This window comes from Streptomyces sp. NPDC037242 (genome assembly GCF_055604165.1).
Map to the genome: position 1 here is coordinate 1 of NZ_JBVJUY010000009.1, position 114,129 is coordinate 114,129.

General features: G+C 72.3%; 96 protein-coding genes and 1 riboswitch (1 of these 97 only partly in view). Of the genes, 54 read left to right on the forward strand and 42 right to left on the reverse strand.

What is annotated here, in order from left to right:
- Positions 1-147: 147 nt before the first annotated feature.
- The 5 genes from ACZ7GJ_RS13010 to ACZ7GJ_RS13030 all read right to left on the reverse strand — a co-directional run bounded on the left by ACZ7GJ_RS13010 (position 148) and on the right by ACZ7GJ_RS13030 (position 5,445).
- Positions 148-1,554 carry an FtsW/RodA/SpoVE family cell cycle protein gene (locus ACZ7GJ_RS13010; RefSeq protein WP_470751359.1) on the reverse strand — a complete coding sequence of 469 codons (1,407 nt, stop codon included), beginning with the start codon at positions 1,552-1,554 and terminating at the stop codon, positions 148-150.
- A complete protein-coding gene (locus ACZ7GJ_RS13015) occupies positions 1,542-2,810 on the reverse strand; it encodes an LCP family protein (RefSeq protein ID WP_470751361.1) in 1,269 nt (422 codons plus the stop codon). The genes ACZ7GJ_RS13010 and ACZ7GJ_RS13015 overlap by 13 nt, the downstream gene beginning before the upstream one ends.
- Before the next feature lie 57 nt (positions 2,811-2,867).
- Positions 2,868-4,259: a sensor histidine kinase gene (locus ACZ7GJ_RS13020; protein ID WP_470751362.1), complete on the reverse strand. Its 1,392-nt coding sequence runs from the start codon at positions 4,257-4,259 to the stop codon at positions 2,868-2,870.
- Positions 4,252-4,959 carry a response regulator transcription factor gene (locus tag ACZ7GJ_RS13025; RefSeq protein WP_470751363.1) on the reverse strand — a complete coding sequence of 236 codons (708 nt, stop codon included), beginning with the start codon at positions 4,957-4,959 and terminating at the stop codon, positions 4,252-4,254. The genes ACZ7GJ_RS13020 and ACZ7GJ_RS13025 overlap by 8 nt, the downstream gene beginning before the upstream one ends.
- Positions 4,960-5,049: 90 nt before the next feature.
- Positions 5,050-5,445, reverse strand: a complete 396-nt coding sequence (locus ACZ7GJ_RS13030) for a hypothetical protein (RefSeq protein WP_470751364.1) — start codon at positions 5,443-5,445, stop codon at positions 5,050-5,052.
- A 258-nt stretch (positions 5,446-5,703) separates the two neighbouring features.
- Here ACZ7GJ_RS13030 and groES point away from each other — a divergent pair, with 258 nt between their 5' ends.
- A complete protein-coding gene (gene groES / locus ACZ7GJ_RS13035) occupies positions 5,704-6,012 on the forward strand; it encodes a co-chaperone GroES (protein ID WP_007265952.1) in 309 nt (102 codons plus the stop codon).
- A 109-nt stretch (positions 6,013-6,121) separates the two neighbouring features.
- Complete coding sequence (groL, locus tag ACZ7GJ_RS13040) at positions 6,122-7,750, forward strand: chaperonin GroEL (RefSeq protein ID WP_470751365.1); 1,629 nt, start codon at positions 6,122-6,124, stop codon at positions 7,748-7,750.
- A gap of 67 nt (positions 7,751-7,817) precedes the next feature.
- Here groL and ACZ7GJ_RS13045 read toward each other — a convergent pair whose 3' ends face one another.
- From ACZ7GJ_RS13045 to ACZ7GJ_RS13055, 3 genes are all read right to left on the reverse strand, one after another.
- The gene (locus ACZ7GJ_RS13045) at positions 7,818-8,507 is read right to left on the reverse strand and encodes an ester cyclase (RefSeq protein ID WP_470751366.1); all 690 of its coding nucleotides are present in this window, start codon (positions 8,505-8,507) and stop codon (positions 7,818-7,820) included.
- Positions 8,508-8,594: 87 nt separating this feature from the next.
- Positions 8,595-9,368, reverse strand: a complete 774-nt coding sequence (locus ACZ7GJ_RS13050) for an SDR family NAD(P)-dependent oxidoreductase (RefSeq protein ID WP_470751367.1) — start codon at positions 9,366-9,368, stop codon at positions 8,595-8,597.
- Between the two features lie 64 nt (positions 9,369-9,432).
- Positions 9,433-10,113 carry an MOSC domain-containing protein gene (locus ACZ7GJ_RS13055; RefSeq protein WP_470751574.1) on the reverse strand — a complete coding sequence of 227 codons (681 nt, stop codon included), beginning with the start codon at positions 10,111-10,113 and terminating at the stop codon, positions 9,433-9,435.
- An 88-nt stretch (positions 10,114-10,201) separates the two neighbouring features.
- On the opposite strand from ACZ7GJ_RS13055, the gene ACZ7GJ_RS13060 reads away from it, so the two are divergent.
- A complete protein-coding gene (locus ACZ7GJ_RS13060) occupies positions 10,202-11,110 on the forward strand; it encodes a LysR family transcriptional regulator (protein ID WP_470751368.1) in 909 nt (302 codons plus the stop codon).
- Between the two features lie 213 nt (positions 11,111-11,323).
- Here the strand turns inward: ACZ7GJ_RS13060 and ACZ7GJ_RS13065 are convergent, their stop codons facing one another.
- Positions 11,324-11,650: a WhiB family transcriptional regulator gene (locus ACZ7GJ_RS13065; protein WP_030027725.1), complete on the reverse strand. Its 327-nt coding sequence runs from the start codon at positions 11,648-11,650 to the stop codon at positions 11,324-11,326.
- A 379-nt stretch (positions 11,651-12,029) separates the two neighbouring features.
- On the opposite strand from ACZ7GJ_RS13065, the gene ACZ7GJ_RS13070 reads away from it, so the two are divergent.
- The 4 genes from ACZ7GJ_RS13070 (at position 12,030) to ACZ7GJ_RS13085 (ending at position 16,534) form a co-directional block, all read left to right on the forward strand.
- Positions 12,030-12,641 carry a response regulator transcription factor gene (locus ACZ7GJ_RS13070; protein WP_003948568.1) on the forward strand — a complete coding sequence of 204 codons (612 nt, stop codon included), beginning with the start codon at positions 12,030-12,032 and terminating at the stop codon, positions 12,639-12,641.
- 357 nt (positions 12,642-12,998) lie between these two features.
- Complete coding sequence (locus ACZ7GJ_RS13075) at positions 12,999-13,628, forward strand: sigma-70 family RNA polymerase sigma factor (RefSeq protein WP_470751370.1); 630 nt, start codon at positions 12,999-13,001, stop codon at positions 13,626-13,628.
- A 125-nt stretch (positions 13,629-13,753) separates the two neighbouring features.
- Positions 13,754-15,262, forward strand: a complete 1,509-nt coding sequence (guaB, locus tag ACZ7GJ_RS13080) for an IMP dehydrogenase (protein ID WP_470751372.1) — start codon at positions 13,754-13,756, stop codon at positions 15,260-15,262.
- Between the two features lie 147 nt (positions 15,263-15,409).
- On the forward strand, positions 15,410-16,534 hold the full coding sequence (locus tag ACZ7GJ_RS13085) for a GuaB3 family IMP dehydrogenase-related protein (RefSeq protein WP_470751373.1): 1,125 nt from the start codon (positions 15,410-15,412) through the stop codon (positions 16,532-16,534).
- Between the two features lie 74 nt (positions 16,535-16,608).
- Here the strand turns inward: ACZ7GJ_RS13085 and ACZ7GJ_RS13090 are convergent, their stop codons facing one another.
- From ACZ7GJ_RS13090 to ACZ7GJ_RS13105, 4 genes are all read right to left on the reverse strand, one after another.
- The gene (locus ACZ7GJ_RS13090) at positions 16,609-18,363 is read right to left on the reverse strand and encodes a M16 family metallopeptidase (RefSeq protein WP_470751374.1); all 1,755 of its coding nucleotides are present in this window, start codon (positions 18,361-18,363) and stop codon (positions 16,609-16,611) included.
- 16 nt (positions 18,364-18,379) lie between these two features.
- On the reverse strand, positions 18,380-19,345 hold the full coding sequence (locus ACZ7GJ_RS13095) for a hypothetical protein (RefSeq protein ID WP_470751376.1): 966 nt from the start codon (positions 19,343-19,345) through the stop codon (positions 18,380-18,382).
- Positions 19,346-19,455: 110 nt separating this feature from the next.
- Positions 19,456-19,932 carry a hypothetical protein gene (locus ACZ7GJ_RS13100; protein WP_470751378.1) on the reverse strand — a complete coding sequence of 159 codons (477 nt, stop codon included), beginning with the start codon at positions 19,930-19,932 and terminating at the stop codon, positions 19,456-19,458.
- A 116-nt stretch (positions 19,933-20,048) separates the two neighbouring features.
- A complete protein-coding gene (locus tag ACZ7GJ_RS13105; protein ID WP_470751379.1) occupies positions 20,049-21,278 on the reverse strand; it encodes a nucleotide sugar dehydrogenase in 1,230 nt (409 codons plus the stop codon).
- A 253-nt stretch (positions 21,279-21,531) separates the two neighbouring features.
- On the opposite strand from ACZ7GJ_RS13105, the gene ACZ7GJ_RS13110 reads away from it, so the two are divergent.
- The 7 genes from ACZ7GJ_RS13110 to ACZ7GJ_RS13140 all read left to right on the forward strand — a co-directional run bounded on the left by ACZ7GJ_RS13110 (position 21,532) and on the right by ACZ7GJ_RS13140 (position 36,414).
- Entirely contained in the window at positions 21,532-23,250 is a 1,719-nt protein-coding gene (locus tag ACZ7GJ_RS13110; protein WP_470751381.1) for a glycerol-3-phosphate dehydrogenase/oxidase, read from the forward strand.
- Positions 23,251-23,421: 171 nt separating this feature from the next.
- Positions 23,422-25,926 (forward strand): serine/threonine-protein kinase, encoded by a 2,505-nt coding sequence (locus ACZ7GJ_RS13115; protein WP_470751382.1) that lies wholly within the window; start codon positions 23,422-23,424, stop codon positions 25,924-25,926.
- Between the two features lie 97 nt (positions 25,927-26,023).
- Complete coding sequence (locus tag ACZ7GJ_RS13120; protein ID WP_470751383.1) at positions 26,024-29,185, forward strand: serine/threonine-protein kinase; 3,162 nt, start codon at positions 26,024-26,026, stop codon at positions 29,183-29,185.
- 125 nt (positions 29,186-29,310) lie between these two features.
- Positions 29,311-30,927 (forward strand): serine/threonine-protein kinase, encoded by a 1,617-nt coding sequence (locus ACZ7GJ_RS13125; RefSeq protein ID WP_470751384.1) that lies wholly within the window; start codon positions 29,311-29,313, stop codon positions 30,925-30,927.
- 187 nt (positions 30,928-31,114) lie between these two features.
- Entirely contained in the window at positions 31,115-32,743 is a 1,629-nt protein-coding gene (locus ACZ7GJ_RS13130) for a succinic semialdehyde dehydrogenase (protein ID WP_470751385.1), read from the forward strand.
- 34 nt (positions 32,744-32,777) lie between these two features.
- Positions 32,778-34,598: a GMC oxidoreductase gene (locus ACZ7GJ_RS13135; RefSeq protein ID WP_470751386.1), complete on the forward strand. Its 1,821-nt coding sequence runs from the start codon at positions 32,778-32,780 to the stop codon at positions 34,596-34,598.
- Positions 34,599-34,764: 166 nt separating this feature from the next.
- Positions 34,765-36,414, forward strand: a complete 1,650-nt coding sequence (locus ACZ7GJ_RS13140; RefSeq protein WP_470751387.1) for a peptidase — start codon at positions 34,765-34,767, stop codon at positions 36,412-36,414.
- Positions 36,415-36,705: 291 nt separating this feature from the next.
- On the opposite strand, the gene ACZ7GJ_RS13145 is transcribed toward ACZ7GJ_RS13140, so the two are convergent.
- Complete coding sequence (locus ACZ7GJ_RS13145; RefSeq protein WP_470751388.1) at positions 36,706-36,969, reverse strand: chorismate mutase; 264 nt, start codon at positions 36,967-36,969, stop codon at positions 36,706-36,708.
- Between the two features lie 295 nt (positions 36,970-37,264).
- Between ACZ7GJ_RS13145 and guaA the strand changes: the two genes are divergently transcribed.
- From guaA to ACZ7GJ_RS13165, 4 genes are all read left to right on the forward strand, one after another.
- Positions 37,265-38,851, forward strand: a complete 1,587-nt coding sequence (guaA, locus tag ACZ7GJ_RS13150; RefSeq protein WP_470751390.1) for a glutamine-hydrolyzing GMP synthase — start codon at positions 37,265-37,267, stop codon at positions 38,849-38,851.
- Between the two features lie 127 nt (positions 38,852-38,978).
- Positions 38,979-39,746: a class II aldolase/adducin family protein gene (locus tag ACZ7GJ_RS13155; RefSeq protein WP_470751391.1), complete on the forward strand. Its 768-nt coding sequence runs from the start codon at positions 38,979-38,981 to the stop codon at positions 39,744-39,746.
- A gap of 143 nt (positions 39,747-39,889) precedes the next feature.
- Positions 39,890-41,131, forward strand: coding sequence for a hypothetical protein (locus ACZ7GJ_RS13160; RefSeq protein WP_470751575.1), 1,242 nt, complete (start codon positions 39,890-39,892; stop codon positions 41,129-41,131).
- 18 nt (positions 41,132-41,149) lie between these two features.
- On the forward strand, positions 41,150-41,647 hold the full coding sequence (locus ACZ7GJ_RS13165; RefSeq protein WP_470751393.1) for a DoxX family protein: 498 nt from the start codon (positions 41,150-41,152) through the stop codon (positions 41,645-41,647).
- On the opposite strand, the gene ACZ7GJ_RS13170 is transcribed toward ACZ7GJ_RS13165, so the two are convergent.
- A complete protein-coding gene (locus tag ACZ7GJ_RS13170; RefSeq protein WP_470751395.1) occupies positions 41,593-41,817 on the reverse strand; it encodes a hypothetical protein in 225 nt (74 codons plus the stop codon). The two genes, ACZ7GJ_RS13165 and ACZ7GJ_RS13170, sit on opposite strands and share 55 nt — an antisense overlap.
- A complete protein-coding gene (locus ACZ7GJ_RS13175; protein WP_470751397.1) occupies positions 41,804-43,138 on the reverse strand; it encodes a PspC domain-containing protein in 1,335 nt (444 codons plus the stop codon). Before ACZ7GJ_RS13175 ends, ACZ7GJ_RS13170 begins: the two co-directional genes overlap by 14 nt.
- Before the next feature lie 131 nt (positions 43,139-43,269).
- On the opposite strand from ACZ7GJ_RS13175, the gene ACZ7GJ_RS13180 reads away from it, so the two are divergent.
- The 3 genes from ACZ7GJ_RS13180 to ACZ7GJ_RS13190 all read left to right on the forward strand — a co-directional run bounded on the left by ACZ7GJ_RS13180 (position 43,270) and on the right by ACZ7GJ_RS13190 (position 46,438).
- A complete protein-coding gene (locus tag ACZ7GJ_RS13180; RefSeq protein ID WP_470751399.1) occupies positions 43,270-44,556 on the forward strand; it encodes an ATP-binding protein in 1,287 nt (428 codons plus the stop codon).
- Positions 44,553-45,242, forward strand: coding sequence for a LuxR C-terminal-related transcriptional regulator (locus ACZ7GJ_RS13185; RefSeq protein ID WP_470751400.1), 690 nt, complete (start codon positions 44,553-44,555; stop codon positions 45,240-45,242). Before ACZ7GJ_RS13180 ends, ACZ7GJ_RS13185 begins: the two co-directional genes overlap by 4 nt.
- Before the next feature lie 83 nt (positions 45,243-45,325).
- Positions 45,326-46,438, forward strand: a complete 1,113-nt coding sequence (locus ACZ7GJ_RS13190) for an alpha/beta hydrolase (RefSeq protein WP_470751401.1) — start codon at positions 45,326-45,328, stop codon at positions 46,436-46,438.
- Positions 46,439-46,444: 6 nt separating this feature from the next.
- Here ACZ7GJ_RS13190 and ACZ7GJ_RS13195 read toward each other — a convergent pair whose 3' ends face one another.
- The 3 genes from ACZ7GJ_RS13195 to ACZ7GJ_RS13205 form a co-directional block, all read right to left on the reverse strand.
- The gene (locus ACZ7GJ_RS13195; protein WP_470751403.1) at positions 46,445-47,485 is read right to left on the reverse strand and encodes a C40 family peptidase; all 1,041 of its coding nucleotides are present in this window, start codon (positions 47,483-47,485) and stop codon (positions 46,445-46,447) included.
- Positions 47,486-47,614: 129 nt separating this feature from the next.
- Positions 47,615-47,968 carry a hypothetical protein gene (locus tag ACZ7GJ_RS13200; protein WP_470751405.1) on the reverse strand — a complete coding sequence of 118 codons (354 nt, stop codon included), beginning with the start codon at positions 47,966-47,968 and terminating at the stop codon, positions 47,615-47,617.
- 75 nt (positions 47,969-48,043) lie between these two features.
- Positions 48,044-48,946 (reverse strand): alpha/beta fold hydrolase, encoded by a 903-nt coding sequence (locus ACZ7GJ_RS13205; RefSeq protein ID WP_470751406.1) that lies wholly within the window; start codon positions 48,944-48,946, stop codon positions 48,044-48,046.
- A 58-nt stretch (positions 48,947-49,004) separates the two neighbouring features.
- Here ACZ7GJ_RS13205 and ACZ7GJ_RS13210 point away from each other — a divergent pair, with 58 nt between their 5' ends.
- Together ACZ7GJ_RS13210 and pcrA are read left to right on the forward strand one after the other, a co-directional pair.
- Positions 49,005-49,307: an ArsR/SmtB family transcription factor gene (locus tag ACZ7GJ_RS13210; RefSeq protein WP_470751408.1), complete on the forward strand. Its 303-nt coding sequence runs from the start codon at positions 49,005-49,007 to the stop codon at positions 49,305-49,307.
- Positions 49,308-49,699: 392 nt separating this feature from the next.
- Positions 49,700-52,222 carry a DNA helicase PcrA gene (gene pcrA / locus ACZ7GJ_RS13215; RefSeq protein WP_470751409.1) on the forward strand — a complete coding sequence of 841 codons (2,523 nt, stop codon included), beginning with the start codon at positions 49,700-49,702 and terminating at the stop codon, positions 52,220-52,222.
- A gap of 49 nt (positions 52,223-52,271) precedes the next feature.
- Here the strand turns inward: pcrA and ACZ7GJ_RS13220 are convergent, their stop codons facing one another.
- Entirely contained in the window at positions 52,272-53,951 is a 1,680-nt protein-coding gene (locus tag ACZ7GJ_RS13220; RefSeq protein WP_470751410.1) for a M23 family metallopeptidase, read from the reverse strand.
- A 78-nt stretch (positions 53,952-54,029) separates the two neighbouring features.
- Complete coding sequence (locus tag ACZ7GJ_RS13225) at positions 54,030-54,797, reverse strand: esterase/lipase family protein (RefSeq protein WP_470751412.1); 768 nt, start codon at positions 54,795-54,797, stop codon at positions 54,030-54,032.
- 194 nt (positions 54,798-54,991) lie between these two features.
- On the opposite strand from ACZ7GJ_RS13225, the gene ACZ7GJ_RS13230 reads away from it, so the two are divergent.
- A complete protein-coding gene (locus ACZ7GJ_RS13230) occupies positions 54,992-55,393 on the forward strand; it encodes a cobalamin B12-binding domain-containing protein (protein WP_470751413.1) in 402 nt (133 codons plus the stop codon).
- 42 nt (positions 55,394-55,435) lie between these two features.
- On the opposite strand, the gene ACZ7GJ_RS13235 is transcribed toward ACZ7GJ_RS13230, so the two are convergent.
- A complete protein-coding gene (locus ACZ7GJ_RS13235; protein WP_470751415.1) occupies positions 55,436-57,055 on the reverse strand; it encodes a DUF5691 domain-containing protein in 1,620 nt (539 codons plus the stop codon).
- Between the two features lie 235 nt (positions 57,056-57,290).
- On the reverse strand, positions 57,291-58,667 hold the full coding sequence (locus tag ACZ7GJ_RS13240; protein WP_470751417.1) for an SWIM zinc finger family protein: 1,377 nt from the start codon (positions 58,665-58,667) through the stop codon (positions 57,291-57,293).
- A gap of 135 nt (positions 58,668-58,802) precedes the next feature.
- Here ACZ7GJ_RS13240 and ACZ7GJ_RS13245 point away from each other — a divergent pair, with 135 nt between their 5' ends.
- The 6 genes from ACZ7GJ_RS13245 (at position 58,803) to ACZ7GJ_RS13270 (ending at position 66,608) form a co-directional block, all read left to right on the forward strand.
- A complete protein-coding gene (locus ACZ7GJ_RS13245) occupies positions 58,803-59,909 on the forward strand; it encodes an ATP-binding protein (RefSeq protein WP_470751418.1) in 1,107 nt (368 codons plus the stop codon).
- Positions 59,906-62,200, forward strand: coding sequence for a DUF5682 family protein (locus ACZ7GJ_RS13250; protein ID WP_470751419.1), 2,295 nt, complete (start codon positions 59,906-59,908; stop codon positions 62,198-62,200). The genes ACZ7GJ_RS13245 and ACZ7GJ_RS13250 overlap by 4 nt, the downstream gene beginning before the upstream one ends.
- 93 nt (positions 62,201-62,293) lie before the next feature.
- On the forward strand, positions 62,294-63,493 hold the full coding sequence (locus tag ACZ7GJ_RS13255) for a VWA domain-containing protein (RefSeq protein ID WP_470751420.1): 1,200 nt from the start codon (positions 62,294-62,296) through the stop codon (positions 63,491-63,493).
- 267 nt (positions 63,494-63,760) lie between these two features.
- Positions 63,761-64,939, forward strand: coding sequence for an ADP-forming succinate--CoA ligase subunit beta (sucC, locus tag ACZ7GJ_RS13260; protein WP_470751422.1), 1,179 nt, complete (start codon positions 63,761-63,763; stop codon positions 64,937-64,939).
- A gap of 21 nt (positions 64,940-64,960) precedes the next feature.
- Positions 64,961-65,848 carry a succinate--CoA ligase subunit alpha gene (gene sucD, locus ACZ7GJ_RS13265; protein ID WP_470751423.1) on the forward strand — a complete coding sequence of 296 codons (888 nt, stop codon included), beginning with the start codon at positions 64,961-64,963 and terminating at the stop codon, positions 65,846-65,848.
- Between the two features lie 178 nt (positions 65,849-66,026).
- Entirely contained in the window at positions 66,027-66,608 is a 582-nt protein-coding gene (locus ACZ7GJ_RS13270) for a hypothetical protein (protein ID WP_470751425.1), read from the forward strand.
- A 75-nt stretch (positions 66,609-66,683) separates the two neighbouring features.
- Here the strand turns inward: ACZ7GJ_RS13270 and ACZ7GJ_RS13275 are convergent, their stop codons facing one another.
- On the reverse strand, positions 66,684-70,757 hold the full coding sequence (locus tag ACZ7GJ_RS13275) for a polymorphic toxin-type HINT domain-containing protein (RefSeq protein ID WP_470751426.1): 4,074 nt from the start codon (positions 70,755-70,757) through the stop codon (positions 66,684-66,686).
- A gap of 375 nt (positions 70,758-71,132) precedes the next feature.
- Here ACZ7GJ_RS13275 and ACZ7GJ_RS13280 point away from each other — a divergent pair, with 375 nt between their 5' ends.
- Complete coding sequence (locus ACZ7GJ_RS13280; protein WP_470751427.1) at positions 71,133-71,609, forward strand: hypothetical protein; 477 nt, start codon at positions 71,133-71,135, stop codon at positions 71,607-71,609.
- A gap of 13 nt (positions 71,610-71,622) precedes the next feature.
- Entirely contained in the window at positions 71,623-73,230 is a 1,608-nt protein-coding gene (locus tag ACZ7GJ_RS13285) for a trypsin-like serine protease (RefSeq protein WP_470751428.1), read from the forward strand.
- An 87-nt stretch (positions 73,231-73,317) separates the two neighbouring features.
- Here ACZ7GJ_RS13285 and ACZ7GJ_RS13290 read toward each other — a convergent pair whose 3' ends face one another.
- A complete protein-coding gene (locus tag ACZ7GJ_RS13290) occupies positions 73,318-75,567 on the reverse strand; it encodes a helix-turn-helix domain-containing protein (protein ID WP_470751429.1) in 2,250 nt (749 codons plus the stop codon).
- Positions 75,568-75,686: 119 nt separating this feature from the next.
- On the opposite strand from ACZ7GJ_RS13290, the gene ACZ7GJ_RS13295 reads away from it, so the two are divergent.
- On the forward strand, positions 75,687-77,297 hold the full coding sequence (locus tag ACZ7GJ_RS13295) for a cell division protein PerM (protein WP_470751431.1): 1,611 nt from the start codon (positions 75,687-75,689) through the stop codon (positions 77,295-77,297).
- Between the two features lie 58 nt (positions 77,298-77,355).
- Here the strand turns inward: ACZ7GJ_RS13295 and ACZ7GJ_RS13300 are convergent, their stop codons facing one another.
- Positions 77,356-78,000: a hypothetical protein gene (locus tag ACZ7GJ_RS13300; RefSeq protein ID WP_470751432.1), complete on the reverse strand. Its 645-nt coding sequence runs from the start codon at positions 77,998-78,000 to the stop codon at positions 77,356-77,358.
- A 246-nt stretch (positions 78,001-78,246) separates the two neighbouring features.
- Here ACZ7GJ_RS13300 and purN point away from each other — a divergent pair, with 246 nt between their 5' ends.
- Together purN and purH are read left to right on the forward strand one after the other, a co-directional pair.
- Positions 78,247-78,870 carry a phosphoribosylglycinamide formyltransferase gene (gene purN, locus ACZ7GJ_RS13305; RefSeq protein ID WP_470751433.1) on the forward strand — a complete coding sequence of 208 codons (624 nt, stop codon included), beginning with the start codon at positions 78,247-78,249 and terminating at the stop codon, positions 78,868-78,870.
- Positions 78,867-80,453 (forward strand): bifunctional phosphoribosylaminoimidazolecarboxamide formyltransferase/IMP cyclohydrolase, encoded by a 1,587-nt coding sequence (gene purH, locus ACZ7GJ_RS13310; RefSeq protein WP_470751434.1) that lies wholly within the window; start codon positions 78,867-78,869, stop codon positions 80,451-80,453. Before purN ends, purH begins: the two co-directional genes overlap by 4 nt.
- 87 nt (positions 80,454-80,540) lie before the next feature.
- Here purH and ACZ7GJ_RS13315 read toward each other — a convergent pair whose 3' ends face one another.
- Positions 80,541-81,164, reverse strand: a complete 624-nt coding sequence (locus ACZ7GJ_RS13315) for a hypothetical protein (protein ID WP_470751436.1) — start codon at positions 81,162-81,164, stop codon at positions 80,541-80,543.
- A gap of 249 nt (positions 81,165-81,413) precedes the next feature.
- On the opposite strand from ACZ7GJ_RS13315, the gene ACZ7GJ_RS13320 reads away from it, so the two are divergent.
- From ACZ7GJ_RS13320 to ACZ7GJ_RS13340, 5 genes are all read left to right on the forward strand, one after another.
- Positions 81,414-82,277 carry a bifunctional methylenetetrahydrofolate dehydrogenase/methenyltetrahydrofolate cyclohydrolase gene (locus tag ACZ7GJ_RS13320; RefSeq protein WP_470751437.1) on the forward strand — a complete coding sequence of 288 codons (864 nt, stop codon included), beginning with the start codon at positions 81,414-81,416 and terminating at the stop codon, positions 82,275-82,277.
- Positions 82,267-82,818: a DUF3017 domain-containing protein gene (locus ACZ7GJ_RS13325; RefSeq protein ID WP_470751438.1), complete on the forward strand. Its 552-nt coding sequence runs from the start codon at positions 82,267-82,269 to the stop codon at positions 82,816-82,818. Before ACZ7GJ_RS13320 ends, ACZ7GJ_RS13325 begins: the two co-directional genes overlap by 11 nt.
- A 281-nt stretch (positions 82,819-83,099) precedes the next feature.
- Entirely contained in the window at positions 83,100-84,089 is a 990-nt protein-coding gene (locus ACZ7GJ_RS13330; protein WP_365917755.1) for a malate dehydrogenase, read from the forward strand.
- A 104-nt stretch (positions 84,090-84,193) separates the two neighbouring features.
- Positions 84,194-85,819: a hypothetical protein gene (locus ACZ7GJ_RS13335; protein WP_470751439.1), complete on the forward strand. Its 1,626-nt coding sequence runs from the start codon at positions 84,194-84,196 to the stop codon at positions 85,817-85,819.
- Complete coding sequence (locus ACZ7GJ_RS13340) at positions 85,809-86,195, forward strand: coiled-coil domain-containing protein (RefSeq protein ID WP_470751440.1); 387 nt, start codon at positions 85,809-85,811, stop codon at positions 86,193-86,195. The genes ACZ7GJ_RS13335 and ACZ7GJ_RS13340 overlap by 11 nt, the downstream gene beginning before the upstream one ends.
- A 27-nt stretch (positions 86,196-86,222) precedes the next feature.
- Here the strand turns inward: ACZ7GJ_RS13340 and ACZ7GJ_RS13345 are convergent, their stop codons facing one another.
- Positions 86,223-86,726, reverse strand: coding sequence for a carboxymuconolactone decarboxylase family protein (locus tag ACZ7GJ_RS13345; protein WP_470751441.1), 504 nt, complete (start codon positions 86,724-86,726; stop codon positions 86,223-86,225).
- Positions 86,727-86,772: 46 nt separating this feature from the next.
- Between ACZ7GJ_RS13345 and pdxR the strand changes: the two genes are divergently transcribed.
- Positions 86,773-88,182, forward strand: a complete 1,410-nt coding sequence (pdxR, locus tag ACZ7GJ_RS13350) for a MocR-like pyridoxine biosynthesis transcription factor PdxR (protein WP_470751442.1) — start codon at positions 86,773-86,775, stop codon at positions 88,180-88,182.
- Here pdxR and ACZ7GJ_RS13355 read toward each other — a convergent pair.
- Both ACZ7GJ_RS13355 and ACZ7GJ_RS13360 read right to left on the reverse strand, forming a co-directional pair.
- Entirely contained in the window at positions 88,179-89,504 is a 1,326-nt protein-coding gene (locus tag ACZ7GJ_RS13355) for a hypothetical protein (RefSeq protein WP_470751444.1), read from the reverse strand. The genes pdxR and ACZ7GJ_RS13355 overlap by 4 nt on opposite strands.
- Before the next feature lie 74 nt (positions 89,505-89,578).
- Positions 89,579-90,442, reverse strand: a complete 864-nt coding sequence (locus ACZ7GJ_RS13360; RefSeq protein WP_470751576.1) for a hypothetical protein — start codon at positions 90,440-90,442, stop codon at positions 89,579-89,581.
- A gap of 122 nt (positions 90,443-90,564) precedes the next feature.
- On the opposite strand from ACZ7GJ_RS13360, the gene ACZ7GJ_RS13365 reads away from it, so the two are divergent.
- On the forward strand, positions 90,565-90,864 hold the full coding sequence (locus ACZ7GJ_RS13365) for a hypothetical protein (RefSeq protein WP_470751446.1): 300 nt from the start codon (positions 90,565-90,567) through the stop codon (positions 90,862-90,864).
- A 6-nt stretch (positions 90,865-90,870) separates the two neighbouring features.
- Positions 90,871-92,073: a glutathionylspermidine synthase family protein gene (locus tag ACZ7GJ_RS13370; protein ID WP_470751447.1), complete on the forward strand. Its 1,203-nt coding sequence runs from the start codon at positions 90,871-90,873 to the stop codon at positions 92,071-92,073.
- 4 nt (positions 92,074-92,077) lie between these two features.
- On the opposite strand, the gene rocD is transcribed toward ACZ7GJ_RS13370, so the two are convergent.
- The gene (rocD, locus tag ACZ7GJ_RS13375) at positions 92,078-93,286 is read right to left on the reverse strand and encodes an ornithine--oxo-acid transaminase (RefSeq protein WP_470751449.1); all 1,209 of its coding nucleotides are present in this window, start codon (positions 93,284-93,286) and stop codon (positions 92,078-92,080) included.
- Between the two features lie 109 nt (positions 93,287-93,395).
- Positions 93,396-93,486, forward strand: a riboswitch (ZMP/ZTP riboswitch).
- 33 nt (positions 93,487-93,519) lie between these two features.
- On the opposite strand from rocD, the gene ACZ7GJ_RS13380 reads away from it, so the two are divergent.
- The 4 genes from ACZ7GJ_RS13380 (at position 93,520) to ACZ7GJ_RS13395 (ending at position 97,977) form a co-directional block, all read left to right on the forward strand.
- Positions 93,520-94,797: a serine hydroxymethyltransferase gene (locus ACZ7GJ_RS13380; protein ID WP_470751450.1), complete on the forward strand. Its 1,278-nt coding sequence runs from the start codon at positions 93,520-93,522 to the stop codon at positions 94,795-94,797.
- Between the two features lie 256 nt (positions 94,798-95,053).
- On the forward strand, positions 95,054-96,067 hold the full coding sequence (gene trpS / locus ACZ7GJ_RS13385; RefSeq protein WP_470751451.1) for a tryptophan--tRNA ligase: 1,014 nt from the start codon (positions 95,054-95,056) through the stop codon (positions 96,065-96,067).
- 148 nt (positions 96,068-96,215) lie between these two features.
- Entirely contained in the window at positions 96,216-96,800 is a 585-nt protein-coding gene (locus tag ACZ7GJ_RS13390) for a 2'-5' RNA ligase family protein (protein ID WP_470751452.1), read from the forward strand.
- Positions 96,801-96,957: 157 nt separating this feature from the next.
- On the forward strand, positions 96,958-97,977 hold the full coding sequence (locus ACZ7GJ_RS13395) for a YihY/virulence factor BrkB family protein (RefSeq protein WP_470751454.1): 1,020 nt from the start codon (positions 96,958-96,960) through the stop codon (positions 97,975-97,977).
- Here the strand turns inward: ACZ7GJ_RS13395 and ACZ7GJ_RS13400 are convergent.
- Positions 97,931-99,163: a D-alanyl-D-alanine carboxypeptidase family protein gene (locus ACZ7GJ_RS13400; RefSeq protein WP_470751455.1), complete on the reverse strand. Its 1,233-nt coding sequence runs from the start codon at positions 99,161-99,163 to the stop codon at positions 97,931-97,933. The genes ACZ7GJ_RS13395 and ACZ7GJ_RS13400 overlap by 47 nt on opposite strands.
- A 121-nt stretch (positions 99,164-99,284) precedes the next feature.
- Between ACZ7GJ_RS13400 and ACZ7GJ_RS13405 the strand changes: the two genes are divergently transcribed.
- The 3 genes from ACZ7GJ_RS13405 to ACZ7GJ_RS13415 all read left to right on the forward strand — a co-directional run bounded on the left by ACZ7GJ_RS13405 (position 99,285) and on the right by ACZ7GJ_RS13415 (position 102,522).
- On the forward strand, positions 99,285-99,545 hold the full coding sequence (locus ACZ7GJ_RS13405) for an SCO4848 family membrane protein (protein ID WP_470751456.1): 261 nt from the start codon (positions 99,285-99,287) through the stop codon (positions 99,543-99,545).
- Positions 99,542-100,831 (forward strand): metallophosphoesterase, encoded by a 1,290-nt coding sequence (locus ACZ7GJ_RS13410; protein WP_470751457.1) that lies wholly within the window; start codon positions 99,542-99,544, stop codon positions 100,829-100,831. The genes ACZ7GJ_RS13405 and ACZ7GJ_RS13410 overlap by 4 nt, the downstream gene beginning before the upstream one ends.
- A 131-nt stretch (positions 100,832-100,962) precedes the next feature.
- Positions 100,963-102,522, forward strand: coding sequence for an ABC transporter substrate-binding protein (locus ACZ7GJ_RS13415; protein WP_470751577.1), 1,560 nt, complete (start codon positions 100,963-100,965; stop codon positions 102,520-102,522).
- A gap of 58 nt (positions 102,523-102,580) precedes the next feature.
- Here ACZ7GJ_RS13415 and ACZ7GJ_RS13420 read toward each other — a convergent pair whose 3' ends face one another.
- The 5 genes from ACZ7GJ_RS13420 to ACZ7GJ_RS13440 all read right to left on the reverse strand — a co-directional run bounded on the left by ACZ7GJ_RS13420 (position 102,581) and on the right by ACZ7GJ_RS13440 (position 105,541).
- Positions 102,581-103,303, reverse strand: a complete 723-nt coding sequence (locus ACZ7GJ_RS13420) for a TetR family transcriptional regulator (RefSeq protein ID WP_470751458.1) — start codon at positions 103,301-103,303, stop codon at positions 102,581-102,583.
- 11 nt (positions 103,304-103,314) lie between these two features.
- Entirely contained in the window at positions 103,315-103,716 is a 402-nt protein-coding gene (locus tag ACZ7GJ_RS13425; protein ID WP_470751459.1) for a thiol-disulfide oxidoreductase DCC family protein, read from the reverse strand.
- A gap of 3 nt (positions 103,717-103,719) precedes the next feature.
- Entirely contained in the window at positions 103,720-104,124 is a 405-nt protein-coding gene (locus tag ACZ7GJ_RS13430) for a hypothetical protein (protein ID WP_470751460.1), read from the reverse strand.
- A 109-nt stretch (positions 104,125-104,233) separates the two neighbouring features.
- Positions 104,234-104,809 carry a Uma2 family endonuclease gene (locus ACZ7GJ_RS13435; RefSeq protein ID WP_470751461.1) on the reverse strand — a complete coding sequence of 192 codons (576 nt, stop codon included), beginning with the start codon at positions 104,807-104,809 and terminating at the stop codon, positions 104,234-104,236.
- A gap of 189 nt (positions 104,810-104,998) precedes the next feature.
- The gene (locus tag ACZ7GJ_RS13440; protein ID WP_470751462.1) at positions 104,999-105,541 is read right to left on the reverse strand and encodes a hypothetical protein; all 543 of its coding nucleotides are present in this window, start codon (positions 105,539-105,541) and stop codon (positions 104,999-105,001) included.
- A gap of 92 nt (positions 105,542-105,633) precedes the next feature.
- Between ACZ7GJ_RS13440 and ACZ7GJ_RS13445 the strand changes: the two genes are divergently transcribed.
- Positions 105,634-105,993 (forward strand): hypothetical protein, encoded by a 360-nt coding sequence (locus ACZ7GJ_RS13445; RefSeq protein WP_470751464.1) that lies wholly within the window; start codon positions 105,634-105,636, stop codon positions 105,991-105,993.
- Between the two features lies 1 nt (position 105,994).
- Positions 105,995-108,181, forward strand: a complete 2,187-nt coding sequence (locus ACZ7GJ_RS13450; RefSeq protein WP_470751465.1) for a DUF4132 domain-containing protein — start codon at positions 105,995-105,997, stop codon at positions 108,179-108,181.
- 71 nt (positions 108,182-108,252) lie between these two features.
- Here the strand turns inward: ACZ7GJ_RS13450 and ACZ7GJ_RS13455 are convergent, their stop codons facing one another.
- The 5 genes from ACZ7GJ_RS13455 to ACZ7GJ_RS13475 form a co-directional block, all read right to left on the reverse strand.
- A complete protein-coding gene (locus ACZ7GJ_RS13455; RefSeq protein WP_470751466.1) occupies positions 108,253-109,020 on the reverse strand; it encodes a succinate dehydrogenase iron-sulfur subunit in 768 nt (255 codons plus the stop codon).
- The gene (gene sdhA / locus ACZ7GJ_RS13460) at positions 109,020-110,774 is read right to left on the reverse strand and encodes a succinate dehydrogenase flavoprotein subunit (RefSeq protein WP_470751467.1); all 1,755 of its coding nucleotides are present in this window, start codon (positions 110,772-110,774) and stop codon (positions 109,020-109,022) included. Before sdhA ends, ACZ7GJ_RS13455 begins: the two co-directional genes overlap by 1 nt.
- A gap of 23 nt (positions 110,775-110,797) precedes the next feature.
- Positions 110,798-111,280 (reverse strand): succinate dehydrogenase hydrophobic membrane anchor subunit, encoded by a 483-nt coding sequence (locus tag ACZ7GJ_RS13465; RefSeq protein WP_365917730.1) that lies wholly within the window; start codon positions 111,278-111,280, stop codon positions 110,798-110,800.
- A 5-nt stretch (positions 111,281-111,285) separates the two neighbouring features.
- Positions 111,286-111,666, reverse strand: a complete 381-nt coding sequence (gene sdhC / locus ACZ7GJ_RS13470; protein ID WP_365917729.1) for a succinate dehydrogenase, cytochrome b556 subunit — start codon at positions 111,664-111,666, stop codon at positions 111,286-111,288.
- 152 nt (positions 111,667-111,818) lie between these two features.
- Positions 111,819-112,424 carry a 2-oxo-4-hydroxy-4-carboxy-5-ureidoimidazoline decarboxylase gene (locus ACZ7GJ_RS13475; protein ID WP_470751469.1) on the reverse strand — a complete coding sequence of 202 codons (606 nt, stop codon included), beginning with the start codon at positions 112,422-112,424 and terminating at the stop codon, positions 111,819-111,821.
- A gap of 330 nt (positions 112,425-112,754) precedes the next feature.
- Here ACZ7GJ_RS13475 and ACZ7GJ_RS13480 point away from each other — a divergent pair, with 330 nt between their 5' ends.
- Positions 112,755-113,498 carry an RNA polymerase sigma factor gene (locus ACZ7GJ_RS13480; RefSeq protein WP_470751579.1) on the forward strand — a complete coding sequence of 248 codons (744 nt, stop codon included), beginning with the start codon at positions 112,755-112,757 and terminating at the stop codon, positions 113,496-113,498.
- A protein-coding gene (locus ACZ7GJ_RS13485; RefSeq protein ID WP_470751470.1) for a hypothetical protein crosses the window boundary here: on the forward strand, positions 113,498-114,129 show its 5' portion. It continues 451 nt past the right edge of the window; the window shows 632 of its 1,083 coding nt (coding positions 1-632); the start codon lies at positions 113,498-113,500; its stop codon lies beyond the right edge, outside the window. The genes ACZ7GJ_RS13480 and ACZ7GJ_RS13485 overlap by 1 nt, the downstream gene beginning before the upstream one ends.

The window sequence follows — 114,129 nt, forward strand, 5'->3', positions numbered from 1 at the left end:
AAGGCCATCGCGCAGCGACGCGACCGCAGGGAGCGCCCTTGACAGGGCGGACCGACACGGAGAGACGATGGGACTGACGGGAAACCCCCAAACCCTTCAACGCCCCCGGCCAAGACCACCCCCGCAAACCCACCCCCGACCCGCCCCTCACACCCCCGCCCCCGCCCCCACCCCCGCCGTGATCGTCGTTTCCGCCGGGTCGCGGGCGTCGGCTTCGCGTTGGCGTTCCGCGCTGTCGCTGATGCGTAGGAGCAGGGCGATCATGACCCAGTTGGCCAGCAGGGACGAGCCGCCCTTGGCTAGGAACGGCAGGGCCTTGCCCGTCAGGGGGATCAGGCCCGTCACGCCGCCCGCCACCACGAAGACCTGGAGGGCCAGCGCCGCGGCCAGGCCCACCGCCAGGAGTTTGCCGAACGGGTCGCGGGCGTCGAGCGCCATCCGCAGGCCCCGCTGCACGAGGAGCCCGTACAGGATCAGTACGGCCATGACCCCGGCCAGGCCGAGCTCCTCGCCGACCGTGGTCAGGATGAAGTCGCTGCGCCCCGCGAAGGCGATCAGCTCGGGGTGCCCGCCGCCGAGGCCCGTGCCGGAGACGCCGCCGGTGCCGAAGCTGAACAGGGCCTGCGCCGACTGGTCCGAGATGACCCCCGGCGGCCGGTCCTTCCAGTAGTACGACAGCGGCTCCAGCCAGGCGGCCACGCGGGCCTTGACGTGCGGCTCGGTCGAGCCGACCACGAAGGCGCCCATCGACGCCATCAGCACGCCGAAGACCACCCAGCTGGTGCGCTCGGTCGCGACGTACAGCATCACCACGAAGACGCCGAAGAAGATCAGCGAGGTGCCGAGGTCGCGCTCGAAGACGAGCACGAGCATCGAGACGATCCACACGGTGATGATCGGGCCGAGCTGGCGCATCGGGGGCAGCCGCATGCCCAGGAACTTCCGGCCGGTCAGGGCCAGCGAGTCCCGGTGGATGACCAGGTACCCGGCGAAGAAGACCGCGATCGTCAGCTTGACGAACTCGCCGGGTTGGAAGGACAGCGCGCCGAGTTTGATCCAGCGCTTGGCGCCGTACGCGTCCGCGCCGAAGAGCGCCGGGGCGATCAGCAGCACCAGCGAGACGGCCATCGTGATGTAGATGAACCGCTGGAGCAGCCGGTGGTCGCGCAGCAGCGCCACCACCACGATGCAGGCCGCGACCCCGATCACCGTCCACAGCAGCTGCCCCGGCGCGTTCGCCACCGAGTTGTAGCGCTCGATGTACCCCTGGTCGAGGCGGTGCAGCAGCACCAGGCCGAGCGAGGTCAGCAGCATGGCCAGCGGGAAGATCAGCGGATCCGCGTACGCCGCGAACCGGCGGATGCCCAGGTGCCCCACCAGGGCCAGCAGCGACAGGCTCACGGTGAAGCCGGTCAGGTTGGGCGGCAGCGCGTCGTTCATCGCCAGGCCCGCCGCCGTATGGCCGAAAACAGCGATGCCGACGACGAAGACGAGCAGCAATGCTTCGGTGCGGCGGCGGGCGCCCGACGTCGTGATGGGCCTCAGTCCACGCACGGGACGCCGCCGCCGTCGATGGCGGGGGTTCCGCTGCTCTTCTGGGACGGGGCGGGGGCGGTGCTCGGGGCGTCCGAGGAGCCGCGCGAGCTCGGTGAGCCGGCGGTCGGGGGCGGTGCGGGCGTCCCCGGTGAGGAGGGAGCGGCGCCCGGTGCGCTCGGGCTCGCGGTGCCCTTGGGTCCTATCTGCTCGGCAATGAGGCGCTTTATCTTCATATCGTCTACGACGTTTATCTCGGCGCCATGGTTCCTGTCGAACCCCTCGATGGGCAGTGTCGTGAAGTCCACATTGCCCCCGGACAGGTTCTTCGCCTGCTTGATGAAGGACAGCAGATCCCATCCCTCATCGGTCACGACGTCCTCCTTCGCCGTGTTGACCAGCTTGAGCAGCTTCACCGGATCCGTGAACGTCCCGGCCTGGTTCAGCTTGTACGTCGCCCCCGCCAGGAAGGCCTGCTGGCGCTTCGTCCGGTCCAGGTCGCCCATGGTCAGACCGTGCCGCTGCCGGACGAAGGCCAGGGCCTGCTGGCCGTTCAGGGTCTGCTTGCCCGCCGGGAAGTCGGCCCCCGAGTACGAGTCCTTCGTCGCCTTCTTCAGGCACACCGGTACGCCGTCCAGTGCGCTCGCCAGGTGGTAGAAACCGGCCAGGTTCAGCTCGGCGAAGTGGTCGATCGGGACGCCCAGGAAGTTGCGCACCGTCTCGATCTCGGCCTTGCGCCCCGCCTCGCGCCCCTCGTGCTCCAGCTGCCGCTTGTCCTTGACGCCCCGGGCGGCGAGCTGGTCCTCGACCTTGGCCTTGGCCAGCCCGTACGCCTCCTTGATCTTGCTCTTCCCGGTGAACCCGGGCACCCCGTACAGCGTGACGAAGTCGTCGCGCGGGATCGAGAAGGCCTTCGCCTTGCCCCCGTCGCCGGGCACGTGCAGCAGGATCAGGGTGTTCGTGTTGTACCCGCCGACGTCCGAGCTGGCGCCGGCGTGCAGCTTGTCGAGGATCTCCTTCGGCAGGTCCTCGCCGTTCTGGTCGCGGCGGCTGTCCAGGCCCATCAGCAGGATGTTCGTATCGCCGTGCTTCGACTTCTCGGCGCCCTCCAGCGCCTTGGAGCTGCCGATGCTGGAGACCAGGTCCTTGTAGACGTACCAGGCGCCGCCGCCCGCCATCACGGTCAGCGCGCAGCCGGTGATCAGCAGCGTGCGGCCGAGCCGGCGCCGGCGCGTCAGCGGCTTGCGGCGGCTGGTCTTCCTCCGTTGCGCAGTCATGCCTGTCGATGGTGGGGGCGCGGTGCTGAAGAAAGGCTGAAGGTCCTGAACCCGCCTTCAGACCCCGGGCGCGGTGGCGCCACCGGGCGGGCGCCCCGGCAGCCGCAGCAGCAGCCGCGCGCCCCCGGACGGCGCCGGCAGCGCCCGTACGTCGCCCCCGTGCGCCCGCGCGATCTCCCGGGCGATGGCCAGGCCCAGCCCGGTCCCGCCGCTGGCCCGGCCCCGGTCCGCGTCCAGCCGTACGAACCGCTCGAAGACCCGGTCCCGGTCGGCCTCCGGGATGCCCGGGCCGTCGTCCGTGACCTCCAGCAGCGCCCAGCCGTCCTCCTGCGCCGCCCGTACGACGACCTCCGCGCGGGCGTACCGCAGGGCGTTGTCCACCAGGTTGGCCAGCGCCCGCTCCAGCCGCGCCGGGTCACCGGCCGCCGGTACGGGCGCCCGCGCGTCCAGCCGTAGCCGCGCCCGGGGGTGCGGGCGCCGCGCCGCGTCCTCGGCGGCGAGCAGCGCGAGGTCCACCGGCTCGGTGCGCGGCGCCGGCCCGCCGTCGAGCCGGGCCAGCAGGAGCAGGTCGGCGGCGATGCGCTGGAGCCGCTCGGTGTCGGCCAGTGCGGCCGCCACAGACTCCCGGTCGGGGCGGTCCATGGCCAGCGCCACTTCCAGCCGTGACCGGACGGCCGCGAGGGGGTTGCGCAGCTCGTGCGAGGCGTCGGCGGTGAACTGCCGCTGCCGGGCGTCGCTGCGCTCCAGCCGGTCGAGCGTGTTGTTGACCGTCCGGGCCAGCTGCGCGATCTCGTCGGCGCCGCCCGGGTCCGGGACGCGCCGGTCGAGCTCGCTCGCGGTGACGGCCGCCAGCTCGGTGCGGATCGCGGTGACGGGGCGCAGCGCGTGCCCGGCCACCCACCAGGCCAGGCCCGCCGCGAAGGCGATCAGCGGGGGTGAGCCGGCGAGCAGGCCGACGGCGGCCGCGCGGGTCGCGTCGTCGACGTCGCCGAGCACGGTCATCGCGTACACGAAGTGCGGGTCGTGCGCCCCCGGCGGACCGGGGGCCTCGACCACGACGACCACGCGCCGTTCGGCGCCGGGGCGCTCGGGCGGCAGGACCGCCGACCGGGAGTCCGTCCCGGCGCCGGGGCGCAGCTCGCCGAAGTCGGGGGAGTCCTTGGCGGTGCCCGCCGTGCCCGCCGTGCTGTTGACGGTGCGCCCCTGCCCGTCCCGTACGAGGACCAGGTCCACCCCGCTCTCGGGCACGGGCAGCCGGCCACCCGGCTGGAGGGCGCGGGCGTCGAGCTGGGCGGCGACCTTGCGGGCGGCGAGCTCGGTGCGGCCCGTGGTGTTCTCCAGGAGGTTGGCGCGCAGCAGGGTGTACAGCCACAGCCCGCCGGTGGCGAGTACGGCGGCCATCGCGAGGGCGGCGGCAGCGGCGGCGCGGGCACGGACGGTCCTAACCACCGTCGGGAGCCATCCGGTAGCCGGTGCCGTGGACGGTGAGGATCGAGCGGCGGCCGAAGGGGGCGTCGATCTTCTTGCGGAGCGAGGAGACGTAGACCTCGACGATGTTGGGGTCGATGCCGTGCGGGGTGTCCCAGACGACGTCGAGGATGTCCTGCTTGGCGACGGCCCGGCCGGGCTGCTCCATCAGGCAGGCGAGTACGCCGAGCTCGCGGGCGGTCAGCTCGATGTCCTGCGCGCCGCGGCGGCAGCGGCGGCCCCGGGGATCGAGGACGAGGTCGCCGGCCTGGAGGGTGGTGGCGCGTTCGGGGGCGCCGGCGCGGCGGGCGAGTGCGCGGATCCGGGCGGCGAGGACGACGAAGGAGAACGGCTTGGTGAGGTAGTCGTCGGCGCCGCAGTCCAGGCCCTCGGCCTCGTCGTACTCGCCGTCCTTGGCGGTCAGCATCAGGACGGGGGTGCGGTCGCCGTGGGCGCGCATCCGGGTGCAGATCTCGTAGCCGGTGAGACCGGGGAGCATCAGGTCGAGGAGGACGACGTCGTACGGTCCGCCGGCGGCTCCGGGGGAGGCGCCGCCGGTGAGGGCGAGTTCGAGGCCGCGGTGGCCGTCGTGGGCGACCTCGACCCAGTGGCCGTCGGCGGCCAGGCCGCGCCGCAGGGATTCGGCGAGGCCGGCTTCGTCTTCGACCACGAGGATGCGCATCGCTCAAGCGTCACATATCGGACGCGACTGCCGCGGCGGGGACCCCGCGCCCCGTACGCCGGCGGGCCAGGACGTCGCGGCCGGCCGCGGTCAGGGCCCGTGCGGGGAAAGCGAGGGCCGGCAGGCCCGGGCCCATGGGGCCAGCGAGGTGACGGCGCCCGGGCGCACGGCCTTGTCGGCCGACGGGCCGCTGACCCGGGAGGCGACCGGTCCGGTCGGCGGGGTCTCGAACCAGCCCTCCGCCCTGATCCGGCTGATCGTGAAGGACCCGTCGGATGCGGTGAAGGACCCCGTGCACGCCGCCTCCAGGTCTTCGGCCGAGACCTTCTCCCAGGTGCACCGCTCCGCGCGGAAGGTGCCGTCCACCCCCGTCGGCCGGGTCGCGAGCCTGGGTACGGCCAACGGGAACGCGCAGATCCCGCATGCGAGACCGACGGCGATCGGGATCGCGTGCACCCGTCGAAGGCCGGAGTTCTTCCTGGTCATGGCGCGGGCAGTAGTGGGCCGGAGTCGCTCGCGCGTGCGGATTCCACGGACCGGGCGGGCCGGTTCGCGCAACGCCCACGGCGGTGAATTGGCACTCCGCTTGACCGAGTGCTAATCACCGGAATAGTCTCGCACCTGGCACTCGCCCCCGGTGAGTGCCAACACAGCGACAGGCAGGTCCGGCACCCGCGACGACGGATCGACCTGGTCGCCACCTCAGACAGTTAACCCCGGATCTCCGAAGGGGGAGGTCGGATCGTGACGACCGCCAGCTCCAAGGTTGCCATCAAGCCGCTCGAGGACCGCATTGTGGTCCAGCCGCTCGACGCCGAGCAGACCACGGCCTCGGGCCTGGTCATCCCGGACACCGCGAAGGAGAAGCCCCAGGAGGGCGTCGTCCTCGCGGTCGGTCCGGGTCGCTTCGAGGACGGCCAGCGTCTCCCGCTGGACGTCAACGTCGGCGACATCGTGCTGTACAGCAAGTACGGCGGCACCGAAGTGAAGTACAGCGGCGAGGAGTACCTCGTCCTCTCGGCTCGCGACGTGCTCGCGATCGTCGAGAAGTAATTCACCTAAGCACTGCTTTGAGCTGCGCCCCTGGTCACCCCGCTGATTGCCGGGCGGCGAGGGGCGCAGTTCGTTAAACCCGAGTTATCGAGAGGGCTGAACCGCTTCCATGCCGAAGATTCTGAAGTTCGACGAGGACGCCCGTCGTGCCCTTGAGCGCGGCGTCAACAAGCTTGCCGACACGGTCAAGGTGACGATCGGCCCCAAGGGCCGCAACGTCGTCATCGACAAGAAGTTCGGCGCCCCCACCATCACCAACGACGGTGTCACCATCGCCCGCGAGGTCGAGCTGGACGACCCGTACGAGAACCTGGGCGCGCAGCTCGTGAAGGAGGTGGCGACCAAGACCAACGACATCGCGGGTGACGGCACCACCACCGCCACCGTGCTGGCCCAGGCGCTGGTCCGCGAGGGTCTGCGCAACGTCGCCGCGGGTGCTTCCCCGGCCGCCCTGAAGAAGGGCATCGACGCCGCGGTCAAGGCCGTCTCCGAGGAGCTCCTCGCGACGGCCCGCCCGATCGAGGACAAGTCCGACATCGCCGCCGTGGCCGCGCTCTCCGCGCAGGACCAGCAGGTCGGCGAGCTCATCGCCGAGGCGATGGACAAGGTCGGCAAGGACGGTGTCATCACCGTCGAGGAGTCCAACACCTTCGGCCTGGAGCTGGAGTTCACCGAGGGCATGGCCTTCGACAAGGGCTACCTCTCCCCGTACATGGTCTCCGACCAGGAGCGTATGGAGGCCGTCCTCGACGACCCGTACATCCTGATCAACCAGGGCAAGATCTCCTCCATCCAGGACCTCCTGCCGCTGCTGGAGAAGGTCATCCAGGCCGGCGGCTCCCGCCCGCTGCTGATCATCGCCGAGGACGTCGAGGGCGAGGCGCTCTCCACCCTCGTCGTCAACAAGATCCGCGGCACGTTCAACGCCGTGGCCGTCAAGGCCCCCGGCTTCGGCGACCGCCGCAAGGCGATGCTCCAGGACATGGCCACCCTCACCGGTGCCACCGTCATCGCCGAGGAGGTCGGCCTCAAGCTCGACCAGGCCGGTCTGGACGTACTGGGTTCCGCCCGCCGCGTCACGATCTCCAAGGACGACACGACCATCGTCGACGGTGGCGGCAGCCACGAGGAAGTCCTCGGTCGCGTCAACCAGATCAAGGCCGAGATCGAGTCCACGGACTCGGACTGGGACCGCGAGAAGCTGCAGGAGCGCCTGGCGAAGCTCGCCGGCGGCGTCTGCGTCATCAAGGTCGGCGCCGCCACCGAGGTGGAGCTCAAGGAGAAGAAGCACCGCCTTGAGGACGCCATCTCGGCGACCCGCGCCGCGGTCGAGGAGGGCATCGTCTCCGGCGGTGGCTCCGCGCTCGTCCACGCCGTCAAGGTCCTTGAGGGCAACCTCGGCCTGAGCGGCGATGAGGCCACCGGTGTCGCGGTCGTGCGCCGCGCCGCCGTCGAGCCGCTGCGCTGGATCGCCGAGAACGCCGGTCTTGAGGGCTACGTCATCACCTCGAAGGTCGCCGAGCTCGACAAGGGCCAGGGCTTCAACGCCGCCACCGGCGAGTACGGCGACCTGGTGAAGGCCGGCGTCATCGACCCGGTCAAGGTCACCCGCTCCGCGCTGGAGAACGCCGCTTCCATCGCCTCCCTGCTGCTCACGACCGAGACCCTGGTCGTCGAGAAGCCGGCCGAGGAAGAGGCCGACGCGGGCCACGGCCACGGTCACGGCCACAGCCACTGATCGCGCCACGCATGGGGAAGGCCCCGTTCCGCATCTGCGGAGCGGGGCCTTCCCGTATGTGCGGGGCCTACATCGCGCCCAGTTGGCGCATCAGGGCCATGGCGTCGTAGTGCCACCAGCCTTCCTTGATCATGCCGTCCTCACATCGGAAGACCGTCGTGCCGGTCATCGTGCAGGTCTTGCCGGTCGGCGCGACGCCCATGAACTCGCCCTTGTGCTTGCCGGTCCAGGTCCACAGGGTGGTGACGTAGTCGTCCTGTGCCATCTGGGCGTCCTTCGTGAAGCTGAAGTCGAAGGCGCCCCGCCACCCCTCCACGTCCTCGCGGATGCCGGCGGGCCCGACCTTGTCCTCGGGGTTGCTGATGTCGTGGTCGCGGTAGTCCGTCGCGAAGATCTCGGGGATGACGGACATGTCGCCCTTCATCGCGATCTCGTCGTACATCCGGTTCACCAGCATCGTGTTGAGGTGCTCGTCCCGGACGACGTCCAGGTTGGTGAAGCTGGGCATCCCGTCGCAGAGCGCCACCATCTCCTGGAACATCTTGTCCGTCTCCGGGAGGTGAGAGTTCTTCATGGCCTCTTCGTACGACGGGAATTCGACCACGTCCACGTAGTGGTTCTCGTTCTCGCGGTCCTTGCCCACGATGCTGTGGGTGACGGTGCGCTTGCCCTGGCTCTGCGAGACGTACCGGTCGAGCAGCTGGTTGAGGTCGTCCTGCCGACTGGTCTTGTAATCGATTATCTGTACGAATGTCATGGCGTCTCCCGGGCTGGATGGACGTGTCCACTAAAGACGTGTCCATTTTAGGGAGATTTCGCCCATTTGGCGGATCGGGTGGCGCGCCTACTGAGGCCCGTACTTGCGGCCCGTACGCGAGGACACCCCGCCCAGCAGCCCGCGCGGCGTCAGCTTCACCACGCCCATCAGCGCCTTGTACCGGGCGTCCGGGACCGACACCGTCTTGCCGCGCGCCAGGTCGGCCAGTGCCGAGGCCACCAGCTTGTCGGCGTCCAGCCACATCCAGCCGGGGATGTTGTCCGTGCCCATGCCCGCCCGCTGGTGGAACTCGGTGCGCACGAAGCCCGGGCACAGCGCCATCAGCCGCACCCCGGACCCGCCCAGGTCCTTGGCCGCGCCCTGCGTGAACTGCACGACCCACGCCTTGCTCGCCCCGTACGTACCGCGCGGTACGAAGGCCGCCACCGACGCCACGTTGATGACGCCGCCGCGCCCGCGCGAGCGCATGGACTCCGTGGCCGCCGAGGTCAGCCTCAGCACGGCCTCGATGTGCACCTTCAGCATGGTCAGCTCGTCGGCCATGGAGACTTCCAGGTACCGGCCCTTGTTCCCGAAGCCCGCGTTGTTGACCAGCAGGTCCACCGGGTGCTTGCGGTCGCCGAGGCGTGCCTCGACCGCCGCGATGCCCTCGTCGGAGGAGAGGTCGGCGGTCAGTACCTCGGCCTCGATGCCGTGCCGGTCATGCAGTTCGGTGGCCTGCTCGCCGAGCCGCTTGGTGTCCCGGGCCACCAGTACGAGGTTGTGGCCCTGGGCGGCGAGCCGCCGGGCGAAGGCGGCGCCGATGCCCGCCGTGGATCCCGTAATCAACGCAGTCGTCATACGCGCAACCTAGCCGCCCGGGTGGCGGGCCGGCGCGGTGTCCCGCCACCGGCGCCGCCCGCGGCTACTTCCCGCCGTGCGAACCGTACTTCTCCACGTACGCCCGTACGGTCTCGTGCGCCGCCGGCTCCATCGCCGCACCCGCCGCCAGTGTGCGCGGGAGCAGCGCGCGCTCGGTGGTGAAGGCCCGGAACCAGAACTCCACCGTCACCTCGTGCTCCGGACGGTGGATCACCTCGATGGCGTCACCGGCCGAGACCGAACCCCCTTCGACCACCCGCAGGTACGCGCCCGGGCGGGCGGCCTGCGTGAACCGCTTGACCCAGGCCTTCTCGCCGACCGCGCCCTGGAAGGTCCGGCAGGGGATGCGGGCCGAAGCCACTTCGAGGACCACGTCCGGGCCGATGCGCCAGCGCTCGCCGAGCCGCGCGCCGCTCACGTCGAGGCCGGAGGTGGTGAGGTTCTCCCCGAAGATCCCGCCGGCCAGCTCGCGGTCCAGTTCGCGCTCCCACCAGTCCAGGTCCTCCCTGGCGTACGCGTACACGGCCTGGTGCTCGCCGCCGTGGTGGCGCAGGTGGCAGATGTCGTCGCCCTCGACCCCGCTCCCGCCGACGCCCTTGGGGCCCGGGGCGAAGACGCGGACCGGACCGGCCGCGGGCCGCTTGCCGATGCCGGTCAGGCCGCTCGGGGCGTCGGTGTAGTCGACGGCGGTGGCCCGGCCGAGGTTGACGGAGAGGAGGTGCATGGGTGGCATGCCCCCACGCTAGCCCAGCCGCCTCAAAGTGGCATCGGGATATTTCCCCGCCAGTCAAAGTAGGCCTTATGCTCGCAGGGTGATCGAGGCACGTCATCTCCGGGTTCTGCGCGCTGTCGCCGGGACCGGGTCCTTCTCCGCCGCCGCCCGCGAGCTCGGCTGCACCCAGCCCGCCGTCTCCCAGCAGATGAAGGCGCTGGAGCAGTCGGCCGGCACCCCGCTGCTGATCCGGACCGGGCGCGAGATGCGCCTCACCCAGGCAGGTGAGGCGCTGGTCCGGCACGCCGCCGGGATCCTCGCCGGGCTCACGGCCGCCGAGGAGGAGGTCGCGGCCATCGCCGGGCTGCGCGCGGGCCGGGTCCGGCTGGTGTCCTTCCCCAGCGGCAGCTCCACCCTGGTGCCGACCGCGCTGGCGGCGATGCGCGCCGCGCACCCGGGCACCCGGATCTCGCTGGTCGAGGCGGAGCCGCCGCGCTCGGTGGAGATGCTCCGCGAGGGCGACTGCGACGTGGCGCTGGCGTTCCGGTACGGCGGGGACGCCGACGGGCGGGGCTCCGCGGCCGAGTGGGAGGACCTCGTGGTCCGGCCGCTGCTGACCGACCGGCTCGTCGGGCTGGTCCCCGAGGGCCACCGGCTGGCCGGTGCCGGGCGGGTGGGCATGGCGGAGCTGGCGGACGAGCCCTGGATCGCGGGCTGCCCGCGGTGCCGCCGCCACTTGGTGGAGGTGTGCGAGGGGGTCGGTTTCACCCCGCGCATCGACTTCGCCACCGACGACTACCCGGCCGTGGTCGGGCTGGTCGGGGCCGGGCTCGGGGTCGCGGTGCTGCCGGAGCTCGCGGTGGAGTCCGTACGGGCCAAGGGCGTCAGCGCGCTGGCGGTGGAGCCGGCCGTGGAGCGCGAGGTGGTCGCGCTGACCCTGCCGGACCTGGCCCGGGTGCCGGCGGTGGCCGCGACGATGGCCGAGCTGGAGCGGGCCGCGGCGCGCTGAAGCCGGTGCGCGGGAGCCCGTGCGCGTGCGACGCGCCGGCGACGCGCCGGGTGAGGTGCGCCCGTACGAGTGATGCGTACGGGTCCGGATGCGCGCATGCACCGGGCGGGGCCGCCACGCGAGGGGCCGTACGGCGGTACGGCCGATCGGGTGGCGCCCCGGGCCCGGGACGCACGACGGAGAGAAACGTTCCTTCGGACGTTTCGACGGCTGCTAGTGCGGAGCGATCGGTCCGATCGCACTCGACGCGGGGATCAGGCGGTGCCTGGCGCGGCCCATCAGCTCTTCGCGCTCGTCCTCGGTGAGGCCGCCCCACACCCCGTAGGGCTCGCGGACGGCTAGTGCGTGCGCGGCGCATTCCGAACGCACCGGGCAGCGCATGCAGACCTCTTTAGCCGAGGCCTCGCGCGCGCTCCTGGCCGCGCCCCGCTCGCCTTCCGGGTGGAAGAAGAGGGAGCTGTCGACCCCGCGGCAGGCAGCCAGCAGCTGCCAGTCCCAGAGGTCGGCGTTCGGTCCGGGGAGCCGGGAGAAATCTGCCATTGGTAGTCCTCTTGGTGCCGGTACTGAGGCGGATACGGTCCATGTCTCCACACCTACTGTCGTAGTAGATGTAAATATGACTCATTGGGAATCTAGCCTCAGACACATGCCAAACGGAAGGAAAGCCGCCAAATAGGGCATAGCTCCAGATGGAGGACACGCGGCGAGTGGTGCCTGCGCCGTGATCGCTTCCTCACGTAGAGTGCCGAAGGTGTCCGTCCGACCCGTAACTCTTTCGAGTGACCATCGTTGAGAGAGCGAGTGCGGTTGAACCAAGAAGTTCTCGGACAGATGTCCGGGGGCATCGATCGCACAGGTGACGATACGTACCAGCCTGGAGGCTCAAGGTGACGCGCATCAGCAGCTGCGGAGGGCGGTCATGACTTCCGTCCTCGTCTGCGACGACTCCCCGCTTGCCCGAGAGGCGCTCCGTCGCGCGGTTGCCACCGTGCCCGGCGTCGAGCGTGTGACGACGGCTGCCAACGGCGAGGAAGTCCTCCGCCGCTGGGGTGCCGACCGCTCCGACCTGATTCTGATGGATGTACGGATGCCCGGGCTCGGCGGTGTGGAGACGGTCCGCCGCCTGCTCTCGGCCGACCCCGGCGCCCGCATCATCATGCTGACGGTCGCCGAGGACCTGGACGGCGTGGCCCTCGCGGTCGCCGCCGGCGCCCGGGGCTATCTGCACAAGGACGCCTCGCGCGCCGAACTGCGGGCCACGGTCACCCAGGCCCTCGCCGACCCGACCTGGCGACTGGCCCCGCGCCGGCTCCGCTCGGCCGAGATGGGCGCCGCGCCCACGCTCACCGCGCGCGAGATCCAGGTGCTGGAGGGCATGAGCCACGGCCGGTCCAACGCGGAGATCGGGCGCGAGCTCTTCCTCTCCGAGGACACGGTCAAGACCCACGCCCGCCGCCTCTTCAAGAAGCTGGGCGCCTCCGACCGGGCGCACGCCGTGGCGCTCGGGTTCCGCTGGGGCCTGGTCCGCTGACCCGCGGCCGGCCGGCCCCCGGCCCCGTCGCCCCCGTCCGCTGACCGAGGGCCGCCCCGGAGCAGTCCCGTCCGCCACCGGCGGACGGGGCGGCGGGCTGGTGCCGCGCTCGGGTCCGCCCGGTGCCGCCCGGCTGTCCTGTCGTACCCGGTGCGCACCCGGGATCGGCGGGGCACAATCCAAGGGACGTGTCGCTTCGTGCGCGATGCCGCATCCTTGAGGGTGTGGGGACAGTTCGGCCGAGCGGGAGGGGAGGCGCAGACGATGGGTACCGGCGCACCCGCTCCGCATAACGCTTCGATGCACAACACGGGCCGCAGTGCCGCGAATACTCCGGCGCCAAGGCACCATGGATTGATGCGCGACGACGAGGCCCTGGGGTCACCCGCGGCCACAGGCCCCACCGGCTCCGCCAAAGGCGGCAGTGCCGGGGCCGTCAGCGCGCTCGTACGCCGTGCGGTGGACGGTGACGAGCAGGCCACGCACGACCTGCTCGCCTTCGTGCACCCCCTGGCCATCCGCTATTGCCGTACGCGGCTGTCGCGACTTCCGGGTGATGCTCGTCACTTCGTCGAGGACCTGGCCCAGGAAGTCTGCGTCGCCGTCCTGATGGCCCTGCCGCGCTACCGGGACACCGGGCGCCCCTTCGAGGCCTTCGTCTTCGCCATCGCCGCGCACAAGGTCGCCGACCTGCAGCGGGCCGCCATGCGGCATCCGGGCAGTACGGCCGTGCCCTCCGACGAGATGCCCGAGCGCCCCGACGACTCGCTCGGCCCCGAGGAGCGGGCGCTGCTGAGCAGTGACGCCGCGTGGGCCAAGAAACTGCTGGCCAACCTGCCGGAGAACCAGCGCGAGCTGCTCGTGCTGCGGGTCGCCGTCGGGCTGACCGCCGAGGAGACCGGGCAGATGCTCGGGATGTCGCCGGGCGCGGTGCGCGTCGCCCAGCACCGGGCGCTCAGTCGGCTGCGCGCGCTGGCCGAACAGTAGGCGAGCGGCAGGCATCGTCGTAGGAAACGACGAAACTTCTGCTTGACCTTGCTCGTGGAATGAGACGCGTCGGGATCCCGTTAGCATGGACATCCGCGCTGAGCAAGACCATTTGGGAAGGTGTCATGACCGACAGCGGTTCGACCGGAGTACCCGACAAATTCGCCACGCTCGGACTGACCTACGACGACGTGCTGCTGCTGCCGGGCGCGTCGGACATGTCGCCTGACGCCATCGACACCTCCTCCCTCATCTCGCGCAACGTCCGCGTCAACGTGCCGCTGCTGTCCGCGGCCATGGACAAGGTCACCGAAGCCCGCATGGCCATCGCGATGGCCCGCCAGGGCGGCGTCGGCGTCCTGCACCGCAACCTCTCCATCGCCGACCAGGCCAACCAGGTCGACCTGGTCAAGCGCTCCGAGTCCGGCATGGTCACCGACCCGATCACGGTGCACCCGGACGCGACGCTGCGCGAGGCCGACCAGCTCTGCGCGAAGTTCCGCATCTCCGGCGTCCCGGTCACCGACCAGGCCGGCAAGCTGCTCGGCATCGTCACCAACCGCGACATGGCCTTCGAGTCGGACCGCAGCCGCCAGGTGCGCGAGGTCATGACCCCGATGCCGCTGGTCACGGGCAAGGTCGGCATCTCGGGCGTGGACGCCATGGAGCTGCTGCGCCGCCACAAGATCGAGAAGCTTCCGCTGGTCGACGACGCGGGCATCCTCAAGGGCCTCATCACGGTCAAGGACTTCGTCAAGGCCGAGAAGTACCCGAACGCCGCCAAGGACAAGGACGGCCGGCTGCTCGTCGGTGCCGCCGTCGGCGTCGCGGGCGACGCGTACGACCGTGCCCAGGCCCTGATCGAGGCGGGCGCCGACTTCATCGTCGTCGACACCGCCCACGGCCACTCCCGCCTGGTCGGCGACATGGTCGCCAAGATCAAGTCGAACTCCGGCGTGGACGTCATCGGCGGCAACGTCGCCACCCGCGACGGCGCCCAGGCGCTCATCGACGCCGGCTGCGACGGCATCAAGGTCGGCGTCGGCCCCGGCTCCATCTGCACCACCCGCGTCGTCGCCGGCATCGGCGTCCCGCAGGTCACCGCCATCTACGAGGCCTCGCTGGCCGCCAAGGCCGCGGGCGTCCCGGTCATCGGCGACGGCGGCCTGCAGTACTCCGGCGACATCGCCAAGGCCCTGGTCGCGGGCGCGGACACGGTGATGCTCGGCTCGCTGCTCGCGGGCTGCGAGGAGTCCCCGGGCGAGCTGCTGTTCATCAACGGCAAGCAGTTCAAGTCGTACCGCGGCATGGGATCGCTCGGTGCCATGCAGTCCCGCGGGGAGCAGAAGTCCTTCTCCAAGGACCGCTACTTCCAGGAGGGCGTGGGCGGCGACGACAAGCTCATCCCCGAGGGCATCGAGGGCCAGGTCCCGTACCGCGGCCCGCTCTCCGCGGTCGTGCACCAGCTCGTCGGCGGCCTGCGCCAGTCGATGTTCTACGTCGGCGGCCGCACGGTGCCCGAGCTCCAGGAGCGCGGCCGGTTCGTCCGGATCACCTCGGCGGGCCTCAAGGAGAGCCACCCGCACGACATCCAGATGACCGTCGAAGCCCCGAACTACTCCCGCAAGGGCTGAGCGGTGTGATCGTATGAAGGGGCGGGTCCGGTGCGGGCCCGCCCCTTCGGCGTGCCCGGACGTGCGTCCGTACAGCGGTCACCGGAACGCGGGCCGCCGGGGTTCGGGGATACTGGACGGGCAGACCCAGAGGAAAGGCCACCACACGTGACTGAGATCGAGATCGGGCGCGGCAAGCGCGGCCGCAGGGCGTACGCGTTCGATGACATCGCCATCGTCCCCAGCCGCCGCACGCGAGACCCGAAGGAGGTCTCGATCGCCTGGCAGATCGACGCCTACCGCTTCGAGCTCCCGTTCCTGGCCGCCCCCATGGACTCGGTCGTCTCCCCGCAGACCGCCATCCGCATCGGCGAGCTCGGCGGCCTCGGCGTGCTGAACCTCGAAGGCCTGTGGACCCGCTACGAGGACCCGCAGCCGCTGCTCGACGAGATCGCGGAGCTGGAGGAGGAGTCCGCCAACCGCCGCCTCCAGGAGATCTACGCCGCCCCGATCCAGGCGGACCTGATCCGCCAGCGCATCAAGGAGGTGCGCGACGCCGGTGTCGTCACCGCCGCGGCGCTCTCCCCGCAGCGCACCGCCGAGTTCTCCAAGGCCGTCGTCGACGCGGGCGTGGACATCTTCGTGATCCGCGGCACCACCGTGTCGGCGGAGCACGTCTCCGGCGCCGCCGAGCCGCTGAACCTCAAGCAGTTCATCTACGAGCTCGACGTCCCGGTCATCGTGGGCGGCTGCGCCACCTACACCGCGGCCCTGCACCTGATGCGCACCGGCGCCGCGGGCGTCCTGGTCGGCTTCGGCGGCGGCGCCGCGCACACCACGCGCAACGTGCTCGGCATCCAGGTCCCGATGGCCACCGCCGTCGCGGACGTGGCCGCGGCGCGCCGCGACTACATGGACGAGTCCGGCGGCCGCTACGTGCACGTCATCGCCGACGGCGGCGTGGGCTGGTCCGGCGACATCCCCAAGGCCGTCGCCTGCGGCGCCGACGCGGTGATGATGGGCTCCCCGCTGGCCCGCGCCACCGACGCGCCCGGCAAGGGCCACCACTGGGGCATGGAGGCCGTCCACGAGGACGTGCCGCGCGGCAAGAAGGTCGACCTCGGCACGGTCGGCACCACCGAGGAGATCCTCACCGGCCCGTCGCACACCCCGGACGGCTCGATGAACATCTTCGGCGCGCTGCGCCGCTCGATGGCCACCACCGGCTACAGCGAGCTCAAGGAGTTCCAGCGGGTCGAGGTCACGATCGCGGACTCGCAGCACAGCCGCTGATCCGTTCCGCTCCACCGCACGTACGGAGGGCCGGTACCCCACGGGGCGCCGGCCCTCCGGCGTGTTCCGGGCTCTCAGCCCTTGCGGCGCCGCTCGCGGAACAGGCGATGCCACACGGCGGCGCAGGCTCCGGTCAGCAGGACGAGGCCGCGGACCATGGTCCAGTCCGGGCCCTGCGGATTGATCGCGCGGTCGGTCTCCTCCAGGACGATCAGGGCCGTGACGGCGGCCAGGACGACGCCGAGGACACCGAGGGCCCAGAAGACGATGGTGCCCGCGTTCCGCCCGAGCCAGGCGGAGCGGGGCCTGCCCGGGTTCTGCGGCTGCGGGATCCGGGCCGGGTCGCGCGGCGGCATGCGGACCACGACCGAGTCCGGAACGCCGGCGTCCAGCGGGGCCAGCTCGGCCGCGGTGATCCCGTACAGGGTCGGCTCGACGGTCACGGTGAACCCGTCGTGGCCGACGAGGTGGCGGGCGCCGTCCGGGTAGACCTGGAGCAGGGAGCACTCGGCGTAGCGGACGGTGACCTGGCTGGCCGGCGAGAGCAGGCTGATGCCCTCGGCGGCCACGATCAGCTCGACCTCGGGGTCCTCCACGGCGGGGTAGCACAGTCCGCTGACGGCCTCCGCCGAGTCGGCGGGCGCGGCCGTGAGCCCCGCCCAGTCCACGCCGCGGCCGGGCACCTGCACCAGGGCGTCGGCCCAGACGGCGCGCGCGACCCGGTGGAGGTCCTCGACGGTGACGGCCTCCAGCTCGGCCCTCGCCTCGGCGACGGTGAGGTCGCGGTGGCGCATCAGCAGGTTCATGGCGGTGCCCGGGAGCATGCGGGCCGCGAGCTCGGGGGTGTCGAACCGGGCCAGCGAGGAGGCCCGTACGGCGTCCAGGTCGGCCTGCTCGATCCGTCCGGCGCGCAGTTTCGCGAGTACGTCCACGAAGGCGCCGACCATCGCGTCCTGCTTCTGCGGGAGGGCGTCGGCGTACGCGATGAGGGTCGCGGCCTCGGTGTCGCGCGGGGAATAGTCGGCCGCGGCCGTGTAGGAGTAGCCGCCCTTCTGGCGCAGCTCGCGGAACAGCTCCTTGCCCAGGACCTCGGTGAACAGGCTCGCCTCGGTGGAGCGGGGCAGTACGGCGGTGAGGACCATGCCGCCCTCCTCGCCGTGGAAGTAGGCGGGGGTGGCGGGCAGTGCGGAGGTGGCCGCGGGCGCCGGGCGCCACTCGCCGGCGGGGAGGGTGAGGTCGAGGCCCTCGGGGACGGTGTCCGAGGTGATCCACAGGACGGCGTTGGCGGCGGTGAACCAGGTCTGCGCCCAGTCGCGTACGTCGTGCTCGGTGATCCTGTGGAGGCCGGCCTCGGCGTAGCTGGTCAGGCCGTAGGAGCGTGATCCGTAGCGCCACACGGCGGAGGCGTGGGCCGGGCCGGGGCCCTTCCCGGCGGCCTCGGTGCGCAGGATCTCCTTCTCGGTCTCCAGCCGGTCCATGGGCAGGCCGCGCAGGGACGAGCAGACGCCGTTGAGGTACTCGACCACGTCGGCGGGGGAGCCGGTGACGTGGAAGTGGGTGTACGCGGCGGCGGTGGCGCCGTTGTAGTGCAGGTCGCTCAGGCCGTGGCGGTGGAGGGCGAGGTGCTCGACCAGGTGGGTGATGCCGCTGGTGGCGAGCGTCTCGTCGGCGCGGCCCACGCGGAAGAGCAGGCCGGCGGTGACGGGGCCCGAGCGGGGGGCGAGGACGGTGCGGATGCCGTTGACGGTGGTGTGCGTGATGCCGTCGGCGTCGGTGGTGGTGTCGGCGTGGGTGGTGGTGCCGGTGTCGGCGGCGGTGTTGATGTCCATGTGGATTCCTCGGCCCTCAACCCTTGGCCAGTGCGGTCTTGCGGTGGCGGACGAACGCGGCCTCGTGGTCGGTGTCGAGGTAGCTCCACGGGAACTCGGTGGCGCGGTCGCCCAGCGCGCGGAAGTGCGGGGCGGCCTCGGCGGGCCGGCCGGCGGCGCTGTGCGCGGCCGCGAAGGCGCTGTGCGCGCCGACGTGCATGTACGCGTCGGTGCGGGCGGCCGGGTGCAGCGCGGAGTCCGCGGCGGCGGCGAGGAGCCGCTCGTGGTTCTCCGGAGTGCGCAGATACGTTTCTGCGGCGCGCTTGCCCTCGTTCTGCACCAGGGTCAGGTACTGCTCCATCTGCGCGATGGCGACCAGCGCGCCGTTCGGGGCACCGGCCGGTGCGGCCTTCGCGCACTCCTCGGCGAAGCCGTGCGCGGCCTCCCAGGTGCCGCCCCACTTGGGGCACAGCTGCTGGAGGAGCTGCTGCTGGCCGGAGTAGTGGTGGGGGTGGTGCTCGGCGAGCCGGTCGTAGCGGCGCCGGGTCTCGCTCAGGCCCAGCTGGAGGCCGCGCGAGGTGATCGTGCGCAGGTACCAGGCGAGCGCGTACTCGGGGTGCTCGGCGCAGACCTCGATGAGCAGCCCCTCGGCACGCCGCAGGTATGCGTGGAACTCCTGGAACTGCCGCTGCGAGACGTGCTCGACTTCGTAGTCGGAGCGGATCTCCCAGCCGACGTGGATCAGCCGGTCGGCGAGCAGGCTCCGTACGAGCGGGTCGCGGGGGTCGGCGCCCGTGATCTGCCGCAGGAAGAGTTCGGATCCGCTCCGCCCGGCGATGACCCGGCAGGCGACGGCACGGTCGTCCTCGTCGGGGAGCGCTTCGAAGACGGCGAAGAGCGCGTCCCGGTCCTTGAGCCGGACGGCGTCGCGCAGGGCGGCGAGGGCGGGGATGCGGTCGGCGGGTTCGAACACGGGCCGGCCGAGCGGGGGATGAGCGGACACGCGCGGATCGTATGGCTGGCGGCTCTGGCGTCAAAAGGGGTTTCTGCCGCCTTGCCGATCACGATCGTGCCTGCTCAGAGCCCCTTCGGGCCTATCGCGGCGAAGTGCGCTCAGGCTGCGGTCTTGCGGGCCGTCTGGAAGGCCGCGTAGCCGCCGACGGCGAGGAAGACGAAGGTGAGCGGGTCCGAGTCTTCCTTCCAGGCGTCGAAGAGCAGCGAGAGGCCGAGGTCCAGCACGTCGAGGGTGCTCACGCCCAGCTCGTCCGCGCCGATCATGGCGATGCCGAGGATCTGGCCCCCGAGGACGGCGACCAGGGAGAGCAGGGCGCTGAGGACCGGCAGGACCGGGTTGCGGCCGCCGAGCTTGCCCGCGGCGAAGCCGACGAGGAAGCCGACGCCGACGGCGGCGTAGCCGACCTGGTACTTGGTCGCGCCGATGATCCCGCCGTAGATGCCGGCGGTGACCAGGGCCGCGACGACGGCGGCGACGATGCCGAGGCCGATGTTGCCGGTCGCGGCCGGGGCCGCGACCGGGGCGGGGGCCTCGGTGAAGGAGTCGGGCGCGGGCGGCTGGAAGTTCTGGCTCACGGGAAATCCCCCCCAGGGATTCGGACGCACGTATGTCCGTAGGTCATAAGTGCTGGATAAGTGACGCCGCAGGCTAGCAGCCGTGCCGGACATCCACAGGGGGGATTTCCCGGTGCTCAGAGCCGGTGGGCCGCGCCCACGGGGCTGGCGCCGCGGGTGTCGAGCAGCAACTGTGCCTTCACCGCGAGGCCTTGCAGGTCGTAGGTGCGGTGGTGCTGGAGCAGGATCGTCAGGTCGGCGTTGGCGGCGGCCTCGTACAGCGATTCGGCGCGGGGGACGGGCCGGTCCCTGACGCGCCATCCGGCGATGAAGGGGTCGTGGTAGCTGACCAGGGCTCCGAGGTCGAGCAGGCGGCTGGCGATCTCGCGCGCCGGGGAGCCCTCCTGGTCGGCGAGGTCGGGCTTGTAGGTGACCCCGAGGAGCAGGACCCGGGCCCCGCGGGCGGATTTGCCGTGCTCGTTGAGGAGGGTGGCGGAGCGCTGGATGACGTACTGCGGCATCCGGTTGTTGATCTCCTGGGCCAGGCCGACCATGCGCAGGGGGTGCCCGGGGGTGCGGGTGGTGTGGGGGAGGTAGTTGGGGTCGAGGGGGACGCCGTGGCCGCCGACTCCGGGGCCGGGGCGGAAGGCCTGGAACCCGTACGGCTTGGTCTCGGCGCAGCGGATGACGTCCCACAGGTCCACGCCGAGGTCGTGGCACAGGACGGCCATCTCGTTCATCAGGGCGATGTTGACGTGCCGGTAGTTCGTTTCGAGCAGCTGTACGGTCTCGGCCTCGCGCAGGCCGCGGGCGCGGACCACCTTCTCGGTGAGGCGGGCGTAGAAGGCGTGCGCGGACTCGGTGCAGGCGGGGGTGAGGCCGCCGATGACCTTGGGGGTGTTGGAGATCCCGTGCGTACGGTTGCCCGGGTCGAGGCGGCTGGGGGAGTAGGCCAGGTGGAAGTCCCGGCCGGCGCGCAGCCCGGAGCCGCTTTCGAGGATGGGCCGCAGGTAGTCCTCGGTGACGCCCGGGTGGGCGGCGGATTCGAGGATGACGGTGGTGTGGGGGCGCAGCCGGGCGGCGAGCGTACGGCCGGCCTCGCCGACCGAGGAGAGGTCGAGCGCGCGGTCGGCGCCGAGCTGGGTCGGGGCGCAGATGACGGCGGTGCGGACCCGGCCGAGTTCGGCGGGGTTGGTGGTGATCCGGAAGCCGGCCGCCGACATGCGGCGGATCTCGGCGGCGGTGAGGGTGGAGTCCGTGGCCGGACCGCTGTCGTAGCCGACCGTCTCGATCCCGGCGGCAACGGCTGCCTGGGCGAGCGGGAGACCGAGATGGCCGAGTCCGATGACGGCGAGATCTGCGGGCATGGGGGTGCCGTCCCTTCCCTTCCCTGACATGCACGAGGGGGCGGTGCGCGCAAGTCCTGTGGACGACTGGAGCTGGCGCAATGTCAGACTAGGCGTATATATGACAGATATGTCGCATTACGGGGCGGTGGTCGCCGTTGTGTTGTCCACAGGCGGTGGCTGATGTCCGTGCGGCCGGTCAGAATCATGAACGGGTGATGTGAGCGGGATCACCCGCATCGGGCGGGAACATCCGCAGCAACGGGAGGCAGCCGTGAGGACAGCGACACTGGGGCCGGCGCAGCGGTCGGAGGCGCTCGCCGCGATGGCCGAGCGGGAACTGGACGTGCTCGTGGTCGGCGCGGGCGTGGTGGGCGCCGGCACCGCGCTCGACGCCGTGACCAGAGGCCTCGCGACGGGGCTGGTGGAGGCGCGGGACTGGGCCTCGGGCACCTCCAGCCGCTCCAGCAAGCTGATCCACGGCGGGCTGCGCTATCTGGAGATGCTCGACTTCGCCCTGGTGCGGGAGGCGCTGAAGGAGCGCGGCCTGCTCCTGGAGCGGCTCGCCCCGCACCTGGTGAAGCCCGTCCCCTTCCTCTACCCGCTCCAGCACAAGGGCTGGGAGCGCTTCTACGCCGGCTCGGGCGTCGCGCTGTACGACGCGATGTCGGTGTCCAGCGGCCACGGGCGGGGGCTGCCGACGCACCGGCACCTGTCGCGGGGGCGGGCGCTGCGGATCGCGCCGGCGCTGCGCAAGGACGCGCTGGTGGGCGCCCTGCAGTACTACGACGCCCAGATGGACGACGCGCGGTACGTCGCGACCTTGGTCCGGACGGCCGCGGCGTACGGCGCGCACTGCGCCAACCGGGCGAGGGTGGTCGGCTTCCTGCGTGAGGGCGAGCGGGTGGTCGGGGCCCGGGTGCAGGATGTGGAAGGGGGGCGGGGGGCGACGGGGGAATTCGAGATCCGCGCGAAGCAGGTGGTGAATGCGACCGGGGTGTGGACGGACGACACCCAGGCGCTGATCGGGGAGCGCGGGCAGTTCCACGTACGGGCCTCCAAGGGCATCCACCTGGTCGTGCCGAAGGACCGGATCCATTCGAGCACCGGGCTGATCCTGCGGACCGAGAAGTCGGTGCTGTTCGTCATCCCGTGGGGGCGGCACTGGATCATCGGCACCACGGACACCGACTGGGACCTGGACAAGGCCCACCCGGCGGCGTCGAGCGCGGACATCGACTACCTGCTGGAGCACGTGAACTCGGTGCTGGCGGTGCCGCTGACGCGGGACGACGTCCAGGGGGTGTATGCGGGCCTGCGGCCGCTGCTGGCCGGGGAGTCGGACGCGACGAGCAAGCTCTCGCGGGAGCACACGGTGGCGCACCCGGTGCCGGGGCTGGTGGTGGTCGCGGGCGGCAAGTACACGACGTACCGGGTCATGGCCAAGGACGCGGTGGACGAGGCGGTGCACGGGCTCGACCAGCGGGTGGCGGCCTGTGTGACGGAGGACGTGCCGTTGGTGGGGGCGGAGGGGTACCGGGCGCTGTGGAACGGGCGGGCGAGGATCGCGGCGCGGACCGGGCTCCATGTGGTGCGGGTGGAGCACCTGTTGAACCGGTTCGGGTCGCTCACGGAGGAGCTGCTGGACCTGATCGCACAGGACCCGGGGCTAGCCGAGCCGCTGTCGGGCGCGGACGACTACCTGCGGGCCGAGGTGGTCTACGCGGCCTCGCACGAGGGCGCGCGGCACCTGGACGACGTGCTGACGCGGCGGACGCGGATCTCGATCGAGACCTTCGACCGCGGGACGCGGTCGGCGCGGGAGTGCGCGGAGTTGATGGCGCCGGTGCTGGGGTGGGACAAGCAGCAGATCGAGAAGGAAGTGGAGCACTACGAGAAGAGGGTGCAGGCGGAGCGGGAATCGCAGCGTCAGCCGGACGACCAGACGGCGGACGCGGCGCGGCTGGGGGCCCCTGACATCGTTCCGTTGTAACTCCGCGATGCGGAAGGCGGAACCGTCGGACCCGGGGCTCCCGTCCGTTGCGGAGTGAGGGACAATGAGGGTTCTGCCGGGGCGGGTTACCGCGCGGGTTCTGCCGGGTCTGCCGGAGCTGCCGGGGCAGCGCGGGAGCCGGAGCAGGCGGCACGATCGCAGAGGGGACGCATGTCGAAGCCGGAGCACACCGAGTCGCCTGCCGAGTCGCCTGCGGCGAAGCAGGTCCGGGCGAAGCCTGGGTCGGCGGCGCCGGAGTCGTCCGAGTCGCCTGCGGGCACGCCTGCGGGCACGCCTGCGGCGAAGCCGGGGGCGCCTTCAGTGGCGCCCGAGGGCACGTCGGCCGGGTCGCCTGCCGGGTCGCCTGCGGCGAAGCCTGACGTGGCGAAGCCTGCGGGGCCGCCTGCGGCGAAGCCTTCCGGGTCGCCTGCGGCGAAGCCTGCCGGGGTGTCTGCGGCGAAGCCGGGGCTGGGCAAGGCTGTGGCGGTGGAGCCCGAGGATGCGAAGCCTGCGGCGGCGAAGTCGCCTGCCGTGGCGGAGCCCGAGGACGCGAAGCCTGCGGGCAAGGCCGACCTGGCCAAGCCGGTAGGCGTGCCGGCGGCGCGCAAGCCTGCGGCCCCGGCGGAGCCGGCGGCGGTCAAGGCCGGGACGAACCCCGTCGTGGAGAAGGCCGACGCGGTGGCGGCAGCCGTCAAGGCGGCCGCGGCCAAGGCCGCCGAGGGCGGGAAGGACGAGGGCCGACTGCTCGCGCGGCGCTACCGGTTGCGCGAAGTGCTCGGCAAGGGCGGCATGGGCACCGTGTGGCGTGCCGAGGACGAGATGCTCGGCCGTACCGTCGCCGTCAAGGAACTCCGCTTCCACTCCGGCGTCGACGAGGACGAGAAGCGCCGGCTCATCACCCGTACCCTCCGCGAGGCCAAGGCCATCGCCCGGATCCGGAGCGGAGGCGCCGTCACCGTCTACGACGTCGTCGACGAGGACGGCCGGCCGTGGATCGTCATGGAGCTCATCGAGGGCCCCTCGCTCGCCGAGTTCATACGCGAGCAGGGTCCGCTGACCCCGCGCCGCGCCGCCGAGGTCGGCCTCGCCGTCCTCGACGTACTGCGCGCCGCGCACGGCCAGGGCATCCTGCACCGCGACGTGAAGCCCTCCAACGTACTCATCGCCGACCACGGCAACGGCCGCGTCATCCTCACCGACTTCGGCATCGCGCAGGTCGAGGGCGACCCCTCCGTCACCTCCACCGGCATGCTCGTCGGCGCCCCCTCGTACATCTCCCCCGAGCGCGCCCGCGGCCAGAAGCCGGGCCCGCCCGCGGACATGTGGTCCCTCGGCGGGCTGCTGTACGCGGCCGTCGAGGGCGTGCCCCCGTACGACAAGGGCTCCGCCCTCGCCACCCTCACCGCCGTGATGACCGAACCGGTGGACCCGCCCAAGAACGCCGGTCCGCTGACCGAGGTCATCTACGGCCTGCTCGCCAAGGACCCCGCCCACCGCCTCGACGACGGCCGCGCGCGGGCCATGCTCACCGCCGTCATCGACGCGCCGGAGGAGCCGGCCCCCGTGCCGACCCCGGCCGCCGAGGAGACCCGGCAGATATCGCTCGCCGAGGCCAACGAGGCCGCGGAGAAGGCCGCTGCCGAAAAGGCCGCGAAGGCGGCCGAGCGGGCGGCCGAGAAGGCCGAGAAGAAGGAGCGCGACCGCCGTGAGCGCGAGCAGCGCGAACGGGCGCGCGCGGCGCTGAAGTCGGCCCGCAAGGCGGCCGCGGCCGCCGCGGCGACGGCGGCCGCCGCCACGGCCGCCGAGGCCCCGGCCTCGCGGCCCTCGCCCACCCCGGCGCCGCTCACCGACGTCATGCAGCGCCGCACCATCGCGCTGGCGATAGCCGGGGTCATCGTCGTGCTCGCGGTGATCGGCTCGCTCATCGCGTACGCGGTCGGCGGCGACGACGAGGACGGCAAGAAGGACGGCAAGGACGGCAAGGGCGGCAAGAACCCGACCGCGGCCGGCACCCCGTCGCCGGGCGGCGGTTCCGCGAAGACGCCCGAGGCCAACGGCGCCTCGGGCGGCGGCAGCACGCCGGGCCAGGCGCAGACGCCGAGCGGCAACCCGAGCCAGGACCAGGGCCAGAGCCAGGGCCAGGGCCAAGGGCAGGGCCAGACCTCGGGGCAGAGCAGCCAGGGTCAGGGCGCGACGCCCGGCGGCCCCGGGGCCGGCCTCCCTCCGGGGTACTCCGTCGTGACGGACCCCGGGTTCCACTTCTCGATGGCGATGCCCGAGGGCTTCAAGCCGGGGGACATAGTCGGGGAGAACTCGGGCCGGATATACAACCGCGACGGCGGTTTCCCGCGCATCCAGGTCGACTACAACCCCAAGCCCGGCGACGACGCCCGCAAGGCGTGGGCCGAGCTGGCCCCGTCCACGGCGGGGAGCAGCAAGAACTACCACCAGATCCGCATCGACGTGGTGGACTACCGGGGCTACCCGACCGTCGCCGACTGGGAGTTCGAGCGGGACCAGAAGGGCCAGAGGATCCGTGTGCTCAACCGCGGGTTCAAGCTCGACGCCACGCACGGCTACGCCATCATGATGAGCTGCGTCGCCGACCAGTGGGACGGCCCGGAGTGCACGCAGATGCGGAACACGGCCTTCCAGACCTTCCACCCCCTGGCCTGACGCGAGCCTTGTCAGGCCCGGGACGCGGGCGGCCCCGGCGACGTATCGTGGCAGCGGGGCCCATGGGGGAACACCCACCGCACTCGGGGGAGGCGAAGTGGACGACTATGCGGGCCGGATCCTGGCCGAGCGCTACCGTCTGCCGCTGCCGCCGTCGGACGAGTACGAGCTGGTCGAGACCCGGGCCTTCGACACGCGCAGCGGACAGGAAGTCCTGGTACGGCAGGTCCCGTTGCCGGAAGTCGTGGACGCGGAACTGCTGGACGGGACGCGTGGCCCGGTGGCCGGGCGGCGCCCGGCGGGGGAACTGCCGGCCGTGCGGCGGGCCATCGCCGCGGCGCAGGCGGCCGCGTCCGTGCCGGACCATCCGAGGCTGGACCAGGTCTTCGACGTGTTCGCCGAGGGCGGGTCGCTGTGGATAGTGAGCGAACTGGTCCCGGCCAGGCCGCTGGCGGCGCTGATCGCCGATGAACCGCTGAGCCCGTACCGCGCGGCGGAAGTGGCGTCGGACGTGCTGACCGCGCTGCGGGTGCTGCATGCGCACGGCTGGACGCACCGGAACATCACGATGCGGACGGTACTGATCTGCGAGGACGGGCGGGTCGTCCTGACCGGCCTGGCCGCGGGCGCCGCGGAGGAAGCCCTGTGCGGCTACGACCCGGTCCCGCCCGCGCCGGGCGACGAGGCGAGCTGGGGCGGTGGCCCGGGCCCGGACCGCGACGCCCCGCCGGGCGGCTTCGCCGCAGGTACGGAGCAGCCGCGCGGCCTCGCCCCCGGCGCGGCGCCGGCCGGGCCGTGGCTGCCCGGGGCTGTGGAGCGCGGGGCGACCCAGGACGGGTTGCCCGGCGCGGGCCCCGGCACTTCTGGCGGTGGCGCGGGCTGGTCCGGCGCCGCGGGCGGCTTCGCCGTGGGTACGGAGCAGCCGCGCGGGCATGCCCCTGGCGCGGCGCCGGCCGGTCCGGAGTCGGCCGGGGGCGCGGAACGCGGGGCGGGACCGGACGGGTTGCCCGGTGCGGGACCTGGGGCCTCTGGCGGTGGTGCGGGCGGGGCCGGGCCGCAGTTGGCCGGGGGCGCGGAGCGCGGGGCGGGGCCCGACGGGGTGCCCGGGGCGGGGTACGCGCCGCTCGTGGCTCCGGGGTACGACACCGGGCCGCGGTACAGCGACCACATCACCCCCGGGAGCGCAGAGGGCCGGCCCGAACTGAGGGCCGCCGCGCGGGCCGGGGCCATCGCCGCGTACCGGGCCGGGGCGCAGGCCGCCGCCCGCATCGCCGAGCAGCGCAAGGGCGAGCCGGAGCCGGGGTCCGGGCCCGAGCCGCGCCCCGAGGGGTCGACCCTCCCGCAGGGGTACTCGTACCCGTACGGCGGCCCGGAGACGGGCACGAGCTGGCACGGCGCCACCCCGCGCCGCCAACCCGCGCCGGAGCTCCCGCAGGGCCGGCCCCCGGCACCGGGAGAGATCCCGCCCCGCCCCGCGCTGCCCGCGCAACTCGCCCTCCCGCAGGGCTACCGGCAGGCGCAACCCCCGCCGCCGGCCCTCCCGGACGACGCCCCGGGCCGCCACTCCTCTCCCGGCCCGGCCGGGACCCCCGGCGACGGCGAGGCCACCGTCCCAGCGCCCGGCGTCGGCCCCGCCCGTGATGCCGCCTTCGGCACCGAGCCGGGCAACGGCTACGGGTCCGGCACCGCCCCGGGCACCGACCACGGAACCCCCGGCAACCCGGGCGCTGGCCCCGGCAACCCGGGCTACGGCCCAGGCGGCGCAGCCAGCACCGCCGTCGGCATCGGCTCGGGCATCGGCCCCGGCGACGGCCAAGGCCCCGGCAACCCGGGCCACGGCCCGGGCGGCGCAGCCAGCACCGCCGTTGGCGGCGGCCCGGGTTACGGCTCCGGTGCGGGCAGTGGCTACGGCTCGGCGAACGGCTCCGGCGCGGGTCTTGGCATTGGCCCCGGCGGCATCGGCTCGGGCCCCGGCGGCGGCCATGGCCCCGGCGGCCCGGGGTACGGCCCCCGCGGCGGCGGTACCGCCGGGCACGGCCCCGCCGACGGGCCCGGGTGGGGTGGGGGGCCGCGGAGTGGGTTGGATGCCGAGCGGGCCCGGCAGACGCGGATGGCCGTCGTCGGGGCCGTCACCGAGCGGTGGGCGCCCGAGCAGGCCGGCCCGGTCCACGGGCACTGGCAGCTCGCCGCGCCCGTCGGGCCCGCCACCGACCTCTGGGCGCTCGGCGCGCTGCTGTACCGGGCCGTGCAGGGCCACGCCCCGTACCCCGAGGACAGCGTCGCCGAGCTCGTGGAGATGGTCTGCGCGGAGCCCCCGGCCTTCGCCGAGGAGTGCGGGCCCCTGCGCCCCGTCGTGGAGTCGCTGCTGCGCCAGGACCCCACCGAGCGCCCCGACTTCGAGGAACTCCGCGGCTGGCTGCGCTCCCTCGTGCGCTCCGCCCCCGAGCCCGACGGCGGCGGCTACGGCATGCTCCCGATGCCGGAGCCGGATCCCGCGCGGCTGCCCGTCGTACGGCGGCGCGGCGACCTGCACGGCCGCCACCGCAACCCCACCGCCCCCAGGAAGCCCCGCGCCCTCGGGCGGAGCCTGCTCGTCGGCATCCTGGCGCTCCTCGCCGGGGCCGTGGCCTACGCGATGTTCTTCATGCCCCGGGCGGCGGACCAGGACCCGGACGCCAAGGGGCCCGCGCAGCAGAGCCGGCAGCCCCAGCAGACTGCGCCGCCGGGCAAGAGCCCGGCGCCGACCCCCAGCCCGTCGGCGAGCCCGCCCGAGTCGCGGCCCGCGCCGCAGACCAACGCCCCGGCCCCGGCCGGCTACACCACCCAGCAGGACGCCGAGCACTTCGAGATCGTCGTCCCCAACGGCTGGGAGCGCCGCGGCGTGAACGAGTCCGGCCAGGTGCGGTACACCGACGGGGACTTCGCCCTGACCGTCGTCCCGGGCCGGGACAAGGTCGAGGGGGCCAACCCCGACCCGGCGACCTACCAGAAGGACAAGGAGCCGGAGCTGGCCCCGTACCGCTCCTCCACCTGGTCCAGCGTCAGCGACATCCGCTCCACGAAGGTGGGCAACCAGCTCCGCGTCACCGGCCGGTACACCTGGATCGACGGCAACGGCCGCTCCGTCGTGGCCCGCAATTTCGTCGTCGCGCTCGGCGGCACCTACCACGTCGTCCTCGTCACCGGCCCGCAGGACCAGGAAGGCAAGGTCACCGAGGTCTTCGAGAAGGCCACGGCGAGTTACAAGTCGGGCGGATGAAGCCCTGCTGACGGGGGATCAGTACGGCAATTGCGTCACAGTGCTGTCTCACCACCCCTGCGTGGTTCCGGCAGCACCCGAGCGCTCCGTAATCTGGCCCGAAGTGCACAGAGCGGCGGGGATTCGTGGAACAGCAGACAGGTGCGGGTGCGGTGCTTGCGGGCCGGTACCGGCTCGTGGAGCCCATCGGCCGTGGCGGCATGGGCAGGGTGTGGCGCGCGCATGACGAGCTGCTGCACAGGACCGTCGCCGTCAAGGAACTGACAGCGGGTCTGTACGTCGCCCAGGCCGACCGGGACGTCATGCACGCCCGGACGCAGAAGGAGGCCCGGGCAGCGGCCCGGATCCAGCACCCGGCCGTCGTCACCGTCCACGACGTGCTGGAGCACGACGACCGGCCGTGGATCGTCATGGAGTACATCGACGGCCCCTCCCTCGCGGACGCGGCCAAGGCGGCCGGCCGGATCGAGCCCCGCGAGGCGGCCCGGATCGGGCTCCACGTGCTGGGCGCGCTGCGGGCCGCGCACGCGGTCGGCGTACTGCACCGGGACGTGAAGCCCGGCAACGTGCTGCTGGCCAAGGACGGCCGGGTGCTGCTCACGGACTTCGGGATCGCCGCGATCGAGGGCGACTCCTCCATCACGCGCACCGGCGAACTCGTCGGCTCCATCGACTACCTGGCCCCCGAGCGGGTCACCGGCGGGGCCCCGGACCCGGCGTCCGACCTGTGGTCGCTCGGCGCGACGCTGTACACGGCCGTCGAGGCCCGCTCGCCGTTCCGCCGCACCTCGCCCATCTCCAGCCTGCAGGCCGTCGTCAACGACGAACCGCCCGCCCTGCGCCAGTCCGGTGCGCTGGGCCCGGTCATCACGGCCCTGCTGCGCAAGGACCCGGCGCAGCGGCCGTCGGCGGTGGAGGCCGAGCGGATGCTGCTGGAGGCGATGGAGGGCCGGGAGCCGAGGTCGGCCCAGGCGTACGTCCCGACGCGCGCGGTCGCCCAGGAGGAGCTGGCCCCCGCCCGCCCGCAGCAGCAGGCCGCCCCGGCGGAGGAGTACACGCCGACGGCCGCCCTGCGGGAGTCGGCCCCGCCCGTGAACGAGAAGCCCGGCCCGGGCCGGATCAAGCGCGCCGCGGCGGTCGCCCTGGTGGCGGCGCTGCTCGGCGGCGGCGGTGTGTTCGGGGTGCTGAAGTACACCGACTACGCGGACGGCGCGAAGGACGGCGACCGGACGACGGCCGGCGCCTCCGGCGAGCCCGGCGAGCCCGGTGACGGCAAGAACGACGAGGCCGAGACGGTTCCGGCGGGCTTCACCGAGGTCACCGATCCCGAGGGCTTCACGCTGTTCGTCCCGGACGGCTGGAGGCGGGAGGTGGAAGGCAACCAGATCGACTACACCGGCGACGACGGAAAGCACTTCATCCGGATCGCGGCGGGCAAGCCGGCCTTCGAGAACCCGTACATGCACCTGCTCGACCTGGAGAAGCAGGTGCGCCTGCGGGCGGAGTACAAGCGGCTGAAGCTGAAGCCGAACACCTTCCGGGACCAGACGAAGGCCGCCATGTGGGACTTCACGTGGACCGAGAAGGGGACCCATGCCGGGCCCCGCCGGGCCATCGAGCAGGCGTACGTCGCGCCGAACGGGCTCGAGTACGCCATCTACATGGCGGGCCCGGTCGGCGACTGGACGACGACGCGCGCCCAGTTCGACACGGTGCTCAGCGGCTGGCAGCCCGCCGGGTAGCACTGGCGCAGGCAACGGCACCGGCGCAGGCACGCACCGGCACCGGCACGCACCGGCACCGGCACCGGCGCCGACCGGGCACCGATCGGGGCTTTCCCGTCATCCTGCCAGCGATCACTGGCGGAAATGGCAAAATCCGGTTACCCACGGGTACCCAAAGCCCCGCAGGCGGAATACGCTCACCGCCATGACGGACTCGCAGGCCCCGGCCCCCCTCCGCACCGCTCCGCAGCCCACCAACCCGGTCGCCGCCGCCCCGGCCGGCGCCCGCACCGCCGCCGACGTGGTGACCCCCGAACTGGTCACCCGGCTGACCCGCGGAGTGATCGGCTCCGGCCGAACCGCCAACCACACCCCCTTCACCGGGGCCAAGCTGGCGGACCTCCCCGAGGCGACCGCCGAGGACGTGGCCGCCGCCTTCGAGAAGGCCCGCGCCGCGCAGCCCGCCTGGGCCGCCCTGTCCGTCCGGGCGCGGTCCGCCGTACTGCTGCGCTTCCACGACCTGGTCCTGGAGCGGCAGGCCGAGGTGCTCGACCTGATCCAGCTGGAGACCGGCAAGGCCCGCCTGCACGCCCACGAAGAGGTCCAGGCCGTCTCCATCGCCGCGCGCCACTACGGCCGCAAGGCGGCGTCGTACCTGCGCCCCAAGGGCCACACCGGTGCCATGCCCACCCTGACCAAGGTCACCGAACTGCGCCAGCCGCGCGGGGTCGTCGGCCAGATCGCGCCCTGGAACTACCCGCTGGAGCTGTCGGTCGGCGACGCCCTGCCCGCCTTCGTCTCCGGCAACGCGCTGGTCATGAAGCCCGACACCGAGACCGCGCTCACCGCGCTGTGGGCCCGTGACCTGCTGATCGAGGCCGGGCTGCCCGCCGAGGTGTTCCAGATCGTGCTCGGCGAGGGCCCGGTCGTCGGCCCCGAGGTGGTCCGCCACGCCGACTACGTCTCCTTCACCGGCTCCACGCGCACCGGCCGCGAGGTCGCCCAGGGCGCCGCCGCCCGCCTCGTCGGGGTCTCCCTCGAACTCGGCGGCAAGAACGCCATGCTCGTGCTGCACGACGCCGACATCGAGAAGGCCGCCGCGGGCGCCGTCCGCGCCTGCTTCTCCTCCGCCGGCCAGCTCTGCATATCCATCGAGCGGCTGTACGTGCACGCCTCGGTCGCCGACGAGTTCGTCGCCCGCTTCGCCGCCCGTACGAAGGCCATGCGCCTGGGCGCCTCGCTGGCCTACGGCGCGGACATGGGCTCCCTCGTCGGCGAACGCCAGCTGGAGACCGTGCAGCGGCACGTGGACGAGGCCGTCGCCAAGGGCGCCACCCTCGTCGCGGGCGGCACCGCCCGCCCCGACATCGGCCCGCTCTTCTACGAGCCCACCATCCTCGACGGCGTCGAGACCCCGATGGCGGTGTGCGGGGAGGAGACCTTCGGCCCGGTCGTCTCCATCTACCGCTTCACCGACGAGGACGAGGCCGTCGCCCAGGCCAACGCGACCTCGTACGGCCTGAACTCCAGCGTGTGGACGAAGGACGCCCGCCGCGGCCACGCCGTCGCCGCCCGCCTGCGCACCGGGACCGTCAACATCAACGAGGGCTACGCCCCGGCCTACGGCAGCGCCCAGGCGCCCATGGGCGGAATGAAGGACTCCGGCCTCGGCCGCCGCCACGGCTCCGAGGGCATCCTCAAGTACACCGAGGCCCAGACCGTCGCCCACCAGCGGCTGCTGCCGATGGGTCCCTCGCTGGGGATGGACGACGAGAAGTACGCGGCGTTCATGACCCGCAGCCTCAAGGTCATGAAGGCCCTCCGCCTGCGCTAACCCCTGTCGGGTACCCCTTTAGGAGGCACAAGCAGTGTCGTACGACCATGACTACGACTACGACGTGATCGTCATCGGATCGGGCTTCGGAGGGTCGGTCTCGGCACTGCGGCTGACCGAGAAGGGGTACCGGGTCGGCGTCCTGGAGGCGGGGCGCCGGTTCACCCGCGAGAGCCTGCCGCGCAACAGCTGGGACCTGCGCAACTACCTGTGGGCCCCGGCCCTCGGGCTGTACGGGATCCAGCGCATCCACCTGCTCGGCAACGTGATGGTGCTCGCGGGCGCCGGGGTGGGCGGCGGCTCGCTCAACTACGCCAACACGCTGTACGTGCCGCCCACCGCCTTCTTCGAGGACCGGCAGTGGGCGTCCATCACCGACTGGCACGCGGAGCTCGCCCCGTACTACGAACAGGCCAAGCGGATGCTCGGCGTCCGGCTCAATCCGACGATGACCCCCTCCGACGTCCACCTCAAGGCGGCCGCCGAGAAGATGGGCGTCGCGGACTCCTTCCACATGGCCCCGGTCGGCGTCTTCTTCGGAGACGGAAAGGACGCCGAAGGGGGCAGTGGCGCACGCCCCGGCGAGGAGGTCGCCGACCCGTACTTCGGCGGCGCCGGCCCCTCCCGCAAGGCCTGCACCGAGTGCGGCGAGTGCATGACCGGGTGCCGGCACGGCGCGAAGAACACCCTGAACGAGAACTACCTGCACCTCGCCGAGCGCGCCGGCGCCGTCATCCACCCGATGACCACCGTCACCGCGATCTCCGAGCACCCCGACGGCGGACACCGCATCCGCACGGTCCCCACCGACGGCCGCCGCAAGGGAAAGGCGAAGGTGCTGCGCGCCCGCTACGTCGTGGTCGCGGCGGGCACGTACGGCACCCAGACCCTGCTGCACACGATGAAGGACCGCGGCGAGCTCCCGCACCTCTCGGACCGGCTCGGCGACCTGACCCGGACCAACTCCGAGGGCCTGGTCGGCGCGCAGACCGACGACCGCCGCTACCGCAAGCGCCGCGGCGCGGTCCCCGGCGGGGAGCGGCGCGCCGACTTCACCCGGGGCGTGGCGATCACCTCCTCCGTGCACCCGAACGCCGACACCCACATCGAGCCCGTCCGCTACGGCAGGGGCTCCAACGCGATGGGGTTCCTGACGGTCCTGCAGGTCCCGTACGGCAAGCACCGGGTACGGGCCTGGCTCGGCCGGACCGTCCGCCACCCGGTCCAGCTGGCGCGCTCGCTGTCGAACCGGCGCTGGTCGGAGCGGACCATCATCGGCCTGGTCATGCAGTCGCTGGACAACTCCCTGACGACCTACCGCAAGCCCGGCGGCCTCGGCAAGGGTCTGCTCACCGCCCGCCAGGGCCACGGAGCGCCCAACCCGGTGCAGATCGCCGAGGCCACGCAGGCGGCGACCCTGCTGGCGGAGGAGATCAACGGCTTTCCGGGCAGCAACGTGGGCGAGCTGATGGGCACCCCGCTGACCGCGCACTTCCTCGGGGGCTGCCCGATCGGAGCCTCGCCCGCGGAGGGCGTGGTGGACCCGTACCACCGGCTCTACGGGCACCCGGGCATCTCGGTGGTGGACGGTTCGGCGGTCTCGGCGAACCTCGGGGTCAACCCGTCGCTGACGATCACCGCGCAGGCGGAGCGGGCGATGTCGTTCTGGCCGAACCTGGGCGAGCGGGACCCGCGGCCGGAGCAGGGTGAGGAGTACACCCGCCTGGCGGCGGTGGAACCGGTCCGTCCGGCGGTCCCCGAGAAGGCCTTCGGCGCGCTGCGCCTGCCGTTCCTGGCGGTGCCCGAGATGCCGCCGCGGCCCGCGCACCCGACCGAACCGGAACCGGCCGGATGACACCGGTGGGTACCGCACTCCCCCTCCGAGCGCGGTACCCACCGAGGTACATAGGTGACAGATGTTCAACCCTGATGGTTGTACCGGAATCGGGGAGCGGGGACTGTGGTGTCCGTCACAGAGTGAGCAGCGCAACTGAGACGGACCCTCGCAGGTCATCGGGAGCATGAGAAAGCGCATCTCCCTGCTGGCGTCAGCCGGCCTGGTGGCCGTGGGTCTGGCCGCCGCTCCCGCGAACGCCGCGGACCCCGTCTTCACCCTCAGCAGCCCGGACCGGATCGGGCTCCGCCCCCATCCCGGCCAGGGCGGTGAGGCGCAGAAGACCTCCGTCGACTTCCGGGTGAACAACGGGACCGGGACGGTCTTCGACCGCGAGAGCACTTTCACCATCGACCTGAGCGGGCTCAAGGGCGTCGCCGACGTCGCGCTCGCGAGGGAGCAGACCAACTCCTGCACGCTCACCGCGACCAGCGTGACCTGCAAGAGGTCCGCGGTGTGGACGCAGGACAGCGGGATCGTGGCGCTGGACCTCAGCGCCGCCAAGGACAGCAAGCCCGGTACGACGGTCGACCTGACCATGACCGGCCGGGCCGAGGGCGCCAGCTTCAAGGCCGCCACCACCAAGGTCAAGGTCGGCGGCCCCGACCTGGTGCTGGAGGAGGCCCCCCTCAAGAGGGAGATGAACCCGGGCGGCACGCAGCCGCTGCCGGTCGTGTTCGGCAACGCGGGCACGGAGGCCGTCCAGGGCGTGGCGCTGGAGCTGAACACCACGCACGGCATCGGCCTCGTCGAGAAGTACGACAACTGCGTCTACAGCGAGGACAACGCCCCCGGCCAGTCCTGGAACATGGGCTGGGGCAAGACGGTCTGCACGCTCGACGGCGAGTTCGTACCGGGCGCGGTCTACGAGGTCGGCCGGCTGACCCTCAAGGCCGCCCCGCACGGATTCATCGACGGGATGACCTACGCGGTGCGCGAGGCGGGCGCCCAGTCGAAGACCCCGCAGAAGCTGACCAAGCCCAGCACGGGCAAGAAGCTGGAGTTCAAGCAGCGCCCGGCCAAGGCCGCGCTGAGCTCGGGCGACCTGGACCCGTGGAACAACTACCACGAGTTCGACTTCACGGTGAAGAACTCCGCCGACCTGGTCGCCGCCGCCACCTCCGTCAAGGGCAGGGCGGGGGAGACGGTCAAGGCCGAGCTCGGCTTCCGGAACGACGGCCCGGCGTGGGTCGCGTACATCCGCTCCGGTGAGGACGTAGCCCGGACGGACATCGTGATCCCGGAGGGCGCGAAGGTCACCAAGGCGCCGGAGCAGTGCCGCGGCGTCACGGCCGACGGCAAGTACCGCGAGGAGAACCTGGGCGCCCCGCGCTACGTCTGCTCGACGACGCACATCATCGGGGAGAAGCAGAAGTTCGCCTACCCCTTCGAGCTGAAGATCGAGAAGGTCGTGGCGGACGCCACCGGCTCCGTCTCGGTCGGCGGCTGGTGGAGCGAGAGCGGCGCCCCGACCCCGCAGGACTGGGACCCGGACCACGCGAACAACAAGGCCGCCTTCGTGATCAACGCGAAGGGCGGCGGCACCGGGCCGTCCCCGGACCCGTCCGCCTCCACGGGCACCGGCGCCCCGACCCCGGGCGCCACGCTCACCCCGTCGGCCGCACCCACCGCCGGCAACGCCGCCAAGCCGAACGGCGACCTGGCCTCCACCGGCAGCACCGTCGGCCCGGTCGCGGCCGGTGGAGCTGCCCTCGTCGCCGCGGGCGGCCTGCTGTTCCTGGTGTTCCGCCGCCGAGCGGCCGAGGGCCGCGCGTAACGGCGCGGGCCGCAGGCCGTAGTACACAGGACCGCAGCACAAGAAGAACGGCCGGTCCGGGGCGTCCCCCGGGCCGGCCGTCTTCTTTTACGGGGTGACCGGCCTGCTGTCCCCTGCCGTCCGGTCACGCGTTGGAGCGAGGTCCCACGACGCACGCTCCACGGGGCGTACGTCTCATCGCTCCAGCGGAGCCACGCGTGGTGTTGCGATCCCGCCCCTGGATGGCGCGGACATCCTCACCAACGAAGGCCCGCGGGGGCGGTCACGGTCCGGACGAGTGACGAACGCCCGTCAGACGCGGCCCCGGCACAGCTCCAGCAGGGTCATGGCCAGGGTGGTGCCGGGCTTGCCGAGAGCATCGCTCCAATGCGAGAGCACCTCCATCTCGCGCGACAGGTGCACCCGGCGGCCGCCGGAGGCGATCCGGGCGTCCTGGATGACCGTCGAGACGGCCATGCGCTCCTGGATCAGGCCGATGATCCGGTCGTCCAGGGCGTCGATGCGCGTGCGGGAGTCGGCGATCAGCTGCTCCGGGGTGGTGGTGATCGTGTTCATGGGTCGGTCTCCTGTCGGGTGGGGCCCGCAGGTCCGGAAAACGCAGAGCGCCCCGGTCCTGTCGGACCGGGGCGCTCTGGGAAGTCAGCGGCTCAAGCGAGCATCACGATGACCCATGGCGACCGGACCGGCCGGTGCCATAGGTAAAGAGGAAGCTCAGCTGCTTGCGCATGGACGGATTATTACCTTCCGTCCCGCTCCCGGCCAAGCCGGTTCGGATGGTGAGACGAAGAGGCATGTAGGTCCCCCGTTAGAATCGACAAAACAGCCACCTCTTCCGCCGGAAGGCCGCCCCGTGCCAGAAGCACCCTCCGCCGCCCACGACAGCGCCCCGGACACGGTTCTCGTCGTCGACTTCGGCGCCCAGTACGCCCAGCTCATCGCCCGCCGCGTCCGCGAGGCACGGGTCTACAGCGAGATCGTGCCGAGCTCGATGCCCGTCGACGAGATGCTGGCCAAGAACCCCAAGGCGATCATCCTCTCCGGCGGTCCGTCCTCCGTGTACGAGGCGGGCGCCCCGCAGCTCGACCGCGCCCTGTTCGAGGCCGGGATCCCGGTCTTCGGCATGTGCTACGGCTTCCAGCTGATGGCGGTCACCCTCGGCGGCACCGTCGACAACACCGGCGCCCGCGAGTACGGCCGCACCCCGCTGGCCGTCTCCAAGGCCGGCTCCACCCTCTTCGAGGGCACCCCCGAGCACCAGTCGGTGTGGATGTCCCACGGAGACGCCTGCTCCGCCGCGCCCGAGGGCTTCACCGTCACCGCGTCGACCAACGTCGTCCCGGTCGCGGCCTTCGAGAACGACGAGAAGAAGCTGTACGGCGTGCAGTACCACCCCGAGGTGATGCACTCCACGCACGGCCAGCAGATCCTGGAGCACTTCCTCTACCGCGGCGCCGGCCTGGCCCCCACCTGGACCACCGGCAACATCGTCGAGGAGCAGATCGCGGCCATCCGCGAGCAGGTCGGCGACAAGCGCGCCATCTGCGGCCTCTCCGGCGGCGTGGACTCGGCCGTCGCCGCGGCCCTCGTCCAGAAGGCCATCGGCTCGCAGCTCACCTGCGTCTACGTCGACCACGGCCTGATGCGCAAGGGCGAGACCGAGCAGGTCGAGAAGGACTTCGTCGCCGCGACCGGCGTGCAGCTCAAGGTCGTCGACGCGCAGGAGCGCTTCCTGAACGCGCTGGCCGGGGTCTCCGACCCGGAGACCAAGCGCAAGATCATCGGCCGCGAGTTCATCCGCGTGTTCGAGCAGGCGCAGCTGGAGATCCTCCAGGAGGAGGGCCCCGCGGTCGCCTTCCTCGTGCAGGGCACCCTCTACCCGGACGTCGTCGAGTCCGGCGGCGGCACCGGCACCGCCAACATCAAGTCCCACCACAACGTGGGCGGGCTCCCCGACGACATCGAGTTCGAGCTCGTCGAGCCGCTGCGCCAGCTGTTCAAGGACGAGGTCCGGATGGTCGGCCAGGAGCTCGGCCTGCCCGACGAGATCGTCCAGCGCCAGCCCTTCCCGGGCCCCGGCCTCGGCATCCGCATCGTCGGCGAGGTCACCAAGGAGCGCCTGGACCTGCTCCGCGAGGCCGACGCCATCGCCCGCCACGAGCTCACCGCGGCCGGCCTGGACCGCGAGATCTGGCAGTGCCCGGTCGTCCTGCTCGCGGACGTCCGCAGCGTCGGCGTCCAGGGCGACGGCCGCACCTACGGCCACCCGATCGTGCTGCGCCCCGTCTCGTCCGAGGACGCGATGACCGCGGACTGGACGCGCATGCCGTACGAGGTCCTCGCGCGGATCTCCACCCGCATCACCAACGAGGTGCCGGACGTGAACCGCGTGGTCCTGGACTGCACGAGCAAGCCCCCGGGCACCATCGAGTGGGAGTAGTCCCCACAGGCTCCACCCGCGCGTGAAACGAAGCCGCCGGCCCCCCCCCGGGACCGGCGGCTTCGCCGTTCCTCTGGCCACTTGGCGGGTGCGCCGGTACCTTGCGCCGCGACCCGGAGGAGGCCCCATGCCGTACCAGCCCGCACCCGCGCCCGAACCCGTGCCCGTGGAGCGGCTGGGCTTCGAGATGCCGCCCGTGCACGCGGACCCGGCCGACGAGCGCGCGCACCGCAAGGAGCGGCTCGCCGGGGCGCTGCGGCTGCTGGGACGGCTCGGGTACGAGGACGGGGTGGCGGGGCACGTCACCGCCCGGGACCCGGAGTTCGAGGACTGCTACTGGGTGAACCCGTTCGGGCGGGCCTTCGCCGGGCTGACCCCGGACGACCTGCTGCTGGTCGACGGCGAGGGCCGGGTGGTGCGCGGCGAGCGCAGGGTCAACCAGGTGGCCTTCGCCGTGCACGCGGCCGTCCACCGGGAGCGCCCCGAGGTGGTCGCCGTGGTCCGCACGCAGGCCCCGTACGGCAGGGCGCTGGCGGCCCTCGGCGAGCTGCTGGCGCCGATCACCCAGGAGGCCTGCGCCTTCTACGAGGACAACGCGCTGCTGGACGAGTACGTCGGGGACGGGCCCGCCGACGCCGCCCGGATCGGGCGCGCGCTCGGCCCGTACAAGGCGCTGATCCTGCGCAACCGGGGGCTGCTGACGGTCGGCGGCTCGGTGGACGCCGCCACCTGGTGGTTCGTCGCGGCGGAACGGGCGGCGCAGGTGCAGCTCATCGCGCGGGCGGCGGGCAAGCCGGTGATGATCGACCACCGGTCCGCGGTCGCCGCGCGCGAGCGGTTCGGGTCCGATCTGGCCGCCTGGGTGAGCTACCAGCCCCTGGGTCAAATGCCGTGACGCGGTCGGTGGCGTCAACATCATGAACGGTTAATCACCTGCTCTGACATCGTGCGCAATCCGGAACACTGCCGCAGTGGTGCACAATTCGCTGGCATTGCACCGTAGTTCAGAGAGGCGGCACGTACGTGGCTGTCCAAGAGATGTCCCGAGGCACTCATACCGCCGCCTGCACCTGTGAGGAGTGCGCCCGCGAGGGACACCGCCGGGCGGTCGCGGCGTTCCTGGAGAAGCGCGACGAGTTCGCGGCCGGGCAGGGCGTGCCGGCCGCGGTGGCCCACTCGCTGGGCGCCTCCCGGCAGTGGGTCTCCGACGAGCTGACCCTGTCCGCCCGCACGGTGGCCGACCGCGGCCGCGAGGCCGGGCACTCCTGGCTGTACCTGTTGTCGCGGCGGGCCGTGCTCGCGGTGTGGATCGCCGCCGGGGTGCTGCTGGTCGTCCAGGTCGGCACCGCCCTCGGCACCGGCTGGTCCACCGCGCGCACCGCCGGGCTGCTGGCCGCGCTCGTACTGGCCGGGCTGCTGACCGTCGCCGCCCGCGCCCAGACGCTGCGCGGCGGGCTGCTGGCCCCGCTGGTCGGCGAGGACAACCGGCTGTCCACCTCCAAGGCCGTGCCGAGCGCCTGGCTGGTCCTGACGGCCTTCGCCACGCTGCTCCCCGCGCTGCGCCTGGCGGCCTCCTCGCCGGGCCCGGAGCGCCAGGCGCTGTACGCCGGGCTGGCGCTGGACCGGGCGCTGCCGCTGCTGGCGGTGCTCTCGCTGACGTCCGCGGTGGCGGTGCTGGTGCGCCGGGTGGTCGCCGTACGGATCATGGGGCAGCGGCTGCAGAAGCTCCCGGCGGACCGGCCCACGGGCGCCGACCTGCTGACGGACGACGCCGGGCGGGGCTCCTTCCCGGACACGCAGTACGTGCTGGTCTCCACGGTGGTGCTGGCCTACGCGGCGGTGTCGCTGGCCCGGTTCCCCGACCGGCTGCCGCAACTGCCCTGGGCGCTGGCCCTGCTGGTGGCGCTGTCGGCGGCGGTGTACCTGGCGGCCAAGTACGCGGAGGGCAGCCGCCCCCTCGTGCTGTCGGTGGTGCGCAGACGCGAGCCCGGGGACCTCGACGCCGCGGTCCGGCCCGGCGACGACATCGAGATCCGGGGCGTGGGCTTCGTGCCGCCGGGGGCGCAGACCCCGGAGATGCTGGCGAGGCTGGTGGTGCGGATCGGGGCGGTCCACGTGCACGTGCCGCTGGTCCCGGTGGCGGGCGGGTTCACCAACCCCTCCGACGCGGTGCTGACGGTGCCGGTGCCGGCGGAAGTGGAACCGGGGCGGATCGAGGTCCAGGTGGTCACCGCCGCCGGAGTGGAATCCAACCGATGCAGCATCGACGTGGCCGAGTGAAACGGGTACACATGTCGGGTGACGCGAACCCGAACTGATGTCCCTTCAGGGCTGCGGGACCTTGCCGCCCGCCACGCCCTCCTGCCCCTGCGGATCTTCCTCGGCGTGACCTTCGTCTACGCGGGTCTGGACAAGCTGACCGACTCCGCGTTCCTCTCCGCCACCGGCGACGGCTCCATCGGCGACCTGATGCGCGGGGTGCGCGACACCTCCGCGATCCCCGCCATGGTGGACATGGCCCTGGAGGCGCCCGTCGGCTTCGCCGTGGCCCTGGCCATCGGGGAGCTCCTGGTCGGGCTGGGGGTCCTGGCCGGCCTGCTGACCCGGATCGCCGCCGTCGGCGGGGCGCTGATCTCGCTCAGCCTGTGGCTCACGGTGTCCTGGGCGGTGACCCCGTACTACTACGGCAACGACCTGATCTACCTGATGGCCTGGACCCCGCTGATCCTCGCCGGGGCCCCCTACCTGTCGCTGGACTCGGTGATCCGATCGCGCCGGTCCCGGCGCACCGCGTAGGTCACCATCCCGACGACCGCGGCGAACGCCAGTCCGCCCAGGGCCATCGGCAGGACGGAGAACCACGGCAGGTCGGCCTCGCCGGCCGCGTCGAGCAGGTAGAGCACGCCCGCCGCAATCAGGACCAGGCCCGCGATCAGCCGGCCCGGCTGGAACTCATGACGCCGCACGGGCCACCTCCACCTGTCCCACACCCGCGTTCAGGTGCAGCTCGATCGTCCCGCCGGCCTCGGTGCCGGCGGCCGGGGGCAGGGTCGCCTGCCGGGTTTCGCCGCCGCTCCGGACGCGTACCTGCTCGCTCGTGTCCCCGGGCAGCTGGATGTCGCCCAGCCGGATCGTCACATCGGCCTGCGCGGTGACCTCCCGGGGGACGATCACCTTCAGCCGGCCCGCGTCGATCCGGGCGTGCACCGAGACGGTGGTGCCCTTCTGCACGTCCAGCCGGCTCAGGTCCAAGGTGGCCAGGCCGGTCCCCGACTCGTACGCGGGCCGTACGTCGGCCACCGCGGCCGGCCGCCAGTCCACGTTGTGCCAGTCGGTGCTGATCTCCTGGGGCAGCGCGGTCGCCCCGGCCAGCAGCCCGGCGGTGAGCAGCGACAGCACGATGGTGCCGAATCCGGTGCGCCCCTTGAGGGAGCTCACCGCGAGACCGAGCCCGAAGGCGACCAGCGCCGCCGCGAAGCCGACCTGGAGCGCGTGGCTCAGCGTGCTGCCCTCCCAGACGGCCGAGCAGGCGGCGCCCCCGGCGAGCAGCGCGAAGACGAAGACCCGGCCGCCGATGCCCCCGCGCGCCGCGACCGGTGCGTCCGGGACGGGCGCGGGCGCCGCGGGCGCGCCCCGAAGGTCGGAGGCGGCCCCGGCCGCGTCGTCCGGGCCCCACAGGTACCCGCTGGACCCCACGGGCCCCGTGGTGCCGTCCTTGACCAGCGGGTCCCGCCACCAGGACGGGCCGCCGGGGGCGGGAGGCGCCTGCGTCTCGGGCGGTGCCTTCGTCTCGGACACGGTGGCGCGGTGCGCCGCCGCCGCGGCGGGTGCCTGCGCCTCCGGAACGACGCCGCTGCGGCGCCGCTGCGACCAGTGCGCGGCCCCGCCCAGGGCCAGGGCGACCAGGACGGAGAAGACCGTCAGCCCGCCGTTGTCCAGCATCGACAGGAACAGGGCGCAGCCCACCAGCGCGGCGAACACCGCCGCCAGGGTCGCCCCCTCGACCCGGCCGGTCAGCAGCTTCTTGGCCTCGCTGTCGTCCTCGCCCTCCAGGGGCAGCAGCAGCCACGCGAAGCCGTAGAAGATCAGACCGACGCCGCCGGTGACCGCCAGCACGCCCAGCACGATCCGGAAGACGACCGGGTCGAGGTCGAAGTACCGGCCCAGCCCCCCGCACACGCCGGCCAGGACCTTGTCGCGCTTGCTGCGGCGCAGCGGCGCGCGCTCGGCCGGCGGCGGGGCGGCGGCGCCGGACCCGGCCGGCGGGGTGTCGTGCACTTCGGTCATGCGTCCATGGTGACCGGCCGCCGATCGCGTGGACATCCGGCCCGACCCTGGGACAACCCTGATATCCCCCGGACAGAAGTGGGGGGCTGCCCTGATGCCGCGCACCACCCGCGCGTGTGACCATCGGTGACATGCCCGCCGTCGCCGCCCCCCGTATCCCGCACGCACCCGATTCCGACGAAGTCCCGCAGCGCAAGCTGTACCGCAGCGCCGACGGACGGATGCTCGGCGGCGTCGCGCGCGGTCTCGCCGGGCACCTCGGGCTGGCCGTCATCTGGGTGCGGCTCGCGTTCCTGCTGCTGTTCCTGTGGGGTGACGGCCTCGGCATCCTGCTGTACGCCGCGTTCTGGGTCTTCGTACCGCTCGGGGTCGGCGGCCGCACCGGACACCGCTCCTTCTTCGAGACCCTCCCCGACGGCTCCCGGCGGCTGCGCAAGCCCGAGCGCGGCCAGATCACCGCGCTGATCGCCCTGTGCATCGGCGCCGGCATCTTCATCTCCAAGGTCCAGCTCGGCGGCGCGTCCGGCCGGTACGTGTGGCCGACGCTCCTGGTCGGGGCCGGCGTGGTCCTGGTGTGGCGGCAGGCCGACAACGCCCGCCGCGCCCACTGGAACGAGGCCGTGGGCCGGCACGGGAGGCTCTTCCAGGTCGCCCGCGCGCTCGCGGGCGTCGCCCTGGTCGGCGTGGGCCTCACCGTCTTCATCGTCGTGCGCGGCTCCGCGGCCCAGCTGGGCAACGTACTGACCGCCACCCTCGCCGTCCTCGTCGGCGTCGCCCTGCTCGCCGGACCCTGGCTGATCCGGATGACCCAGGACCTCTCCGAGGAGCGCCTGATGCGCATCCGCGCCCAGGAGCGCGCCGAGGTCGCGGCCCACGTCCACGACTCCGTGCTGCACACCCTCACCCTGATCCAGCGCAACGCCGAGGACGCCGGGGAGGTGCGCCGCCTCGCGCGGGCCCAGGAGCGGGAGCTGCGGAACTGGCTGTACAAGCCCGAGGGCACCGGCAAGGACGAGGCCGAGGAGCCGGAGACGCTCGCGGAGGCCGTGAAGAAGACCGCCGCCGAGGTGGAGGACCACCACGGCGTCCCCATCGAGGTCGTCGTCGTCGGCGACTGCCCGCTCGACGAGAAGCTCGGCGCACAGATCCAGGCCGCGCGCGAGGCGATGGTCAACGCCGCCAAGTACGGTGGCGAGGGCGGGCCGGTCCAGGTGTACGCCGAAGTGGAGGGCCGGACGGTGTTCGTGTCCGTACGGGACCGCGGACCGGGCTTCGACATCGACGCGGTACCGGACGACCGGATGGGCGTACGAGAATCGATCATCGGCCGGATGCAGCGCAACGGCGGGACCGCGCGACTACGGTCCGCGCCCGACGGCGGCACGGAAGTCGAGCTGGAGATGGAGAGGGCGGCATGACCGAGGACAGCGCTGTGACGGAGACCAGGAGGGTCCGTGTGGTCCTCGTCGACGACCACCGGATGTTCCGCACGGGCGTGCAGGCGGAGATCGGCGAGACCGGGCGGACCGGGGTCGAGGTCGTCGGCGAGGCGGCCGACGTGGACCAGGCCGTCACCGTCATCACCGCCACCCGCCCCGAGGTGGTGCTCCTCGACGTGCACCTGCCCGGCGGCGGCGGGGTCGAGGTGCTGCGCCGCTGCGCCCCGCTGATGGCGGCGGCCGAGAACCCGGTGCGGTTCCTGGCGCTGTCGGTGTCGGACGCGGCCGAGGACGTCATCGGGGTCATCCGGGGCGGCGCCCGCGGGTACGTCACCAAGACCATCACCGGGACCGACCTGGTGGACTCCGTCTTCCGGGTCCAGGACGGGGACGCGGTCTTCTCGCCGCGGCTCGCGGGCTTCGTGCTCGACGCGTTCGCCTCGACGGACGCGCCGCCGGTGGACGAGGACCTGGACCGGCTCACCCAGCGCGAGCGCGAGGTGCTGCGGCTGATCGCGCGCGGGTACGCGTACAAGGAGATCGCCAAGCAGCTCTTCATCTCGGTGAAGACGGTGGAATCGCACGTCTCCGCGGTGCTGCGCAAGCTCCAGCTCTCCAACCGGCACGAGCTGACCCGCTGGGCGACGGCGCGCCGTCTGGTGTGACCCGGGGTCAGAACCCGATGTGATCCACACCGCAGGCCTCCCGGGCAACCGGGGCGGGCCGCGCGGCCCTCTTCGTTGCCGTGATGAGCTTGACGGGGACCCCCCTTTTCGCGACGGCGATCGCGCTGACCGCGATCGCCGTCCTCCTGCCGCTGCTGCTGTGGAGCAAGGCGCGCGGGCCCGCCGTCGTGCGCGTCGCCACCCGTACCTCGATGGTCGTGTTCGCCCAGGTCACCGCCATCGCGCTGGTGTTCATCGGGATCAACCGGGACATGAACTTCTACGCCTCCTGGGGCGACCTGTTCGGCACCGGCAAGTACGTCACGGCCGCCCCCGACCTGGGCCCGGACGGGCTCGGCGGGAAGAAGGCCGAGCAGGTCAAGGAAGCGCCGAAGGTGCACCAGGCCTTCGAGCCGGTCGACGGCCTCGGCGGGCGGGTCAAGAAGACCGAGCTCGACGGCAAGATCTCCGGGGTCAAGGGCGACGTCCTGGTGTGGCTGCCGCCGCAGTACGACGATCCCGCCTTCAAGGACAAGAAGTTCCCCGTGGTCGAGCTGATCCCGGGCATACCGGGAACGGGCAAGTCCTGGTTCCAGGGGCTCAAGGCGCACGAGGTGCTGGAGCCGCTGATGAAGAGCGGCAAGGTGCAGCCGTTCATCCTGGTCTCGCCGCGCGCCATGCTGCTCGGCAATGCCGATACCGGATGCGCCAACATCCCCGGCAAGGTCAACGCGGACAGCTGGTTCAGCGTCGACGTCCGCAAGATGGTCACCGACAACTTCCGGGCCTCGGACGACGCCCGCACCTGGGGCGTGGCCGGGTACTCGGCCGGCGCGTACTGCTCCGCCAAGCTGGCCATCGCCCACCCCGACCGCTACAGCGCGGCCGTCTCCCTGTCGGGCTACAACGACCCGGGCCAGGAGCCCTCCTCGCTGGTCGCCCAGGACCCGCAGCTGCGCGTCTCGCACAACCTGAAGAACGTCCTGAAGGCCGCGCCGAAGCCGCCGGCGGTCTCCCTGTGGCTGTCGGGGGCCGAACAGGACGGCTACCTGTCCGGCATGGACCTCAAGGGCATCGCGCAGAGCCCGACCCAGGTGCACGCGGAGAAGGTGGTCGGCGGTCACAACCTCGACTCGTGGTCGAAGCAGCTGCCCCAGACCTTCCAGTGGCTCAGCGGCGTGGTCAAGGCGCCGTAGCGGCCGTCAGGCGGGGCGGGAGGCTCCGGCCCACGGCATCGAGTCGATCGGGGCCAGGCGGACCGTCGAACCGGGCCGCGGGGCGTGGATCATCTGGCCGTTGCCGATGTAGAGGCCGACATGGGTGACCCCGGAGTAGAAGAACACCAGGTCACCGGGGGCCAGCCGGTCGCGCGGGACGCGCTGGCCGGTGTTGATCTGGGTGTAGGTGGTGCGGGGTAGCGAGACCCCGGCCGAGCGCCAGGCCGCCTGGGTCAGGCCCGAGCAGTCGAAGGAGCCCGGGCCCGTCGCGCCCCAGACGTACGGCTTGCCGATCGCCCCGTACGCGAAGGCCACCGCGCGGGCCGCGCGCGAACCGTCCGAGGGCGCCGGGGCCGGGTGCTGTCCGGCGGCGGGGGCGCTGCCCGCGGACCGGGCCTCGTACGATGCCCGCTCCTCGGCGGTGAGCCGGGCCAGCAGCTGCTTGGCGGTGCTGAGCTTGCCCTCGATCTCGGCCTTGTGGTCGGCGAGTTCGCCCTGCCGGGCGCGGAGGTCGGCCAGCCGTCCTGCGGCCTGCTCCTTGAGGTGCCCGACCTCGTCGAGCCGGCGGCGCACGGAGGAGAGCTCGGCGGCGTTGCGGTCCCCGGCGCGTGTGATGAAGGAGGCCCGGTCCAGGTACTCCTGCGGGTCGTCGGCCATCGCCAGCTGGACGGCCGCGCCCAGGGTGCCGTTGCGGTACTGGGTGGCGGCCAGCGAACCGAGTTTGCTGCGCGCGGTGTTGAGCAGGTCGGTCTTGCGGGCGGTCTCGTCGCGCAGGTCGCTCAGCGCGCGCTGGGCCTCGTCGGCCTTCTCCTTCGCCCCGTTGTACCGCTCGGTCGCGGCCTCGGCCTCCTCGTAGAGCCGGTCCACCTGCGCCTTGACCTGGGAGGGCGTCGGCTGGGGGTCGGCCTGCGAAGTGCCTTCGAACGCGGTGGCGGTGGCAGCGCCCGCGAGGGCGAGGGTGGCGGCGGTCGTCCGTGCGGTGCCGCCGGAGAGCGGGCGCTGCCTGGGCTTTCGGTGACTGGCCACGCGGGCCTCACGTCCTTCCTCTCTCGGTGCTTGGAGGAGGACGCTAGACCTGAAGGTAACGGTCGGATGACGGGATGATCGCAAGTGGCCCGATGCGGCCGAATCTGGCGCTTTCGCGCCACTATCGGTTCAGCGCCAGAGGACGGCGATAAAGATATTGACCACGGTCAGCCCGCCGACCGCGCCGAACAGGGCCTTCTCCACGCGCTCCTCGTCCCGCTTGACGTAGACGAGCGCGAGGATCACGAAGAGGATCGCGAGCTTCACGCCGACCTTGACGTTGTTGACGGTGCCGCCGTCCATCTCGCGGAAGCCGACGAGCAGTACGCCGGTGACGAGCATGGTCAGCGCGCCGTGCAGCATCGCCGGCACGAAACGGGCGGTGCCCGCGCTCATCGCCTTCATCTGGGTCAGGAAACCGCCGAGGAGCGAGGCGATCCCGATGATGTGCAGGCCGAGGAAGACGTTGATGAGTACGTTCATGGCTCCGAGCGTACGGGGCGGCCGTCCGCGGGCTCCCGGGGCCTTCGCCCCGGGCCCGGGCCCGGGCCCGCGGCCTCAGCCGAAGAACTTCAGCAACTCCGCGACGACGGCCTGCGGCTGCTCCTCGGGGAGGTAGTGCCCGCTCCCGTCGATGCGCACGACCTGCGTGTCGGTGCCCAGCCCCGGCACGGCGCGGGTCAGCAGCCCGTAGTTGCTGAACTCGCCGCCGAGGGCGAGCAGCGGTGTGCTCACCGGGGCGTAACCGGCGAGGTCGGCGATGTCCTGGGGGAAGGCGCGGTACCAGCCGTTGCTCGCCCGGATCGCCTCGGGGGAGTCGTACGCGGCCGCGTACACCGCGCGGGAGCGGGCGTCGATGGAGGCGGGATCGGTGGCGGCGCGGGAGAACAGCCAGTCCAGCATGAGGTGGTAGCGCCCGGCGAGGAGCTGCTCGGGCAGGTCCTGGACCTGGTTGAAGGCGAACCACCACTTGTGGATCCGGCCCGGCTCGGGGAGCAGCGGCTGGCGGGCCCAGTCCGGGTCGGGGTGCGCGACGTCGAGCAGGGCGACCCGGCCGGTGGCCCCGGGGTGGTTGGCGGCGTGGGCGTAGGCGACCATCGCGCCGATGTCGTGGCCGGCGAGGTGCGCGGAGCCGAGGCCGAGGTGGGCGAGGAGGGCGCGGACGTCCGCGGCCATCGTCTTCTTGTCGTACCCGCCGTCGGGCTTGGCGGAGCCGCCCATGCCGCGCAGGTCCACGGCGATCACCCGGAACCGGCGGCCGAGCTCCGGCAGCACCTTGTGCCACTGCCACCAGGTCTGCGGCCAGCCGCCGAGCAGGACGAGCGGCTCGCCGCCGCCGTCGTTGGTGACGTAGTGCAGGCGCGTGCCGTTGACGTCCGCGTGGCGGCTGGAGAAGCCGCCGTCGAGGGAGGCGGCGAGCGCCGCGTCGTCGAGGGGGGTGGCGGGTGCGGTACCGGGCATGGGGTGTCCTCACGTAGCCGTGCCGAATGACCGTACGGGATCTGCGTACAGTGAGGGCATGCCTGCCGCTGCCGAGCCGACCCACCCCGCCGCCGACCGTATCGAGCTGGTCGAGGTCCTCGCGGCGCTCGGACACCCGGTCCGGCTGGAAATCGTCCGCAAGCTCGCCTCGGGCGAGGAGTCCTTCTGCAGCGAAGTCGTCCCGGACCTGCCGCGCTCCAGCGTCACCCACCACCTCAGGACGCTGCGCGAGGGCGGGGTGATCTCCCAGCGCCCCCAGGGCCGCAAGCTCTACCTCGCCCTGCGCCGCGACGACCTGGAACTGCGCTTCCCGGGGCTGCTGGAGATCGTGCTCGGCTGATCTCCGACCCGTGCCGCGTCCGCCGTGGCTCAGCCGGGCCGGACGCTGCGAGTCCGGTCCCGCGGCGCCCCAGACGTAGGCCTTCCCGAGCTGGGCCCGCGCGAAGGCCACCGCCCTGGCGCCGAGCGCCGAGGCCGCGTGGCTGCCTAGCAGCCGCCGGGTCTCGTTCAGCCACTGGGTGGTGTGCGCGACCCGGTCCATCAGCTCCGCCAGCCGGGCCCGCCCGGCCGCGCGGCTGGGCGACCGGAGGGGTTCGGACGCGGCCGGGCGGGGGATTCGGGGGGCAGATGCGGCCCGTTCCCGGGACGATCCGTGCGATTGTGCTGTGATCCGCCGCCGATTTTTCGGGCCAGGGACCGGCTGTCGGTCCCGACCCCTAAACTCGGAAGGCGATGAGCAGCCTCTTTGACGACAGTTTCCTGGCCGACCTCTCCCCCTCCGACGAGGTCCCGCCGCCGCCCGAGGACCACGCCGCCCCGGAGGCGGGCGCGGACGACCTCTTCGGGGGCCGGTTCGACGCGCCCATGAGCGGGGACGCGTACTACCGGGACGGCGCCCCCAAGCCCGTCATCGACCCGGCGACGCTCCTGCACGGGCTGAACGAGCAGCAGGCCGCCGCCGTGGTGCACGCGGGATCGCCGCTGCTCATCGTGGCCGGCGCCGGCTCGGGCAAGACCCGGGTGCTGACCCACCGCATCGGACACCTGCTGTCCGCGCGGGGCGTCCACCCCGGGCAGATCCTGGCGATCACCTTCACCAACAAGGCCGCCGGCGAGATGAAGGAGCGCGTCGAGGGCCTGGTCGGGCCGCGCGCCAACGCCATGTGGGTGTCCACCTTCCACAGCGCCTGCGTCCGCATCCTGCGCCGCGAGTCCAAGCGGCTCGGCTTCACCTCCTCCTTCTCGATCTATGACGCGGCCGACTCGAAGCGCCTGATGGCCCTCGTCTGCCGCGACCTGGACCTGGACCCGAAGAAGTTCCCGCCCAAGTCCTTCAGCGCCAAGATCTCGAACCTGAAGAACGAGCTGATCGACGAGGACGCCTTCGCGGGACAGGCGGCCGACGGCTTCGAGAAGACGCTGGCCCAGGCGTACGCGATGTACCAGGGCCGGCTGCGCGAGGCGAACGCGCTCGACTTCGACGACATCATCATGACCACGGTGCACCTGCTCCAGGCGTTCCCGGACGTCGCCGAGCACTACCGGCGCCGCTTCCGGCACGTACTGGTCGACGAGTACCAGGACACCAACCACGCGCAGTACACGCTCGTGCGCGAGCTGGTCGGCACCGGGTACCCGGACCTGCCGCCGGCCGAGCTGTGCGTGGTGGGTGACGCCGACCAGTCGATCTACGCCTTCCGCGGCGCGACCATCCGCAACATCCTCCAGTTCGAGGAGGACTACGCGGACGCCAAGACGATCCTGCTGGAGCAGAACTACCGCTCCACGCAGACGATCCTGTCCGCCGCCAACGCGGTGATCGAGCGGAACGAGAACCGCCGGGCCAAGAACCTGTGGACCGAGGCCGGCACCGGCGCGGTCATCACCGGGTACGTCGCCGACACCGAGCACGACGAGGCGCAGTTCGTCGCCGACGAGATCGACCGGCTGACGGACGCGGGCGACGCCAAGGCCGGCGACGTCGCGATCTTCTACCGGACCAACGCGCAGTCGCGCGTGTTCGAGGAGATCTTCATCCGCGTCGGGCTGCCCTACAAGGTCGTCGGCGGCGTCCGGTTCTACGAGCGCAAGGAGGTCCGCGACGTCCTCGCGTACCTGCGCGTGCTGGCGAACCCCGAGGACAACGTCCCCCTCCGCCGCATCCTGAACGTGCCCAAGCGCGGCATCGGCGAGCGCGCCGAAGCCATGATCGACGCGCTCGCGATGCGCGAGAAGATCACCTTCCCGCAGGCGCTGCGGCGCGTGGACGAGGCCTTCGGCATGGCCGCCCGCTCGACGAACGCGGTGAAGCGGTTCAACGTGCTGATGGAGGAGCTGCGGACCATCGTCGACTCCGGCGCGGGCCCCGCGGTGGTGCTGGAGGCGGTGCTGGAGCGTACGGGCTACCTGGCCGAGCTCCAGGCCTCGACCGACCCGCAGGACGAGACGCGGATCGAGAACCTCCAGGAGCTGGCGGCCGTGGCCCTGGAGTTCGAGCAGGCCCGGGAGGCGGCGGCCGCCGAGGCGGCCGAGAACGGCACCCCGGCGCCCGGCGCGGGCACCCTGTCGGAGTTCCTGGAGCAGGTCGCGCTCGTCGCCGACTCCGACCAGATTCCGGACGAGGACACCGACGGCTCCGGGGTGATCACGCTGATGACCCTGCACACCGCCAAGGGCCTGGAGTTCCCGGTGGTCTTCCTGACCGGCATGGAGGACGGGGTCTTCCCGCACATGCGCGCGCTGGGCCAGACCAAGGAACTGGAGGAGGAGCGCCGCCTGGCGTACGTCGGCATCACGCGGGCGCGCGAGCGGCTCTACCTGACCCGCTCCAGCATGCGCAGCGCGTGGGGGACGCCCTCGTACAACCCGCCGTCGCGGTTCCTGGAGGAGATCCCCGACCAGTACCTGCAGTGGAAGCGGACGGGCGCGGCGCAGAAGCCCGCGGGCCCGATGCGCAGCTCCGGATACGGCTCGGGCTCGGGCGGCGGTGGCAAGGCGACCTTCGGCACCTCACCGGAGTCGTTCCTGTCCTCGTCGCGTACGAAGTCGGGCCCGTCCGGGTTCGCCACGCGCCGGGCCGCCGACAAGCCGGTCATCGCGCTGGTGGTCGGGGACCGGGTGACGCACGACCAGTTCGGGCTGGGCACGGTCATGGAGGTCAGGGGAGCCGGCGCGGACGCGCAGGCCACCATCGACTTCGGGGACGACAAGCCGAAGCGGCTGCTGCTGCGCTACGCACCGGTGCAGAAGCTCTAGGCGGACCCGCTGGTACGGGTCAGGCCCCGGCGGAAGCCGGGGCCTGGGGTTACGTCGGGTCCAGGTCGTGGCTGCGGAGCCACGGCAGGGGGTCGATCGCGGACCCGCCGCCGGGCCGGACCTCGAAGTGGAGGTGCGGTCCGGTGGAGTTGCCGGAGTTGCCGGAGTAGGCGATGACATCGCCGGCCTTGACCTTGCCGGAGCGGATCTTGGTGCTGCTGAGGTGGCAGTACCAGGTCTCGGTGCCGTCGGCCGCGGTCACTATGGCCATGTTCCCGTAGGCGCTGTTGAACTGGGTGCGCACGGTGCCGTCGGTGGCGGCCATGACCGGGGTTCCGTAGGAGACCGGGAAGTCGATGCCGGTGTGCACGGACATCCACATGCCGCCGGCCTGCCCGAAGGTGGCGCTGAGGCCTTCCCGTTCGACGGGAAGTGCGAACTTGGGGCGCGCTGCCTCCTTGGCCGCGGCCTCCTCCGCCTTCCTCTTCTTCTCGTCCTCCTGGCGCTGACGCAGGTCGATGCGCTCCTGCGTACGGCTCGCGCGGTCCGCGAAGTCGCCCGCGTCGGCGCTGAGCGCGGTCAGCTGGGTGTCGAGCTTGCTGTTCGCCGCGACCGGCTTCACCGAGGCCGGGTCGGGCGCGGCCATGGCGGTCGTGGTGTCGTCGGCGGACTGGTCGGCGCCGGTGAGCCCGCCCACCGAGGCGGCGGCCACTCCCGCGACGCCCATCACGCAGGCCGAGGGCACGGCCACGGTCAGCAGGGCGGAACGCTTCGCCGGGGTCCGGCGGCGGCTGTTGCCGCTCCCGCTTCCGCTGCCCTTCGCGGCGGGCTTGAACGCGGCCTTGGCCGATCCCTTGGCCGAGCCCTTGGAGCCGGCGCGGCGCGAGGGGCGGGGTTCGAGCGGGGCCGCGGAGGTGACCGGCATGGCCTGGGTGGGCAGGTCGTGCACGGCATCCGTGAGGTCCGCGGAGTCCGTGGCGACCGCGGAGTCCATGGCGACCGCGTCCGCGAACGGGACCGCGAGCGGGTCCATGTCGCCGGTGGTCTCCACGACTTCGAACGCGGCCGTCTCGGCGTAGCCCTCGGCGTAGTCGTACGCGGGCTGCTGCTCCTGCGATGCCTCGGGCTGGTACGCGTAGTCGTACTCGTACGTCTGCTGCTGGGGCTGTTCCTGGGGAACGGTGTTCCACGCGGTGGCGTCGTAGGCGCCGGTCTCGGTGCCGGTCGTGCCGTAGCCCGGCATCGACCAGGTCCCGGTCTGGTCCGCGGAGGTGTCGTAAGCGAAGCCCGGCGTGCTCCAGGCGCTCGCGTCCCACTGGCCCGTGGTGTCCTCGGGGACGGCCTGGGCGGGAACGGTCGACAGGTACCCGTCCTGGGAAGGCTGGGCGTAACCCTCCTGCGTGGTCCACGCGGTGGTGTCGTACGCACCCGTCGCACCCGCGTCATACGTACCGTACGAGGCGTAGTTGTAGCCCTGGCCCTGCGTTTCATAGGAAACGTATGCCGAGTCACCAGCGAAAGTGGTGGTGGAGAGGCCGTCGTACCCGTAATCGGGGTACTGGCCCGACGTGGGGCGGTCGTTCACCAACTTCTCTTTCGCCTCGGCGGTGGGGGCCTGGGTGGCCGAGGAATGAGACGTTCCTCGGAGGAGAGCAGTGGCGTGACTGTACCCGGCGGTTACTGGCAACGACAATCTTCGGAGGGGTCCAAGCTCGGGGGAACCGGGCATTCGGCCGTCTTTCGGTCGCGGCAAGACGCAGCCTTGGCCTTGAGTTCGAAATTCGTTCGAATGTCGGTCGGTTGGTGTTCAGGCGACGGAGGCGGTTCCGGGGCGCGCGACCGCGACCGGGCCGGGGCCGTCGAGGGCCCGCCGGACCGCCGCGATGACGGTCGGATGGGCAGCCAGGGCGAGGTGCCCGATGCCGGTGACCTGCACGTTCTCCGCGATCAGGTCGGGGTGCTCGATACGGGCCGTCTCCGTCGGAGTCATCAGCTCGTCGAACTCGCTCCAGAACGCCACGCATCGGGTCCGGCAGCCGGGCGCGGGTGCGCGCAGCTCGGCCATCACCTCGGAGCCCGGGCGCACCTGCCGGATCAGCGGGTGCGCGTCCATGAACGGGGCGACACGGGTGCCGGAGTGCGGGGTGCCGAGCGTGACGAGCGTGCGCACGCGGGCATCGCCGCCGAGGCGCTGGACGTAGTACCGCCCGACCAGTCCGCCGAGGCTGTGCCCCACCAGGTCCACCCGCTCCTGCCCGGTGCGCTCGCACAGCTCCTCGACCCGGCGGGCGAGGTGGCGGGCGGTGACGCGAAGGTCGAGGGTGAAGGGGGAGTAGTTGTACGCCTCCACCTGGCGGCGGCCGCCCGCCCCGAGCGCGCGGCGCAGCAGGACGAAGACGGAGCGGTTGTCGGTGAAGCCGTGCAGCAGCAGGACGGGCGCCCGCTCCCCGGCGGCCGGGGCGGCGGCCGGATTCTCCTGGCGTACGCCGGTGGGATAGAGCAGAAGGTGCCCGCCGAGTACGATCGCCTCAAGAATTCCGGCCCGCAGCGCGGCCCCGGATTTGGGTACGGACATGGGTATGGACAGCCCCATCGACGGCCTCCCCTAAGCCTCTTGGGACCGCGACGGGTCACGCCACCGTGCCGTGCGGCTGTCGGCGCGGTGGCGCGGCACGCCATCCCACGTGTGATTTCCCCCTCGTGGTTGACCGCGAAACGGTGGCGTGCGCGATGCTGTACTTAACGTTCGTTCACTCGGGAGGCAGTGCGATGGGTGTGACCGGTCCGATCCGTGTGGTGGTAGCCAAGCCGGGTCTCGACGGCCATGACCGCGGTGCCAAGGTGATCGCGCGCGCCCTGCGCGACGCGGGCATGGAGGTCATCTACACCGGCCTCCACCAGACCCCCGAGCAGATCGTGGACACCGCCATCCAGGAGGACGCCGACGCGATCGGCCTGTCCATCCTGTCCGGCGCGCACAACACGCTGTTCGCGCGCGTGCTGGAGCTCCTGAAGGAGCGGGACGCGGAGGACATCAAGGTCTTCGGCGGCGGCATCATCCCGGAGGACGACATCGAGCCCCTCAAGGCGAAGGGCGTCGCCGAGATCTTCACCCCCGGCGCCACGACGACGTCGATCGTGGACTGGGTCAACGCCAACGTCCGTCAGTAACCCCCGCCGGCCGGGCCGCTCCAGGCCCGGCCCGGCCGCTGGTTACGCCGGGGTGAGCTCCGCGAGCATCGCGGCGCGCAGGCGCAGGGTGGCGGTCAGGCGTTGGAAGGCCTCCGCCCAGTAGGCCGCCGCGCCGGGGGAGTCGTCCGGTAGGTCCTCGGCCCCGGTGGTCAGGGCCTCCAGGCGGTCCGCCTCCGCGGGGTCCAGGCAGCGCTCCGCGAGGCCCATCACCCCGCTGAAGCTCCACGGGTAGCTACCCGCCTCCCGGGCCGTGTCCAGCGCGTCCACCACGGCCCGGCCCAGCGCACCCGCCCACGGGACCAGGCACACCCCGAGCAGCTGGAACGCCTCCGACAGGCCGTGGGCCCGTATGAACTCGGCCACCCACTCGGCCCGTTCCTCCTCGGGCAGGATCGACAGCAGCTTCGCCCGCTCCGCCAGCGAGGCCGTGGCCGGGCCCGCCGCGGGCGGCGCGGACGCCGAGCCCAGCAGGGCGTGGGACCACTGCGGGTCCCGCTGCCGCACCGCGGCCCGGCACCACGCGGCATGCAGTTCCTCGGCCCAGCCCTCGGCCACCGGAAGCGCCACCAGCTCCACCGGGCCGAGCCCCCCGAACCGCTCCCGCCAGCACGACAGCGGCGCCGCCTCCACGATCTGGCCCAGCCACCAGGCCCGCTCCCCGCGCCCGGCGGGCGGCCGCTTCACCACTCCGTCGCGCAGCATCCCCGCATCGCACTCGGCCGGCGGCGTCACCCCCTCGGGGCCGACGCAGGCCAGGGCCCGCTCCGCCATCCGCCCGGCCAGCGCCGACCGCGGCAGCGCGGACAGCAGTTCGGCCGCCGTGGCCCGGACATTGCGGCTGCGGTCGCCCAGCGCCGCCTCCAGGAACGGCTCGTCCTCCTCCGACAGCCCCAGCCGCAGCGAATCGAGGAACATCAGCCGGTCCTCGGCCCGCTCGGTGGCCCAGGTCGTCTCCAGCAGCCGCACCGCGGCCGCCGCACGGTGCGCCCGTACGAGACCCAGCAGCGCGACCCGCTCCGCGAACAGTCCCTCCTGCCAGAGCCGTTCCACCCCGGCCGCATCGGTGGCGGCGGGCAGCTCCCCGGCGCCACCCGCCCCGCCGCGCAGCGCGAACCGCCAGTCCGGATTCAGCCGGGCCAGCCACAGCCCGCGCACCCCGGCCAGGGCCAGCGCCTGCGGCCGCAGGTCCGAGCGGGCCCGCGCGGTGTCCAGCAGCGCGGGCACCAGCGCGGCCGGCGCCCGGTAGCCGTGCCGGCCGGCCGCGGCCAGCCACTGCGGCAGCAGCTCGGTCAGGTCCGGGGCGGCGCCGCGCCGCCCGCCGCCGCTGCCCGCGGCGGTGCGCCCGGCCAGCAACTGCGCCAGCCGGCGCCGCGCCGCCTCCGGCGGTACCGGGCGCGGATCCCGCGCAGCGGGCTCCGGCCGCGGGCCGGCCTCGGCGGGCCGCAGCCCGGCCCGCCGCCGTACGGTGAGCACGGCCGCCGCGTCCAGCAGCGCCTGCGGGCTGCCCTGCCGCCGCTCGGTGCCCAGCAGCGCGGCGCCGACCAGCTCCTCCCAGTCCCCGTACACCCTGTCCGGGGCCGCGTCCGCGGTCGTGTCCGCGGTCGTGTCCGTCTCCGTGTCCGCGTGTGTCGCCGTGTCCATCCCGGTCCCTGCCCCTTCTCTCGTGCCCCCGGCTCCGGTCCCGCCCCCTCCGCGGGACCGGAGCAGCCTTGCCCCCGTAACTCGTCACTCAACTCGCGTGGTTGTCGTCCACAGCAGCCCCCCGGCTCGGTCGTTTCGTATTCGCGCTTCGTATGCGCGTTTCCGTTCCCATCACGCCGGCGCCCCCGCGCCGTCGCTTCCCCCCTCGGGGCATGCTCCGAGGCCCTGCCCCGCGTCAGACCAGCGCGACCGGCTCCGAAGAGCCCGCCTGCCAGGCGGTGAGCGGGGTGAAGCCGCGGTGTCCGCACTCGCCGAACACCGTCACCGGGTCACCTCCCGACAGCGCGGCCAACCGCCACAGGCCCGCGCCGGACCGGCCCGCGGACCCCCCTGTCGGCACCGGCAGGGCGGACGTCCCCTCCGCGTCCGCCAATTGCCAGGCCGTTTCCCCCGCCGGTCCGCCCGCCCGGCCGCCCGGTATCGGAACCACCGGGCCGAGCACCACGGGCCAGGACTCCAGCCACGGGTCGGCGGTCAGCGCCGCCCCGTACGCCTCCAGCGCCGCAGCCGTGCCCACCCCCGCAGGCGCCGCCGCACCGCACGGCTCGGCCGCCGCGAACCTCTCCCCGAGGTCCGCCCGCAGCCCCGCCGATCCGGGCCGGAAGCGGGCTTCCGCCTCCAGCACCAGTCCGACGGGCAGTGCGAGCCCCGGCGGCCGCCCGGGCGGGCCGAAGTCCAGCACCAGGGCCGGCCGTCCGCTCGCCTGCCCGCGCAGCCATATCCGGCGGGTGATGAGCCGTCCGTCGGGCGAAGCCGTGTCGTACTGGGCCAGCACGAGCCAGCGGTCCCGTACGACCTCCTCCTCCCCCTCCGCGGACGACGGCAGCCCCACCCGGCTGCGGACCGTGGCGGCCAACGGCCCCGGCAGGTCCGAAACCCCCAGCCAGGCCCGGTCCAGCAGGTGCAGCAGCGCCGCCTCCTCCAGCATCCGGGCGGGCCAGCCCGGGCCGCAACTGGGTATCGTCCCCAACTCCCGTACCCGCGCGGCCAGTCCCGGCGCCTGGGCGTCGACCATCCGCGCGGCGGTCTCCTCCCACGCGGAGTACCCCGCCTGCTCCTGTCCGGCGAGGCCGCCGCGCAGCAGATCGGCGAGCCGCTGCTCCAGCTCGGTGACGCCCGCGCCGATCCGCGCCGCCCGCCGCTCGGCCCGTCTGCGGGCCGCCTCCGGGTCGGCAGGACCGGCCGCCGCCGCGGCGGGGCGCGCGGCCTTCGCCGCCCGCTCCGCCAGCCATTCGCCCGCCCAGTCGGGAGCCCCGGCCGGCTCGCCCAGTCCCTCCGCCGCCCAGAGCAGCAGCAGTCCCAGTGCGTGCTTGCACGGGAACTTCCTGCTCGGGCAGGAGCACTTGTACGCCGGGCCCGCGAGGTCCACGACCGTCCGGTACGGCGTGCTGCCGCTGCCCTTGCACAACCCCCATACCGCACCGGAAGCGGAACCTCCGGTCTGTGACCACGGACCCGCCCCGCCCAGCTTGCCTCCCGCCTTGCGTGATGCGTCGTCAGGAGCCAGAGCCAGTACCTGTTCCGCCGTCCAGCGGACCTCCTGCTCAGTCATGTGAACCACCGTAGGGACCCCCACTGACAATCGCTCTGACCTGCAACAACGGGATGGGTAGGGGGCGTTGTCAGTGGCGTGGTGCAACGTGGTTGGCAGCAGTCGGGAGCGGCTGCCGAGCATTGGAGGGGGACCATGACCACGCACGGGAACGGCACGGGCGCAGAGGCGCTGCGACCGCATGCCGAGGACGCCTTCGCACACGAACTGAAAGCCCTGGCGGCCGCCGACGACCGGCCCCGCCCGGCCCGCTGGAAGCTCTCCCCGTGGGCCGTCGCGACGTACCTGCTCGGCGGCACCCTCGACGACGGCACCGTCGTCACGCCCAAGTACGTCGGCCCGCGCCGCATCGTCGAGGTCGCCGTCACCACGCTCGCCACCGACCGCGCGCTGCTCCTGCTCGGCGTCCCCGGCACCGCCAAGACCTGGGTCTCCGAGCACCTCGCCGCCGCCGTCAGCGGGGACTCCACCCTCCTCGTCCAGGGCACCGCCGGCACCCCCGAGGAGGCCATCCGGTACGGCTGGAACTACGCCCGCCTCCTCGCCCACGGCCCCAGCCGCGAAGCGCTCGTACCGAGCCCGGTCATGCGCGCCATGGCCGACGGGATGACCGCCCGCGTCGAGGAGCTCACCCGCATCCCCGCCGACGTCCAGGACACCCTCATCACCGTCCTGTCCGAGAAGACGCTCCCGATACCGGAGCTCGGCCAGGAGGTGCAGGCCGTGCGCGGCTTCAACCTCATCGCCACCGCCAACGACCGCGACCGCGGGGTCAATGAGCTCTCCAGCGCGCTGCGCCGCCGGTTCAACACCGTCGTGCTCCCGCTGCCCGCCACCGCCGACGCCGAGGTCGACATCGTCGCCCGCCGCGTCGACCAGATGGGCCGCGCCCTCGACCTGCCGGCCGTGCCCGAGGGCCTGGAGGAGATCCGCCGCGTCGTCACCGTCTTCCGGGAACTGCGCGACGGAGTCACCGGCGACGGCCGTACGAAGGTCAAGTCGCCCAGCGGCACCCTGTCCACCGCCGAGGCCATCTCGGTCGTCACCGGCGGCCTGGCCCTGGCCGCCCACTTCGGGGACGGCGTGCTGCGCCCCTCCGACGTGGCCGCCGGGATCCTCGGGGCCGTCGTGCGCGACCCGGCCGCCGACAAGGTGGTCTGGCAGGAGTACCTGGAGGCCGTGGTCCGCGAGCGGGACGGCTGGAAGGACTTCTACCGGGCCTGCCGGGAGGTGACGGCATGAGCCCGCGGACGCCCCCGGCCGCGGCGGGAGAGGGGCCGCTGCTGCTGGGCGTGCGCCATCACGGGCCCGGCTCCGCCCGCGCGGTGCGGGCCGCCCTCGACGCGGCGCGGCCGCGGGCCGTGCTGATCGAGGGGCCGCCCGAGGGCGACGCCCTACTGCCGCTGGCAGCCGACCCCGGGATGCGGCCGCCCGTCGCCCTGCTCGCGCACGCCGCCGACGACCCCGGCCGGGCCGCGTTCTGGCCGCTGGCCGGGTTCTCCCCGGAGTGGGTGGCCGTGCGGTGGGCGCAGCGGCACGACGTACCGGTCCGGTTCATCGACCTCCCGGCGGCGCACTCGCTGGCCGTCGAGGCGGAGCCGGGGGATGCGGGCGAGCCCGATTCCGTCCGGGTCGACCCGCTCGCCGTACTGGCAGCGACCGCCGGGTACGACGATCCCGAGCGCTGGTGGGAGGACGTGGTCGAGCACCGGGGAGCCGGCGGCCCGGGGGACCCGCTCGGCGCGTTCGAAGCGCTCGGCGAGGCCATGGGCGCGCTGCGCGAGGCGTACGGGGACGGCGGACACCGCCGGGACCTGGTGCGCGAGGCCCACATGCGCCAGCGGATGCGGGCCGCCCGCCGGGAGTTCGGCGCCGACTACGCCGTGGTGTGCGGGGCCTGGCACGTACCGGCCCTGCGGGCCAGGACCACCGCGGCCGCGGACAAGGCGCTGCTCACCGGGCTGCCCAAGGTGAAGGTGGAGACCACCTGGGTGCCCTGGACGCACCGGCGGCTCGCCCGCGCCGGAGGGTACGGCGCGGGCATCTCCTCGCCCGGCTGGTACGCGCACCTCTTCGAAGCCCGGGACCGGCCGGTCGAGCGCTGGCTGACCAAGGTCGCCGGCCTGCTGCGGGACGAGGACAGGCAGGTCTCCTCCGCCCATGTCATCGAGGCGGTCCGACTCTCGGAGACGCTGGCCGCGATGCGGGGGCGGCCGCTGCCGGGGCTCACCGAAACCCTGGAGGCGGCGCGGGCGGTGATGTGCGACGGCTCCGACGTGCCGCTCGCGCTGATAGAGGACCGGCTCGTCGTGGGGGACGTGCTCGGCGAGGTCCCCGACGGGGCGCCCGTCGTACCGCTCCAGCGCGACCTCACCCGGCAGCAGCGCTCGCTGCGCCTCAAGGCCGAGGCGCAGGACCGCGAGCTGGAGCTGGACCTGCGCAAGGACGCGGACGCGGCCAAGTCGCTGCTGCTGCACCGGCTGCGGCTCCTCGGTATCGACTGGGGCAGGCCGACCGCCTCGCGGGGCAGCACCGGCACCTTCCGGGAGACCTGGCGGCTGCGCTGGGAGCCGGAGCTGGCGGTGCGGATCGCCGAGGCGGGCATCTGGGGGACCACCGTCCTGGCGGCGGCCACCGCGAAGGCCGAGGCCGACGCGGCGCTCGCCGGGGAGCTGGCCGAGGTCACCGCGCTGGCGGAGCGGTGCCTGCTGGCCGGGCTGTCGCAGGCCCTGCCGGCCGTGCTGCGGGCGCTCGCCGACCGGGCCGCGCTCGACACGGACGTCGCGAGGCTCGCCGAGGCGCTGCCCGCGCTGGCCCGTTCACTGCGCTACGGCGATGTCCGCGGCACGGACGCGGCGGCCCTGGGCACGGTCGCGGCCGGACTCGCGGAGCGGATATGCGTGGCCCTGCCGCCCGCCTGCGCGGCCGGGCTGGACGCCGACGCGGCGGCGGAGCTGCGGGGGCACGTGGACGGGGTGCACGGGGCGGTCGGGCTGCTCAGCGATGCCGACGGGGGCCTGCGGGAGCGCTGGTCGGCCGTACTGCGCACGCTGGCCGGGCGGGAGCGCGTACCGGGGCTGATCCGCGGCCGCGCGGGCCGGCTGCTGCTCGACGACGGGCGGCTGCCGCCCGAGGAGACGGCCCGGCTGATGGGGCTCGCACTGTCCCCGGCGTCCGCACCGGCGGACGCGGCGGGCTGGATCGAGGGCTTCACGGGCGGGGGCGCGGGCGGCGGGATGCTCCTGGTGCACGACGAGCGGCTGCTCGGGCTGATCGACGCCTGGCTGATGTCGGTGCCGGAGGGCGCGTTCATCGACGTACTGCCGCTGCTGCGGCGCACGTTCGGGGCGTACGAGCCGGGGGTCAGACGGACCCTGGGCGAGCTGGTCCGCCGCGGACCGGGCGCCCGGGCCGCCCGCTCGGCACCGGGCGCGGCCCCCGAGGGTTTCGCCCCGGACCTGGACCCGGCCCGCGCGGACGCGGTGACGGCCCTGGTGCGACACCTGCTCACCGCCGCGCCGGCGCCGGCCTGACGCGGCGGTGGGGGACCGGGAGGGCCGGAGAGGAGCCGGCGCAGACGACTCGCACGACGACGAGCACGAAGACGAGCACAGGGGGACGGACGAATGACGGAAGCGGATCTCCGGGCCGGCACCGCGGGCGGCGGCGGTGGTGGCGGCGACGACGGGGAGCGGCTGCGGCGGTGGCGGATGGTGCTGGGCGGCGGTGAGGGCGACGGGACCGGCTGTGCGCTGACCGGGCGGGACGCGGCGATGGACGGGGCCCTCGCCGCGCTGTACGGCGGTGGGCCGGGCGCCCCCGGCTCCCGCAGGACCGCGGGGGAGCGCTCCGCGGGGCTCGGCGGATCCGCGCCCGCCGTCGCCCGCTGGCTCGGGGACATCCGTACGTACTTCCCCGGCTCGGTGGTCCAGGTCATGCAGCGCGACGCCATCACCCGGCTCGGCCTGTCCGCGCTGCTGCTGGAGCCGGAGATGCTGGAGGCCGTGGAGCCGGACGTCCACCTCGTCGGCACCCTGCTCTCCCTCAACAAGGCGATGCCCGAGACCACGAAGGAGACCGCGCGGGCCGTCGTCCGCAAGGTGGTCGAGCAGTTGGAGAAGCGGCTCGCGACCCGCACCCGGGCCACCCTCACCGGCGCGCTCGACCGGTCCGCCCGCATCAGCCGCCCCCGCCACCACGACATCGACTGGAACCGCACGATCCGGGCCAACCTCAAGAACTACCTGCCCGAGTACCGCACCGTCGTCCCCGAGAGGCTGATCGGTTACGGCCGGGCGGCGCAATCGGTCAAGAAGGAGGTGATCCTCTGCATCGACCAGTCGGGTTCCATGGCCGCCTCGGTCGTCTACGCCTCCGTCTTCGGGGCGGTGCTGGCCTCGATGCGGTCGATCGCGACCCGCCTGGTCGTCTTCGACACCGCAGTCGTCGACCTCACCGACCAGCTCGACGACCCCGTCGACGTGCTCTTCGGCACACAACTGGGCGGCGGCACCGACATCAACCGCGCCCTCGCGTACTGCCAATCGAAGATCACCCGGCCCGCCGACACCGTCGTCGTCCTGATCAGTGATCTTTACGAAGGCGGCATACGCAACGAGATGCTCAAGCGGGTCGCGGCGATGAAGAGCGCCGGCGTGGAGTTCGTGACCCTGCTCGCGCTGTCCGACGAGGGCGCCCCGGCCTACGACCGGGAACACGCCGCCGCCCTGGCCGCGCTGGGCGCTCCCGCCTTCGCCTGCACCCCCGACCTGTTCCCGGAGGTGATGGCCGCGGCCCTGGAGAAGCGCCCCCTCCCGGTGGCGTGACGGGCGCCACCGCAAATCGGCAGATCGCACGAAGTTGCAGTTCAACCGTGAGGCGATCTGTGACAGGTATCACCGCTCAGGTGTGATCTGCGATTTAGGGACCAACGGCCCACGGGGATAACCTGCGGGACGGACATGCCGCGTCCACGGTCACCGTGTGCGCCTCCCTTGTGACAGCGCAGTCACGTTGCCCTCCGCGGCACGCCCACGCAGATAGCAGACAACCGCGAATCACTGCGAATCTTTGAAGACAAGGGACGGACGCGCGTGGACCTGTTCGAGTACCAGGCGAGGGACCTCTTCGCCAAGCACGGTGTACCGGTGCTGGCCGGTGAAGTGATCGACACGCCTGAGGCGGCGCGCGAGGCCACGGAGCGGCTGGGCGGCAAGTCGGTCGTCAAGGCGCAGGTGAAGGTCGGCGGCCGCGGCAAGGCCGGCGGCGTCAAGCTCGCCGCCACCCCGGACGAGGCCGTCGCCCGTGCGACGGACATCCTCGGCATGGACATCAAGGGCCACACGGTCCACAAGGTGATGATCGCCGAGACCGCTCCGGAGATCCTGGAGGAGTACTACGTCTCGTACCTCCTCGACCGCACCAACCGCACCTTCCTGGCCATGGCCTCGGTCGCGGGCGGCATGGACATCGAGCAGGTCGCCGAGGAGACCCCGGAGAAGCTCGCCAAGGTCCCGGTGAACGCCAACGAGGGCGTGACCATCGAGAAGGCCCGCGAGATCGTCGCCCTGGCGAAGTTCCCGGCCGAGGTCGCCGAGAAGGTCGCCGAGGTCCTCGTGACCCTGTGGGCGACCTTCATCGCCGAGGACGCGCTCCTCGTCGAGGTCAACCCGCTCGCGAAGGTCGCCAACGGCGACGTCATCGCGCTCGACGGCAAGGTCTCGCTCGACGAGAACGCCGAGTTCCGCCAGCCGGGCCACGAGGAGTTCGTGGACCACGCGGCCGCGAACCCGCTCGAGGCCGCCGCCAAGGCGAAGAACCTCAACTACGTCAAGCTCGACGGTGAGGTCGGCATCATCGGCAACGGCGCGGGTCTCGTCATGAGCACCCTCGACGTCGTCGCCTACGCCGGTGAGAACCACGGCGGCGTCAAGCCCGCCAACTTCCTGGACATCGGCGGTGGCGCCTCCGCCGCCGTCATGGCCAACGGTCTCGAGATCATCCTCGGCGACCCGGACGTCAAGTCCGTCTTCGTCAACGTCTTCGGTGGCATCACCGCCTGCGACGAGGTCGCCAACGGCATCGTCCAGGCGCTCCAGCTGCTGAAGGACAAGGGCGAAGAGGTCACCAAGCCCCTCGTCGTCCGTCTCGACGGCAACAACGCCGAGCTGGGTCGCAAGATCCTCTCGGACGCCAACCACCCGCTGGTCCAGCGCGTGGACACCATGGACGGCGCGGCCGACAAGGCCGCCGAGCTCGCGGCTGCGAAGTAAGGGCAGAGGTCACAGACTCACATGGCTATCTTCCTCAACAAGGACAGCAAGGTCATCGTCCAGGGCATGACCGGTGCCACGGGCATGAAGCACACCAAGCTGATGCTGGCTGACGGCACCAACATCGTCGGCGGCGTGAACCCGCGCAAGGCCGGCACGACCGTCGACTTCGACGGCACCGAGGTCCCGGTCTTCGGCTCCGTCGCCGAGGCGATGGAGAAGACGGGCGCCAACGTCTCCGTCCTCTTCGTCCCGCCGGCCTTCGCCAAGGCCGCCGTGGTCGAGGCGATCGACGCCGAGATCCCGCTGGCCGTCGTCATCACCGAGGGCATCGCGGTGCACGACTCCGCCGCCTTCTGGGCGTACGCGACCGCCAAGGGCAACAAGACGCGGATCATCGGCCCGAACTGCCCGGGTCTGATCACCCCCGGCCAGTCCAACGCCGGCATCATCCCGGGCGACATCACCAAGCCCGGCAAGATCGGTCTCGTGTCCAAGTCCGGCACGCTGACCTACCAGATGATGTACGAGCTGCGCGACATCGGCTTCACCTCCGCCGTCGGCATCGGTGGCGACCCGGTCATCGGCACCACGCACATCGACGCCCTGGAGGCCTTCGAGGCCGACCCGGAGACCGAGCTGATCGTCATGATCGGCGAGATCGGCGGCGACGCCGAGGAGCGTGCGGCGGACTTCATCGCGAAGAACGTCACCAAGCCGGTCGTCGGCTACGTCGCGGGCTTCACCGCCCCCGAGGGCAAGACCATGGGCCACGCCGGCGCCATCGTCTCCGGTTCCTCGGGCACCGCGCAGGCCAAGAAGGAGGCCCTTGAGGCCGCCGGCGTCAAGGTCGGCAAGACGCCGACCGAGACGGCCAAGCTGGCGCGCGAGATCCTCGCCGCCCAGTAGTCGCCGCGGCTTCGGCCGTGCGCAGTGACGTCGGTCCCCGAGACCTGGTTGGTCTCGGGGACCGACGTTTTCGTGTGTGCGGGTGCGCGAATACGCTGGTCGGACACCGGCGATGCCGGGCCACTGCGGACGGCAGGGTGTGGATCCCCGTCCACGGAGCAGAGAAGGAAGGCGGGAGATGGATTCGGCAGAGCGCCACGCCTCCGACGACCGAACGACCGGGATGCCGGGGTGGGACCCGGTGGCGGCGCTGCCGGACGGTGAGCCCGAGCGGAGTTTCCACGGGCAGTGGCAGAACCGCTCGGAGCTGAACGTGCCCGGGCCGTTCTACACGGCCGGCGCGGACGGCGGCTGGACCGGGCGCGGGTACGCACCCCGGCACGTGCTCTACGCCGACCGGGCGGAGGGATACGGCGAGTTCGTGTACCGGCAGCCGAAGACCCCCGACGAGGTACGCGCTCTCGCGCTGGCCGCGGCCCAGGACATGCCGGCCGCGTGGGCCTGTGACGGCGACCTGCACTGGACGCCCGCTGCCGTGCGGCAGTGGTGGCACGCCAGACGAGTGGTCGAGGAGTACATCGCGACCATGCTCGCGGAGTGGGAGGGGAGCGCGCGGGAGGACGAGCGCGAGGCGGCCGAGGGCTTGCGGGACTACGAGGCGTACCTGGCAGGCGAGCTGGCGGACGACCTGCGGGCGTACGTCTTCCGGCTGGAGCACGGCCGTTATCCGGGTGGCGGGGACGTGCTGCCGGAGCTGTGAGAGCACGGAGACGGAGAAGGGTGGCCGGATGTCCTCTGACATCCGGCCACCCTCGGTTTCCGTTGCTGCGGGGCCTTACTCGGGCCAGGCCGCGAGGACCTTCCTCAGGAGGTAGATCCGGTTCTGGGCCGTCTTGTTGGTGGGAGCACGTGCAGCCGCGCCCATGTACATGTCGTACAGGTCCTCGACGTCCCGCTTGGACGCCAGGGCCCGGAGGTCTGCGGGCTCCACTTGGTCCAGGGCGTTCTTGACGTCGGGACCGTTCTTCTTCCAGATCTTCAGGCCGACCTCGTTGACGGTCAGGCCGCTGTCCAGAAGAGCGTTCGCGTGCCAGGTGCCCAACGGCCAGCCGTCGGCACGTGCCGCATCGCGGGCAGCCTGGCCCGCCTCGACGTAGGCCTTGCGGTCCGCCAGATCCAGCTTGGCGATGTCCTTGGGCGACAGGCACGGGATGTCCGTGTTGTGGACCAGGACGGGCGTGCCACCGATGAGCACGTGGTAGGTGTGCAGGTCGTCGACGGTGAGGTTGTACGCCGGGGCCAGGCCGGTCCAGTGCCGGACCGCGGCGACCTGGACGGTGGCGCCGGCGTCGGTGCGCAGGTCGTCACCGGGCTTGACGGCGACCGCGTCGGTCCAGGTGCGGGTGGACTCCACCCAGTACGGGTGGTGGTCGGTGGAGGTGAGCTTGGCACCGCCCTTGATGGTGAGTTCGGTGAACTGGCGGTCGTCCGGGGTGTAGATGGTGTGGGTCACCGCCCGTGAGCCGCTGCGCCCGGTGACCGGGTCGGCGGCTTGGACGGCGTCACCGATCCGGATCTGCTCGATCGGCTTGGTCGAGCCGTCGCCCATCAGCACCCGGGTGCCGGCCGGGAAGCTGTTGGTCGGGCAGAGGTCCGGGATGCCGTTGGGCTTCTTCTTGAAGAACCCGGCCGCCCAGTCGTACGCCGATCCGGCGGCGTCCCAGGCCTTCTTGCCGTACTTCTTGATCAGCTTCGTGCCCGCGCCGGCCCAGCCGGCGATCGGGATCATGCTGAAGCAGCTGAGGCCGAAGTCCTCGCCGCTGGCCTTGTCGGCGAGCCACTCGCCGCCGGTCCAGAGGCAGTTGACGAAGTCGGCCGGCTCGCCGAGCACCGGCACCAGGCCGAGCATGTCGAGCTTGAAGTGCACCATCTCGGCGAACTTGTCGTAGCTGGAGTAGTCGGCGGGGTTCGTGCTGATGCCGAAGTACTTCTGGTACGTGTTGTAGGCGTTGAGGACGTCGTCCCAGGTGAGGCTGGGCTGCTCCTCCTTGCCCATGCTGTCGATGAGGGCCCAGAACTCCGCGCCATCCTGCTCGTCCTTGGCCCGCTCGGCGGCCGCGATGGCGGCCTCCTCGGCGGCCTTGGCGATGGCGGCGGCCTTGTCGGACGACTCCTGGGCGTTCTCCGCCGACTGCCGGGCCGCCGCGACGGCCTCGTAGGCGGTGTCGGCGGACTGACGGGCCGCGGTCGCGCTGGCGGCAGCGGCGCGGGCGGAGTCCTGCGCGGCGTTGGCGCTGGCCCAGGCCTGCGCGGCGGCGTTGCGCGCGGTGGCGGCGGAGGCACGGGCGTCCGCGGCGGAGGCGTCGGCCTGGTTGGCGGACTTCTTCGCGTCGTCCGCGTACCTGGCCGCGTCGGCGGAGGCCGCCTGCGCCTCGGCGGCCGCCTTGTTGGCGTCGAGGGAGGCGTTGTTGGCGTCGGCGGCCGCCTTCGCCGCGAGCGCCGCGTTCTGCACGGCGAGAGCGGCGACCTGGGAGCCGGACGAGAGCAGGTTGGCGATCGTGGCGTTGTGGGCCAGGGTCAGCTCGTCCTGCTGCTTGGCCCGGTACTGGCCGGTCTTGAGGAAGTCGGTCTTGATCGGGCCGGGGCTCTCCATGGCGATCGCGGCGGCGATCTTGACCTCTTCGCCGCGACCCGGTGCATCCTCCATGTACGCGGAGATCAGCACCTGGTCGTCGCTGGCGCGGGCGGTGTGCTGACCGCGGCTCAGGAACGTGGTCAGGGCCTCGGCGGTGTTGACCGTCAGGGCCTGCTGCGCGGCCGCCTTCACCCGGGGACCACCGGTCTCCAGGATCTGCGAGATCCGCACCCGGTACTCACTGAGCGCCACCTGGTGGCGGCCCGTCTGCAGGAACGCGTGCACCTGCGTCGCGTCACCGGCCAGGGCGGTGGTCGCGGCGGTGCGCACCGCCTCGATCTTGCTGTCGTCCGCGAGGTGGCCGGCCTGGACGCGTTCGTCCTGCTGGGCGGAGACGGTCCAGGAGGACTTCACGTAGTCCAGGACCGCCTGGTCGGAGCCGGTCAGCGCGTACGTGGCCGCAGCCTTGCTCCAGGAGCCGCGGGTCGTCAGCGCGGCGACGGCCATCTTGCGGCCGTTCGCCACGACCGTCGCGGTGTCCACGCCCGGCTGGGCGGCCTGCTGGGCGAGCTGGACCGCGTCCTGCTCCAGCTTGATCGCCTCGTCCTTGGCGATGTCGGCCTGGCGCTGGCTCAGGTCGAAGGCGGCGCGCAGGTCACGGGCCTGGTTGATGCCGTTGAGCTTGCGGGCCTCGCGCTCCTCCTTCTCGCTCTCGGCCGCAGCGGTGTGGATGTCGGAGGCCTTCTTCACGGCGTCCACCGCCGCCTGGGCCGCGGTCTGCGCGCTCGCGGCGTGCGCGTTGGCCCGCTGGGCCGCGGTGGTCGCGTTCCCGGCGTGCTTCGAAGAGTCGCGGGCGGCCTCGGCCGCCTTGCTCGCGTGGCTCGCGGCCGAACGCGCGTACCCGCCCGCCTCGCGGGCTGCAGCGGCCGACTGGTCGGCCAGCGCCGCCGCACGGTTCGCCGCACGCGTCGCCTCGGTGGCGTGACGACGGGCGGAAGCCGCCGCGTCCTGTGCCTCCTGCGAGTACGCACCGGCCTCGCTCGCGAAACCGTTGGCCTCCTCGGCCGCCAGCGTCGCACCGTCCAGGTTGTTGCCCGCCGACGTGGCCGCACGAGCGGCGGCGGCGGCGGCGGTCGCGGCGGCTGCTGCCCGGTCGGCGACGTCCGCGATGTAGTTGGACAGGTTCGCCGCGATCTCGGCGGCCTTCGCCGCCTCCTCGTCGATCTTGCCCGCCGCGGCGAACGACAGCGCCTTGGTCGCCGCGCGATCCGCACCGGCGGCAGCGGCAGCCGCCTGCGACGCGGCCGAAGCGGCCACCCGGGCCGCGTTGTTGGCGGAGCGTGCCGAGGCGATGGCCGCCCGCGCGGCCTCTGCCGCACGACGACCCGCGTCCGCCGCCCGCTGCGCGGCGGACGCGGCCTTCTTGGCATCGCCCTTCGCGGCGAGGGCCTCGGCCTTGGCGGTCTCCGCCGCCTGCCGCGCCAGCCGTGCCGACGTGATGGCCTGCTCGGACGCCTCGACGGCGGCCGTCTTCTCCCGCTCCGCCTGGTTGCCGGCCTCGGTGGCCTGCTTCACCAGCTGTGAGATGTCGGCGTACTCCCGGTCCCGGGCGGCGGCGATGTGCTGTCCGACCGCCAGGAACTCGCGGATGTCCCCGATCGAGCCGTTCATCGCCAGCAGACCGGCCTGCTTGGTGGCCGGACCGCCCGCCTCGACCACCTGGGAGGCGCGAACCCGCTCATCGCTCTCCCGAGCGGTGTGCTGGCCGTTGCTCAGGTACGTCTCGATCTCCTTGATGGAGCCGTTCAGCGCCTTGAGGGCCGCAGCCTTGGTGCGCGGCCCGCCGGTCTCCGCCAACTGGGAGACGGCCACCCGCTGGTCCTGCTCCAGGGCGGGCTTCCACCCGGACAGCAGGAAGGTGCTGACCGCCTCGTCGCTGCCGGCGAGTGCCGTCTCCGCGGCCTTGCGCAGACGCGGACCACCCGTGGTCACGATCTGCAGCGTCGCCTGGCGGTTGTCCTTCGCCTCGGCCTTCGCCAACTCGCCGTCGGAGGGCGTCGTACCGGCTCCCAGGAAGGAGGCGACCTTCGCATCGCCCCCCACCAGCGCGGCTTCGGCCGCTGCCTTCACATTCAGGCCGCCGTCCTGCCAGATCTGCAGGACCCGGCCACGGTCGGTCAGGGTGGGCGCGGTGGTGTCCGCCGCCACAGGGGACGCGGATATCAGAGAGCCGAGCAGCGCGATCGGCAGTATTCCACGGCACAGCCAGCGCACTCCACCCCCCTTTTTCCCGCGTCGGAAACTTCGTCTTTCTGAAGCCACGAGAATTCCTTGCTGCGACAATCCGAAAAAGAATGAAGTAGCGTGGAGTCGATGAATCGAAGGAGATAATTCGGTGATGTGCCGCCGAATGGCCGAGGACTAGGACTACCTGGCTGACCAGGTATCACGCCTGCTCCCACCGCAGTTCAGTCGACTCGACGCAGCGGTGAGCATACATTACGATCAGCGTCGATCTGGGGGAGTTGATGGTGGCGGATGGTGGTGGATGTCCCCTTTGCCCCAGTGTTCCTGGATCTCGTATCCAAAGGGATGAACTGAAGGGGAATTCTTGTGAAGTCTCGTATTTCGCGGCGGGGTCTCGCCGCTGTGGCCGGCGTTCTCGGTCTGGCCGCAGTGGGCGTCTCGGTGACCACGTCGGCCGCCACGGGTGAGCCGGTCACGGTGGAGCAGGCGCCGTTCGCCGTGGAGGACGGCGCGTACCCGAACGCCGCTCAGATCCTGGCCCAGCGCGGCATCACCCTGACCAAGGGCGATGGCGGCATCATGCTGGCCGACTGTGCGCAGGCGGGCAGTTTCCAGGTGAAGGTGCTGGCGGTGACGACGCCGGACGACGATCAGGACCAGGTCTGCTTCGCAGCTCCCGGCACCACCGGTTTCCTGGCGTTCACGATCCCGGACGCGTACCGGATCTACACCTACGGCCGGTCCGTGAAGGCCAGTCTGTCGACCAACGAGCAGCCCACCGAGACGGTTGACGTGGCGAAGGACAGCACCAAGGGCATCGGCGAGTCCATCGACCCGAACGGCAAGGCCGTTCTCCTCGAGCTCCGCATCACCGGCTGAGGAACTGAACCACATGCTCAAGAAGATTCTCCGCAGCGCACTGATCGCCACTCCGGCGTTCGTGCTGCTGCCCCTCGCCGCGCCGGCCTCGGCCGTCGACGCGGTCGTGGTGAAGCCCGCCAACTTCGCCGCCAAGCTCGCCATCGGCAACCAGGGCCGCACGTGCAGTGCCGTACTGGTCGACAAGTCCTGGGTGTTGACCGCCGCCGAATGCGTGGAATCGCAGCCCGACGGTGCGCCGACCCAGCCGAGCACGATCACTTTCGGCGATGGCGGCGCCGCGCCGATCCCGGTCACCGAGGTCGTCGTGCACCCGGACCGCGGCGTGGCGCTGGCGCGCCTGGGCGCCGAGGTCACCAACCGGAACATCCCCCGGCTCTCCGCGACCGGTGTCGCCGCAGGCGGCTTCGTCAACCAGACCGGTTTCGGCCGCACCGCCACCGAGTGGGCTCCGAAGGAGCACAACGCGGCGTTCACCGTCGGCCAGGTGGACGCGAACGGCTTCGAGATCACGGCGAAGGACACCGGCACGGTCTGCAAGGGCGACGCGGGTGGTCCGGCCTACCGGTCGTACCAGGTCGACAACGTGGTCAACTGGGAGATCGTGGGGCTCAACACCCGCGCCTGGCAGGGCGGTTGCCTCGGTGCCCCGGAGTCCGAGACCCGTAAGGGCGCCTACGACGCCCGGGTGGACGGCCTTGCCCCGTGGGTGAAGTCGGTCACCACGCAGTGGAAGACCGAGACCCTGGTCCAGGGTGACGCCAAGCTCTACCAGGGCATACGCCTGAGCGACGGCAGCTGGACCTCGTTCGCGGACGTCGAGTCGCTGGCCGGGTCGATCGGCGGCGTCCGGACGGCCGCAGCCGCGGGCGTCAACACCCAGACCAACGTGCTCGCGGTCGGCACCGACGGCAAGGTCCAGTTCGCCGAGCGCATGACCGGCGGCCGCTGGACCAAGTTCACCGAGCTGCCGGCGGCGGTCAACGCGCCCACCACCATCAGCCGGCTGTCGATGGTCTCGATCGGTGCGGAGCTGCACGTCGCGGCGATCGCCAACGGCAAGGTGTACCACGCCCAGCGCAAGACGGACGGCACCTGGACGGCCTTCGGTGACGTCTTCGGGGTCATCGGCGGCCTGCCCAGCCCGACCGCGGTGGCGGCGGCCAGTGTTGGTGGTCAGCTGCAGGTCGTGGCAGCGGCCGGCGGCAAGGCCTACCACACCACCCGGGCCACCACCGGTCACTGGAGCAGCTGGGGCGACGTCGCCCAGGCAGCCGGCCACGCCGGCACGGTGACGGGGGTCGCCATCGCCGGCGCCGGCAACGACGCGCACCTGGTCCTGCTGAGCGACGGTGGCACCCGCCAGTTCCACACCATCCGTTTCGCGAACGGGACCTGGCAGCCGGTCGGCAACCTGTCGGGCGTGCTCGGCTCCGTCACGGCCACCTCGGTCGGCGGCGCGGTGGTGAACGGTGAGTTCCAGCTCGCGCTGTCGCTGAGCGACAACCGGGTGATCCACACCCTGCGCAAGGCCGATGGCAACTGGGCCCCGGTCCAGTCGGTCGACCTGACCGGCGTCCCCGGCACCCACGGCGGAGTGGCCGTCACCGGCACGCTGTAATCGGTCCCTTGCACGACGTCGGCTCCCGAGACCCGTTGGTGGTCCCGGGGGCCGACGTTTTGTCGTTCGGGGACGGCCTGTTGCGGCCTATTGCGGCACCGGGTGGATCCTGGCGGCACCCGCGGACGGGTCGCTGCGCAGCTTGTCGTGCAGCTGCCGGCCCTTGTCGGTGAGCCGCTGGGGGCCACTGAGCGGGGGTACGCCCGAGACGCTCGCGCCGGGGGAGTCCGGCGGCACGAACTGGGTCGGCGCGGTCACGGCCGTGTAGGCGGTCGCGACCGCGATGACCGCGGTCAGGCCGAGGGCCGCGCGGGTCCACCCCCGGGCACGGCGCTCGCACGTGGTGCGCACGTGGGCCGCCGGGCGCGGCTGGAGCGGCGCGGCCGGGCGCAGTGACCCCAGCCGTTCGTGCAGCAGCGCGGACTGCTTCTCGGGTGCGACGGCGGCCAGTTCGGGGATCCGGTCGGCGAGCTCGGCGTGGGCGTGCACCAGGCGGCTGCCCGCCGCGGGGGTGGTGGCCTCGGTCTCGGCGGCGGTGTCGGGCAGGTCGAGCCCGACGCCGTCGTAGAGCAGGACCGTACGGCGGTGGGCGGGCGGCAGCGCGAGCATGGCGTCCAGCAGGATCCGGTCGGCCAGGTCTGCCGGGGGCTTGTCGGGGTCCCGGTGCGCGCGGCGCACGACGTGCCAGGGGGAGAGGGCGTGCTCGTACGCCGCCGCGCGCACCCAGCCCACGGGGTCGGGGTCGGTGGCGACCTCGGGCCAGCGCTGCCAGGCCTGGTGGAACGCCCGCTCGACGGACTCCAGGGCGAGGGCGTGGCGGCCGGTGAGGAGGTAGACCTGGCGGGCGAGTGCGCCGGCGGCATGGGCGTGGAGCCGATCAAAGGCGGCCGCCTCCGGCGCGGGATCCGGCCCCGGGAGCCCGGCGTCCGCCCCGGCGGGGTCCGACTCCGGGGCCACGGCGCCCGCCGCCGCGGCCTCGGGCCCGCCACCGCCACCGCCGGCGCTCGCGCCCGGGCCTGCGTCGTGGGCTCCGCCGTCACTGCTGGCGCCCGGGCCCGCGTTGGGGGCTCCGCCGTCACCGCCGGCGCTTGCGCCCAGTCCTGCGTCGTGGCCGCCGCCGTCACCGGTGGTGCTGCCGCCCGGGCCCGCCCAAGGGGTCCCGCCGTCACCACCGGCGCTGCCGCCCGGGCCCGCCCAGGGGGTCCCGCCGTCACCGCTGGTGCTCCAGCCGGGGCGGAGGGCGGCCGGGCCGCTGCCGGTCCTGACGGTGGTCTTGACCTCGTGCCGGGGCAGCCCGGTGGGGGGTTTCGCGGCGCGCTTGACCGCCGGCTTCGGTCGGGTCCGCCCGCCTCCGCCGAAGGCCCGCACCCCCCGCACCACGGCCCCCGCCGACTCCTCGGCGCCGGGGGCCGCCTGGTGGCCCGTCAGGGCCGGGTGCGCCCCGCCGGAGGCGTCGGCCGTCGCCTTTACCGCGTCATCGGTGGCGGTACGGACGGCCGCCGCCGGCGCGTCGGCGCCCGACTCCTCGGGGGTGCGGGCCACCTGGCCGGCCGTCAGGGCCGGGTGCGGCCCGCCGGAGGCGTCGGCCGCGGCCTGTGCCCAGGCGGCGGTACGGACGGCGGGCGCGTCGACGCCCGACTCCTCGGTGGTGGGGGCCATCGGGCGGGCCATCAGGGTGGGCGCCGTCGGGTCGGCTGCCCCGGTGCCCGACTCTGCGGGGATGCAGGCCATCTGGTCGGCCGTCAGGGTCGGGTGTGCACCGCCGGAGGCGGTACGGGCGGCCTCCGTCGGGTCGGCCGCGTGGGCGCGCGACTCCTCGGTGGGGCGGGCAGTCTGGTCGGCCGTCAGGGTCGAGGGTCGGCCGCCGGGGGCACCGGCCGCGGCCGGTGTCGCATCCTCGGCGGCACTACGGGCGGCCGCCGTCGGCTCGGGCGCGTCGGCGCGCGACTCTTCGGAGGTGGGAGTCATCGGGCGGGCCGTCAGGGTCGGGGGCGGCCCCTCGGGCGCGTCGGTCTCGGCCGGTGCCGCCTCGTCGGCGGCAGCACGGGCGGCTGCCGTCGGCTCGGCTGCCCCAGTACCCGACTCCTCGGCGGGGTGGGCCGGCTGGTCGGTCGTCAGGGTCGGGGGCGGGGCGGTGGCCAGGCGGGAGAGGAGTTTTGCGTAGGCCTCGCGTTTGCGGCCGCGGGGGTCCGTGCGGCCCGTTTCCCAGGAGCGGACGGTCGTCGTGGTGACGCCGACCTGCTCCGCGACCTCCTCGTGGGTCAGGTCCGCCGCTTCGCGCAGGCGCCGGCGTTCCTTGGGGGTGGGGAGGCCCGGCTCCGTGACGTCTCGTGTCATGCCACACTCCCCGCAACCCGGACGCCCTGAGCGAAAAAGTACATAAACGTATATTGAGCGACACCACGGGCATTCGCCTGTTACCCGCCCATAGCGCGTGTCGTTGGCACCATGGCGGGGTGACCCAAGTGACCGAACGCGGGACCCCGTTGCCGACGGCCTCGCGGGCCGCCGCCTGTGTGCTGGGCGGTGCAGTGGCCGCCGGACTCGGGCTCGGCTTCCTCGCCGTGCTCGTCATCGTGCTGTGGATCAGCTCCCCCTACCCCGACAGCGGCCCCGGCGGGGCACTGCACCTGGCCGCCGGGCTGTGGCTGCTGGCCCACGGGACCGAGCTGATCAGGTACGAGACCCTGTCGGGGATGCCGGCACCCGTCGGCGTGACCCCGCTGCTGCTCGTCGTACTGCCCGCCCTGCTCATCCGCCGCGCGGCCCGGCTCGGGAGCGAGCCCGGCGAGCCCGGCGAGCCCGGCGAGGAGGAGCTGCCCACCAGCGCCGTCTTCTCCGCCGTGCTGTGCGGGTACCTCGGGGTCGGGGCCCTGGCGACCGTGTACGCGGCCGGCGGCCCCATGCCCGCCGATCCGCTCAGCGCCGCCTGGCACCTCCCGCTGGTCGCGACCCTCGCCGCCGCCGGCGGGGCGTGGGAGGCCCGGGGGCGCCCGCTCGGGCCGCTGCCCGCCTGGGCCAGGCGCCCCCGCTACGCACTCGCACTGCGCGCCGGAGCCGGCGGCACCCTCGTCCTCCTGGGCGGCGGCGCCCTGCTCGTCGGCTCCTCGCTCGCCTGGCACGGAGCGGAGGTCCAGGCGTCCTTCCTGTCGCTGACCGGCGTCTGGTCGGGCCGGTTCGCGGTACTGCTGCTCGCCCTCACCCTGATCCCGAACGCCATGGTCTGGGGCGCGTCCTACGCCCTCGGCCCCGGCTTCGCCCTCGGCACGGGAGCCGCCGCCACCCCGCTCGGCTTCGGCGGCTCGCCCGCGCTGCCCCGGTTCCCGCTGCTCGCGGCGCTGCCGCCGACGGGCTCGGGGACGCCACTGACCTGGGCCGCGGCCGGGGTGCCGGTGGTGGCCGGGCTGGCGGTGGGCTGGTTCGCGGTACGCCGGGCGCGCGAGGTCTCGTACGGGGAGACGGCGCTCACCGCGGCCCTGGGCTCGCTGGTCTGCGCGCTGGCGATGACCGGCCTCGCGGCGGCTTCGGCGGGGCCGATGGGCTCGCGGGAGCTGGCGAGCTTCGGGCCGGTGTGGTGGCAGACGGGCGCCGCCGCCCTGGTGTGGACCCTGGCGTTCGCGGTTCCGGTGGCGGTCGCCGTGCACGCCTGGCGGAACCGGCCGGCCAGGGGCATGGACGCCGAAGGGGCGGACGACTGGCACGACAGCGGCGTACGGGAGATCCGCTGGGCGGCGCTGCGCCGCGCGGCGGGCACCCTGATCCCGGAGTTCTCGTCGGCGGAGCCCGGTGTGAAGCCCGCTCCGGCGCCGGATCCCCAGCCTGTGGACACTCCGGCCGCTCCGGCCCCGGCACCCCTGCCACCGCCCAAGCCGCCCCGGACGGTGACCGTCGTGCCCGGCCTGAAGCTGGACCTGACCCCGATCCCGATTCCGGCGAAGCCGCCCGTAGCCGAGCCACCACCCGTACCCGAGCCCGTACCCGAGCCCGTACCCGGGCCCGTCCCGACGGTGACCGGCGCCCGCGTCCTGCCGCGCCGCAGACCGGAGCCCGGCCCCGAGTCCTCCTAGGGGGCGTCTGACGGGTGTCCGCGGCGTCGCGACGCCACGGACACCCGCCAGACACCCCCTAGCGCTGCACCTTCAGCATCTTGCCGATGACGTTGTCCGGAAGCAGGTCGTTGCACTGCAGCTCCGCCGTCTTCGTCAAGGCGTCGTCGCGGCAGACGTAGAAGTCCTTGTACACGAGCTGCAGCGCGTACGAGCTCAGCGCCAGCAGCACCGCCAGCGACGCGGTGACCAGGCCGCTCACCGCCGCCGTGCGCTGCGGCCGGGCGGCGGAGCCGAGGGCCGCCAGCCCGCCCTGGGCCGGCGCCGGGGCGGGAGCCGGCGCGCCGCCCTCCACGTCGTCGACGGAAGCCCGGGCGGCGGCAGGCGCCGGCACGTCCCGGAGCGCGCTGATCCCCCAGTACAGCGCGAGCGCACCCAGCAGCAGGCCCACCGACGGGATCCCGAAGATCCCGAAGAAGAAGCCCCACATGCCCGCCAGCAGCGCGTACCTCGCCCGCCGCTGGATCGGGTCGGTCGGGTCCCAGCGCGCCGGTCCGCCCTCGCCCGGGCCCTGGCCGGGACCGGATCCCGGGTCCTCGCCCGGTCCCGGCCGGCCGCCGTCGGCGCCGCCCCGCGGCTGCCACGGCTGGTCGGGCCGGCCCTCCGGGGGAGCCGCGAAGGGGTTGTCGTCGGTCGAGGGGTCAGGCTGGCGGCGGTCCGGCATCGGGTGTGTTTCTTCCCCTGTGTCATGGACGTCGGTGGGACGTCGGCGGCCTGTTTGCGGCTTGTATGCCAGACGCTACCGCTCGGCCGTCCCCCCGTCCCTCGGGGGCCGTCCGGTGTGCCGGTATCGTTGCAGGCGGTCGGTGGCTTCGTATGGTCGCCCGTATATCGGCGACCCGAAGTTTCGTATGACCACACAAGACGAACGACGCAATTCCCCGCGAGTTCCCGCGAGAAAGGGCCTCCCATGGCCGCCTCCCGCCTGGTCGTGCTGGTCTCCGGTTCCGGCACCAACCTCCAGGCCCTGCTCGACGCCATCGACGCCCACCCCGGCGGAGCCGAGGGCTTCGGGGCCGAAGTCGTCGCCGTGGGGGCCGACCGCGAGAACATCGTCGGCCTGGAGCGCGCCGAGAAGGCGGGGATCCCCACCTTCGTGTGCCCGGTCAAGGCCTACGGCAGCCGCGAGGAATGGGACGCCGCCCTCACCGAGGCGACCGCCGCGCACGCGCCGGACCTCGTCGTGTCGGCCGGGTTCATGAAGATCGTGGGCAAGGGGTTCATCGACCGCTTCGGCGGCCGGTTCATCAACACGCACCCCGCCCTGCTGCCCGCCTTCCCCGGCGCGCACGGCGTACGGGACGCCCTCGCGTACGGCGCGAAGGTCACCGGCTGCACGGTCCACTTCGTGGACACCGGCGTGGACACCGGTCCGATCATCGCCCAGGGTGTCGTCGAGGTCCGCGACCAAGAGGACGAAGCCGCTCTCCATGAGCGCATCAAGGAAGTCGAGCGAGAGCTGCTCGTCGACGTCGTGGGGCGCCTGGCCCGGCACGGCTACCGCATTGAGGGACGAAAGGTAACAATCCAGTGACCGCCGTAGAGAGCAACGACCCGACCACGACCCAGCGGCCGATCCGGCGTGCGCTCGTCAGTGTCTACGACAAGACGGGACTGGAAGACCTGGCCCGCGGCCTGCACGAGGCGGGCGTCGCGCTCGTCTCCACCGGCTCCACCGCCTCGAAGATCGCCGCGGCCGGGGTGCCCGTCACCAAGGTCGAGGAGCTGACCGGCTTCCCCGAGTGCCTGGACGGCCGGGTCAAGACCCTGCACCCGCGCGTACACGCCGGCATCCTCGCCGACCTGCGCCTGGAGGACCACCGCAACCAGCTCGCCGAGCTGGGCGTGGAGCCCTTCGACCTGGTGATCGTCAACCTCTACCCCTTCCTGGCCACCGTCCAGTCGGGCGCCACCCCGGACGAGTGCGTGGAGCAGATCGACATCGGCGGTCCGTCGATGGTCCGCGCCGCGGCCAAGAACCACCCCTCCGTCGCGGTCGTCACCAGCCCCGCCCGCTACGCCGACGTGATCGCCGCGGCCCAGGGCGGCGGCTTCGACCTCACCGCCCGCAAGCGCCTGGCGGCCGAGGCCTTCCAGCACACCGCCGCGTACGACGTCGCCGTGGCCTCCTGGTTCACGAACGCGTACGCCCCGGAGCCGGAGGCCGTGCTGCCCGAGTTCCTGGCCGGCGCGTGGGAGCGCAAGTCGACCCTCCGCTACGGCGAGAACCCGCACCAGGCCGCCGCCCTCTACACGGACGGCCAGCCGGGCGGGATCGCCAACGCCGAGCAGCTGCACGGCAAGGAGATGTCCTTCAACAACTACGTGGACACCGAGGCCGCCCGCCGCGCCGCCTACGACCACGAAGAGCCCTGCGTCGCGATCATCAAGCACGCCAACCCGTGCGGCATCGCCGTGGATGCTGCGGACGTCGCCGCGGCCCACCGCAAGGCGCACGCCTGCGACCCCCTGTCGGCCTTCGGCGGCGTCATCGCCGTCAACCGCCCGGTGACCGTCGAGCTCGCCGAGCAGGTCGCGGAGATCTTCACCGAGGTCATCGCCGCCCCCGCCTACGAGGACGGCGCGGTCGAGATCCTGGCCAAGAAGAAGAACATCCGCGTCCTGAAGGTGGACGGCACCCCGCACCAGCCGGGCGACCTCAAGCCGGTCTCCGGCGGCGCGCTGCTCCAGCAGTCCGACCTCTTCCAGGCCGAGGGCGACGACCCGGCCAACTGGACGCTCGCCACCGGCGATGCGCTCTCCGCCGAGGAGCTCGCCGAGCTCGCCTTCGCGTGGAAGGCCTGCCGAGCGGTCAAGTCCAACGCGATCCTGCTCGCCAAGGACGGCGCCTCGGTCGGCGTCGGCATGGGCCAGGTCAACCGCGTGGACTCGGCGAAGCTGGCGGTCGAGCGGGCGGGTGCCGAGCGCGCGCAGGGCTCGTACGCCGCTTCGGACGCGTTCTTCCCGTTCCCGGACGGCCTGGAGATCCTCACGGCCGCGGGCATCAAGGCCGTGGTCCAGCCGGGCGGTTCGGTCCGTGACGAGCAGGTGATCGAGGCCGCCAAGGCGGCGGGCGTGACGATGTACTTCACCGGGACCCGGCACTTCTTCCACTGAGTCCGGCAGCACCCGTAGACGGCGAAGGCCGCGTCCCGCAGCAGTGCGGGGCGCGGCCTTCGCCGTTCCGGTCCGGTGGCGCGGGCGTCAGTAGCGCGGGCGGTTGAACCAGACGGTGGCGCTGCCGGCCACCATCGAGGACAGGATGATGATGCTGATGGTCAGGCCGATGGCGGCGCTGAGGAGCACGGGCGCGACCACCGCCGCGTGGTCGAAGTTGGAGGCGGTGACGCCCAGGTTCCCGAGGCTGCCGAGGATGCCCAGCGCCCCGTAGATGATCGTCGTGACGCGCACCCCGTTGCGGCCCTTGGCGAAGCGGGCGCCCAGGATGATCGGCAGGAGGGCGAAGAGGGCCGCCGCCGCGCCGATGGCGATGATGACTCCGCCCGTGAGGTCGCCGCTCGTGTTCGACACCGTGGTGGAGAGCGCGACACCGGAGAAGATCGCGAAGGCGGCGACGAGCATCTGGAGGCCGCCGATGATGAACAGGAAGACGCGCGCGGTCTTCATCAGGCCGGGCATCTGCAACTGCACCGGCATGCCCGGGTAGGCGCCGGGGGCGACCGGGTACGGGGGCTGCCCCGGGTATCCGTGGGGAGCGGGGGCCTGCTGCGGGTAGGCGTAGCCGCCTTGCGGTGCCTGCTGCGGGTAGCCGTAACCGGGCTGGCCCTGCTGCTGCCCGTACGGGTTGTTCGGGTCGCCGAAGCTCATGTGGGGTGTTCCTCCGTGGAAGTGCGGGGACGCACGGCACGCACGGAGGATCACTGCGTTCGGTATGCGGCCCGCCCCCCGGCACTGCCCGCGGCACTCTTTCGGCCATCGTCGTCGCGGCGGAGCGGACTTGTCCAGCCGCTGTGCGACCGGTCGGTGACTTGTTGTGCAAGTGCAATGAATCGCATGTTCAAGCCGGTGGGAGGACGCGACTGGAACCGGGGCCGCTCCATCCGGGAGGATGGGTCCATGACCGCCCAGATTCTCGACGGCAAGGCCACCGCAGCCGCGATCAAGTCCGAACTGACCGCCCGCGTGGCGGCGCTCAAGGCCCGGGGCATCACCCCCGGCCTCGGCACGCTGCTGGTCGGCGACGACCCGGGCAGCCGCTGGTACGTCAACGGCAAGCACAAGGACTGTGCCGAGGTCGGCATCGCCTCCATCCAGCGCGAACTGCCCGCGACGGCCTCCCAGGAGGACATCGAGGCGGTCGTACGGGAACTCAACGCCAACCCGGAGTGCACGGGCTACATCGTCCAACTGCCGCTCCCCAAGGGCATCGATACCAACCGTGTCCTGGAGCTGATGGCCCCGGAGAAGGACGCCGACGGCCTGCACCCGATGTCGCTGGGCCGGCTGGTCCTGAACGAGCCGGGGCCGCTGCCCTGCACCCCGTACGGGATCGTCGAACTGCTCCGCCACCACGACGTGGAGATCAACGGCGCGCACGTCGTCGTCCTCGGTCGCGGCATCACCGTCGGCCGCTCCATCGGCCTGCTGCTCACCCGCAAGTCCGAGAACGCGACCGTGACGCTGTGCCACACCGGCACGCGCGACCTCTCCGGGCTGCTGCGCCAGGCCGACATCGTCGTCGCGGCGGCCGGCGTCCCGCACCTGGTCAAGCCGGAGGACGTGAAGCCGGGCGCGGCCGTGCTCGACGTCGGCGTCAGCCGCGACGAGAACGGGAAGATCGTCGGGGACGTGCACCCCGGGGTCGCCGAGGTGGCGGGCTGGATCTCCCCGAACCCGGGCGGAGTCGGCCCGATGACCCGGGCCCAGCTGCTCGTCAACGTCGTCGAGGCCGCCGAACGGACCGACACCAGTGCGGGCTGAACGCGCGGCGGACCCGGCCCCCGAGCGGGGGTCGGGCGGGGCTGCCCCGGAGCCGGCGGTTTCGAAGCCGGCCGTTTCGAAGCCGGCGCCCTCGAAGCCGACGACCCCGGCGCCCGCCGCGGCCGCCAGGCGCGCGGCCGGTGAGCCCGGCGCGGCGAAGTCCCGGCGCTTCCCCTCCATCACCCGGGACACGGCCCGCCCCGAGGGCGGCGGCCGGGCCGCGCCCGGGGACGCCCCCGCGCCGGCCCGCCAGTGGCCGATGCTCGCCGTGCTCGCGGCGACCGCGGCCGGGCTGCTGTCCACCGCCATGGGCCACCCGCGGGTCGGCTGCCTGCTGATCGGCATCGCCCTGATCTCGGCGGCGGTGCTGCGCCGGATACTGCCGTCCGTGGGCATGCTCGCGGTGCGCTCCCGCTTCACGGACATGGTCACGTACGGCCTGTTGGGCGTGGCGATCACGCTGCTCGCGCTGGTCATGGAGCCCAGGCCGCTGCTCAACCTCCCGTTCCTGGAGAGCGCGGTCCGCTTCACCGTCCGCTGAGCCGTGTCCACCGGGTGAACCCGGAGCCCCCGAAACGGGCGGATCTTCCGGGTGAAACGGCCCCCGAACTGCCGAAACGCATGGGGAATCGGGCCGGTGGACCTTCGAACGGCCGGTCCGTGTGCCACGCACCACACGGACCGGGGGGTTGGCCCGGTCCCGGGTCGGATAGCCTGACCGCGGATGTCTCTTCACGTCAAGATTCACAGGGTCGGGGAGCGGCGTCCTCCCAGCACATGGGGCGGGGACGCCCCACCGCCAGCTGTCTAACGGAGAAGGCCATGACCCGCACTCCCGTGAATGTCACCGTCACCGGCGCCGCCGGCCAGATCGGCTACGCGCTGCTCTTCCGCATCGCGTCCGGCCACCTGCTCGGCGCGGACGTGCCGGTCAAGCTCCGTCTTCTGGAGATCCCCCAGGGCATGAAGGCCGCTGAGGGCACCGCCATGGAGCTCGACGACTGCGCCTTCCCGCTGCTGAAGGGCATCGACATCTTCGACGACCCGAACGCGGGCTTCGAGGGTGCGAACGTCGCCCTGCTCGTGGGCGCCCGCCCGCGCACCAAGGGCATGGAGCGCGGTGACCTGCTCTCCGCGAACGGCGGCATCTTCAAGCCGCAGGGCGCCGCGATCAACGCGCACGCCGCGGACGACATCAAGGTCCTGGTCGTGGGCAACCCGGCCAACACCAACGCGCTCATCGCGCAGGCCGCCGCCCCGGACGTACCGGCCGAGCGCTTCACCGCGATGACCCGCCTGGACCACAACCGTGCGATCTCGCAGCTCGCGCAGAAGACCGGCGCCGACGTCTCCGACATCAAGCGTCTGACCATCTGGGGCAACCACTCGGCCACCCAGTACCCGGACATCTTCCACGCGGAGATCGCCGGCAAGAACGCCGCCGAGGTCGTCAGCGACGAGCTGTGGCTCGCCGACACCTTCATCCCGACCGTCGCCAAGCGCGGCGCCGCGATCATCGAGGCCCGTGGCGCGTCCTCCGCCGCCTCGGCCGCGAACGCCGCCATCGACCACGTGCACACCTGGGTCAACGGCACCGCCGCGGGCGACTGGACCTCGATGGGCATCCCGTCGGACGGCTCCTACGGCGTCCCGGAGGGCATCATCTCCTCCTTCCCCGTCACCACCAAGGACGGCAAGTACGAGATCGTCCAGGGCCTGGACATCAACGAGTTCTCCCGTGCGCGCATCGACGCGTCCGTGGCGGAGCTCGTCGAGGAGCGCGACGCGGTCCGCGAGCTCGGCCTGATCTGATCCACCGCTCCACCGCTTCACCCAGAACGCCCCGGCGGTCCCGCCGGGGCGTTCTGGCGCATTCGCCCCTGTCGGTCTCCCGCGGCGTGGCTTAATTTGTGCCGGTGACCCAACCGCCCCTGCCCGGCAGGCTCCCCGTGGACCCTGCCTCCAGCGAGGCGGGCCGGCTGCTGTGCGCGGGCACCTACCTCGACCGCGCCTTCCGCGACCGGGTCATCGAGGAGCTGTACGTCCACTCCGAGCGGGTCGTCGCGCCCTCGTACGGCTTCGACGCGGCCCGCGTCCTCGCCCACGCGCTGCGCGCCCGCCGCCTCGAAGTCGGCTGGGCCGCGCTCGTCGTGGCGCTGTGGCTGCTTGCCCTGCTGCTGTTGGAACCGGTCGCCCTCCTCCTGCTCCCCTGCCTGGGCCTGACCCTGACCGACCGGCTGATCCGCCGGACGGCCGGGCGGGGGGCGTGGAACGTGCTCGCCCGCCTGCTCCACAACGTCGCCCGGGTGCTGCTGGCCGTCGCGGTACTGGGCCTGACGGCGGCATGGACCTGGCTGCCCGGGGTGGAACGGGCCGGACCGTTCGAGCTCGCTGCAGCCGTCGGGATCTGCATCGTGATCGGGTACGTCGCCGAGCTGCGCAACGGGAAGGTGTCCCGGATCCTCTTGCACGAACTGGCTCCCGAGCGCTACCCGGACGTGGGGGGCGATCCGGCCGAGCAAGCGATCGGACGGCGGTTCGACAGGGTCCGCCGCCGCATCCGCAGCGAGCAGGACCAGCCACTGATCCTCTACAGCGTCACCAACCCGATGTGCGGGGCCGGGCAGCCCTACCGCGCCTGGAGCCTGTCCGGCCTGGAGCTCCGGCCGCGCACCGACCTGCCCGCCTCCCAGCGGCCGACCCCGCTGGACAACACACGGGTCCTCGGCACGATCAGGGAGGGACTCCAGGAGCTGCGCGTCCCCGGCCCCAAGGACTCGCCGCAGGTCGAGGCGGCGGTGCTGGACCGGCTGCGCGAGCTCGTGATCGAGGAATGCGTCTTCCTGCCCGCCCTGGGACTCCCACACCGCGACATGGCACAGGCCGTCTTCCCCCACTTCGACGAGCACCGCAAGGCGGCCGTCGAGGAGGCCGGTGAGAGACGGCGGCACTACCTGCGCATACGAGTGAGCGCGTGGGACGAGGGACTGGTCCTGACCGTGTTCGTACGGGTCCACACGCAGGGCGGGATGCTGATGGTGGAAGTGGCCCCGCACGTCCTGCTGCCGGTCCGTACGCTCTTCCAGTCCGCCGACGCGCTCGCCCGCCGGCACTCCGAGAGGCTCGTGTTCCGCTCCCTCGTCCGGGCCCCGCACGCGATCGGAGACGCCCTGATCCTGCTGGTCCAGGCACAGGGCAGCACCTGGCGCCTGGCCACCGAGGCTTCCGACGGGCCGTACCAGATGATCGGCCCCGAGGCCTCCGTCCGGGAGCTCGGCTCCGAGCAGCAGGCCTCGATCTTCCACGAGATGGACATCGAACGCTTCCTGAAGGCGATTCAGGAGCGGGTGGTGGGCGGCGTCAGCAAGGCGCTGCACGAAGCGGGCTGGCAGACCGAGGAGTTCGAGCGGCAGACCATCCGGGTGGAACCGGGAGCCGTGTTCATCCAGTCCGTCAACAACAGTTCCTTCGGCATCGGAGGGACCAGCCACAACAGCACGACCAACCACCACGGAGACAGGGGGACAGGCCATGGCGCCTGAGGCAGAGGGCCGCGGCCCGTCCGTACACCTGGGCAACGTCGACCGCAGCAGCTTCAGCATCGGCGGCTCCGGCAACCACAACAGCGTGGTCAACCACGACGGGTCCGCCCCCGTGCCCGACGCGGCGTACGAGGAGCTGCGCACCGCCATCGCGGAACTGCGCGCCGACCTCGCACGGCTCACCCCGCGTGCCGAGGTCGAGGTACTGGAGGCCGAGCTGGCCGGCGCCGAGGACGAGCTGGCCGCCTCCGGCACCGCCGGCGTCGGCCGGCTGTCCCGGGTGCGGGACGCGCTCGCCTCGGCGGGCGGTGTCGTGGAGCTGCTGGCCTCCGGGGGCGCGGTGCTCGGGGCCGTCACGCAGTTGCTGGGCGGCTGACCGCGGGCGGCTGACCGCGCGGGCGGGTCAGACCTTGTGGGAGCCCGCCTTGTAGTGGCCCGGGACCATCCGGGTGGTGACGCCGAAGCGGTTCCAGACGTTGATCGTCGCGATCAGGGCGATCAGGTGGGCGAGCTCCTGCTCCCCGAAGTGCTGCGCGGCCCGCTCGTACACCTCGTCCGGCACGAAGCCGTCCGTCAGGACGGTCACGGCCTCGGTCAGCTCGATCGCCGCGAGCTCCTTCTCGGTGTAGAAGTGGCGCGACTCCTCCCAGGCGCCGAGCAGGACGATCCGCTCCACGCTCTCGCCCGCCGCCAGCGCGTCCTTGGTGTGCATGTCCAGGCAGAACGCGCAGTGGTTGAGCTGCGAGGCGCGGATCTTGACCAGCTCGATCAGGGCGGGGTCCAGGCCCTTCCTGGAGGCGACCTCCAGGGCGTAGACGGCCTTGTAGACCTCGGGGGCGGCCTTGGCCCACTGCATGCGGGGGGCCTGTTCGGGGGCGGTCTCGGCGGGGTGCTGGTGTGTGGTCATGGCTCCACCCTACGAACCAGGCGGCCCGCCGATATGGTCCATGTCCATGACGGAATCTTGGGCCACTTTCGGCGCGGACCTGCACCTGGAGCTCACCGCGGGGCGCGGTCTGCGGGCCGGGCTCGCGGAGTCGCTGCGCGAGGCCGCGCGCAGCGGCCGCCTCGCCCCGGGGACCCGGCTGCCGTCCTCGCGCTCGCTCGCCGCGGACCTCGGGATCGCCCGCAACACGGTCGCGGAGGCGTACGCCGAACTCGTCGCCGAGGGCTGGCTCACGGCCCGCCAGGGCTCCGGGACGCGGGTCGCGCAGCGGGCGCGGCCGCGGCGGGCCGCGACGGCCGCCGCCGTACGCCGCCCCGCGCGGCCGGGGTCCTCGTACAGCCTGCTGCCGGGCACCCCGGACCTGGGCGGCTTCCCGCGCGCGGCCTGGCTCTCGGCGGCCCGGCGGGCGCTGACCGACGCCCCGAACGAGGCCTTCGGGTACGGGGCCGATCCGCGCGGGCGCGTGGAGCTGAGGGAGGCGCTGGCCGGGTACCTGGCGAGGGCGCGCGGGGTGTACGCGGACCCGGAGCGGATCGTGCTCTGCGCGGGCTTCGTGCACGGGCTGACGCTGATGGCACGGGTGCTGCGGGCGCGGCGGGTCCGGGAGGTGGCGGTGGAGGGGTACGGGCTGGACATCCACTGGGACCTGCTCGCCGGGGCCGGGCTGCGGACCCGCGCGATGGGCGTGGACGGCGCGGGGGCCCGTACGGCCGAGGTGCCCGCGGAGGCCGGCGCGGTGCTGCTGACGCCGGCGCACCAGTTCCCCACGGGCGCGGCCCTCACTCCCGCGCGGCGGACGGCGGTGGTGGACTGGGCCAGGACCACCGGCGGGCTGGTGCTGGAGGACGACTACGACGGCGAGTTCCGCTACGACCGCCAGCAGGTCGGCGCCCTGCAAGGGCTGGACCCGGACCGGGTGGTGTACCTCGGCACGGCGAGCAAGTCCCTGGCGCCGGGGCTGCGGATGGGCTGGATGGTGGTCCCGCCGTCCGTGCTGGACGAGGTGCTGGCGATGAAGGGCCGGACCGACTGGACCTCCAGCGCGCTCGAACAGCTCACCCTCGCGGAGTTCATCCGCTCCGGTGCCTACGACCGGCACGTGCGCGGGATGCGGATGCGCTACCGGCGGCGGCGCGACGAACTGGTCGCCGCCGTCTCGGACCGGGTGGAGGTCTCGGGCATCGCGGCGGGGCTGCACGCGGTGCTGGACCTGCCACCGGGTACCGAGCGGGAGGTGCTGCGGTCGGCGGCCTGGCAGGACCTGGCCCTGCACCCGCTGTCGTTCTTCCGTCATCCCGACGCGGCCGTCCCGCCCCGCGAGGCGCTGGTCGTCGGGTACGGGACCCCGCCGACCAGCGCCTGGTCGCTGACCCTGGCCGCGCTGGCGGCGACGCTGCCGCCGCCGGACACCCCCTAGGCGGGGTGCTCGGCGCCGGGCTCGCTTCCGGACTCGGCGCCCGGCTCGTCGCCGGGCTCTTCCTCGTCGGGCGGAAGCAGCTGGAGGATCTGGCCGGAAGACGTCCTGAGGTAGCGGATCTCGGCGTCGCCGTCGACCGCGGGCGGGGAGATCCGGGCGCGGAGCTGCTCCTGGCGCGCCGCCACCGACGAGCCGAAGTCGTGCCAACGGCCCTTGAGCTCGACCTCGGTGAGGCGTTCGGTCAGTTCGGCCACGACCGCATCGGCCTGTTCCAACTGATGGACCTGCGCATCCATGAACCGTCGCAGGGCGGCGTAGGGATTGGTGGGATCGCCGAGCGCCAGCGCCGCCCCGTCGGCAACCATGGCCTTGCGCCGGATCGCTATCGCCGCTCGCGCCAGGTGGAGCTCCCGGACGAAGTGGTCGGTCTCCTTCGTCATGCCGCCGAGGGCCTCCTCCAGCCGGCGGTAGTCCACCTTGCCGTCGTCGTCCACCAGCTCGTCGATGACGCCGCGGTGTTTCTCCAGGAACTGCTGGGAGCGGTGGAACTCGTCGTACGCACCCTTCAGGGCGAGTTCGAGATTCGGATTGCGGCCGTCGAGCATCAGGCTGATCGCGCGGGACAACTGGTCGTCGACCGAGCGCTGGTCCGTGATCCGTTCGACGTAGTGGCGCTCCTCCTGGCGGCCCAGGCTGGCCTCGACCCGGTCCTGGTGCGCCCGCTGTGCACGTTGGGCCACCATGTCCATCGCCATGACGGTTCCGGCCACGGCCAGCACCGGCCAGCCCGCCGCGATCGCCCCACCGGCGGCGACGGGCTTCAGAACGGCATGTGCCGTCTTGCCGTCGGTGCGGGAGAACCCTCTGAACCCGGAACTTCCGACGGCCTTGACGAGCTCCGCGCCCTTGGGCAGCACCACCCGGAACAGCGTCGGGCTCTTCGGGTTGACTGCCTCCACGATCCCGGCCAGCGCCTGCTGAGCCGTCGCGTTCACGGGCACGGTCCGGAACTTCGCGATCTCCGACTCGCTGACCGGGTAGTACTCGACGGCGACCGGCGCCGCTGCGGCTTCGAGCGCGTCCCAGATCGTGACGGAGTTCGAACCGGCGGACCGGAGCACGTCCTCGGGGACCAGGAGCCCCGCCGCGGGGAGCTCGGGCCGGGCGTCGACCACAGCCGCGGCGCTCGGTGCCGTGTGCGCGGCCGGTGCGGTGTCCGCGGCCGGTACGGCGGCTGCGGACCGGGAGGATCGGCGGATCAGCCACACGGTGACGAGCACCGCGACCGCGACGACGGCGATCAGCGCGACGGGTATGGACATCAAGCCAAGTCACGTCCTCAGACAGGCTGCGGTGGTTGCTTCGAGCCGCGCGAGCATAGCGAGCCGGCGGCGGATCAGCGCTCCTGGTCCGGGTCCTGGTCCCGGTCCTGGGCCGGGTCCTGCCGCGGGCCCTGGTCCGGGAGTTCGCCGAAGCGGGCCAGGGCCAGGGCTCCGGCGACGGCCACCGCGAAGCCCGCCGCGGCCAGCCAGGTCAGGCCCTCGCGGGTGCGGTCCCCGAGCCAGGCCACGCCCACCGCCGCCGGGCCGATCGTCTCGCCGAGCACCAGCCCGGCGGTCGCCGCCGTCACCGACCCGCGCTGCAGGGCCGAGGTGAGCAGCAGGAACGCCGCGCCGCCGCCCAGCAGCAGCGCGTACAGCGCCGGGTTCGTGAGCGACGGCCCGTCGATGAGGCGGACGGCCACCTCCACCACCCCGAAGCCCGTGCCGGCCGCCAGGCCCAGCACCAGGGCCCGGGCCCGGTCCGGCAGCCCGCCCGCCACCGCCCCCACCAGCAGCACCAGCCCCGCCGCGCCCAGCAGGCCCAGCTTCAGTGCCAGGGAGCCCTTGCCGGAGCCCTCCTCCCCGGACGCCAGCCCCAGCATGAGCAGCCCCGCGCAGACCACCGCGACCGCGCCCCACTCGTTCGCGCGCAGCCGTACGCCCAGCAGCCGCGCCGCGACGACCGCGGTGACCGCGAGACTGGCCGCCAGCGCCGCCCCCACCGTGTAGATCGGGACGTGCCGCAGCGCCACGATCTGGAGCACGAAGCCGATCCCGTCCAGCCCGAGGCCGGCGAGGTACCGCCACTGGCGCAGGGCCCGTAGCAGCAGCGCGGTGTCCACGCCCGAGCCGGTTCCGGGCTCCGCCGCGCGGGCGGCGACCGCCTGGAGGACCGAGGCCGTACCGAAGCAGACCGCCGCACCGAGTGCGCAAATCATCCCAATGAGCACGAACTGACTCTAAGTCACCGTTGTGACGAGGGCGTGACGGCGGCTGGATTCCATCGGTCCGGACCACCGCTCTAGTCTGTCGGGAGCACGCCACAAGGGGAGCGCCACAGATGGACATCAGCAACAAGAACCAGCGCCGCATGCGCTCCGGCACCGTAGCGCTCGGCGGCATGGGCCTGCTCGCAGCGGCCCTGGTGGCCTGCGGCAGCAGCAACGAGCCCGACAAGCGCTGCGCCGACCGCGCAACGCTCGACAAGCTGAACACCAAGGAGTGCAAGAGCGGCGGCCGCGGCTCGTACTACTACGGCGGCACCGTCGTCAACAACAAGGTCACCGGCGGCAGCTTCGACAAGTCCGCCGTCACCCGCGGCGGCATCGGCGGCAGCAGCACCGGCTCCAGCGGCGGCTGACCCCCGATGAAGCGCCACACCATCGAGCCCCGCCCGGACTGGCAGCGCATCGTCGAGGAGCAGGGGCTGATCTACCCCCTCACCCGCTACCCCGACGACTCCCTGCGCCCCTACTGGGACGAGAGCGCCTACTACTCCTTCTCGCTCCCCGAGGTCGAGGCGCTGGAGAACGTCGTCGAGGAGCTGCACGCCATGTGCCTGGCGGCCGCCGCGCACATCGTCGAGCACGACCGCTTCGCGGACCTCGGCATCACCGACGCGAAGCTCGCCGGACGCATCGGCGAGTCCTGGCGGCGGCGCGCGGAACAGCCCTCCCTGTACGGCCGTTTCGACCTGCGCTACGACGGCTCCGGCAGCCCGGCCAAACTCCTGGAGTACAACGCCGACACCCCGACCTCCCTGGTGGAGGCGGCGAGTCCGCAGTGGTTCTGGATGGAGGAACGGTTCCCCGGCGCCGACCAGTGGAACTCCCTCCACGAGCGCCTCGTCGACGCCTGGCGCCGCCAGGCGGAGCTGCTCCCGACCGGCCCGCTGCACTTCGCGCACTCCGAGACCGACGAGCTCGGCGAGGACCTGATGACGGTCGCCTACCTCCAGGAGACCGCCGAGCAGGCGGGCCTGGAGACCGAGTCGATCTCCGTCGAGCAGATCGGCTGGGACAGCCTGTCCGGCCGGTTCGTGGACCAGAAGCTCCGCTTCATCCGCAGCTGCTTCAAGCTCTACCCGTGGGAGTGGCTGGCCGCCGACGAGTTCGGCCCGCAGGTCCTCGGCACGTACGACCACGGCGGCGGCTCCGGCACGACCGCGTGGATCGAGCCGCTGTGGAAGATGCTGCTGTCCAACAAGGCGCTGCTGGCGATCCTGTGGGAGCTCTTCCCGGAGCACCCGAACCTGCTGCCCGCCTACCTCGACGGACCGCGCGAGCTCGCGGACGCCGACGGCCAGGGGTACGTCGCGAAGCCGCTGCTCGGCCGCGAGGGCGCCGGCGTGACGCTGCACCCGGCGGACGGGAGCGGCGAGCCGTTCGTCCCGGTCGAGGGGGAGGCGTACTGCTTCCAGGGCCTGGCCCCGCTGCCCGACTTCGACGGCAACCGCGTGGTGCTCGGCGCATGGGTCGTCGAGGACGAGTCGGCGGGGCTCGGCATCCGCGAATCGGCGGGGCCGGTCACGGACGAGTACGCCCGCTTCCTGCCCCACGTCATCCTCTGAGGCTCTAGTCCGCGGCGAGGACCGACCGGAGCCGGTCCAGGCCCCAGTCCAGGTCCTCCTTGCTGATGACCAGCGGCGGCGCGATCCGGATCGTCGACCCGTGGGTGTCCTTCACCAGCACCCCGAGCTCCATCAGCTTCTCGGAGATCTCCCGGCCGGTCCCGCGCGACGGGTCGATGTCGATGCCCGCCCACAGCCCGCGACCCCGTACGGCGGTCACCGCGCCCCCGCCCACCAGCAGGTTCAGCTCCCGGTGCAGGTGGTCGCCGAGCTCGGTGGCGCGCTGCTGGTACTCGCCGGTCCGGAGCATCGCGACGACCTCCAGGGCCACGGCGCAGGCCAGCGGGTTGCCGCCGAAGGTGGAGCCGTGCTCGCCCGGCCGGAACACGCCGAGCACGTCCCGGTCGGCGACGACCGCCGACACGGGCACGACCCCGCCGCCGAGGGCCTTGCCCAGGATGTACACGTCGGGGACGACGCCCTCGTGCTCGCAGGCGAAGGTCCTTCCGGTGCGGCCCAGGCCCGACTGGATCTCGTCCGCCATGAACAGGACGTTCCGCTCGCGCGTCAGTTCCCGTACGCCGCTCAGGTACCCGGCGGGCGGTACGAGGACCCCCGCCTCGCCCTGGATCGGCTCCAGCAGCACGGCCACGGTGTTCTCCGTGACGGCCGCGGCGAGCGCGGTGAGGTCCCCGTACGGGACGATCTCGAAGCCCGGGGTGTACGGGCCGAAGTGGTCGCGGGCGTCGTGGTCGGTGGAGAACGAGACGATCGTCGTCGTCCGGCCGTGGAAGTTGTCGGCCGCGACCACGATCTTGGCGTGGCCGTCCGGGACGCCCTTGACCTCGTAGCCCCACTTGCGGGCGGTCTTGACGGCCGTCTCCACGGCCTCGGCGCCCGTGTTCATGGGCAGCACCATCTCCTTGCCGCACAGCGCGGCGAGCTCGGTGCAGAAGTCGGCGAAGCGGTCGTGGTGGAAGGCGCGCGAGGTGAGGGTGACCCGCTCCAGCTGGGCGCGGGCCGCGTCGAGGAGGCGGCGGTTTCCATGGCCGAAGTTGAGGGCCGAGTAGCCGGCCAGCATGTCCAGGTACCGGCGGCCCTCCACATCGGTCATCCACGCGCCTTCCGCGGTCGCGACGACGACGGGCAGCGGATGGTAGTTGTGCGCGCTGTGCGCGTCGGCGGAGCGGATGGCATCAGCAGTTGTCGACACGGGGTCTCCGATCGTCCGTCAGGCCTGTGACGAGGGTGGCGTCACTTTCCATCCTCGCTCGTATACCGGACGGAGAAACCTTTCTTGTGGCGCGCCCGCTAAGGTGGGCCGTACGCACGGCAACTGGCGCACGGAGAACCAACTCCGGGGGAGTCGTGCGCGCACGACCGCATACAGGGCCGCTCGCCTGGGCCTCGCGGGGACGAACCGACATCGACCCCGGAGGAGCCGCCATGACCGCGCGCCAGCCGTCCGCCCATCCCGCCCTTTTCGCGACCGACCCCGAACTGGCGTCGTTCGTCGCGGCGGAGGAATCCCTGCAGGCCGAGACCCTGCGCCTGATCCCCAGCGAGAACTACGTGTCCGCGGCCGTGCTGGAGGCCTCCGGCACGGTGCTGCAGAACAAGTACAGCGAGGGCTACCCCGGCCGCCGGTACTACGAGGGCCAGCAGAACATCGACCGCGTCGAGGCGCTGGCCGTCGAGCGCGCCAAGGGCCTGTTCGGGGTGGACCACGCGAACGTGCAGCCCTACTCCGGCTCGCCGGCCAACCTGGCGGTGTACCTGGCCTTCGCGAAGCCCGGCGACACCGTGATGGGCATGGCCCTGCCGATGGGCGGCCACCTGACCCACGGCTGGGGCGTCTCGGCGACGGGCTCCTGGTTCCGCGGCGTGCAGTACGGCGTCTCCGCCGGGACGGGCCTCATCGACTACGACGCGGTGCGCGACCTCGCGCTCGCCGAGCGGCCGAAGATCATCTTCTGTGGCGGCACGGCGCTGCCCCGGACGATCGACTTCGCGGCCTTCGCGTCCATCGCCGAGGAGGCGGGCTCGGTCCTGGTCGCGGACGTGGCGCACATCGCCGGCCTGATCGCGGGCGGCGCCCACCCGTCGCCGGTACCGCACGTGGACGTGGTGTCCACCACCACCCACAAGACCCTGCGCGGCCCGCGCGGCGCGATGCTGATGTGCCGCGCGGAGCACGCGAAGGCCATCGACAAGGCCGTGTTCCCGGGCCTCCAGGGCGGCCCGCACAACCAGACGACGGCCGGCATCGCGGTCGCGCTGCACGAGGCGGCGCAGCCGTCCTTCGTCACGTACGCGCACGCGGTGGTGGCCAACGCCAAGGCCCTGGCCGAGGCGCTCCTGGCCCGGGGCTTCGACCTCGTGTCGGGCGGTACGGACAACCACCTGATCCTGATGGACCTGACCTCGCGGGAGGTCCCGGGCAAGGTCGCCGCGAAGGCGCTGGACCGCGCGGGCATCGTGGTCAACTACAACACCGTGCCGTTCGACCCCCGCAAGCCGTTCGACCCGTCGGGCATCCGGATCGGCACGCCGTCGCTCACGTCCCGGGGGCTGGGGGTCGAGCACATGCCGGTGGTCGCCGACTGGATCTCGCGCGCGGTGGACGCGGCCGCGAAGGGTGACGAGCCGGCGCTGGCCGTCGTGCGGGCCGAGGTCGCGGACCTGATGGCGGCCTTCCCCGCCCCGGGCCTGCCGCAGCAGTAGCCCCGCGGCACCGCTGCTGGGGGCTCCGCCCGCGGGGTCTGAGGCGGAGCCCCAGGGGGCCGGGCGGAGCCCCGGCGGAAAGCGGTCGCTCGGCCGGGGCAAGATCCGGCCGCACCGCTACTGTCCGGTACTCGGGCGGGCCCCGGCGCGGGGGCCGGGCGCGGGGTGCGGCCCCGGCCGCGCCGGCCCCGGCGACCCGCCCGGATCCGGCCAGCGCGGGGACAGAGTCCCGCCCCGCACCTGAGAGAATGAAGCCATGGCTTCTGATCGTCCTCGCGCGCTCTCCGGTATCCAGCCCACCTCCGGTTCGTTCCACCTCGGGAACTACCTCGGAGCCATCCGCCAGTACGTGGCCCTGCAGGAGACGCACGACGCCTTCTACATGGTCGTGGACCTGCACGCGATCACCATGCCGCAGGATCCGAAGGACCTCCGCGCGAACACCCGCCTCTCCGCCGCGCAGCTGCTCGCCGCCGGCCTGGACCCCGAGCGCTGCACGCTCTTCATCCAGAGCCACGTCCCCGAGCACGCGCAGCTCGGCTGGGTCATGAACTGCATCACCGGCTTCGGCGAGGCCAGCCGGATGACCCAGTTCAAGGACAAGTCCGCCAAGCAGGGCGCCAACAACGCCACCGTCGGCCTGTTCACGTACCCGATCCTCCAGGTCGCCGACATCCTGCTCTACCAGGCGAACGCCGTGCCCGTCGGCGAGGACCAGCGCCAGCACATCGAGCTGACCCGCGACCTGGCCGAGCGCTTCAACCAGCGCTTCGGCGACACCTTCACCCTCCCCGCGGCGCACATCGTCAAGGAGGTCGCGAAGATCTACGACCTCCAGGACCCGTCGATCAAGATGTCGAAGTCGGCGTCGTCCCCCAAGGGCCTGATCAACCTCCTCGACGAGCCCAAGGCCACCGAGAAGAAGATCAAGAGCGCGGTCACCGACACCGAGGCCGAGATCCGCTTCGACGCCGTGGAGAAGCCCGGCGTCAGCAACCTGCTCACGATCTACTCCACTCTCACGGGCGAGACGATCCCCGCCCTGGAGGCCCGTTACGAGGGCAAGGGCTACGGCGCGCTGAAGACCGACCTGGCCGGAGTGATGGTCGATTTCGTCACACCGTTCAAGCAGCGCACCCAGGAGTACCTGGACGACCCGGAGACCCTGGACTCCTTGCTGGCCAAGGGCGCGGAGAAGGCTCGGGCGGTCGCGGCGGAGACCCTGGCGCAGGCCTACGACAGGCTCGGACTCCTCCCCGCGAAGCACTGAGCGACAGAGGGCCCTGGCGATCTGGGGGGTGCTGGCGCCACACTGGGGCGGCAGCACTCGCACAGACGACGCTCAGCCCGCGCTCAGCACGGGCTCGGCCCGCGCACGGACGACCGGAACGACCGGAACGACGACGGAGGAGAGACTCGTGGGGACCGTAACGCTCGGCGTTTCGATCGCGGTCCCGGAGCCGTACGGCAGCCTGCTCCAGGAGCGGCGCGCGGGCTTCGGGGACGCTGCCGCGCACGGCATCCCCACGCATGTCACCCTCGTGCCGCCCACCGAGGTGGAGGCGGACCGGCTGCCGGAGATCCGCGCCCACCTGGCCGAGGTGGCCGCGGCCGGCCGCCCCTTCCCGATGCGGCTGGCCGGTACGGGAACCTTCCGCCCCCTCTCGCCGGTCGTCTTCGTCAAGGTCGTCGAGGGCGCCACGGGCTGCACCCGGCTCCAGGGCCGGGTCCGCGACCCCCAGGGGCCGCTCAGCCGCGAGCTGGCGTTCCCGTACCACCCGCACGTCACGGTCGCCCACGGGATCTCCGAGGAGGCGATGGACCTGGCGTTCAGCGCGCTCGCGGAGTACTCCGCGGACTGGATCTGCGGCGGCTTCGCCCTCTACGAGCAGGGCTCGGACGGGGTCTGGCGCAAACTGCGGGAGTACCCCTTCGGCAGCGCCCCGGCCGCAGTCCCGGCGCAGCTCGGGTCACCGACCGACACCGCCGCCGTCGTCGACTGAGGCAGGATCCTGTACCGGAACCTGAGCCGGAAACGGATCCTTCGCAGGACCAGGTCATGGAACGGCCGAGCCGTCGGGCGAAAAGTCACAAGGGACGACCGTAGTGCCCAACGGTGGCAATCCCGGCTATTTCCGACGGCTCATTTACGGTGACGGCATGGACTGGCTGAGGAAGCTTCCGGTGGTCGGGCCCCTGGTGGGCTTCGTGATGCGGACCCACGCGTGGCGTTCGTACCAGCGGCTGGACCGCGTCCACTGGAGCCGACTGGCCTCCGCGATCACCTTCATCAGCTTCCTGGCGCTCTTTCCGCTGATCACCGTGGCCGCCGCCGTCGGGGCCGGGCTGCTCAGCAAGGACCAGCTGGGGCGGCTGCAGAAGAGCCTCGCCGAGCAGGTCCCGGGCATCTCCGACCAGCTCGACCTCGACGCCCTCGTCGCGAACGCGGGCACCGTCGGGCTGGTGGCGGCGGCCGTCCTGCTCTTCACCGGCATCGGCTGGGTCGGCTCGATGCGGGACTGCCTGCGCGCGGTGTGGGAGAAGGACGACGAGGACGAGGGCAACCCCTTCGTGCGCAAGGGCAAGGACGCGCTCGTCCTGATCGGCCTCGGCGGCGCGGGCCTGGGCTCGGCCGCGGCCTCGATCATCGGCTCCAGCGCCGTCGGGCGCTTCGGCGAGTGGCTGGGCATCCCGCGGGACGGCGCGGGGGGCGCGCTGCTGCGGGGCGGGGCCTTCCTCGTCGGCGTGCTGGCGGCCTTCCTGCTGCTGCTCTACGTCCTGACCCTGCTGCCCGGCGTCGAACCGTCGCGCCGCCGCCTGCTCCAGGCCGCGCTCATCGGCGCGGCCGGCTTCGAGCTGCTGAAACTGCTGCTCAGCGGCTATATGCGGGGGGTCGCCGCGAAGAGCATGTACGGGGCCTTCGGCGTGCCGATCGCCCTGCTGCTGTGGATCAACTTCACGGCGAAGCTGCTGCTGTTCTGCGCGGCCTGGACGGCGAGCCGCGACGATGCGGACGGGGACGGCGAGGAAGACCCACAGACGGAGCAGGACCCAGGGACGGAGCAGGACCCGCAGACGGAGCAGGCCCCGGAGCCCGCGGCGGCCGAGGGTCCCGGGTCCTCCCCGCCGTCCGTCAGGAAGCCCGGCGACCCCGGCGGCCGCGCGGCAGGCGCCGGTTGACGACGAACGCGCCGCCCGCGAGGACCGCGAGCGCCCCGCCCGCGATGCCGAGGGCGGTGCCGATCCCGCCGCCGCCGTCACCGGACGCCGACGGGTTGTTCTCGTGCGACTGGGCGGGGGAGCCGTGGGAGGTCGTGTCCGCGCTCTTCGGCGGGACCAGCTCGCCCACCGGCTTGACCTTGCCCTGCGCGGCGAAGCCCCAGTCGAAGAGGTCCGCGGTCTCCTCGTAGACGGTGTTCGCGCCACCGGCGCCCGGGTTCATCACCGTGACCAGCAGCTTCTTGTCGCCTCGCTGGGCGGCGCCGGTGAAGGTGGAGCCCGCCATCGTCGTGTTGCCGTTCTTGACCCCGGCGATGCCCTTGTAGGGGGGGATGCCCCCCGCGCCCGTCATCAGCCGGTTGGTGTTCTGGATCTCGAAGTAGTCGCGCGCCTTCCCGGCCTCCTGCAAGCCGGGGAACTTCGCGCTGGCCGTGCCGCAGTACTCCCGGAAGTCCTGCTTCTGCAGGCCCGAGCGCGCGATGAGGGTGAGGTCGTACGCGCTCGACACCTGCTCGGGGGCGTCGTAGCCGTCCGGAGAGACCACGTGCGTGTCGAGGGCCTGGAGCTCCTCGGCGTGCGCCTGCATGTCCTTGACGGTCTTGTCGATCCCGCCGTTCATGGCGGAGAGCACGTGGACGGCGTCGTTGCCCGAGCGCAGGAACACCCCGAGCCACAGGTCGTGGACGGAGTACTCGTGGTCCTCCTTGACCCCGACCAGACTGGAGCCCGAGCCGACACCCGACAGCTCCTGCCCGGTGACCTTGTGGACCTGGTCCTTGGGGAGCCCGGGGAGCACGGTGTCCGCGAAGAGCATCTTCATGGTCGAGGCGGGCGGGAGCCGCCAGTGCGCGTTGTGTGCCGCGAGGACCTCGCCGGACTCGGCGTCGGCCACGATCCACGAGCGCCCCGTCAGGTTCGTGGGGAGCGCGGGCGCGCCGGGCAGCAGGTTCACCTGGGTCCCGGGCTGTCCGAGCGCGGAGCCGCCGACCGTGGACATCGAGGCGGGCGGGGCAGGGGCCTTGCGCTGCTGACCCTTCCCGTCCGCCGGCGGGGTCGGCGTCGGTGCGGCATGGGCGGGCGCCACGAGCATCGCGGGGACCAGCAGAGCGGCGGAAAGGACCGTCAGTGCGGTCTTATTGGCAGACACGCAGGTGAAAGTACATCCCGATTGACTGTCTGGCCGCACGGACCGGCCAACCCGCCGCAACCACCGCCGGGACAGCCCACCCCGGCGTGTCCGTTCCGGGTCGTGATCAGATACTGGGGACATGAGACTCAGTCGCGGCGCCTCCTGGTTCCTGCTCTCCTTCGGGGTGTGGAGCTGGTTCATCTGGGTGTCTTTCGTCCGGAACCTGTGGAAGAACGGCAGTGGTCAGGCATTCGACGCGGCGGGCGACCCGACGGCGTACTTCTGGGTCCACCTTCTCCTGGCGGTGTCGTCCTTTCTTCTGGGGACGGCCGTCGGAGTGATCGGGTTGCTCGGCGTCCGCGCGCTGCGGCGTGAATCACGTCGGGGTGACGCGGCATGAAGATCGTGCTGGCCGTCGCGGCCGTGGTCGCCGTACTGACCCTCCTGACACTGGTCCACCGCTGGCTCTGGATCCGCCTGGTGCGCGATACGACGGCCCCGGGCGGCCGGGCGCGGCGCGCCGGCACCGCGCTGGCGGTGGCGCTGCCCCTGCTGGCCGCGGCCGCGCTGGTGGCCGGGCGCGCGGGAGCCCCCTTCTGGCTCCAACAGACGGTGGCCTGGCCCGGTTACCTCTGGCTGGCGGTCCTGCTCTACCTGACGCTGGCGATGCTGGTGGCGGAGCCCGTACGCGCCGTGTGGCTCCGCCGGTACGCGCAGACGGCCCCGGCCGCGCCGGACCAGGCCGAGCCGGACCCGCGGGACCCCGCCCCGGACCCCGTGCTCCAGGCGCCGGCGGAGCCGGACGGCGCGGAGGGCTCCACCGCCACGATCACCGCCGTCCCCCGGGGCGCGGGGGGCGGGCTCAGCCGCCGGACCTTCGTCGCGCGAGCGGTCGGCGGGGCCGCCGCCGTCGCGGCCGGGGGGACCGTCGGGTACGGGACGTACGGGGTGCTGCGCGGGCCCCGGGTCAAGCGGGTGCAGGTTCCGCTCGCCAAGCTGCCGCGGGCCGCGCACGGCTTCCGCATCGCCGTCGTCAGCGACGTCCACCTCGGCCCCGTCCTCGGCCGCGCGCACGCCCAGCGCATCGTGGACACCGTCAACCGCACCCAGCCCGACCTCATCGCGATCGTCGGCGACCTGGTCGACGGCAGCGTGCCCGACCTCGGTCCGGCCGCCGAGCCGCTGCGCCTGCTCCGGGCGCGGCACGGCTCGTACTTCGTCACCGGCAACCACGAGTACTTCTCCGGGGCGCAGGCCTGGGTCGACCACGTCCGCGAGCTGGGCCTGACCCCGCTGGAGAACGCCCGCCGGGCACTGCCGCACTTCGACCTCGCCGGGGTCAACGACGTCCAGGGGGAGAGCGAGGGCCACGGCCCCGACTTCGGGGCGGCCTTGGGCGACCGCGACCGCTCCCGTGCCGCGGTGCTCCTCGCCCACCAGCCCGTCGTGATCCACGACGCGGTCCGGCACGGCGTCGACCTCCAGCTCTCCGGCCACACCCACGGCGGCCAGCTCTGGCCCGGCAACTTCGTCGCCGAGCTCGCCAACCCCACCGTCGCGGGCCTGGAGCGCTACGGGGACACCCAGCTCTACGTGTCCCGCGGGGCCGGCGCCTGGGGGCCGCCGGTCCGGGTCGGGGCACCGTCGGACATCACAGTCGTAGAACTCGCCTCATATCAGGCCTGAAGCGCACCAACTGCCAGCGGCACATCACAAATCGGCCTTCCCGGGGCCGATTTTCCGTGATTGGCTGTCCGATATTCGGATGTCGAGTCGCGCATATCGGTGTGCGACGGCGTGGGGTGGGGTCAAGGATGCTGCGGTCTGTCCGCTCGAAAGTCATCGCGGCCGGGCTGGTCCTCGGTGTGGCCGGAGCCGGGGCCTGGCAGCTGCTGCCCGACGAGGGCCGGGGGAGCGGTACGGCCATCCGCGTCGGGACGAGCGACGTGGTCTCCTCCCTGGACCCCGCCGGGGCGTACGACGCGGGCTCCTGGGCCCTGTTCAGCAACGTCTACCAGTCGCTGCTGACGATCCGGCCCGGCTCGGACACCCCGGTGCCCGACGCCGCCTCCGCCTGCAAGTTCATCGGGCAGAAGCTGACCACGTACCAGTGCGAGCTGCGCCCGGACGTGAAGTTCTCCTCGGGCCGCCAGATCACCGCCGAGGACGTCAAGCACTCCTTCGACCGCATCAAGGCGATCAACTCCGACCAGGGGCCGGCGCCGCTGTTCAACACGCTGGAGTCGGTCAAGGCCGAGGGCCGCGTCGTCACCTTCAACCTCTCCGCGCGCGACGCCACCTTCCCCTACAAGATCGCGACGGGTGCCGCCTCGATCGTGGACCGGGAGAAGTACCCGGCCACCGCCCTGCGCGGGGGCGTCAAGGTCGACGGCTCCGGCCCGTTCACCCTGGCCGCGTACACGGCCGGTGCGAGCGCCGAGCTCAAGCCGAACGCCACCTACAAGGGCCAGGGCAAGCCGGCCAAGGCGTCCGTCACCGTCAAGTACTTCGAGGACTCCGCCCAGCTCGACCGGGCCTGGCAGGACCGCGCGGTCGAGGTCGCCCACCGCGAGATGCCGCCGGCCGTGCTCGCCGGCCTCAACCCGGGCCTGAAGGACACCCGCTACCAGGCTTCCGGCGGCACCGAGACCCGCAGCGTGGTCTTCAACGTCCGCCAGGGCTCCCCCGCGGCGCAGCCCGCCGTGCGCCAGGCCGTCGCCGCCGTTCTGGACCGCTCCGCGCTGGCCGGCCAGGTCTACAAGGGCACGGTCACCCCGCTGTACTCCCTGGTCCCGGCGGGCATCGCCTCGCACAGCACGCCGTTCTTCGACATGTACCCGGCGCCCAACGGCGCCACCGCCAAGAAGCTCCTCAAGGACGCCGGGATCGCCACCCCGGTCCAGCTGTCCCTCGGCGTCAACGTACGCGGTGCGAACCTCGCCGAGGCCGACGAGATCAAGCGGCAGCTGGAGTCCACCGGGCTGTTCCAGCTGACGGTCAAGCCGGTGGAGAAGTGGGGCGACTTCCAGAAGGGGTACGCGGCGGGCGAGTTCGACGCCTACACCATCGGCTGGATCGCCGACTTCCCGGACGCGGACAACTTCGTCGCCCCGCTCGTCGGCGCCGACTCCTCGATGAACAACGGCTTCTCCGACAAGGCCGTGGACGCCCTCATCACCCGCACCCAGTCCTTCTCGGACCGCTCCGAGGCGGCGGTCGACTTCCGCGAACTCCAGAAGCTGATCGCCCAGCAGATCCCGATGCTGCCCATCTGGCAGAAGAAGGACTACGTGATGTCCCGCGAGGCCGTCACGGGCGCCCAGTACCTCTCCGACGGCACGGGCGTCTGGCGCCTGTGGGAGCTCGACTGGCTGTGATCCCGCCGCCGGGGCGGCCCGGGCCCCGGCACGGGGCTGCCGGGGCCGCCGGCGTGGATCAGGCGGGGTCGGGGTCCGAGGCGCGCTTCTTGGAGACCGCCGTCTGGGCCATGCCCGGGAGGAAGTCCGCGAAGAGTTCGTGGACCTCGCGGACCAGGGGGCGCAGGACGCGGAAGCGGGCCAGGACGATCCCGCGCGTGGTGAGCTGCGCACCGCGTTCCGCGAGGCGGCGGGTCTTCTCGCTGTTGGGGGAGCGGTCGAAGACCCAGTAGAGGACCAGGCCCATCTGCGAGAGCCACATGAGCTCCGGCAGTACGTCGGCCAGTTCTTCCGGAACCTTGGTCTTCGCCCCCGCCAGCACCTCGCGGTGCATGTCGATCGCCTGCTTGCGCGCCACCTCCGACTCCGGGGAGAAGGGGCTGAGCGGGCTCTCGGGGTCCGCCGCGTTCTTGAAGAACTGGGAGGCGAACTCGTGGTACGGCGCGGCGATGTCCAGCCAGGCCGTCAGTACGCCCGCGAGTCGTTTCTGCAGATCGGTCTCACTGGCCAGGATGGGCCGGACCGCGGCCAGGTGGGCGGCGCCGATCCGGTCGTAGAAACCCTGGACCAGGTGTTCCTTCGACTCGAAGTAGTAATAGGCGTTGCCGACCGAAACCCCGGCCTCCTTGGCGATGCCGCGCATCGTCGTCTTGTCGAAACCGCGTTCCTGGAAGAGCCGGAGCGCGGTTTCCAGGATGAGCGTCCGGGTCTGCTCGCTCTTGGGAGCCTTCTGATCAGTCACGGTGTATGAGCCTATCCGGGTGCGGGGCACTGATCGTCACAGGTCTCGTCCCGGACCGCCTCCCGCCACTTGGAGGCGGCGTACATCGCCGCCCTGGCGAACGGCCGGCCGGCCGGGGTGGCGAGCCAGTTCGCCCTCGGCCGGTGCTCGGCCAGTGCCCACAGGCACACGATGAAGGCGTCGGTGCCGGTCCACACCTGCCCGGAGTCCCCGACGACGGTGATCTCCCGCAGCGTCGACGCGTGGTCGAGCTGCGGGAACCGCCGCTGCGCCTCGAAGGACGCGGCGGGCACCAGCCGGAGCGGCACCAGCCAGTGCTGCGCGAGCAGCCAGTGCCGGATGTGCACGCAGAGCGGGCAGTTGGCGTCGTACAGGACCGTGAGGTGTCGGGTGGCCTGCGCGGCCGGTGCCACCGGTCAGGCCCCGGCCGGCGCGGTCCACCCCTGCGGGGCGACCGGCGGGGTCTGCTGGCGCTCCATGATCTGGCGGCGCCGCACCTTGCTGAGCACCCAGACGTTGCCGAGGTGCATGACGCCGAGGACCAGCAGGACGACGCCGAGCTTGACCGACAGTGCCTCGAAGAGGCCGCGGGCGGTGTCGATCTCCTCGCTCGACCGCAGGTACAGGGTCACGAAGCCGATGTTCACGAGGTAGAAGCCGACGACCAGGAGCTGGTTCACGGCGTCCGCGAGCTTCTCGTTGCCCTGGAGGACGTCGGCGATGAAGATGCGCCCGTTGCGGCTGAGCGTGCGGGCGACCCAGATGGTGAGTCCGATGCTGATGAGCAGGTAGATGACGTACGCGACCACGGTGAGGTCCATTGCCCTCGCCCCCCTTGAACGTGTTCAACTTGATGGCAGGACTGACTGTAGACCTGTTTTTGAACAAGTTCAAGCAATGGGTGTGGGGTGGTGTCCGCTGTGCCGAGCTCTAGGCTTCCGGCTCCTGCTCTTCGGCCTTGAGCTGCCTCTTGCGCGGCTGTCCGGCCTTCAGTAGCTGGTCCACATCGAGGGTGACCTTCGCGCCCAGCGTGTCGGGCAGGGTCGCCAGTTCACCTGCGGCGTGGATGCGATGGCCTTTGTACTCGCCCTCGACGGGGTCCGTCAGGACGTGCACCCGCTGGTGCTTTCGGTTGATGATGACGTAGACGGGGATCCGGGCCTGGGCGTAGGCGATGGCCTTGGACCGCAGGTCGTTGTTGTAGTTGGACGAGGTCACTTCCAGGACCGGGCGGAATGCCATCGGGTCGTAGCAGTTGAACTCGATCAAGTGGTCGTCGAGATCGGCGTCGACCACGGCCAGGTCCGGGACCGCGTAGTCCTCGGGGCCCTCTGGCAGCCAGACGCCGACGCCTTGGAGCACGTCGGTCTCGCCATCGTCCAGTCCCGCGGCGATGAAAGGGGCCATCACCCTTGTCAAGGCGCGCGCGTGCGGGGCGTCCGGCGCTGGTGTCGCGGTGAGGATGCCTCCGATGATCTCGACACGGTAGCCGGGGAGCTGCTCCATGAGTCTGTCTGCCTCTTCGAGGAGAGTCAGAGGCTCCTCGTCGTTGCCACGCTCAGGTGCTCGACGGGCGCTGTGGACATTCCGGGCCTCCCGTGGGCTGGGTCGAGAGCATCATCGTAGGGCGGTGGTGGCCCCGCGACCCGTAAGGCGGTTCCTTCACCGGATCGGGTGGGGGAACCGCCGCGGGGGTCACATGCTCAGGGAGCGGGCGTAGTTGAGCTGGTTCATGACCCACATGTACGTGCTCGGGTCCGTGGCCGGGATCATCGTGGAGTGGTGGCGGCCGGCGCTGTTCACCGTGATCTGGATGTAGCCCGTGGTCTTCTTCTCCTTCATCAGGAGGAACAGCAGGCCGAGCAGGCAGAACAGGAAGAAGATGACGGCGAGGACGATCGCGTGGGCCGGGATCTTCTCCTCCGTGCGCGACAGGTCCGTCGCGTTCCACATCGCGCCCCGCAGCGGCATCGGACCCGACGGGGTCATGATCTGGTCGCCCACGACGGTGATGTCGCCCAGGGAGAAGCCGGAGCCCTGCCCCGCCGCCGGCGGCGGGGTCATGGGGGCCGGGATGCCAGCTCCGGCAATGGTCGGCTGGTAGGCGGGGGGCTGCTGCGGGTAGCCGTAACCCGGCTGGCCCGGCTGCGGGTAGCCGTAAGCGGGCTGCCCCGGACCCCACTGGTAGTCGCCCTGGCCGGGGTCGTTCGCGTACGGATTGGGCTGCTGCTCACTCATGCCGACGATCCTTCCACAGCCACCGCGCCTGCTGTAGCCCGGCGTTGGGACCGGCCGCCCCATTGTCAGTGGCCGGTTCTAGTCTCTGGCGCATGGGAAGCGTGACGTTCGTCGACGAGACGACAAGTGGGGGCCGCAGCGGCGGCTGGGGCATGGAGATCGCCGAAGAGCGGCTCGCGCTGCGCGAGTTGATCCGGCGGAGGATATTCCAGGAGGTGGCGGAGGACGCGGCGCGCGGCCACGCCGCCGTGGCGCAGCGCCTGGTGCGGCCGGCCGCCGACCGGCCCGTGGATCCGCAGGTGCAGACCGAGCTGGCGCTGCGGGCCTTCGAGCGCAACGGCTTCCTCGTCCTGGTGGGGGACCGTCAGATCACCGGGCTCGACGAGGAGATCGACCTCCCGCTCGGCACCGAGGTCACCTTCCTCAAGCTCGTCGCACTGGTGGGCGGCTGACATGGCGGTCGATCTCGACGCGGCGACCCGGCGGGCCTTCGAGGAGCTGGGGCGGACCTACCACACCTACGGCGGCGGCTGGTCGGCGCGCGTGCACGGCTGGCTGGCCGCCGGGCACACGGTCCCGGCCGCAGCCGTGGCCACCCTGCGGCGCAGTGCGCTGATGTCCTACTCCATTTCCGACCTGAGCGCCGCGGTCGGGCAGTTGAGCGGTCCCGTCCTCAACGTCGGTGAGCAGTGGGCCGAGGAGGCCATGGCCGACGGGCGCTGGTCCGCCCTCCTCGCCCATGCCGCCACCGCCACCGCGGCCCGGCCCAGCGCCAAGTGGGAGAAGACCGCCCGCGCGCTCATCGAGGGCACCGGAGCCGGCCCCGACGTCCTGCGCGAGACCGTCGTGGGCTGGCTCGCGCTCGTGGACCGTCCGCGCACCATCCCGGTGGACGACGGCTGGTACCAGAACCAGCTCGACCCCTACAACGCCAACGCCCTGCGCGGACTTGCCTGGCTGCTGCCCCTGCTGCCCGCGCACCCCGAGATACCGCGCGCGCTGGGCAGGCTCGTGGAGGCCTGCCTGCGCAAGGTCGCGGGGCTGGGCCCGCGCAACCCCAAGGTGGCCAACGCCGGTGTCGTCTCCCTCTCCCGGACCGAGGGCGAGGCCGCCCTCGCCGAGCTGGCCCGGCTGTCGGCCCGGGTGACCTTCAAGGGCACCCTCAAGCTCGTCGACTCGGCGCTGGAGCAGCGGGCGGCCGCGCTCGGGCTGACCCGGGAGGAGATCGAGGAGCTCGCCGTGCCCGCGTACGGGCTCACGGAGGTCGGCCGCGCCGGGTTCCCGTTCGGGGAGGCCGTCGCCCTGCTGGAGGTGCGCGGGCCGAAGGCCGTGCTCAGCTGGCGCAACGCCGCCGGCAAGGCGGTCAAGAGCGTCCCCGCCGCGGTCCGCCAGGACCACGCCGAGGAGCTCAAGGAGCTCAAGGCCGCCGTGAAGGACATCGACAAGATGCTCTCCGCCCAGACGGAGCGCCTCGACCGGCAGTTCCTCGCCCGCCGGGTGTGGGCGTACGGGCAGTGGCGCGAGCGGTACCTCGACCACCCGCTGGTCGCCACCCTCGCCCGCCGCCTGGTCTGGACGGTGGCCGGGCTCCCGGCGGTCTTCGACGGCACCGACCTGCGCACCCTCGCGGGCGACCCCCTGTGCGTCGGCGAGGACGCCGAGGTACGGCTGTGGCACCCGATCGGCCGCGCGGGGGACGAGGTCGCCGCCGTGCGCGAGCGGCTCGAAGAGCTCGGCATCACCCAGCCGTTCAAGCAGGCCCACCGCGAGGTGTACCCGCTGACCGAGGCCGAGCGGAACACCGGGACGTACTCCAACCGGTTCGCCGCACACGTCCTGCGCCAGCACCAGTTCCACGCGCTGGCCGCCGCCCGGGGCTGGCGCAACAAGCTCCGGCTCTGCGTCGACGACTCCGCGCCGCCGGCCACCCGGGAGCTGCCGCAGTGGGGCCTGCGCGCCGAGTACTGGATCGAGGGCGACGACGGCGGCGACCACCACGCCGACACCACCGGATCCGGCAGCTACCTGCGGCTGACCACCGACCAGGTGCGCTTCTACCCGATCGACGCCCCGCAGAACTGGGCGCACTGCGGCGGCGGCCGCGGATACTCCATGTACCTGCCCGACGGCCTGGCCCCCGTCGACCCGCTGCCGCTCACCGAGATACCCGAGCTGGTGCTCAGCGAGGTGCTGCGCGACGTGGACCTGTTCGTCGGGGTCGCCAGCGTGGGCAACGACCCCACCTGGTCCGACGGCGGTCCCGAGGGCCGCTTCCGCGAGTACTGGACCTCGTACGGCTTCGGCGAGCTGAACCAGAGCGCCGAGACCCGGCGGGCCCTGCTGGAGCGGCTGGTGCCGAGGCTGGCCATCGCCGGCCGCTGCTCCGTCGAGGGCCGCTTCCTCCACGTCAGGGGCGAGCTGCGGACGTACAAGATCCATTTGGGCTCGGGCAACATCCTGATGGAGCCGAACGACCAGTACCTGTGCATCGTGCCCAAGTCCACGGCCTCACCGGACGCGGGCTACCTGCCCTACGAGGGCGACCGGACCCTCGCGGTGATCCTCAGCAAGGCGATGCTGCTCGCCGAGGACACGGCCATCACCGACCCGACGATCACCAGCCAGATCCGGCGGGCCTGATACGCGGGAGGCCCCGCCGCCCGGTGTGTGAACACCGGGCGGCGGGGCCCCGTACGCAAATGCCGAAGGACTCAGAAGCGGCGCGTGATCAGCGCACGCTTGACTTCCTGGATCGCCTTCGTGACCTCGATGCCGCGCGGGCACGCGTCGGTGCAGTTGAAGGTCGTGCGGCAGCGCCACACGCCGTCCTTGTCGTTCAGGATCTCCAGCCGCTGCTCGCCGGCCTCGTCACGCGAGTCGAAGATGAAGCGGTGCGCGTTGACGATCGCCGCCGGGCCGAAGTACTGGCCGTCGTTCCAGAACACCGGGCACGAGGACGTGCACGCGGCGCACAGGATGCACTTGGTGGTGTCGTCGAAGCGCTCGCGGTCCTCGGCGGACTGCAGGCGCTCGCGCGTCGGCTCGTTGCCCTTGGTGACCAGGAACGGCATGACGTCCCGGTACGCCTGGAAGAAGGGCTCCATGTCGACGACGAGGTCCTTCATCACCGTCAGGCCCTTGATGGCCTCGACCGTGATCGGCTTCTCCGGGTTGATGTCCTTGATCAGCGTCTTGCAGGCGAGCCTGTTCTTGCCGTTGATCCGCATCGCGTCGGAGCCGCAGATGCCGTGCGCGCACGACCGGCGGAAGGTCAGCGTGCCGTCGAGGTCCCACTTGATCTTGTGGAGACCGTCGAGCACGCGCTCCTTCGGGTCGATCTCGACCTGGAAGTCCTGCCACTGCGACTCGTCCGAGATCTCGGGGTTGAAGCGGCGGATCCGGAAGGTGACCGTGATGAACGGGGAGGCCGCGGCCGCCGCTTCCATCTGGTCCGTCTTGGACAGAGTGGGGGTAGACATCAGTACTTACGCTCCATCGGCTGGTAGCGGGTCGTGACGACCGGCTTGTAGTCGAGCCGGACCGAGTCCGAGCCGTCGGCCCCGACCTCGCGGTACGCCATGGTGTGGCGCATGAAGTTGACGTCGTCGCGGTTCGGGTAGTCCTCGCGGTAGTGACCGCCGCGGGACTCCTTGCGCGCCAGCGCGGACACGGCCATGACCTCGGCCAGGTCGAGCAGGTTGCCCAGCTCGATGGCCTCCAGCAGGTCCGTGTTGAAGCGCTTGCCCTTGTCCTGGATCGAGACGTTCTTGTACCGCTCGCGCAGCTCCGCGATCTTCTCGACCGCCGTCTTGATCGTCTGCTCGGTGCGGAACACCATCACGCAGGCGTCCATCGTCTCCTGGAGCTCCAGGCGCAGGTCGGCGACCCGCTCCTTGCCCGTGGAGGCGCGCAGGTGCTCGACGAGGTCGATCACCTGCTTCGCCGGGTCCTCGGGCAGCTCGACGAAGTCGTTGGCGTGCGCGTACGCCGCCGCGGCGATGCCGGACCGCTTGCCGAAGACGTTGATGTCCAGCAGCGAGTTGGTGCCGAGGCGGTTGGCGCCGTGCACCGACACGCACGCGACCTCGCCGGCCGCGTACAGGCCCGGGACGACGGTGGTGTTGTCCGCCAGGACCTCACCCTCGACGTTGGTCGGGATGCCGCCCATGGCGTAGTGCGCGGTGGGCTGGATCGGGATCGGGTCCGTGTACGGCTCGATGCCCAGGTAGGTGCGCGCGAACTCGGTGATGTCCGGGAGCTTCGCGTCGAGCTGCTCCGGCGGGAGGTGCGTCAGGTCCAGGTACACGTGGTCACCGGCCGGACCGCAGCCGCGGCCCTCACGGATCTCGGTGTAGATGGAGCGCGAGACGACGTCACGGGACGCGAGGTCCTTCATGACCGGCGCGTACTTCTCCATGAAGCGCTCGCCGTCCTTGTTGCGGAGGATGCCGCCCTCACCGCGGGCGCCCTCCGTCAGCAGGATGCCCATGCGCCAGATGCCCGTCGGGTGGAACTGGAAGAACTCCATGTCCTCCAGCGGCAGGCCGCGGCGGTAGCAGGCCGCCTGGCCGTCACCCGTGAGGGTGTGCGCGTTGGAGGTCACCTTGAAGAACTTGCCCGTGCCGCCGGAGGCGTAGATGACGGACTTGGCCTGGAACACGTGGATCTCGCCGGTGGCGAGCTCGTACGCGACCACACCGGCCGACTTCTTGACGCCGTCCTCCTCGACCAGGAGCTGGTCCAGGACGTAGAACTCGTTGAAGAACTCCACGCCCTCCTTGACGCAGTTCTGGTACAGCGTCTGGAGGATCATGTGGCCCGTGCGGTCCGCGGCGTAGCAGGACCGGCGGACCGGCGCCTCGCCGTGGTTGCGGGAGTGGCCGCCGAAGCGGCGCTGGTCGATGGTGCCGTCCGGGGTGCGGTTGAACGGCAGGCCCATCTTCTCCAGGTCGAGGACCGCGTCGATGGCCTCCTTCGCCAGGATCTCGGCGGCGTCCTGGTCGACCAGGTAGTCACCGCCCTTGACCGTGTCGAAGGTGTGCCACTCCCAGTTGTCCTCTTCCACGTTGGCCAGCGCGGCGGCCATGCCGCCCTGCGCGGCGCCCGTGTGGGAGCGGGTGGGGTAGAGCTTCGTCAGCACGGCGGTGCGGCTGCGCTTCGTCGACTCGATGGCGGCGCGCATGCCCGCGCCACCCGCGCCGACGATGACGGTGTCGTACTTGTGGATCTTCATTGGTTTCGCCTCAGCCCCGTTGCCTAGCGGATGTTCGGGTCGAAGGTGAAGATCACCAGCGTGCCCAGAAGGATGGTGAACACCGTGGCGGTGTAGAGCAGGCCCTTCAGCCACAGCCGCGTGTTGGCGCGCTCCGCGTAGTCGTTGACGACGGTGCGCAGGCCGTTGGCGCCGTGGAGCATGGCCAGCCACAGCATCAGCAGGTCCCAGACCTGCCAGAACGGGGACGCCCAGCGGCCGGCCACGAAGGCGAAGCCGATCTTGGAGACGCCGCCGTCCAGCACCAGCTGGATCAGCAGGTGGGTGATGACGAGGACGACCAGCACGATGCCCGAGAGGCGCATGAAGAGCCATGCGGCCATCTCGAAGTTGCCGCGGGTCGAGCGCGGGGTCTTGCCGGTCCGCTTGCGCGGGGCCTCGATGTACGGCGCCGGGTTGTCGACGTCGTAGAGGGAAACGCCCTCCACGTCACCGATGGCCTGGGCGGAAGAAGTGTCAGAAGACATGCGTGTCACTTCCCGAACAGTTCAAGGTAGGCGTGGTTCAGGACGGGGTACACGGCCCCGGCCATCAGCACGATCCAGATGCTCACGACAGTCCAGAGCATCTGCTTCTGGTAGCGCGGGCCCTTGGACCAGAAGTCCACGGCGATGACACGGAGACCGTTGAGCGCGTGGAAGAGGATGGCGGCGACGAGGCCGTACTCCAACAGCGCGACGATCGGGGTCTTGTAGGTAGCCACGACATCGTCGTACGCCTCGGGGGAGACGCGGACGAGAGCGGTGTCGAGGACGTGTACGAACAGGAAGAAGAAGATGAGGACGCCGGTGACTCGATGAGCCACCCAGGACCACATTCCTTCCCGGCCGCGGTACAACGTTCCAGCCGGCACGGAAAACCCTCCGGAAGCGGGGCGGGGGCCAGCCGGCTTCGTTGTCGGTCGGGCCCGGCCGGGTACGGTCCTCCGGCCCCGGACATCGTAGCGACGCTTTGTCGGTTCCTTCGCGCGGGGGCCATCGGTGTGATCAAACAGGCACGGACGGACTATCCCACAGGGGCGAATAGCCCGAATTCGGCGGCAGACACCCCATCCGCCGAGGTCAGCCAGTGTGTCAGGTCGGCCAGCCTGGCCCGTGCGACACGGCGCAGCTCGTCCGCGGAGATCGAGCGCTCCTCATCCACTTCGTGACCCATCCGACGCCGGATCGCGGCCAGCAGCTGGTCGGCCTGCTCCTCGGGGGTGTGTCCGTCGAGGCAGATGACGAAGGCGTGGCCGAACTTTCGCTCGTACTCCGCGTGGGCGGCGTCGAGGGCCAGGAGCGCGGCGTAGGAGGCCCCGTGCTCCAGCTCCGCCGAGGACTCGCCGTCCAGCGCCTCCGTCAGGTCCGCCTGGGAGAGGTCGTACGAGGCCTCGTCCGCGGCGGCGAGCAGCGCGGCCGCGTCGGGGTAGGGGCGGTGGGCGGCCACCCGCTGGGCCCAGCGCCGGCTGCCGCAGCAGTGCAGCAGGACGGCGCGGGCGGATTCGGGGGAGAGGGCGTTGAACCGGGCCAGCCCCGATCCGTGGGAAAGGCCGGAGCTGCCGCGGGCCTGTGCCGGAAGATGGCTGGACAGCGGGGGGCTCCTCGGGGCGCGGCGCGGGTGTACCGCCACGCTATCGACGCGGGGCGGGGTGTGTCGTACGCATCCTGGGTTTTCACCCGGAAGTGAGCCGAAAGGATGACAAGTCCGCGTGGAGGAGCACTTGAGGAAGGGGAGGACGACCGAGGCCGCCACCCCCCACAGGAGAGGCCCCGGTCGCCATCCGACACGGACTCGTGCGACAAGCCCGTATCCCTGTCAGCGCCCGGAGTGCGTTTTGTGTCACACCTCGCTCCGCGCAGGATTGGTTGCTGGTTGTACAACTCGTGGACGAGAGGTGCTTGAAAGCCGTAACGTGCTGATTTGCGCCACACGTACAGGACAGTGAACGGGTTGGGGACTTTGCTGGGGGACGACGCGGAGCTGACCACCGCGGTGCTCGCGGCACAAGACGGCGACGAGAACGCGTTCCGTTATGTGTACCGCGCCGTGCACCCGCGCCTGCTCGGGTACGTCCGCACGCTCGTCGGAGACGGCGACGCGGAGGACGTCACCTCGGAAGCCTGGCTGCAGATCGCCCGCGACCTCGACTCCTTCACCGGCGACGCCGACCGCTTCCGCGGCTGGGCCGCCCGGATCGCACGCAACCGGGCCCTCGACCACATACGCATGCGCGGCCGCCGCCCCGCGGTCGGCGGCGACGAGACCGAGCTGACCGGCCGGGCCGCCGACAGCGACACCGCCGGCGAGGCGATGGAGGCGCTGTCCACCGGCCGGACCATGGCGCTCATAGCGCAGCTGCCCCAGGACCAGGCGGAAGCCGTCGTCCTGCGCGTGGTCGTCGGACTGGATGCCAAGACCGCCGCCGAGACGCTGGGCAAGCGGCCGGGCGCGGTACGCACCGCCGCGCACCGGGGACTGAAGAAACTGGCCGAGTTGATCGGCGCCGAGGGCGGGTTCGAGCCGGGCTGGGAGGCGGACTCCGGATACGGGTCCGCGGTCGGCCATAATGCCGGTGGCCGGCCGCGGGACGGTGCGAACGGGATGGATCTCGACGCCGTACCGGCGCAGCGCGGCCGAGGCGGGGGTCTCGTAGATCAAACCGGTGTGACGCATTCACGTTGGCGGACGCAGAAGGACATGTGATGGCCGACGAGCGCAACAGGTGGCTGGACAGAGCCGCAGCGGAACGACTGCTGCGCGGAGAACCGGCCGTACCTGGTGCCGATCACGATGCCCGCGTACGGGCCGAACGGCTGCGCGCCGCCCTCGGCGAACTGGCCGGGCCGCCGCACGCCGGCGCCGAGCTGCCCGGGGAGGCCGCCGCACTGGCCGCCTTCCGCGCGGCACGCGGCGAGGCACCCGCCGCCCGGGCCGGGGCCGAGGCCTTCGGTTCCGGTGAGCCGGTGGTGGAGCTCAGTCCGCGGTCCCTGGCCGCCGTGCACGCGGCCGCGGCCGCTTCCGGTTCGGCTTCCGGTTCGGATTCCGCGCCGGGCACCCGGCGCGTCCGGCGGATCCGCCCGGTGCGGTTCGGGCTCGCGGCCGCCCTGGCGAGCGTCGCCTTCGGCGGTCTGGCCGCCGCCGCGGGGGCCGGGCTGCTGGACGGGACCCGGCACGACAGCGCGGGACCCGCCCCGGCGGCGTCCGTGAGCTCCGGCGACTCGCCCGCCCCCGGCGACGGCGAAGGGCCGTACCCGACCCTCACCCCGCAGTTCCGCCCCTCCCAGCCGCACGGCGGCGACGGGGCCGCCACCCCGGGCGTGGAGGGCACGCAGGG

Coding starts and splice junctions, on each gene's coding strand:
- ACZ7GJ_RS13015 (WP_470751361.1), bottom strand. CDS start 2,810: ATGACTGCGCAACGGAGGAAGACCAGCCGCCGCAAGCCGCTGACGCGC.
- ACZ7GJ_RS13025 (WP_470751363.1), bottom strand. CDS start 4,959: ATGCGCATCCTCGTGGTCGAAGACGAAGCCGGCCTCGCCGAATCCCTG.
- ACZ7GJ_RS13030 (WP_470751364.1), bottom strand. CDS start 5,445: ATGACCAGGAAGAACTCCGGCCTTCGACGGGTGCACGCGATCCCGATC.
- groL (WP_470751365.1), top strand. CDS start 6,122: ATGCCGAAGATTCTGAAGTTCGACGAGGACGCCCGTCGTGCCCTTGAG.
- ACZ7GJ_RS13045 (WP_470751366.1), bottom strand. CDS start 8,507: ATGACATTCGTACAGATAATCGATTACAAGACCAGTCGGCAGGACGAC.
- ACZ7GJ_RS13050 (WP_470751367.1), bottom strand. CDS start 9,368: ATGACGACTGCGTTGATTACGGGATCCACGGCGGGCATCGGCGCCGCC.
- ACZ7GJ_RS13055 (WP_470751574.1), bottom strand. CDS start 10,113: ATGCACCTCCTCTCCGTCAACCTCGGCCGGGCCACCGCCGTCGACTAC.
- ACZ7GJ_RS13065 (WP_030027725.1), bottom strand. CDS start 11,650: ATGGCAGATTTCTCCCGGCTCCCCGGACCGAACGCCGACCTCTGGGAC.
- ACZ7GJ_RS13070 (WP_003948568.1), top strand. CDS start 12,030: ATGACTTCCGTCCTCGTCTGCGACGACTCCCCGCTTGCCCGAGAGGCG.
- ACZ7GJ_RS13075 (WP_470751370.1), top strand. CDS start 12,999: ATGCGCGACGACGAGGCCCTGGGGTCACCCGCGGCCACAGGCCCCACC.
- guaB (WP_470751372.1), top strand. CDS start 13,754: ATGACCGACAGCGGTTCGACCGGAGTACCCGACAAATTCGCCACGCTC.
- ACZ7GJ_RS13090 (WP_470751374.1), bottom strand. CDS start 18,363: ATGGACATCAACACCGCCGCCGACACCGGCACCACCACCCACGCCGAC.
- ACZ7GJ_RS13105 (WP_470751379.1), bottom strand. CDS start 21,278: ATGCCCGCAGATCTCGCCGTCATCGGACTCGGCCATCTCGGTCTCCCG.
- ACZ7GJ_RS13115 (WP_470751382.1), top strand. CDS start 23,422: ATGTCGAAGCCGGAGCACACCGAGTCGCCTGCCGAGTCGCCTGCGGCG.
- ACZ7GJ_RS13130 (WP_470751385.1), top strand. CDS start 31,115: ATGACGGACTCGCAGGCCCCGGCCCCCCTCCGCACCGCTCCGCAGCCC.
- ACZ7GJ_RS13140 (WP_470751387.1), top strand. CDS start 34,765: ATGAGAAAGCGCATCTCCCTGCTGGCGTCAGCCGGCCTGGTGGCCGTG.
- ACZ7GJ_RS13145 (WP_470751388.1), bottom strand. CDS start 36,969: ATGAACACGATCACCACCACCCCGGAGCAGCTGATCGCCGACTCCCGC.
- ACZ7GJ_RS13155 (WP_470751391.1), top strand. CDS start 38,979: ATGCCGTACCAGCCCGCACCCGCGCCCGAACCCGTGCCCGTGGAGCGG.
- ACZ7GJ_RS13160 (WP_470751575.1), top strand. CDS start 39,890: ATGTCCCGAGGCACTCATACCGCCGCCTGCACCTGTGAGGAGTGCGCC.
- ACZ7GJ_RS13175 (WP_470751397.1), bottom strand. CDS start 43,138: ATGACCGAAGTGCACGACACCCCGCCGGCCGGGTCCGGCGCCGCCGCC.
- ACZ7GJ_RS13180 (WP_470751399.1), top strand. CDS start 43,270: ATGCCCGCCGTCGCCGCCCCCCGTATCCCGCACGCACCCGATTCCGAC.
- ACZ7GJ_RS13185 (WP_470751400.1), top strand. CDS start 44,553: ATGACCGAGGACAGCGCTGTGACGGAGACCAGGAGGGTCCGTGTGGTC.
- ACZ7GJ_RS13190 (WP_470751401.1), top strand. CDS start 45,326: ATGAGCTTGACGGGGACCCCCCTTTTCGCGACGGCGATCGCGCTGACC.
- ACZ7GJ_RS13200 (WP_470751405.1), bottom strand. CDS start 47,968: ATGAACGTACTCATCAACGTCTTCCTCGGCCTGCACATCATCGGGATC.
- ACZ7GJ_RS13205 (WP_470751406.1), bottom strand. CDS start 48,946: ATGCCCGGTACCGCACCCGCCACCCCCCTCGACGACGCGGCGCTCGCC.
- ACZ7GJ_RS13210 (WP_470751408.1), top strand. CDS start 49,005: ATGCCTGCCGCTGCCGAGCCGACCCACCCCGCCGCCGACCGTATCGAG.
- pcrA (WP_470751409.1), top strand. CDS start 49,700: ATGAGCAGCCTCTTTGACGACAGTTTCCTGGCCGACCTCTCCCCCTCC.
- ACZ7GJ_RS13220 (WP_470751410.1), bottom strand. CDS start 53,951: ATGCCCGGTTCCCCCGAGCTTGGACCCCTCCGAAGATTGTCGTTGCCA.
- ACZ7GJ_RS13225 (WP_470751412.1), bottom strand. CDS start 54,797: ATGTCCGTACCCAAATCCGGGGCCGCGCTGCGGGCCGGAATTCTTGAG.
- ACZ7GJ_RS13230 (WP_470751413.1), top strand. CDS start 54,992: ATGGGTGTGACCGGTCCGATCCGTGTGGTGGTAGCCAAGCCGGGTCTC.
- ACZ7GJ_RS13235 (WP_470751415.1), bottom strand. CDS start 57,055: ATGGACACGGCGACACACGCGGACACGGAGACGGACACGACCGCGGAC.
- ACZ7GJ_RS13240 (WP_470751417.1), bottom strand. CDS start 58,667: ATGACTGAGCAGGAGGTCCGCTGGACGGCGGAACAGGTACTGGCTCTG.
- ACZ7GJ_RS13245 (WP_470751418.1), top strand. CDS start 58,803: ATGACCACGCACGGGAACGGCACGGGCGCAGAGGCGCTGCGACCGCAT.
- ACZ7GJ_RS13250 (WP_470751419.1), top strand. CDS start 59,906: ATGAGCCCGCGGACGCCCCCGGCCGCGGCGGGAGAGGGGCCGCTGCTG.
- ACZ7GJ_RS13255 (WP_470751420.1), top strand. CDS start 62,294: ATGACGGAAGCGGATCTCCGGGCCGGCACCGCGGGCGGCGGCGGTGGT.
- sucD (WP_470751423.1), top strand. CDS start 64,961: ATGGCTATCTTCCTCAACAAGGACAGCAAGGTCATCGTCCAGGGCATG.
- ACZ7GJ_RS13270 (WP_470751425.1), top strand. CDS start 66,027: ATGGATTCGGCAGAGCGCCACGCCTCCGACGACCGAACGACCGGGATG.
- ACZ7GJ_RS13285 (WP_470751428.1), top strand. CDS start 71,623: ATGCTCAAGAAGATTCTCCGCAGCGCACTGATCGCCACTCCGGCGTTC.
- ACZ7GJ_RS13290 (WP_470751429.1), bottom strand. CDS start 75,567: ATGACACGAGACGTCACGGAGCCGGGCCTCCCCACCCCCAAGGAACGC.
- ACZ7GJ_RS13300 (WP_470751432.1), bottom strand. CDS start 78,000: ATGCCGGACCGCCGCCAGCCTGACCCCTCGACCGACGACAACCCCTTC.
- purN (WP_470751433.1), top strand. CDS start 78,247: ATGGCCGCCTCCCGCCTGGTCGTGCTGGTCTCCGGTTCCGGCACCAAC.
- ACZ7GJ_RS13315 (WP_470751436.1), bottom strand. CDS start 81,164: ATGAGCTTCGGCGACCCGAACAACCCGTACGGGCAGCAGCAGGGCCAG.
- ACZ7GJ_RS13320 (WP_470751437.1), top strand. CDS start 81,414: ATGACCGCCCAGATTCTCGACGGCAAGGCCACCGCAGCCGCGATCAAG.
- ACZ7GJ_RS13330 (WP_365917755.1), top strand. CDS start 83,100: ATGACCCGCACTCCCGTGAATGTCACCGTCACCGGCGCCGCCGGCCAG.
- ACZ7GJ_RS13340 (WP_470751440.1), top strand. CDS start 85,809: ATGGCGCCTGAGGCAGAGGGCCGCGGCCCGTCCGTACACCTGGGCAAC.
- ACZ7GJ_RS13345 (WP_470751441.1), bottom strand. CDS start 86,726: ATGACCACACACCAGCACCCCGCCGAGACCGCCCCCGAACAGGCCCCC.
- pdxR (WP_470751442.1), top strand. CDS start 86,773: ATGACGGAATCTTGGGCCACTTTCGGCGCGGACCTGCACCTGGAGCTC.
- ACZ7GJ_RS13355 (WP_470751444.1), bottom strand. CDS start 89,504: ATGTCCATACCCGTCGCGCTGATCGCCGTCGTCGCGGTCGCGGTGCTC.
- ACZ7GJ_RS13360 (WP_470751576.1), bottom strand. CDS start 90,442: ATGATTTGCGCACTCGGTGCGGCGGTCTGCTTCGGTACGGCCTCGGTC.
- ACZ7GJ_RS13365 (WP_470751446.1), top strand. CDS start 90,565: ATGGACATCAGCAACAAGAACCAGCGCCGCATGCGCTCCGGCACCGTA.
- ACZ7GJ_RS13370 (WP_470751447.1), top strand. CDS start 90,871: ATGAAGCGCCACACCATCGAGCCCCGCCCGGACTGGCAGCGCATCGTC.
- ACZ7GJ_RS13380 (WP_470751450.1), top strand. CDS start 93,520: ATGACCGCGCGCCAGCCGTCCGCCCATCCCGCCCTTTTCGCGACCGAC.
- trpS (WP_470751451.1), top strand. CDS start 95,054: ATGGCTTCTGATCGTCCTCGCGCGCTCTCCGGTATCCAGCCCACCTCC.
- ACZ7GJ_RS13395 (WP_470751454.1), top strand. CDS start 96,958: ATGGACTGGCTGAGGAAGCTTCCGGTGGTCGGGCCCCTGGTGGGCTTC.
- ACZ7GJ_RS13405 (WP_470751456.1), top strand. CDS start 99,285: ATGAGACTCAGTCGCGGCGCCTCCTGGTTCCTGCTCTCCTTCGGGGTG.
- ACZ7GJ_RS13410 (WP_470751457.1), top strand. CDS start 99,542: ATGAAGATCGTGCTGGCCGTCGCGGCCGTGGTCGCCGTACTGACCCTC.
- ACZ7GJ_RS13430 (WP_470751460.1), bottom strand. CDS start 104,124: ATGGACCTCACCGTGGTCGCGTACGTCATCTACCTGCTCATCAGCATC.
- ACZ7GJ_RS13435 (WP_470751461.1), bottom strand. CDS start 104,809: ATGGAGCAGCTCCCCGGCTACCGTGTCGAGATCATCGGAGGCATCCTC.
- ACZ7GJ_RS13440 (WP_470751462.1), bottom strand. CDS start 105,541: ATGAGTGAGCAGCAGCCCAATCCGTACGCGAACGACCCCGGCCAGGGC.
- ACZ7GJ_RS13445 (WP_470751464.1), top strand. CDS start 105,634: ATGGGAAGCGTGACGTTCGTCGACGAGACGACAAGTGGGGGCCGCAGC.
- ACZ7GJ_RS13450 (WP_470751465.1), top strand. CDS start 105,995: ATGGCGGTCGATCTCGACGCGGCGACCCGGCGGGCCTTCGAGGAGCTG.
- ACZ7GJ_RS13455 (WP_470751466.1), bottom strand. CDS start 109,020: ATGTCTACCCCCACTCTGTCCAAGACGGACCAGATGGAAGCGGCGGCC.
- sdhA (WP_470751467.1), bottom strand. CDS start 110,774: ATGAAGATCCACAAGTACGACACCGTCATCGTCGGCGCGGGTGGCGCG.
- ACZ7GJ_RS13465 (WP_365917730.1), bottom strand. CDS start 111,280: ATGTCTTCTGACACTTCTTCCGCCCAGGCCATCGGTGACGTGGAGGGC.